Below are 114,907 nucleotides of genomic sequence, written 5' to 3' on the forward strand. Positions count from 1 at the left end.
GGCGTCAAGATTGCCGACGGCTCCCCCCAGGACGTGCGGACCAACCCTGATGTTATCGAGGCCTACCTTGGCAAGGGTGCGGCACATGCTTAAACTGTCCGGCATTGAATCCTATTACGGCAATATTCAGGCCCTCAAAGGCGTCTCCCTGCACATCAACCAGGGCGAGATCGTCACCCTGATTGGAGCCAATGGCGCCGGCAAAACCACCACGCTCATGAGCATTTCCGGGGTGGTCCAGCCCAGGCAGGGCAGGGTGGAATTTCTTGGCGATGAAACCACGCACCTTTCTACTGAGCGCATCGTGTCCCTTGGCATTACCCAGGTACCCGAAGGCCGCATGATTTTCCCCCGACTCACCGTGCGGGAAAACCTGCTCATGGGAGCGTATCTGCGAAAAGACAAGGCCGGTATTCGCGCGGATGAGGACCATTCCTACACCCTTTTCCCGGTCCTGCGCGAGCGGCGTAATCAGATGGGGGGGACCCTCTCGGGCGGCGAGCAGCAGATGCTGGCCATCGGACGGGCGCTTCTGGCCCGGCCCAAACTCCTGCTGCTGGATGAGCCGTCCCTGGGATTGGCTCCTTTGGTGGTGGAGAATATTTTCGAAATCATTGAGCAGATCAACAAAGACGGCGTAACGGTCTTACTTGTGGAGCAGAATGCCCAGATGGCGCTGCAAATCGCCCATCGCGGCTATGTCCTGGAAACCGGCCGCGTGACCCTGGAGGGACCGGCCGGCGACCTCTTAGACGATCCCAAGGTGCGTTCCGCCTACCTCGGCCTGGACTAGGCCGACCCATAACCCGGACGGAGATTGCGATATGGAGAAAGTCATTAATTTCGGCCTCACTTTTGACGATGTTTTGCTTGTGCCGGCCTATTCGGAAGTGCTGCCCGATCAGGCCGACGTGTCCTCGTGGCTGACCCCGGACATCAAGCTCAACATCCCCCTTGTCAGTGCCGCCATGGACACGGTCACCGAGTCGCGCATGGCCATCCAGCTGGCCCGAAGCGGCGGGGTGGGCGTGGTGCACAAGAACATGTCCATTGCCCAGCAGCGCCTCGAAGTGGAAAAGGTCAAGAAGTCCGAATCCGGCATGATCATTTCCCCCATCACCGTGGACCCGGCCATGACCGTGGAACAGGCCTTGCGGGTTATGAGCGAATACAGCATCTCCGGCCTGCCGGTGGTTGACGGCGACACCCTGGTCGGCATTGTCACCAACCGCGACGTGCGTTTCGTCAAGGACTCGGTCACAACCGTCGGGCAGGTCATGACGAGTGAAAACCTCGTCACCGTTCCCGTGGGCACCACCCTTGAGGAAGCCAAGTACCACCTGCACGCCAACCGCATCGAAAAACTGCTCGTCGTTGACGACAACAACAAGCTGCGCGGCCTCATTACCATCAAGGACATCGAAAAAATCCGCAAATACCCCAATTCCTGCAAGGACAGCCTGGGGCGGTTGCGGGTCGGTGCGGCCATTGGTGTCGGCGGCGACCGTAGCGAGCGGGTCCAGGCCCTGCTTGATGCGGGCGCGGACTTCCTGGTCCTTGATTCCGCCCACGGCCATTCCAAAAATATCCTGGATTCCATCCGGGCCATCAAGGTCGATTATCCCGACTGCCAGTTGATTGCCGGCAACGTCGGCACCTACGACGGGGCCAAGGCGCTCATCGCCGCTGGAGCCGACGCCGTCAAAGTCGGCATCGGGCCGGGCTCCATCTGTACGACGCGGGTGGTTGCCGGCGTGGGTGTGCCCCAGGTCACGGCCATCATGGAAGCGGCCCGGGCCTGCCGCGAGACCGGTAAGCGCATCGTAGCCGACGGCGGCGTCAAGTTCTCCGGTGACATCGTCAAGGCCATTGCCTCGGGCGGCGATACCGTCATGATGGGCGGTCTGTTTGCCGGCACCGAGGAAAGCCCCGGCGAGACCATTTTGTACCAGGGCCGCACCTACAAGATCTACCGGGGCATGGGTTCCATCGACGCCATGCGCGACGGCAGCTCGGACCGCTACTTCCAAGAAAAGACCAATAAGCTCGTCCCAGAAGGCATTGTCGGCCGGGTGCCGTTTAAAGGCCCGGTCACCGAGAGCCTGTACCAGCTCGTCGGCGGCCTGCGTTCGGGCATGGGCTACTGCGGCTGTGCCTCCGTCGAAGAGTTGCAGCAAAAGGCCCAGTTCGTGCGCATCTCGCCGGCCGGCCTGCGCGAGAGCCATGTCCACGACGTGATCATCACCAAGGAAGCCCCCAACTACCGCGTGGAGACCTACTAATATGCTCCAGCCAGACAAAGTCGTCATTCTCGACTTCGGTTCCCAATACACCCAGCTCATCGCCCGCCGGGTGCGCGAAGCCGGCGTGTATTCGGAAATTCATCCCTGTACCGTCACCGCCGCTGAAGTGGCGGCCATGGCTCCCAAGGCCGTCATTCTTTCGGGCGGACCGTCCAGCGTCACCGACGCCGATGCGCCGCCCTTTGATCCGGCCGTCTTCACCCTGGGCCTGCCCACGCTTTGCATCTGCTACGGGATGCAGCTCTTGGCCCACCACCAGCCCGGGGGTACGGTTGCCGCCTCCACGGACCGGGAATACGGCCGGGCCGATCTGGAAGTGCTGGCCAATGTGCCGCTGTTTGCCGGTTTACCGGAAAAATCCAGCCATATCGTGTGGATGTCCCACGGCGACAAAGTGACCACGCCCCCCGCCGGCTTTGTCGTGGCAGCGCGCACTAAAAACGTGGACATCGCCGCCCTGGCCGACGTTAAGCGGCGCATCTATGCCTTGCAATTCCATCCCGAGGTGGCCCACACCGAGGACGGCGAGCGCATCCTGCACAACTTCCTGTTTGACATTGCCGGCCTGACCACGGGCTGGACCATGTCGAGCTTTCTGGAAACCGAGCTGGCCGCGCTGACCGCCAAAGTCGGCGACGACGAGGTGGTTTGCGCCTTGTCCGGCGGCGTGGACTCCACCGTGGTTGCCGTCATGCTCCACAAGGCCATCGGCAAGAAGCTCCACTGCATCTTCGTCGACAACGGGTTGTTGCGCCTGGGCGAAGGTGAGGAAGTAGCGGCCTACCTACGCGAACATTTTGACTTGAATCTCCATTACATCCAGGCCTCCAAGCTTTTCCTCGACAAGTTGGCCGGGGTGACCGACCCGGAGGAGAAGCGCAAGATCATCGGCCGCACGTTTATCGAGGTTTTCGAGGTCGAAGCGGCCAAGCTGCCCAAAGTCAAGTATCTGGCCCAGGGGACGCTTTATCCCGACGTCATCGAGTCCGTGTCCTTCAAGGGACCCTCGGCCGTCATCAAGAGCCACCACAATGTGGGCGGGCTGCCTGAGATCATGAAGCTTGAGCTGATCGAGCCGCTGCGCGAACTGTTCAAGGACGAAGTGCGCAAGGTGGCGGTGGAGCTCGGGATGCCCGATTTCATCATCTGGCGGCATCCTTTCCCCGGTCCGGGCCTGGCCATCCGCATCATTGGCGAAGTCACCGAGGAACGGCTTGAGATTTTACGGCGAACGGATAAGATCGTGCAGAACGAACTTCTGGCTTCCGGCTGGTACCGCAAGGTCTGGCAGGGCTTTGCCGTTTTGCTGCCGCTTAAAACCGTCGGGGTCATGGGCGACGGCCGGACCTACGAAAACGTGGCCGCCATCCGGGTGGTGGACAGCCTCGACGCCATGACGGCGGACTGGAGCCGGGTGCCTTCGGAAATCCTGGCCGTCATGTCCAACCGCATCATCAACGAGGTCAAGGGCGTCAACCGCGTGGTGTTTGACATTTCGTCCAAACCGCCAGCGACCATCGAGTGGGAATAGTCACGGCGAAGACGTCATAATCCCGGACCGTTTCGGCCCGGCCAAAAGAGTAGTGCTATGTTCGGCATCGGTTCCACGGAGCTTCTGGTCATCCTAGTGGTGGCCCTCATTGTTATCGGCCCTTCCAAGCTGCCTGACCTTATGAAGACGCTCGGCAAGGGTATGGCCGAATTTCGGCGCATGAGCACCGACGTCAAGTCCACCCTGGAAGCCGAGGTGGACCGGGCGGAGCGGGAGCAAAAACAGGCCGAGGCCAAAAAACAGCTGTATCCCGAGACTGCCGAGACCGCTGAAGCGGCTAAACCGGCACAAGCTGAAGCGGCCAAACCGGCACAGACCGGGGCGGCGGCTCCGGCTTCCAAGGAGGCTCCGAGCGCTTAGGCGTTTGGAGAAATGCCCATGCCTGATCGTTTTGGCGCCTATTCCCGGGAGACCGGAGAAACCCGTGTGGCTGTCGAGATCACCATCGACGGAACCGGCACGGCAGTGGTGGACACCGGTTATGGTTTTGCCGACCATATGCTCACCTTGCTTACCTTCTGGGCCGGTTTCGACCTGAAACTGGCCTGTCGGGGCGATCTGGAAGTGGATGCCCACCATTCCCTGGAAGACGTGGCCATTTGCCTTGGCGAGGCCTTTCGTCAGGCCCTGGGGGACCGGGTCGGCATCGCCCGGGTCGGCGACGCCCGGGTGCCCATGGACGAAGCCCTGTGCGACGTGGTTGTCGATCTGTCCGGTCGGCCGTATCTCGTCTACCGGGAAAACGTGCTGCCTCCGATCATTGCCGGCGAGGAAAAAGACCTGTGGCGGGAATTTTTCAAGTCCCTGTCCATTTCCAGCCGGATGAATCTGCATATGCATTTCGTTTATGGACAAAACGGCCACCATCTGGTGGAAGCGGCCTTTAAGGCGTTGGGACTGGCCCTGCGCCGGGCCACGGCCGCGCAAGGATCGAGCAGGGTGCCGAGCACCAAAGGGAGCCTGGACTGATGCGAAGCAAACGATTGGCCTATCTTGGCGTGGCGCTGGTGGGCTTGAGCCTGATGGCCGGCTGCGTGCGCCAGAATGCGACGACTGCCAGGGCTCCGGTGGCAACCGATGCCGGCACGTCAGCCGTGGCTTTCCTGGGCAAGAATTTTGCCGTGATTCCCTTCACCATCCCGGCCACAGATGCCGACCTGCTGGCCGGTTATCTGCCTGCCGCCCGGGTTGTGCCGGAAGTCGCCCCGGTGCATCTCGACGCCGCTATGGATCAGGCCCTGGCCGGCTCCAAGCAGACCATCGTGCCGGGCAAGCTGGCGGCTTCCTGCGCCAAATCCGCTCCGCGCGGCAACGAATCCGGCCGTCTGGCCACGCTGCAGTACTACCAGAACGTCGGCAAGTGCGCCGGCGTGGACTTTGTCGTCGTGCCCATGGTCATTGACTGGCGCGAACGGGTCGGTTCGGAGATCGGATCCACCAATCCGGCCAGCGTCGACTTTGTTCTCTACCTCATTGATGTGCGCACCGGCGGTCTGGTCAAGCAGTTCCACTTCGACGAAACCCAGAAATCCTTGTCGGCCAACATCCTGGACGCCAGAAAGTTCGTGGCCAGAAACGGTCGTTGGCTTTCGGCCATGGAACTGGCCCAGGAAGGCCTCAAGCAGGGGTTGGGGGAGCTTGGACTGTGATTGTATTCCCGGCTGTTGATATCAAGGATGGGCAATGTGTCCGGCTGCGCCAGGGCGTGGCCGACGCAGTCACCGTTTTTTCGCCGGATCCCGAGGCCATGGCCCGGCATTGGGCCGGACTGGGCGCCCAGTGGCTGCATTTGATCGATCTGGACGGCGCCTTTAGCGGCAAGCCCCGCAATTTCGATCTCATCGCCCGCATCTGTTCCGGCCTCGATATTCCGGTGCAGCTTGGCGGCGGCGTGCGCGATGCGGCTACGGCGGCCGCCTATCTTGACGCCGGCGTGCGCCGACTCATCATCGGCACCCTGGCCCTGGCCGATCCTGCGGCCTTTGCCGCCATCTGCGCCGCCCATCCCGGCCAAGTCGGGGTATCGCTCGACGCCGTGGACGGCAACCTCAAGGTCAAGGGCTGGGTCGAGGACTCGGGCCAGACCGTCGAGGACGTGCTCCCCGGGTTGGCCGCGGCCGGCGCGGCCTTTGTGGTCTATACCGACATCAGCCGCGACGGGATGCAGTCCGGGGTCAATCTGCCGGCCTTGGCCCGCCTGCTGACCCTGACCGAACTGCCGGTCATCGCCGCTGGCGGCGTAGCCACCCTGGACGACGTCAAGGCGCTCTATCCCTATGGGAAAAAGGGCCTGGAGGGCCTCATTTCCGGCCGGGCCATCTACGAGGGCACCCTCGATTTTCCGGCGGCCCTGGCCTACATTGCCGCAAAGACCAAGGAGGACGCATGAAAACCATTGAAGTCGGCGGAATGCACTGTGGCAACTGCGCCAATTCCGTGACCAAGACGTTGTCTGCTGTGCCGGGTCTGTCCAATGTTTCCGTGGATCTTGCCAAGGGACTGGCGACCTTTGAAGGCGATGCGCCCGAGGACGTCATCAAGGCGGCCATCGACGCCATTGGCTTTGTTCCAGGAGCCATCAAGTAGCCAAGCGGTGCCCAATCGCTCTGGATACGGCCGTCGCGGCAAACGCGGCGGCCGCTTTATTTGGGGAGGTAGGAAGCATGAACTGTGAAACTGGTCGCAGGGCAGGGGGGCGCTGCATCGCCACGCTTTGTTTGGTCCTGGCCCTGTCCTGGTTCTGTGCCCCAGTGCTCCTGGCCGGAATGGACCCGGCCCTGGTGCGGGTGGATACCGTGTTTGACGGCGACACCTGCCAGCTGACCGACGGACGCCGGGTCCGTCTGGCCGGCATCGATGCCCCGGAAATGGCCCACGACGGCCGGCCGGCCCAGTATTATGCCGGCGAGGCTCAAGCGCTCCTGCTTCGCCTCACCCGGGGCGTTTCGTTGCGGTTTGTTGGAGTCGGGCCGGAGAGGGACCGTTTCGATCGGTTGCTCGGCGACCTCCTGCTCCCGGATGGCACGTCGGTCGCCGCCCGGCTCGTTGGCGAGGGCGCAGCCTTTTTCTTCTGGTTTGACGACCTGCCTCAGGATTTGGCCGAACGGCTGCTCTCGGCCCAGCAACGGGCCATGGCGGCAGGCCGGGGCGCATGGCCGCGTCTGCTGGCCCTGCCGAGGCCAACCGCACCCTATGTGGGCAACACCGCCTCCCACCGGTTTCATGCGCCTGATTGCCCGGATGCGGCCCGTATCGGCCGGCGCAATCGGGTGGTCTTGCCAACGCTGACCGAGGCCTTTGGTCGGGGGTTTGCCCCGGCCAGGGATTGTACGCCTTGGCCCGTTGCCCCCTGATCGGGCTTTCCAAGTCGCCCCAAACACAATTGAACCTTGACGTGGCGGCTTTTTTGGACCATCCATTTTGGCGCGATAGACTTGTTCCGAGCCATGCATCGTCATGCGGATGTTGCCGCGAGACGATCTTTCGGACGCTACCACCATCTCAACTGGAGGCATCATGCTTTTTCCGAGCCTGGCGCACGCCATGGGCGCCGCTCCCGGCGGCGACGCTGCCGGGGGCAACCCCATCACCGCCTTTTTGCCGCTTATCCTTATGTTCGCCATCTTCTATTTTCTGCTTATCCGTCCCCAGCAGAAAAAAGCCAAGCAGCACCGGGAATACCTGGGCGGCCTCAAGCGCGGCGACTACATCCTGACCGGCGGCGGCATCTACGGCCGCATCATGGAAGTTCATGGCGACAAACTGAGTGTTGAAATCGCCAAGGACCTCAATATCGAGATCAATCGCAGCTTTGTGTCCGGCCCCGGCGACGTTGCCGCCCCGGCGGCCAAGGCCGAGCCCAAGGGCAAAGACAAGTCAAAGGACTAAGGATATCCCACTTCGGGCCGCGTGACGCCCGAAGCGACGACGAAGGGCTGCCGCGGCAGTCCCTTCGTTTTGTCGTTGCACAGTAGCGCAAGCTTCCCAAGGAGAGCCTCGCCCATGACTGGAAATCTGCGTTGGCGACTGGCCGTGATCAGTCTCGTGGCCTTTTTGGGCCTCATTTACATGTTGCCCTCCCTGGGGTCGGTCAAGCAGACTTTTTTGGGCAAATTCCTGCCCGATGACGTCATCAATCTGGGCCTTGACCTTAAAGGCGGCATTCACCTCACTCTTGGCGTCGATGTGGACAAAGCCCTGACCACCTCCCTGGCCCAGATGGGCCGGGATATCCGCGATCAGGCCAAGGAAGAAGGCATTGCCATCCAGCGGCCAACGACCACGGCCGATGGCAAACAGCTGGAATTCGTCCTGGCCACCCCGGACAAGCGGGAGGCGCTAGGCACCTTCCTGTCCAACCATTTTTCGGTGCTCCACGTGGATAGTGTTGACAGCTCCGCCGAAGGCCACTTCCTTTACAAATTGTCGTTTACCAAACGCTACAGGGAAGATCAGGCCCGCATGACCGTGGATCAGGCCGTCAAGACCATCCGCAACCGCATCGACGAATTCGGCGTGGCCGAACCTGATATCCGCAAGCAGACCGACAACCGCATTCAGATCCAGCTGCCGGGTCTTCAGGACCCCGAACGGGCCATCAAGCTCATCGGCAAGACCGCCCACCTGGAGTTCAAGGTTGTGGACGACACGGCCGATCTGGAAAAGGCCCAGAAGGGCATCTTGCCCCCTGGCGATGAAATGTCGGTTTTGCGCCACAGAAATCCTGACGGGTCCTACCTGGAACGGCCCATCGTCCTCAAGGCCGACGCCGTCATGACCGGTGAGAATATTGCCGACGCCCGGGCCAATTTCGATGCCAACAACCAGGCCTACGTGGCCTTGACCTTCACGCCCGGCGGCGCGCGGCAGTTCGAGCGCGTCACGGGTGAAAACGTCAAGAAGCAACTGGCCATCGTGCTCGACGGCAAGGTTTACTCTGCACCCACCATCCAGGAAAAGATCGGCGGCGGCCGGGCCAGTATCACCGGGCGCTTTTCCACTGAGGAAGCCCGCGATCTGGCCATTGTGCTGCGCGCCGGAGCCTTGCCTGCCCCGGTCAATATCCTGGAGCAGCGCACGGTCGGCCCATCGCTTGGCCAGGAATCCATCGAGAAAGGCGTTTATTCGGCCGTGGTCGGCGGCGTCATCGTCATCACCTTCATGATTCTTTACTACGGCGTGGCCGGAGCCGTGGCCGACATGGCCCTGCTGTTCAATCTGGTGCTCATCGTGGCCGGTTTGGCCGGGTTCGGGGCGACCCTGACCCTGCCGGGTATTGCCGGCATCATCCTGACCATCGGCATGGCCGTTGACGCCAACGTCATCATCTTTGAACGCATTCGTGAGGAACTGCGCCGGGGGCTGACGGCCCGGTCGGCCGTGGACGTGGGCTACAGCCGCGCTACGCTGACCATCTTTGACGCCAACGTGACCACCGTCATCGCTGCCGTGGTCCTGTATCAGTTCGGCACCGGCCCCATTCGGGGGTTTGCCGTAACGCTGATCCTTGGCATCGTGGCCTCGATGTTCACGGCCATTTTCTTCACACGATTCCTCTTCGATCTGTGGCTGTCCAAACGGCCGACTGACACTGCCATCCACATCTGATTGCCCGGCCCCCGCAAGGGGGCCTTTCTTTTGGGGGGATTTGACCACAGCCTCAACCGATCATACACTGTCGCAGTGTTCCCTGCGAGGTCCTTTGTGCCCCATGTAAGCATTCGACATCTGCTGGCCTGCCTTCTCCTCCTGGCCGTCCCCTTGACGGCGGCCCAAGTGAAGGCCGCAAGTCAGGGGAAATCTTTTGGCATCGACGACATGCTGCGCGTGGCCATGATAGATGACGTGCGTGTGACCGCTGATGGCCGGCACGCCGCCTTTGTCGTCACCCGGGCCGTGATGCAAGGCGATGCCGGCGAATTGACCTCGCGCATCTATCTGGCCGATCCGGCCAAAGGAACGGCCAGACCCGTCACTGCAGACAATGAAACCAGCGACAAACCGCGCTTTTCCCCAGACGGTTCAAAATTGGCCTATCTGGTCGAAGGCGAGAACGGCACGGACATCTTCCTGCTGCAGCTTGCCGCCGGCCAGACCCGCCGTATCGCGGGCGGATACGATGACATTTTGGATTTGGCCTTTTCCCCGGACGGCAAGTCCCTGGTTGCAACCGTGGCCACACCGGTCAGGACGAACGAGGCGCGCCAATCCGGCTGCGATGCCGAAGTGGAGGTGTTCGACAGCGGCGTAGGTATGATCAGGCTCGTCCTTTTCCCTTTGAGCCCAGGAGGACAACCCCGTCCTCTGGTCAGCGATCGGGATGTTGGAGCCTTTGCCTTTTCCCCTGATGGCCGCAACATTGTTTTTGAAACCGCCGATCCGGCCACACCGCCGAGGGGTCGGCGCGCCACCGCCACGACCAGCCATCCCGCACCAGTCGATGCCACCAATGCCGATATCGCGGTGGTTGATGTGGCCCGGGGCGACGTGCGGCTCCTGACTGCGACCGAGGCCTCGGAAAATACCCCCAGCGTTTCCCCGGACGGCGCAACCGTGGCCTATGTCGCCAGTGCCGCTCCCGGGTTTTACTACAGCGCCGGCCGGGTCATGCTGGTCCCCCTGGCCGGAGGACAGCCTCGGGCTTTGGCCCAGACCCCCAATGCCCGCCCGGAATTGCTGGGCTGGGCCGCTGATGGCAAAAGCCTCCTGGTCCGTGAAGCCGAAGGGGTCAGCGCCGTCATATACGCCATCCCCGTCAACGGGGATGCCCCGCGTCCCGTGTCGGACACGCCCCATGTCGCTACCCAGGCCGTCTTGTCCCCTGGCGGGCGGTTTCTCGGGCTGGTCCTGACCGACACTGATCTCCCGCCGGAAGTCTACCTGACGCCGGCTGACCAATTTGTTCCCCGGGCGATATCTTCCATCAACCACGCCTTTACCGCTTTTCGGACGTCCCGGTCCGTCACGGTGCACTGGCAGTCTGCCGACGGGACCTCCATCGAAGGGTTATACATCCCGCCGGTGGCGGCCTCAACGGAGCCGCCGCCACTGCTTATTGAATTGCACGGCGGCCCGGCCCAGGCAGCCCAACGGATCTATCTGGGTTCGCTGGACAGCTACCCCCTGGCGGTCTTTTCCGAGCGCGGCTACGCCCTTTTCCAGCCTAACGTCCGTGGTTCCGACGGCTATGGACCGCAATTTCGCCAGGCAATCGTCAACGATTGGGGCGGGGTGGATTTCGCGGACTTGCAAACCGGCATCAATGCGCTTGTTGCCCGCGGACTGGCCGATCCCAACCGTTTGGGCATTATGGGCTGGAGCTATGGCGGCTATCTGACCGCCTGGGCCATCGGCCATACCGACCGCTTTGCCGCAGCGTCCATCGGAGCCGGCATCACCAACCTGACGAGCCTTTGCGGCAGTATGGATCTCCCTGATTTTATTCCTCTCTATTTCGGTGGCGAGGCCTATGAGCGCTTCGACCTCCTGTTTGATCGTTCGCCGCTCAAATACGCTGCCTCCATGACAACGCCGACGCTGTTTCAGCACGGCGTCAGTGACGAACGGGTCCCATTCACCCAGGCCCTGGAACTCTATACCGCCTTGTCGCGGCGCGGCATCGTGACTCGTCTGGCTGCGTATCCCAGAAGCGGCCATGACATCACCGAACCAGGCCTGCTGCGCGATCTTATGGTGCGAAATCTGGCTTGGTTCACGAAATTCGTGCCCGTTGGCGGTCCTTCGGCCACGGCTCCCGCACCCGGTGTCACGTCGCAGGCGGCTCCGCCGGACAACGGCTAGCGGGCGGCGGATCAGTGTCTTTCTTGCTCCCGCCCTTCCTGTCTGGCTGGCGCACGCTCGTAGGGGTGGCCTGTCTGTTGGCGCTTTGGAGCGGGGCAGCCGTGGCCGACGGCGGTTCTTGGGAACTGTCGGCCACGGCACGTTCTTTGGGCTACCGGGATATGCGGGAGCCTGTCTCGTTCACCCCCTCGGCGGCCTATGTGCCCCAGCATGGCGGCTGGACCCGCAGCTGGACCGAACAACGAGCATTCATTGGTGCTTTGTACCGGGTCATCGACCAACGCCATGTAGTCGTTTCGGCTGGCGGGAACATCGGCACGGCCGTAGGCGTTTTCGAGGCCAAAAACGTCGGCCAGGGTTTTGCCGAATTGTGGCAGACCAAACCGGCGCTTGTCTGGGGGCCGTGTGCCCGGGTGGTTGTTCGCCGGGAACCGGGGCAGGGGGTGTTTGCCCGTCTGGAGTACGCCTATTTTTCCGCGGCCGCAGGCGAAGCCCGGGAAGAGGTGTCGAGTCCCTCCGGAACCGGGACGCCCCCTTCGGCCCGGGACGCTTTTTTCGCCTGGACCAGCCACGAAGCAAGTGCTGCGCTTGGCTATGACTGGGGACGGTTCAGCGCCAGTGCCGGCCTGTCCCTGATCGCCTTTCGCCTGGACAAGCGCCTCACCCACCACGTTGATCCCACCGGGTCCTCGGGCAATGCCCTGGCCGCCATCCTGGCCCTCAATGCCTTCCCCAGCCACTATGTCTACGAACCCAGATCCCTCGTTGCCCCGATACTCAGCCTGACGTTTCGTCCTACAGAGCGCCTCTCCCTGGAAGGGAGTATCCGGCCTACGGATCAGCCAGACGTTTCCCTGCGCCTGGGGCTTGCCTTTTAGGCGGCAGTTCCAGATTGGGCGGCATCAGGAGAAGAAAATGAGTGTCTTATCGTGTTACCATATTGAATAACGTTTGAAATTGAGATACCTTTCTTCTGTGTCGTGCTGGATGCCGACGCCAAAATATGGAAAGGAGACTGCATTATGCGCCTATTCCGTCTTTCTCTGACCCTGGCAGTCCTGGCTCTCAGCGCCAGCCCGGCCCTGGCCCACTTCGGCATGATTATCCCGTCGACGGACGTGGTAACGGACAAAAGCAAGGCTAAAGTTGAGCTTACGGTCTCCTTTTCGCATCCCATGGAAGGCAAAGGCATGGATATGGCCAAGCCCAAAGCCTTTGGCGTCCAGGACGGCAACCAGAAAACCGACCTGCTCGCCACGCTTAAACCGACCAAGGTCATGGACCACGACGCCTGGAGTGGCGAGTTCACCTTTAAAAAGCCCGGTGTCGGCACGTTTTATCTCGTTCCCGAGCCCTATTTCGAGCCGGCAGAGGACAAGTTCATCGAGCACCTGACCAAGGTGGTCGTGCCGGCCTTTGGCGAGGAAGAGGGCTGGGATGCGCCGGTGGGGTTGTCTGCCGAGATCGTGCCGCTGACCCGTCCGTTCGGCAACTACGTTGGCAACGTATTTACAGGCAAGGTGCTCGTTGACGGCAAGCCGGCGGCCGACGTCGCGGTCGAGGTGGAGTACTACAACAAGGAGAAGGCCTTCGAGGCCCCAAACGAGTACATGACGGCCCAGGTGGTCAAGACTGATGCAAACGGCGTGTTCAACTGTGCCGTGCCTTTTGCCGGCTGGTGGGGCTTTGCCGCCCTCACCGACGCCCCGGAGACCGTGCAAAAGGACGGGGCCGCCAAGAAGATCGAGCGTGGAGCGGTTTTATGGACCAAGTTCGTTGAACCCAAGCGCAAGAAGAAGTAGAACGAACCGCCTTGCCGGGGACAGCGGCCTTTTGTTGTCCCCGGCTGCGGGCAAATCAACCGTGGGGCGGCCATGCATATATCCGAAGGTGTACTCTCCGGGCCGGTCCTGGCTGGCGGTTGGGCTCTGGCTGCTGTCGGCACGACCCTGGGGCTTAAACGCCTCGATTACGATCGCCTGATGACCGTGGCCATTCTATCGGCCGCGTTTTTCGTTGGGTCGTTGATCCATGTGCCCATCGGGCCGGTCAGCGCCCACCTCATCCTTAACGGCTTGCTCGGGGCCATCCTCGGGGTGGCTGCTTTTCCAGCCATTTGTGTGGCCTTGCTGCTGCAGGCCGTGCTTTTTCAGTACGGCGGCCTGGTTGTCCTGGGGGTTAACACCTTTGACATGGCTTTTCCGGCCGTGGCCTGTTCCCTGATTTTCGGGCCGTGGCTGCGAAGCGCCGGGAGCCTGCGCACGGTCGGCGCATTTTGCTGCGGCTTTTGTGCCGTGCTCCTGGCCGCGCTGTTGACGGCCGGCGCCTTGGCCCTGTCCGGTGAAGCCTTTATGACCACGGCCACGGCCATTTTCCTGGCCCATCTGCCCATCATGGCCGTGGAAGGGGTCATTACGGCCATGGCTGTTGGGTTTCTGGCCAAGGTGCGCCCCGAGTTGCTGACCATCCGTCTGGCGGGCTGACGTCTGCCAAGGAGCCGCTATGTTGCGCTTTCTGCCGCGCCTCCCGGGCCTTGTCTGGGCGGCGACGTTGTTTCTCGTTTCAGTGTGTCCGGCCCAGGCCCATCGGGTGAATGTGTTTGCCTACGTCGAAGGGGACTCCGTTGTGGTGGAGTGCAGCTACAGTCGCTCACAGCGCGTACGCTTTGGCGCTATCGAGGTGGTAAACGCCGCCACGGGAACGCCGTACCTGACGGGCAAAACGGATGAAACCGGCAGTTTTCGGTTTCCCGTTCCGCCCGAGGCCCGGGCGGCCAAAGCCGACCTGCGCATCGTGTTGCGGGCCGGCGAGGGGCATCAAAACGAAGAGGTGCTCAAGGCTGCGGAATACCTTGCCGCCGGGCCGGCTGCGTCCGCACCAACGCCAGGCGCGGCTGCGGCTGCATCGCCCCCGGCCGCCAACCCGGATGTCCCGTCCGTTGCCGGAAAGCCGGCCCAGACGCCGCCGGCCGAAGCCCGTGCCGCCCTCCAGCCCGAAGCCGCCGTGGCGGCTATGGACCCAGCCGTCTTGCAGGCTGTTGTGGAAGCCGCGGTGGAGAAAAAAATCGCGCCTCTTCGGGCCATTCTGGTCAGTGAGCAGGAAAAAGGACCGGGATTGAGGGAAATTATCGGCGGCATCGGCTGGCTGGTCGGGCTGGCCGGAATTGCCGCCTATATAGGCAGCCGAAGACGGTCCGGCACATGATCGACGATCAACTCGCCAATGGAACGTCGCCTATCCATACCTTGGACGCCCGCTGCCGATTGGCGGCCTGCCTGCTTCTGTCCGTGGTCGCCGCCCTGGCCCGCACGCCGCAAGCCCCGGTGTTCATTCTGACAGCCGGACTGCTCCTGACGGCCCTGTCCGGGGCCTCGCCGGGGGTTGTGCTGCGCCGGGCGGCAGCCGTCAATGTCTTCATCTTTTTTCTTTGGCTCTTTGTCCCGCTTTCTACCCCCGGGACGCCGCTGTGGCAGGAGTTTGGCCTGACCGTCAGCCGGGAGGGCGTCTCCCTGGCCTGGCTGGTGACGCTCAAGGCCAACGCCGTCTTTTTTTGCGTCCTGTCGCTGTTGGCCACCATCCCGGCCCCGGCTCTGGGAAGGGCCATGACGTCTCTTGGCGTCCCAGCCAAATTCTCCTTTCTTTTTGTTTTCACCTACCGCTACCTTCACGTCATTGCCGAGGAATATGAGAGATTGGTCACTGCGGCCCGCTTAAGGGGCTTTGTCCCGGCAACGGACGGACGGACTTATCGTACCTACGCCGCCCTGGTCGCCATGGTGTTGGTGCGCAGCTACGACCGGTCCCAGCGTGTCTACCAAGCTATGCTGCTTCGCGGCTTTACCGGGGTTTTCCCGTGTCTGAACCGGTTTCAGGCTGGTCGCCGGGATGTGCTGTTTCTGAGTGCCGTCGTGGCCGTAGCCGGGCTTGCGGTTTTTTTCGAAGTACTGGTCAGGAGTGGGAATGTCTGAGCCGTTGCTTGAATTGTCCCAGGTCTGTTTCACCTATCCCGGAGCGGGGAGCCCCGTGTTGTCGGAACTGGATTTGCGCTTCGAGGCCACCAAGCGTATCGGGCTGTTCGGACCCAACGGGTCCGGGAAAACCACGCTGCTCCATGTGATCATGGGCCTTTTGCGTCCTCAGTCCGGTGTGGTCCGGCACAAAGGGCGTACCGTTGCAACCGAGCGCGATTTTCGGGAGGTGCGACGCAGCATCGGCATGTTGCTGCAAAACGCCGATGATCAGATCATCTATCCGACCGTCCTCGACGACGTGGCCTTCGGACCGCTCAACCGGGGCCTGTCGGGGGAGGCTGCCCGTGCGTTGGCCGAGCAGACCCTGGCCATGCTCGGCCTGGAGGGGTTTGGCGAACGGCTGGCCCATCGCCTGTCTGGCGGCGAAAAAAAACTCGTTTCCCTGGCCGGGGTGTTGGCCATGGAGCCGGATGCCTTACTGCTGGACGAACCGACCGGGGGACTCGACCCAGCCACTCGGGAACGGTTGGTCGCTATTCTGGAACGCCTCGGCAAACCCATGATCATCATTTCCCACGATTGGGATTTTTTGGCCCATGTGACCGATACCTACTATTCCATTGAGAACGGCCGCCTGATCCGGAATCCGAATCTGATCCTGCACCGCCATGTCCATGGGCATCCCATGGGCGACCACGACCATCATCACCATTAGTACGCATAAGGGCGCGCTGCTGCGGGAGGCCACGGCAGCGCGCCCTTGAACAGGCGCGGTCAGGTCGAAGGACGCTGGCGTTACAGACCGAGTTGGGCCAGCAGATCATCCACCGAGCCTTGCTGGGTGTCCATTTGCGGCCCCTTAAGCTCGGTCACCTTCTGCTTGGCTTCGGCCTTGAGGTCTTCAATGTCGCGATCGGGCGCTTCGGCTTGAGCCCGGATCTGCAGCCCGGTGGAGAGATAGAGTTCCAGGACGATCTGTTCGACCTTTTTGATGGCGGAAATGATGCGTTTGATGCGTTGGCCGGTCAAATCCTGAAAACTGAGCGTGGTCATGATGCGCATCAAGTCTTCGCCCAGGGCGTCATTGGCCGCCTGCAGCTTGGCCACGTCCTTGGGTCCGGCATAGCCGCCGGGGAGCCCGGCCAGCACGGCAGCCGAGTCAGCTTGCAGGTCCATGTGCTTTTCAACGATATCCATGATCTCGGTCGTGGCGGATTCCGTGGTCTGCAAGATATTGTCGAGCTGCTGGGCGGCTTCCTGAAAGAGCTGGTCAGCCTGCTGCCTGTCGCCGGCGCTGGGTTCGTTGTCGTGCTTGGCCGCCTGCACGATTTCTTTGTAGATATCCTGCAGACCGGTGCGCATTTCATCATTTAAGCGCTTGTGAAATTCGCTTTCCAGAAGCGCCCGGGAGAGTGTCCGGGCCACTTCCCGTTCAATGGTGGCTCCGATACTTTCCCGCAGATCCGGCACCACTTCCTGGACGATTTTTTCCAGCAGACGGTCGAGCAATTCATCGTCATTGACCATATGGCATCAATCCCATTTTTTTCCGCGAAGATCGTCCCGCTGGCTTTGAAAGACGAATTGCACAATGCTTTCCAGGTCGCGTTCCCGGATGCGCGTGAAATCAAGGGCGTAAATGGCTTTACCGTCCACGTCGTCGCAACGGATGATCCGCCCCATGGCTCCGGAAAGGCGCATGGGAAAGCGTGACAGCACAATAACGACTTCAACGGGTTGATCCAGGGGAAGCGCCTCCGGGGTCGAAAACCGTACCCCGGCTCCGCTTATCTCCACGATATCCATGCTGACAGGAAAATCCGCCTCAAGCAGATCACGATTTTGTATGGACAGCAGCATGTCGAGCTTGGAATTGATGGTACTGAGCATTGCGTACAGCGGCTCGCTCATGCCGGTGTCGCGCGGGTCCACACTGCAAATCGTCGATCCCATGGGCGGCGAATCACGGTAGAGCGGAACTTCTTCGGTGTCTGGCAAAAGTCGCAGATGGCCGCGAAGACGCGTTGGGATACGCATGTAGGAGCGTTTTTCATCCACGGCAGACACCTCGCTGTTACATGACGCCGTTTTCGAGCAACATCTCCATGGCCTTCACCGGACAGACCTTGGTGCACATACCGCAAGCCGAGCAGGTCTCACTATCAAACTCCACCAGTCGGGTTTCGATGTTCAGCGACAGGGCTTTGGTCGGGCAAAGGGCTGTGCACATGCCGCAATGGATACAGCTGTCCTCGTCGCGGGAGATACGCTGGGCCACCGGAGCCACCCCGATGCCTTGTTCCTTGAGATAGTCGACGCCGTGCTGGTAGGCATCCCTGGAACCAGTGATCTCGATAGTCATCTGTCCTTCCTGGCGCGGCGTGATCTGGGCGCGCAGAATGCTGAACCCCAGACCGTGCAACCGGGCCAGATCGCAGACGAGCGGTTTGCCCGAGGCTTCTGGAGGAAAGGTCAGATAGACTACTTTACGATATTGCTTGTCTTGTGTCGTATCCATGAAATTGGTCGCTCCTGGCCGGCGCTACTTGGGCATCATGGTTTTGGCCCGGGCAGCAAAAGCGGAATCCGGGTATTTGTCGATGACTTCTTTAAACGACAACTTGGCCGCGCCGGCATTGCCGAGCTTGGAGAAGGCCACACCGCGTTTGAACAGGGCGTCGGCGTGTTTGGCGCTCTTGGGATATTTCTCGATGACTTCCTGATAAGACAGGGCGGCATTGGCGAAATCCCCAACCTGGAAATAGCACTCGCCGGTCCAGAACAAGGCATTGGGCATCAGCGGGCTGGTCTTGAAATTGCGGACGAACTCCTGAAAAATTCCCAATGCCTGCTGGTACTGATGGGCATTGAAACTGGTGAGGCCCTTGGCATAGACCGCATCGGCCGGACTTTGCGCTTCCGACACCGCCGGCGGGGCGACAGCGCCGCTTGGGGCCGGCGGCGGGACCTGGGCCGTCGCCTGAGGGGCTGCGGCATAGCCAGAAGGATTATACGGCGGAATGGGTTCGTCTGCATCGTCGCCGCCAGCCTGGGCAGCTTGGCCGCCATAGCCGGCTTGCGGCTGGCCATAGGCCGGTGCGCCGTACCCGGCCTGGGGAGCTGCGCCATAACCGGGCTGCGCAGCGACGGCGGCAGCTTGGGGCGCTTGAACCCCATAGGCGGTCCGGGGCGGCGTGGCCGCAGCGCCATAGCCGGGCTGGGCAGCCGGGGCGGCATTGGCTCCGGCAGAATCGATATCAATGGCCAATTGGGAGGCCATGCGGCTCACCTGACCCTCCAGGCGGGCAACGCGGCCGGCCAGTTCCGGGTCCTGGCGGTTGCGCTCGACCTGCTGGGTCAGTTCCTCGACTTTGGCGTTTAAACGACGGGTTTCACCCTTGGCGTTTTCCAGTTCGGCCCACATATCGGCCGGGGTATTGAGCGGCGACGGGGCCTTGGGAGCCGGTGCGCACCCGCCGGTCAGGGCAGCGATCAGGGCGGCGGCCAGCACCGTTTTTTTTGCGTGACAGGGCTTCATGACAGCTTGCGACCTCGCTTGCGTCCCCAGATAAAATAAACAACCCCTCCCAGCACGGGCACGAAAATGGCCAGGAGGAACCAGAACATCTTCTCCAGGTGGGATGGAAATTCCCTGTGGAAGCTGTGCCATATTGCAATGAAATTGGGAAGGATAGGCAGGGCCAAAAGTCCGAAGAAAAGGGCGATCTGGCCGGGCGTCATGGCTGGCAGTTCAGGCAGAATCATGTGCATCCTCAGAAGGTTAGGAGCCGGCCATAGGGCGGCGCAAATGGTAAAAGGCAACCAGTAGCCCAAGCGACCCCAGGAATATGGCAATGTCGGCCACATTAAAGGCCGGCCAGTGGTAGCTCTTCCAGTAAAAATCTAGAAAATCGACCACTTCGCCGGTCTTTATACGATCAATAAGGTTGCCTATGGCCCCGCCGAGGATAAGTCCGAGCCCGATGATAAGCAGCTTGTCGCCGTCGCGGGCCATGCGCAGCAGATGCATGATGATCAGGACGGCCAGGGCTGTTGCCGCGAAAAAGAAGTAGGTCTGCCACTGGATGTCCGAGCGGTTGAGGAAGCCGAAGGCTGCGCCGCGATTGAGCACATGGACGATGTTAAAAAAGCCCGGAATGACCGTTCTGGTGGTGTAAAGCACCAGATGGTTTTGTATCCAGAGCTTGGTGATCTGATCGAGCAAGATGACGGCGACGGCCACAGGCAGCGCCAGTTTGTAGCTCAAACGCATGGTCTACATACCCTCTGCGGCCAAAACCGCGGCGCAACGCGGACACAGGTCAGGGGACTCTGGTCCGGCCATTTCCTCATAGTACACCCAGCAGCGGGCGCACTTCTCGCCAACAGCCCGGGACACACCGACAAAGGCCTTGGCAATGGTTTCGCAGGCCACAGCGTCGGCCGGCGCGGCCGCAGCCGCCTCAAGCGTCGCCTGGGACACGATAAACACTTCGCGCAGATCCATGCCCAGGCTTGAGACGGCCTCAAGCATTTCGTCGGGCAGGTACAGAACCACGGCCGTCTCCAGGGAATGGCCCACCTCGCCGGCCTTGCGCCGGGGTTCGATGGCCCGGGTGACCTCGCCGCGCAGGGCCAGGACCAGCTCCAGGCGCTCCCGGGTGGCATCGTCCAGGAGCCAGGGAGCAACATCGACAGGAGCCAGGGTGAAGACCGAATCGCCCTCGCCGCGCTGGCACGTCGGGGTGTGACGAAACACCTCTTCGGCGGTAAACGACAAAATAGGGGCCATATCCCGCAACAGCAGCAGCAAAATACGCCACAGGGCCGACTGGGCCGAACGCCGCTCCAGCGAGTCGGTCGCCGAAACGTAGAGGCGGTCCTTTAAGATGTCGAGATAAAAGGCGGACAAATCCGTGACGCACTGGTTGTGCAGCGTATGGAAGACCTTGTGAAACTCGTAGAGCCCATAGGCTTCGGCCATGCGGACATGGCCCCGGGCCGCGCTGTCCAGGGCAAAGCGGTCGAGCGGCAGCATGGCCTCGGGCGCGACGTCATGGGTTGCCGGGTCGAAGTCGGACAGATTGCCGAGAATGAAGCGGCAGGTGTTGCGGATGCGGCGATAGGCTTCGACCAGACGGGCCAGGATTTCGTCGGAAATGCGGATATCGTCGCGGTAATCGACCGCCGACGTCCACAGGCGAAGGATCTCGGCCCCATGCTTGTCGATGATCTCCTGCGGTTCCATGCCGTTGCCAAGGGACTTGGACATCTTGCGGCCGTCGCCGTCCACCACGTAGCCGTGGGTGAGGACCTGACGGTAGGGGGCCTGTCCCCGCGTGCCCATGGCCGCAAGCAGGGAGCTGTGAAACCAGCCCCGGTGCTGATCCGAGCCTTCGAGATACATGTCGGCCGGAAAGCCCAGCTCCGGGCGCTTTTCCAACACGGCGGCAAAACTTGTGCCGGAATCGAACCAGACGTCGAGGATGTCGGTTTCCTTGCGGAAGTGGCTGCCGCCGCAGTGGGGGCAGGCCAGGCCCGCCGGCACGATGTCGGCCAGATCGGCCTCGAACCAGTAATCGCAGCCGCGCTCATGGCTGGCGAACTTTTCGGCCACCGAACGCATCCAGGCCGCGTCGTTGTAGGCCGTATCACAGGATTCGCACAGAAGGGCCAGGATCGGCACGCCCCAGGTCCGTTGGCGCGAGATGCACCAGTCCGGGCGAAAGGCAATCATATTATGGATGCGTTCCTTGCCCCAGGCCGGAATCCATTCCACATCGTTTTCGATGGCAGACAGGGCCTTCTGGCGCAACTCGCCGGCATCCATGGAAATAAACCATTGGGTGGTGGCCCGAAAAATCACTGGCTCCTTGCAGCGCCAACAATGGGGATAGGAGTGCTTGAGCTTTTTGGCCGCCAGCAGATGCCCGACTTCAGTGAGCTTCTCGATGACTTTGGGATTGGCTTCCCAAACGGTAAGACCGGCGAAATAGGGCACGACGTCAAGGAACCGGCCAGAGTCGTCCAGGGGCGAAAGCACCTCCAGGCCGTTGCGCAACCCCGTGTCATAGTCCTCGCGGCCGTGGCCAGGGGCAGTGTGGACAAGCCCGGTGCCGGCATCCAGGGTGACATAGTCGGCGGTGACGATGGGGGACGGGCGGTCGTAGAAGGGGTGCCGGGCAGCCAGGCCTTCCAGGGACGCGCCCGGGGCCTCGGCCAAAATGGCGGCGTCGGTCCAGCCGAACAGTTCGCTAACGCTCTCAACCAGCTCCCGGGCCAGGATATATTGGCTGTCCCCGGCCGCCACCAGGACGTAGTCGAAATCCGGATGCACGGCCACGGCCATGTTGTCCGGCAGCGTCCAGGGCGTGGTGGTCCAGATGACGGCATAGGTTTTGGCCGGGTCGGCCATGGGGAAGAGGTCTTTGATTTTGGGGTCAGGCAGGGGAAAGCGGACGAAAACCGACGGCGAGGTCTCGTCGGCGTATTCCACTTCGGCCTCGGCCAGGGCGGTCTGGCAGGACAGGCACCAGTGAATGGGCTTTTTGCCCCGGTAGACCGAACCGCGCTCCACGAAATCGCAAAGGGCCATGGCTGTTGCCGCTTCGTAGGAGGGGCGCATGGTCAGGTAAGGATCGTCCCAGTCGCCAAAAACGCCCAGACGCTTGAATTCCTTGCGCTGGATATCGACGAATTTCGTCGCATAGTCCCGGCACAGCCGGCGCACAGTGACGGCCGGCAGATTGGTCTTGCCCTTGGCCTTGAGCTCCTGGGACACCTTGTGTTCGATGGGCAGGCCGTGGCAGTCCCAGCCGGGCACGTAGGGGGCTTGCAAGCCGGCCATATGGCGCGACTTGACGATGATGTCCTTTAAAATCTTGTTAAGCGCATGGCCCATATGCAGATGCCCGTTGGCATAGGGAGGGCCGTCGTGCAGGATGTAGCGGGGAGCCCCTTCCCGGTCGGCGACCATGCGGCGATACAAGTCGCTTTCGGCCCAGAATTTGAGGGTTTCCGGCTCCTTCTCCTTCAAATTGGCCTTCATGGGAAAAGAGGTCTGGGGAAGCTTGAGGGTCTTTTTATAATCACTGCTCATGGAGTATCCTTGCGCTTGGACCGGCATCCGAGCGATGCCGGAGAAACAGGCTTTTTGAAACAAGGCGGCCGGGAAGTCAAGAAAGTGGGGAGGTCCCGTACGGCCAGGTTTTTCCGTGGCCGCATTGGCGTCTGGCCGCTCCCGACGCAAACCCCTTGCCCAACGGGCCGAAGTGGCTTATCCCTGTGCGGTTCCGCTTACATCGTTTCACCCTCTAAAAAAACACACCCACGCCCATGCCCAAACGGACGGACATTAAAAAAATCATGATCATCGGCTCGGGGCCCATTGTCATTGGACAGGCCTGCGAGTTCGACTATTCCGGGTCCCAGGCCGCCAAAGCCCTCAAAGAAGAGGGCTATGAAGTGGTCCTCGTCAATTCCAACCCCGCCACCATCATGACGGACCCGGGACTGGCCGACCGTACCTATATCGAGCCAATTGAGCCGGGGACCGTGGCCCGCATCATCGCCCGGGAAAGGCCTGATGCGCTCTTGCCGACGCTTGGCGGCCAGACGGGCCTCAATACGGCGGTGGCCCTGGCCGAATCCGGCGTCTTGGCCCAGTACGGCGTGGAGCTGGTCGGCGCATCCCTGGACGTCATTAAAAAGGCCGAGTCCCGTGACCTGTTCCGCAACGCCATGGAGAACATTGGCTTAAAGATTCCGCAAAGCGGTATCTGCCACACCATGGAGGACGTGCGCGAGTGGGGCAAGAAGATTCCTTTCCCCATCATCGTGCGCCCGGCCTTTACCCTGGGCGGCACCGGCGGCGGCGTGGCCTACAACCAGGAAGACCTGGAATCGATTTCCGCAGTCGGTCTGGCTGCCAGCATGAAAAGCGAAATCATGCTGGAACGCTCGGTCATCGGCTGGAAGGAATTCGAGCTTGAGGTCATGCGCGACAAGGCCGATAACTGCGTCATTATCTGCTCGATTGAAAACATCGATCCCATGGGCGTGCACACCGGCGATTCCATCACGGTGGCCCCGGCCCAGACGCTCACTGACGACGAATACCAGCAGATGCGCGATGCTGCCATCGCCATCATGCGCGAGATCGGCGTGGAAACCGGCGGTTCCAATGTCCAGTTTGCCGTCAATCCGGCCGACGGCGAGATGTTCATCATCGAGATGAATCCCCGGGTGTCGCGCTCCTCGGCCCTGGCCTCCAAGGCCACCGGTTTCCCCATCGCCAAGATCGCGGCCAAGCTGGCCGTCGGCTATACCCTTGACGAAATTCCCAACGACATCACCCGCGAGACCATGGCCTCCTTCGAGCCGACCATCGACTACTGTGTGGTCAAGATCCCGCGTTTCACCTTCGAAAAGTTCCCCGGCTCCGAAGATTATCTCACCACGGCCATGAAGAGCGTGGGCGAGGCCATGAGCATCGGCCGCAATTTCAAGGAAGCCATGCAAAAAGGCCTGCGCTCCCTGGAAATCGGGGCCACTGGCCTGTCCAATCTGACCGGCGTGTGTCAGGCCGATCGGGAGCAGGTGCTGGCCGATCTGCGCAAGCCCAATTCCCGTCGGCTTTTCCAGGTGCGCGAGGCCATGCGCTGCGGCGTCTCCCTGGAAGACATCTTCGATGCCACCTGGATTGATCCCTGGTACCTGCGCCAGCTCAAGGAAATCGTGGACATGGAAGGGCAGCTGGCTGTTTTCCCCAGGGAAAAAATCGCCGCGACCAACGCCGAATGCCGCGAATTGCTCCTGGCTGCCAAGAAAAACGGCTTTTCCGATCCGCAGATCGCCGAGCAGTTCGGCTTTGCCACGAGTCTTGAGGCCCGCAAGCTGCGCAAGGACATGGGCATCAACCCGACCTATTACTTGGTTGACACCTGTGCCGCAGAATTTGAGGCCTACACGCCGTATTACTATTCGACCTACGAAACCGGCCACGAAGTGGCCCCCAAGGCCGCCCGCAAGGTGGTCATCCTCGGCGGCGGTCCCAACCGCATCGGCCAGGGCATCGAGTTTGACTACTGCTGCTGCCACGCCTCCTACGCGCTACGCGAGATGGGCGTGGAATCCATCATGGTCAACTCCAACCCCGAAACCGTGTCCACCGATTATGACACCTCCGACCGCCTGTATTTCGAGCCGCTGACCTTTGAAGATGTGCTCAACATCATCGAGGTCGAAAAGCCCGAAGGCATTATCGTCCAGTTCGGCGGCCAGACCCCGCTCAATCTGGCGGTGCCGCTTCTCAACGCCGGCGTGCGCATCCTTGGCACCTCCCCGGACAGCATTGACCGGGCCGAAAACCGCGAACGCTTCCAGGCCATGTTGCAAAAGTTGGGCCTTCGCCAGCCGGAGAACGGCACGGCCTTTACCGTCGAGGACGCCGCCGTCATTGCCGACAAGATCGGCTATCCCGTGGTGGTGCGCCCCTCCTATGTGCTCGGCGGCCGGGCCATGGAGATCGTCTACGACCGGGCCGACCTCGAGAACTACTTCAAAGTGGCCGTGGTGGCCTCGGGCAAACACCCCATCCTCATCGACAAGTTCCTGGTCAACGCCATTGAGGTGGATGTGGATGCCGTGTGCGACGGCGCCGACACCTATGTGGCCGGCGTCATGGAGCACATCGAAGAGGCCGGCATCCACTCCGGCGATTCGGCCTGCGTGTTGCCGCCCCACAGCCTTGATCCGGCGCTTATTCAAGAGATCGAACGCCAGACCGAAGCCCTGGCCAATGAGCTTGAGGTCGTTGGCCTCATGAACATCCAGTTCGCGGTCAAGGACGGCGACATCTATATTCTGGAAGTCAATCCCCGGGCCTCGCGCACCTCGCCCTTCGTGTCCAAGGCCACGGGCGTGCCCCTGGCCAAGCTGGCGACCAGGGTCATCATGGGCGGCAAGCTCAAGGACTTAAATCCCTGGGCCGAGCGCAAATCCGGCTATTATTCGGTCAAGGAATCGGTGTTCCCGTTTAACCGCTTCCCGGGCGTGGACGTGCTGCTCGGACCGGAAATGCGTTCCACCGGCGAGGTCATGGGCATCGACAAGTCGGTCGGTCTGGCCTTCATGAAAAGCCAGCTCGGCGCGGGCCAGAACCTGCCCCAGTCCGGGACGGTGTTCATTTCCGTAGCCGACAACGCCAAGGACGACGTGCTTCCCGCCGCCCAGATATTAAGCGAAGTGGGCTTTCGCATCATGGCCACCAAGGGGACGGCCGCCTATCTGGCAGGGAAGGGCATTGCCGTCACCCCGGTCATGAAGGTCTTCGAGGGCCGGCCCCACGTGGTCGACCACATGAAGAACCGGGAGATCGACCTCGTTATCAATCTCGTTTCCGACAAGCGCACCGTGCGCGATTCCCTGACCATCCGTCAGACGGCCCTGCTGTACGGCATCCCGTACACGACCACGGCGGCTGGCGCCAAAGCCATGGCCCAGGCCATCCGCGAGATGGACGGGGCAGGGCTTACCGTCAAAAGCCTTCAGGAGTACTACGGGGACAACTAGCCCCGGGCGACGCACCATGAAAAAGGAATATTGCGGACTGTTCGGCATCTACGGCCACCCCGAGGCGGCCCGGATGACCTACTTCGGACTCTACGCCCTGCAGCATCGCGGGCAGGAGTCGGCCGGCATCGTCACCTGGGACGGCACCCGTATCCGCGAACAGCGCGGCATGGGGCTTGTGGCCGACGTTTTTAGCGAACGTCACCTGGGCAAGGAACTCAAAGGGACCGTAGCGGTGGGGCACATCCGCTATTCCACCACCGGCGCTTCGCTCCTGCGCAACTGCCAGCCGTTTCTGGTGCGCTTTGGCGACTACCATCTGGCCATTGCCCACAACGGCAACCTGGTCAACACCTTGGAGTTGCGTCAGGAACTGGAAGCCTCCGGCTCTATCTTCCAGACCACCATCGACTCCGAGGTGTTCGTACATCTTATTGCCAAGTACTTAAACGGCCATTCCCTGGAAGAAGCCGTCATTATGGCCTGCAACAAGGTCAAGGGCGCGTACTCCATCCTGCTTCTGGCCAATGACAAGATCATTGCGGTGCGCGATCCCCATGGCATCCGCCCGCTCATGCTCGGCCGCATGGGCGACGCCTATGTGCTGGCCTCCGAGACCTGCGCCTTTGACCTCATGGAGGCCGAGGCCATCCGGTCGGTGGCTCCGGGCGAGATGCTCGTCATCCAGGACCGCCGGCTCCAGTCCTATCGTATCTGTGATCCACAGCCTGTTCGCCAGTGTATCTTTGAGCTGGTCTATTTTGCCCGGCCCGATTCGGAAGTCTTTGGCGAGGTGGTCTACGAACGGCGCAAGCATATGGGTTCGATCCTGGCCAGTGAAGCGCCTGTGGACGCCGACTACGTCATGCCCTTCCCGGACTCCGGGTTCTATGCCGCCATAGGCTATTCCCAGGCCTCGGGACTGCCCTTTGAGATGAGCATGGTGCGCAATCACTATGTGGGCCGCACTTTTATCCAGCCCTCCCAGGACATGCGCGATTTCAGCGTGCGGGTGAAGCTCAATCCGGTCAAGAGCATGATCAAGGGCAAGCGCATCCTCATTGTCGAGGACTCCATCGTGCGAGGCACCACCATCCGCACCCGGGTCAAGCGTCTGCGTGAACTCGGCGCGCGCGAGATTCACATGCGCGTATCCTGTCCGCCCATCCGCTACCCCTGCTTTTACGGCATTGATTTCTCCTCCAAAGGGGAACTCATTGCCGCCCACCAGTCCGTGGACGATATCGCCCGTTTCATCGGCCTTGATTCGCTGCATTACCTGAGCATCGAGGGGCTGCTTGAAGCCGTGCATTGCAAGAGCGGCCAGGAACCGCCGTACTGTCTGGCCTGTTTCGATGGCCAGTACATCATTCCGCCGTGCGGCGAGGGCCTTAAAACCTGCATGGACGACGTATCCGTGGCCCTTTCCTGGTAAATGTCCGATGGCTTTTGATGTCAGTGCCGCCTTTGCTTCGGCCAAGGATAAGTCCCTGTCCAAGCTGCTTTTGTCCGCTGCCAAGCCTTTTTTGAAAGAATTCGGCGAGGTGGTGAACGTGACCATCAACAGCAGCGCCCGGACACTCAAAATTGAAGTGCTCCCTCTGGGGGAGCAGGAATCCATTTGGGTGGAGCTGACCGGCTATGCCCTGGCCACCGACGAGACCGGACGCGGCTGGTTGACCTTTGACCAGCTTTCCACCTCCCGCCAGTGGCTGACCCGAGTGGCGGAAAAGGCCCTGCCCGAGCGGCGGCTCAAACTGCCTTCGGCCACGCCCATGGCCTTGCTCCAGACCATGTTGTAGTCGGTTGGGGAACATTGCGGAACGAATGCAAGGCGCATCGGGATACCCGGTGCGCCTTTTTTTGCTTGGCGTCGCCCAGACTCGCCATGGCTGGTCACGAAGTGGCCCAGGGGCGTGTCTGACTGGAGCACAGAGTCAACCAACTTGGATGCATATTTTTATTTCCCCCATTTTCTTCCGTAAATTCAATCCGATTGCCCGTGCCCGGCCTGAAGGGGACTGAATTGTCAATTTTAATTTAGTTTCCCGTATGTTAAGGGGCCCTATCGGCGAATGTCTCGGCATTGGATATGCCGTGTCGACACTGCTTTCCTCACGAAACCATTGGAGACAGCAGAGGTCGCTCGGCCCGATCCTGGTGTCACTCTTTTGCCGTCCCGCGTCGCCACACCTAAGGAGACCGCCTGCCATGGAGCCTTTGGAACTCGCCGTCGCCTCGTCGGAACTCAGAGACCGGCTCCAGGCCCTCGACGTCCGGTCGTGCCTTGGCTGCGGGGCCTGCGCCAGCGGCTGTCCCATTCCCGGCACACCGGGCATGGAGGGGTTTGATCCCCGGGTGGCGGTGCGCCTTATCGCCATGGGCCGCGAGGCGGAAGTGGCGGCCTCGGCCTTTCCCTGGGTCTGTACCAGCTGCGGCCGGTGTTCCCATGTCTGTCCCATGGGTATTGATCTGACAGCTGTCTTCAGCCTGCTGCGCGGTCTGGTCCCCCGTTCCAAAGTCCCGGGAACGCTCGAAAAGGGTGTTTCATCGGTATTGGAAACCGGCAACACCCTGGCTATCCCTCTGGAAGACTTTCTCGACACCTTAAGCGACATTGGCGGTGAATTGGCCGAGGAGGAGTGTCCTGGCTTTTATGTGCCCGTGGACCAGCCCGGAGCCGATCTCCTCGTGTTTCTCAATTCCAAGGAAGTCTTCGGCGATTTCGACGATCTCAAATGGTGGTGGCGCATCTTCTATAATGCCCGGGAACACTGGACCGTGCCGTCGCGCAACTGGGAAGCCGAGGACTGGGGGCTTTTCACCGGCAATCCCGATGTCTCCCTGGTGCTGGCCCGGCGCAAGCTTGATCTCATGCGCAGTCTCGGGGCAGCCCGGCTGCTCATCCCCGACTGCGGCGGCGGATCCTACGGCTGTCGCATGGGGCTTAAAACCTGCGCCCTGGAAGATCCGTCGCATCAGGTCGATTCCCAGTATTTCTACGACTATCTGCTGGGCCTGATCGATTCGGGCCGCATCCGTCTCGATCCTACCCGCAATGCCGGACGCACCTTCGTCTGGCATGACGCCTGCAAACACGGTCGCGAACTGGAACGCCACTTCGGCAAGGGCTATTACGATGAGCCACGCGCCATCCTGGCCCATTGTGTCGGCGCACAAAATGTTGTGGCCATGACTCCCGATCGGGCCAACAACTACTGCTGCGGCGCCGGCGGCGGCAACTGGCCCATGCCTTTTGAAAAGGAATCGGCCGCCCATGGCCGGTTCAAAGTAGCCCAGCTCGAAGCCTGCCGGGCCGATGTGGTGGTGGTCGGCTGCGCCAACTGCCGTGACCAGCTGCAAAAACGCCTGCCCCGGTTTTTCCCTGGTCGCTGCAACTACGAAGTCAAATACCTCTGGCAGCTTGTGGCGGAGACCATGATTGCGACGCCCTGGACGCCAGCCGAGGTCGAAGCGGCCACAGAACGCAGCCGGCTGCAACACCAGCATTTTGAAGCTGAACTGGACGGAGGCTTTTGATGGACTCCCGACAGCCACTCCCCATTCTTGTGGTCGGCAGCGGCATGGCCGGCTTGCGGGCGGCGCTTGATCTGGCTGCGGCCGGCGCAGACGTCCTTCTTGTCGAGGCCGGCACTCGCCTTGGCGGCAGCCTGTCCCACGTGGCGATCCTGGCCCAAACCGGCCAACCCATCCGAGACCAGCTTGATGCCCTGACCAGGGAAGTCCAGGAGCATCCGGCCATCACGGTCCGGCTGGGGCAGCGCCTGGAGTCTTTTGCCGGCCAGCCCGGGGCGTTTCGCGCCGGGCTGGCCCAGCCAGGAGTGCAGGACCGGGAGGAGGTTGCGGTCTCGTGCCTTATCCTGGCCACGGGCAGCGTCCCGTTTCATCCGGGAAGCCTCGATTTCCTGGGGCACGGCGTCATACCGGACGTAGTCACAAGTCTCGATTTGGAAGCCATGCTCGCCAGAAAGGGCGGCATTGTGCGTCCTTCCGACGGCCAGCCACCGCTTTCGGTCGCCTTTATGCAGTGCGTTGGTTCACGGATGCTTCAGCCGCTGGATCGGCCGGCCTGCTGCGCCACCGGTTGCGCCGTAACCGTGCGTCAGGCCCTGGCCATGCCTCAGGCCAGACGCATTATCTGCGCCATTGATCTGCGCGCCCATGTGCCCGGAACCCAGGAGGCGCTCCATCAGGCAGAATCCGAGGGGGTCGCCCTGCGTCACATCCGCCCCCACACCCTGGAACCGGGACCGGACGGACGGGGGGTGGACTATCGCTTTGTAGACGAACAGGGCCAAGAGTGCCGGGAATCCGTGGATATGGTCGTATTGGCCGTGGGCGTCGGGCTGTCGGTCAGCACCCGGGCCATGCTCGAGGCCTCAGGGGTGGCGACCGGACGGCATGGCTTTGTGGCGACACAGCCGTTTGCACCCGTGGCCACCAGCCGGCCGGGCGTCTTTGTGGCCGGCAATCTGCGTGGTCCGGGCGAGGCGGCCCTGGCCGTGGTCCAAGGCTCGGCCGCAGCCTGTGAGGCGTGGACCGCGTTTGGCCCGAAAGAGGCACAGGCAACGACAGCGCCAGCCCTGGTGCTCGGCGGCGGGGTGGCCGGGCTGGCCTGTGGGTTGCGTCTGGCCCAGTGTGGTATTCCCGTGACCCTGGTCGAGTCTACCGACCGTCTGGGCGGCAATCCGCGCAAGCACCCGACGATCTGGAAAGGCCAGGAGACCAGGGAAGCCGTTGCCGCCATGGCCCAGGCAGTCCTTGACCACCCCGGTGTCACCGTGCTGACCGAGGCACGGCTGGTCGGCCTCTCCGGAGGGCCGGGGGCCTGGACCGGGCACCTTGACACGCCCCAAGGCCCTTGCGCCAGGGCCTTTGGCGCAGCCGTTTTGGCCCTAGGCGGCAGCGAAATCCGGCCGGACGAATATCTTCTTGGCCGCGATCCCCGGGTCATGACCCAGCTTGAATTCGAGAACTGGCGGCGCTCCCATCCCGCACCGGACGAAGTGCCGCGATCCGTGGTTTTCATCCAGTGCGTCGGGTCGCGGCAACCCTGCGGGTACACCGCCTGCGCCAGGCTGTGCTGCTCCCAGGCCCTGTGCGCTGCCGTGGACGTCAAAAAAAGCCGTCCCGATGCCCAGGTGGCTGTTTTTTATCGCGACATCACAGCCTACGGCGAAGCCGAGGACATCTATACCGAGGCCAGACGCCTCGGCGTGCTTTTTTTCCGCTACGACCCGGATGCTGCGCCCCGGGTAGAGCGGTTGGGCACCGATCTGGCCGTGACCGGCGAAGACAGCCTGCTTGGGCGGCCGGTGCGGCTTCGTCCGGACCGGGTTGTCCTGGCGACGCCACTGGCCGCCGCCGGCGTCGCTGCAATGGCAGCCCTGTTTGCCGTGCCGACCGATGCCCTGGGATTTTTGTCCCCGGTCCATCCGGTGCTCTTTCCGGTGGATCTGCCCCGGCCCGGCCTTTTTGCCGCCGGAGTGTGCCTTGGTCCCAAACCCCTCGACGAGTCCTTTGCCGAAGCCCAGGCGGCGGCCATGCGAGCCGCTGTTTTTCTGACTGGACGTGCCTGACCGGCCTGTCTGGGCAGGGCGAACCATTCGTGCTACAGCGGGGAGATGACCATTTCCCAACAGCAACGCACGGAATTTTGCCCATGAATCGCCCCAAGACCTCTGCCAAAGCCCTTGTCCTTGGCATCGACGGACTCGACCCGGTGTTGTGTCGCCGGCTCATGGCCGCCGGCCGGCTGCCCCATCTGGCCCGGCTGGCCGCAACCGGCTGTTTCGCCGCCCTGGCCACGGCCAATCCGGCCCAGAGCCCGGTGGCCTGGACCTGTCTGGCCACCGGGGCCAATCCCGGCCAACACGGCATCTTCGATTTCATTATCCGCGCGCCGGGAACCTATCTGCCCCGGCTGTCGCTCACCCGACCCGGCCCGGGCGGCCTGCCCCAGCCGGCATACAATTGTGAAACTTTTTTTGAGGTCGCGGCCAAGGCTGGCCTACCGGTGACCGCCGTACGTTGGCCGGTCACCTATCCGCCGGCCTTTGCCGGGGTGACGACCCTGGCCGGCCTGGGTGCGCCCGACGTCAAGGGCCGTCTTGGCAACTACGTCCAATACGCCGAGGACGCAGGGGCAACCGGGGGAGGGCGTGGCAAGTTCGTGCCGGTGCGCTTTACCGACGGCTTCGCCGTGGTGTCCGTGGAAGGTCCCATGACTCCGGTGACGGGCCGGAAGACGCCGGCCGTTGTGCCCCTGGAATTGACCCGGACAGAGGGACGGTTGTCTTATGTCGTATGCGGCCAGTCAGGCAGTCTCGAACCCGGCGGCTGGTCGCCGTATCTGACGCTTGATTTCAACGTCGGCCAGGGCCGGCAGGTGCGGGGACTGACCCGGCTGTGGCTGGGAAGGCTCAGCCCGCTTGAACTCTACCTCGGCCCGGTGCAGGTCGATCCCACGAGGCCCGATCTGCCTATTGCCGCGCCGGCCGGGTACGCAGCCGAACTGGCCGGTGCCCTCGGCGGACCGTTTTCCACCCTGGGAATGCCTGAAGAAACCAAAGGACTGACCGACGGAGTCATGACCGACGAGGCCTTTTTGGCCTTGTGCGACGAGGTGACGCGCGAGCGCGAGGCCATGCTGGATTTTGAGCTGGGCCGGTTCCGGGCAGGGCTGCTGTCCGTGGTGTTCGACACATCCGACCGCATCCAGCACTGTTTCTGGCGGCTGGCCGACCCCAGCCATCCGCTTTACGACGCAGCCGAGGCTGCCCGTCTGGGGCCGGTCATCGATGAGCACATGGTCCGCATGGATGCGATGGTCGGCCGGGCCATGGCCGCCGCCGGCGACGATACGGCCCTTTTTGTCTGCTCGGACCACGGCTTTTGCTCCTATACCCGGTCCTTGAATCTCAATGCCTGGCTGGTTCGGGAAGGCTACATGAAGCTTACGCCCCACGATCCGGCGGATAGCGGCGAACTCTTTCGCCACGTGGACTGGACAGCTACCCGGGCCTTTGCCCTGGGGTTTGGTTCGGTCTGTCTCAATATTGCCGGCCGGGAGCAACAGGGCGTGGTGCCGCCCGACGAGGCCGACGCCCTGGCCAGGGAGATTGCCAGCGGTCTTGAAGCCCTCACGGATGCCGGCGATTCGCCAGTGGCTGCTGTCCACCACAAGGCCGCCCTCTACCATGGGCCGCTGGCCGGGCAGGCTCCGGATCTGGTGGTTGGCTGTCGTCCGCCCTACCGTGTGGCCTGGACGTCGGCCATTGGCGGCGCCGGGGGAGAGGTTTTTAGCGACAATCGCCAGAAATGGTCGGGGGATCACTGCGTGGACGCCTCGTTTGTTCCGGGTTCGCTTTTTTCCAACCTGCCTCTGGCTGCAGCCGACGGCGTAGCCCAGACCCGACTGGCGGCCACGGTCTGTCGGACGCTTGGGCTGGTGCCGGCAGCGCATATGGAGCCTGACTTGTTTCAATAAGCGGGCCATGCCCTTGACGCAGCCCAGGGTCAGGCTTATTGTTTCATAAACTAACTAATCGCGGGAAGGGTACAGCCATGGCCGATCCCCTCGACACCTGCGCTCGTGAATTGCTCGACGTCATGCCGCTGGTCATGCAGGATTTACGGCGCACCATGCGCAGCCAAAGCGCACCCGATCTTCGCGTGCCGGAACTGCGCAGTCTGGCGTTTTTGCGCTGCAATCCCGGTTCCAATCTCACGGATTTAGCCGAGTATATCGGCGTTTCCCTACCCTCCATGTCCAAACTGGTCGACACGTTGACCGCTCGCGGCTTTATCGTGCGCACTCCGGATGCCCAGGATCGACGACGGGTGCGCCTGGACCTCACCGAAACGGGGCTGGGCATTTTGGCCAAGGCCCGGGAAGCGGTCAAAGCTTCCTTCGCCGCCAAACTGGCCAAGCTTGCGCCACAGGACGTGGAACGGGTCACGGCCAGCATGAACCTGCTGCACGCTCTGTTTGCCATTACCCCGGAGACCGGCCCGGCAAGCGGTTAACCACACGGTTGCTGGAACAAATCAACCATACAGCCGCGGCAGCCCATCGGGCTGCCGCCGGTTTACAGTAATGCCCATCTTATCGAATCCGCCCGGCAGTCTGCTTCTACGGTCTTTTCGCCATCGCAACTTCCGGCTTTTTTTCACCGGCCAGTTTATCTCCCTGACCGGCACCTGGATGCAGTCAGTGGCCGTGTCCTGGCTGGTCTACCGCTTGACCGGATCGAGCATGGCCCTGGGACTCGTAGGATTTGCCAGCCATATCCCGGTGTTTTTGTTCGGACTCTTCGGCGGCTGTCTGGCTGATCGCGGCAACAAACGGGCTATTCTCATCGCGGCCCAGGCTGCGGCCATGCTGCAAGCCCTGACCCTGGCCGCCCTGACCCTGTCTGGAACCGCCAATGTCTGGCTGGTCGTCTCCCTGGCCACATTCCTGGGTCTGGTCAATGCTGTGGATATGCCCACCCGCCAGGCTTTTGTGGTGGATATGGTGGGGCGCGAGGACCTGCACAACGCCATTGCGCTTAATTCCTCCATGTTCAACAGCGCCCGGGTGGTTGGCCCGGCCCTGGCCGGCGTGCTGGTGGCCGCCATTGGCGAGGGCTGGTGCTTTCTGGTCAATGGACTCAGTTATCTGGCCGTCATCGCCGCCTTGGCCGCCATGCGCCTGCCGCCTTCCCAACCCTCCTGCGGCTCCGGCTCGGTTTCGGGCCATGTCGGCCAGGGGTTGGCCTATGCCTGGGACGACCGGCCGATACGCTCGATCCTGGCAAGCCTTGTCGTCACGAGTCTTTTTGCCTCGTCCTACATGGTGTTGTTGCCGGTGGTCGTCAACACGGTCCTTGGCCATGGGGCCCAGGCTCTGGGATTTCTCATGGCCGCAACAGGCGTTGGCAGTGTGCTGGCCGCCCTGTTGCTTGCCCTGCGCCAGAAGAGTCGAGGCCTTTCCCGATGGCGGATCGTTTCCGGCCTGGGCGTGGGGCTGGTCATGCTGGCGTTTGCCTTCTCCCGGACATTTTGGCTCTCGGCGTTTCTGTCGATGATCCTGGGATTCTGTCTGATCTTTTTCTTCGCCGCCTCCAATACGATGCTGCAACTGCGAAGTCCGGACGCCATGCGGGGTCGCATCATGGCCCTGTATTCCGTCACCCTGGTCGGCATGGCCCCCTTCGGGTCGTTGCTGGCCGGGGCGGCGGCCAGTCTTCTGGACGCGCCGACCACCATCGCCCTGGCCGGCGGCCTGTGCGTGGCCGGGGTGGCCCTGTCCACGGTTCTGGACCGGAAGCCGGGGCAGGAGCAGTCGGCCTCAAGGCCCTGTTGACAATTACGGGAGACTGCGGCCAGACAATGGCTGGCCCGCACAGCCGCTTGAGTGCGGCAAAGGAGATGGACAATGCAGACGCGGACACTGGGCAACACCGGCCTTGCCACCTCGGCCATCGGCTTTGGCGGCATCCCCATCATTCGTCTGGGGCGCGACGAGGCAGCCGCCTTGCTGCGCCATGCCGTGGATCGGGGCATCACCTTTTTTGATACGGCCAACCGGTACATGGACAGTGAAGAGAAGATGGGGCTGGCCTTTGCCGGCATCCGCGACAAGGTGGTCATTGCCACCAAGACCGGGATGCGCGGAGCCAAAGAGGCCATGGAAGAGCTGGAACTGAGCCTGACGCGCCTTCAAACCGACTATATCGACCTGTACCAGCCGCATCAGGTCTCCAACCCCGAGGAATTTGCCGCCTTGATGGGTCCGGGCGGGGCCATGGACGCCCTGCGAAAGGCCCAGGAGCAGGGGAAAATCCGCCATATCGGCATCACCTCCCACAGTTTGGAGATGGCCCGCAAGCTCGTGGCCACGGGACTTTTTGCCACCATCCAGTTTCCCTATAACATCGTTGAGACCGAAGCGGCCGCCGAACTGTTCCCCGAGGCTCTGGCCCAGGGCATGGGCATTCTGGTCATGAAACCCTTTGCCGGCGGAATGCTCGATGACGGCGATCTGGCCCTGCGCTTTTTGCGTCGGCAGTCCGACCTGCTGGTGTTGGCCGGCTGTGACACGGCAGAGCAGGTGGATCAGGCCGTGGATGTCTTTTCCGGCGAGGCTGTCTGGACCGAGGCCGACGAGGCCAAGACCGAGGCTTATCGCCAGGAATTGGGGTCGCGGTTTTGCCGGCGTTGTGAATACTGCCAGCCCTGTCCCCAGGGCGTGCGTATCACCTACGCCATGATGTATCGGGTGGTGGCCAAGCGGATGTCGCCGGCCAAGGCCGTGAATTTTGCCGGCGCGACCATGGAGACGGTGCGCGAGTGCGTCGACTGCGGCGAATGCGCCACGCGCTGCCCCTACAATCTGCCCATTCCGGAAATGCTGCAGGAGTATCTGGCCCTGTACGACAGCCACCGGCAGGAAGCCCAGTGACGCCGGCCGGGCCGGCCCTGGCCGAACGATTCTGGCAGGCCGGGGCGGTCACCGTCTCGGCCGGACCCATCACGCTCAAATCCGGGCGGGTCAGCCATGTCTATGTCTCGCTGCGCCATTTCGTGTGCAACCCGGGCAATCTGAAGGCGCTTGGCGATGTGTTCGGAACATGGCTGGGCGAACGGCGACTGGTCCTTGGCAGCGTGTCGAGCCTGCTCTCGCCGGTCCTTTGCGGGGCCTTTGCAGCTCGATTCGGCCTGCCGCTGGCCCTTTTTCGACCGGACGCTTCGGAGAAAGGGTTGGCCGGGCAGGTGTTTGGCGGCGAGGCCGGGCGGCCGGTCGTGCTGCTCGACGATGTGCTCACTTCCGGCGGCACGGCCCTGGCTGCGGCCAAGGCCTTTGCCGGCCAGGGGCTGGGCGAGGTCTCGCTCTATGTCTTTGTGGACAAGCGGCCAACCGGAGTGCGGGCGGAGTTTACCCTGCCTGTGGCCGCGCTGCTGACGCTTACGGAACTGCTCGGACACGGCTTGGCCGCAGGCCATATCGCTGGTCCGGCCGTGGCTTGGGCCGAGGAGGAACTGGCGTTTCTGGAAGGCTCCCGCCGCACCACCTAAAAGCAGCAACTATTTGCAATAATAGGTTGTTATTTGGCTGTTAAGCCGGATGGAATTTCAACCGCAGTGGTCCCGGACGATTGTTTGCGCAGCGTCAGGCAAGAAAACGGGTGGACCGGATTGCCCCGGTCCACCCGTCCCTTAAGCAGCGGACGCGAGTTTCTGACTAATCATCGCAGCGAGCTTCGTTGTCGGCCGACCGATCAGCCTGCTCAACTGGCGGCTGTCATCGAAGAGGCCGCCTTTTGACGCGCCGACATCCGATTCGGCCAACAGGGTCGCCAAACCTTCCGGCAAGCCGGCGTCAATCAAAGCCCCCCTGAACTCGCCTCCAGGCAGATTCCGATAAACCACGGCCTTGCCCGATTGCCGGGCAATGGCCTGAGCGAGTTCGTCCAGTGAGTAGGACTCGTCGCCCGCCAGTTCATAGATGCGGCCAACCTGGTTGTCCCGTGTCAGCGCCACAGCGGCAGCCTCGGCATAATCAGCGCGCGCCGCCGACGCGATTCTTCCTTCGCCGGCGCTGCCCAGCAGGACGCCGTATTGGAGTGCAGCCGGGATGCCGGCTAAATAATTTTCGGTATACCAGCTGTTGCGTAAAATCACCGCCGGCAGACCGGAAGCGCGGATCAGGCTTTCCGTTTCCTTGTGCTCGGCGGCCAGAGGCAACGGGGACGTATCGGCGTGCAGGATACTCGTGTACGCCAGCAGACCGACACCGGCCGCCTTGGCCGCAGTAATGACCGCGCGGTGCTGTGGCGTCCGGCGGCCGACCTCGCTGGAGGAAATCAGCAGCAGTTTGTCGGCACCTTTGAAAGCGGCAGCCAGGCTCTCAGGCTGGTCGTAATCAGCCTGACGAACCTGGACACCGCGAGCCAGGAACTCGTCAACACGCCTGGGATTGCGGACGGCAGCGACGATCTCTTCGGTAGGCGCCTTTTGCAGTAAGGCTTCGATGACAAGGCGGCCAAGCTGGCCTGAGGCTCCGGTCACAACAATCATGATGAAACTCCTTTCTTTTGATTGGGAGAATCAGCAGAATAGCGACGAAGCAAACTTTTAGTAAGTACGCACAAAAAGGTAAGTGCAAATGCGTGATGATCGCCAATTTCCCGGCTTCGCCAAACTGATGCAGCGCGGCCAGATATTTTCCGAAAAATGCCCGTCCCGGGCTGTGCTCAAACACGTCACCAGTCGCTGGGGCGTCCTGCTGCTCGTGGCCCTGCTTGGCGGAACCCTTCGCTTCAGCGACTTGCGCCGCAAGGTCAACGGCATAAGCGAAAAAATGCTGGCGCAGACGCTGCAATGGCTAGAAGGCGACGGTTTCGTTGAGCGAATCTCCTATCCGGTTGTGCCTCCCCACGTCGAATACCGACTGACGCCGCTCGGCGAGGAAATCGGCCGCAAAGTGGAAGCCTTGGCCGACTGGATTGAGGTCAGGATGCCGGAGATCTTGGCAGCGCAGCAGAAAAATAGATCAGGAAAATCGGAAAAATAAAAAAAAGCGCGAGTTGCCTCGCGCTTTCAAGGGAAGCCGGACACCCGGCTCCAACCGTTACCGCTGCTTCCTTTCGGACCTGACGGGGTTGGCGGCGAAACCGCCATCCGACTTCCCCAAAATTCGTGGCGGAGAGGGAGGGATTTGAACCCTCGGTACCCGTTAAGGTACATACGATTTCCAATCGTACTCCTTCGGCCGCTCGGACACCTCTCCGCGAAGCACTGCTATCTAGCCAAGACCCTTGACCTTGGCAAGCAAAAAATGCTCGTTAGGCCAACTTTTTTCCGGTCAGCACTTCGTAGGCCGTCAGGTACTTTTCCTGGGTCCGGGCCATGACGTCCTCGGGCAGGCGCGGCGCCGGCGGCTGTTTGTTAAAACCGACGGAGGTCAGCCAGTCGCGCAGATACTGCTTGTCGTAGCTCGGCTGGGACTTGCCGGCAACGTAGCCTTCGGCCGGCCAGAAACGCGAGGAATCCGGGGTGAGCACCTCGTCGATCAGGATCAGTTCGTCGCCAAGCAGGCCGAACTCGAACTTGGTGTCGGCGATGATGATGCCGCGCTCCCGGGCAAAATCCCGGGCCTTGGCGTACATGGCCAGACTGACGGCCTCGACCTTGTCAAAAAGCGCGGTCCCAAGGAGTGTTCTGGCCGCGTCCCGGGTGATGTTCTCGTCATGGGACCCGAGTTCGGCCTTGGTCGACGGCGTGAAGATGGGTTCAGGCAGGATTTGTGATTCCACCAGCCCGGCCGGCAGGGCGTGGCCGCAGACTTTGCCCGTAGCCTGGTAGTCCTTGAGGCCCGAGCCGGTGATAAAGCCGCGCACGATGCATTCAATGGGCAGCGGCTTGGCTTTTTTGGCCACCACCGCCCTCCCGGCCAGATCCTCGGCGTAGGGGGCCAGGGGAGCCGGGAATGCGGCCGTGGTCGTGGCCAGCAGATGGTTCGGGATCAGGTCCTTGAACATATCCATCCAAAAAAGGGTGATCTGGTTGAGGATCACGCCCTTCAGCGGGATGGGATCGGGCATGATGACGTCGTAGGCCGAAATGCGGTCGGTGGTGACAATAAGCAGGCTCTCCGGGGACAGCTCGTAGATGTCCCGGACCTTGCCGCGGGAGAGCAGGGGATAGGCCTTGATGTCGGTTTCAATGACGGCGTGCATGATGACTTCCTCACTTAGGCTTTGAAGCGGCATTCCACGCTGCGGGCGTGGGCTTCGAGATTTTCCAGCCTCGCCAGTCGGGCGATCTTGGCCCCATGGGCGGCGACATAGCCCGGAGCAGCGGCAATAAGGCTTGTTTTCTTGGTAAAGGTCGCAACCGACAGGGCTGAGGAGAACCGGGCCGTGCCCATGGTCGGGAGCACATGGTTGGGACCGGCGAAATAGTCGCCCACCGGTTCCGGGCAATGATGGCCCATGAAGACCGCTCCGGCATGGCGCACCTTGCCCACAAAGGCCCAGGGATCGGCCACGCACAGCTCGAAGTGTTCCGGTGCTATGGCGTTAATAAGGTCCATGCCGACGGCCATATCCGGCACGGCAACCAACGCGCCGTAGTGGCGAAGGGATGTCGCAGCGATGTCGTTTCGCGGCAGATCGGCCAGTTGGCGGGTGAGCGCCGCGCACACGGCGTCAAGCAGGGTCGTGTCGTCACTGACGCACACGGCCGCTGCCATGGGGTCATGCTCGGCCTGGGAGAGCATGTCCGCGGCCAGCCAGTCCGGGTTGGCCGTTGTATCGGCCAGGATGGCGATCTCACTCGGGCCGGCGATCATATCAATGCCGATGCGGCCGATTAAAAGCCGCTTGGCCGTGGTGACGTAGATGTTGCCCGGTCCGACCACCACATCCACCGGGGCAATGGAGGCGGTCCCGTAGGCCAGGGCGGCAATAGCCCAGGCGCTGCCCACCCGGTAGAGTTCGGTGACGCCGCACACGGCGGCGGCAGCCAGAATATAGGGATTGAGCGTTCCGTCGGCCCGAGGCGGGGAGACGACCACGATACGCGGTACGCCGGCCACCTGGGCCGGAAGGACATTCATCAGCAGGCTGGAAATAAGGGGGGTTTCGCCGCCGCGCCCGCCCGGGACGTAGCAGCCGGCTGCATCCACCGGAGTGACGATCTGGCCAAGCATGGTGCCGTCGGCCGAGGGTACCCACCAGGACTGCTCTTTCTGGCGCTCATGGAAGGACCGGATATTGGCGGCAGCTTCCTCGATGATAGCCAGATCAGCGGCCGGTATGGCCCCGCGGCCGGCCTGGATGTCGGCTTCGGTCACGCGCAGACAGTCGGCCGCAAAGCCTTTGCAGTCAAAATCGCGGGTCAGTTCCACCAGAGCGGCATCGCCGCGGGCGGCCACGTCGGCCAGGATGCGCTCGACTTTCTGAGCGGCGTCGCCGGCGGCTTCTTCGCGTGTGGCGAGCAGGGAGCGAAGCGGCCCGAAGTCGCCAGGACCCGTAACGGTAAAACGAGGGCAGGGCATGGGAGTATCCTTGGACTTGGCATTGATTGAAGGTGACGGGTGCAGCAACCCAATTTAGGCCCAAGCGCGGCAAATGTCGAGACACGTCCCGGCCGGGGGAACGCGAGAGGAGAAGGCAGAAGAGGCCTCCGGCGGCCGGGGGCCTGAGGCCCCCGGACCCCCCAACGGGAAGAGTTTTTAAAGGGGTTTGGGGCGCGTTGGGTGCCAATCCGGTCGGCTGTTGGCAGGGACAGCCGAAGCATAGGCTTGACGAAAATTCCCGTTGCTCCGACTGCGGTGTGGTCAACTTTCGGAGGGTATCTGTTCCTCGGGCAACTGGCAGCGCTCCCCGCCCGGGGGACGGTCCAGGATGGGGGCAAGCGGTTCGCCCCGGGCCAGACGTCTGGCCAGTTCGAGCTGCTCGGCCCGGCATACGGCCTGGCCGTCGATGGCCGCTCCAAGCACCCGGCGCAGAATATCGGCGTAGCGGGGCCCGGCCTCGACGCCGAGCTTTTTGAGGTCGTTGCCCGTCACCTCCACTCGCTTGTGACGCAACGTGGTCAGGTGCATGGATACGTATTTCTGGAGCGGCTCCCGGGGGTTTCGGGCCATGAGATAGAGCGCGCCCTCAAGGGGCAACGGCTCCAGCAGGAAATAGAGGTCGGACAGCGGCCCCTTGTGATATTCCCAATTGAAAATGCCCTGGGCCGTGTCGCGGATCTGCTGACGAAGCGCGGCGATGTCGCCGGCTACACGCTTGGAGAAATTGAGCCGCCGGGCAATGATGGCAAACTGCTCCGGGTCAAGCCCGGTGCATAGGGCCAGGAAGTAGAGCAACCAGACTTGCGGCTGGGGTTCGATGTAGAGCAGGCGGTACCAGTTGACCACGTTTTCCACCTCCAAGAGCACAGCTTCCTTGGACGGTGTGAGCGCCAGCAGCGGGTGGACGGCGGCCAGCAGCTTATACTCCTGCATCCGGCGCAGGCAGGACAGCGGAGTTTTTTCTTCGAAAATAATCCGTAATTCGTGCATGACCCGGGAACCGGACAGCTTGTGGAAGAAGCTGTGGCGCACGGCGTTCTTGATCAACCGGTCGGTCTGTCCGCCGATCCGAAAGCCGAAGCGTTCGCTGAAGCGGATGGCGCGCACGATGCGGGTCGGGTCTTCGACAAAGCTCAAGGAATGGAGCACCCGCAGCACCCGGTCTTTGATGTCGCGCTGTGCGCCAAAGAAATCCACCAGATCGCCGAAACGATCCGGAGACAGATGCACGGCCAGGGCATTGACCGTAAAATCCCGGCGATAGAGGTCCATTTTGATCGAGGAAAGCTCAACCGTAGGCAGAGCAGCCGGGTATTCGTAGTATTCCAGCCGGGCTGTGGCCACGTCCACGCGCTGGCCGTCGGGCAGAATGATGACGGCTGTTTTGAATTTGGGATGGGCCTTGTAGCGGCCGCCGTAGATCCGGGCCATTGCGGCCGCAAAGGCAATGCCGTCGCCCTCGACCACCAGGTCCACGTCGAAATTGGGGTGTTTGAGCAGCAGGTCCCGGACAAAGCCGCCAACGACATAGACGGCCTGCCCGCGCTCGTGTCCCAACGTACCGGCCTTCTGAAGGAGCTCCAGGAGTTTTTTGGGCAGCCGTTCGCGCAGGATCCCCCCGATATTGCGCTCTTTCTTGCGCTCGGGCAGCAGGGCTTCCGGGATGCGGGCCGGTTCCTTGACCAGGGTGTTGACCAGATCGGTGCGGGTGACGACGCCGGTGAGCTTGCCGTCTTCCACCACCGGAGCAAGGCGCTGGCGGCGGCCAAGGATAATCTCCATGACCGCGTACAGATCGGTGTCCGGGGTAATGAGGGCCGGGTCGCGGATCATGTAGTCGCCGACCGGCACCTCGCCCAGGCCATGATTGATGGCCTTGTCCATGATGTCGTGCTCGATGACTCCGACACACCGCCGGCCGCCTTTGGCCACGACCGGCAGGGCTTTTAGGCCGTAGCGGGTCATGATCTCCTCGGCCCGGCGCATGGTGGCGGTATCCTCAATGGAAACGGCAGGCTTGCTCATGAGTTGTCTGGCGTGGACCTGCGGATTGATCTGGGAATAGAGCAGGCCGAAGAGTTCCTCGCGCACCTGGGTGAGCGTCATGTCCTTGATGGAGGCCGAGGCGGCATAGGGATGGCCGCCGCCGCCAAGCGAGGCGCAAATCTTGCCCACGTCCACGTCTGGCGTGCGCGAGCGGGCGACCAGATGCACCCGGTCGTTCATGAGTCCGATGGCGAAGAGGACGCGCAGGTTCTCCATGTCTAAAAACTTGTGCACGAGCAGGGCGAAATCGCCGATGTACTGATCCGACGTGGCCTCGGCAATGACCACCTCCACGCCGTTTATATCGTGGGTCTGGGCCGTCTCGATGAGTTGGCTCATAATGGTGATCTGCTCTGACGACAGCTCCCGGGTCATGAGGTCGGCAATGACGCCGACGTCCATGCCCCTGGCCCGCAGCCAGGCTGCGGCCGCCAGATCGTGCTCGGTGGTGGAGGCGAAGGTGAACGAGCCTGTATCCTCGTACATGCCAAGGCCGAGGATGGTGGCTTCGTCCGGGGTCAGCGTCAGATCGCGCTCCATGATCTCGGCCATGAGGATGGCCGTAGTGGAGCCCCAGTTCTTGACCACGGAGATTTCGGCCGCCACGTCCTCGTCGGTGTCGGGATGGTGGTCGTAGCAGTGGATGACGAGGCCGGGGGTAGAAAAAACGGCCTCAATGTGCGGCACGCGGGAACGCTGGCGGGTATCGACCATGACGAGCGTGCGCACACTCTCCGGATCAATCTCCTTGAAGCTCTTGAAATTGAACATGTAGGTGGCGCTTTGGATAAAAAAGTGCCGGAGATTTTTTTCCTGGCTGCCCGGAAAGATCAGGGTCGCGCCGGGGTAGAGCTTGCCGGCGGCGATGATGGCGGCCAGACAGTCGAAATCGGCATTGGCGTGGCCGGTGATAATAGTGGGGGCTGCCAGGAGTTCGGGTTTGGACGAGGAGCTCATAGATAAAGTATTGCTTTAACCTTTGTCCCGCTCACGGGACCTGGGGTGATGGGCGCGGTGGACGGCGAGCAGGCGGCCGGCCTGGACATGGGTATAAATTTCCGTGGCGCTGATGTCGGCATGGCCGAGAAGCATCTGCACGGTGCGCAGATCGGCCCCGCCGTCGAGCAGATGGGTGGCAAAGGAATGGCGCAGACTGTGGGGCGAAATGCGGGTGGAGACGTTTGCGGCCAGGGCGTAGCGCTTGATGCCTTTCCAGACCGCCTGCCGAGTGAGTCCCCGGCCGGAGCGGTTGAGAAAGACATGTTGGTCTTTGGGAGAAAACGCGCCGCGCACCGTGGTGATATACGTGGAGAGAAACTCCGTGGCCAGAGCGTGGATGGGGGTCAGGCGCTCCTTGGCCCCCTTGCCGAACACCCGCAGCAACCCGGCCTGGGCGTCGAAATCGCCGAGCGTCAGGCCCACCAGTTCCGAGACGCGAAGGCCGGCGGCGTAGAGCAGCTCGAGCATGGTCCGGTCGCGGTAGCCAAGAGGCGTGGTCGTGTCCGGAGCCTCGAGCAGGCGGGCCATGTCCTCGCGGGACAGGACGTCGGGAAGCAGACGCGGCAACTTGGGGTTTTCGATCAGCGCCGCCGGGGACCCGGGCAGCCAGGACTCGTCGGCGGCAAAGGCGAAAAATCCGCGCAGGGCCGAAAGATGCCGGGCCAGCGAACGACTGGCCAGGCCACGGGAGCGCAGATGCATGAGATAAAGCAGCACGGTCTCGTCGCTCACGCCCTCGAGCGTCCCGGCATGGTCGTTTAAAAAAGTTAAAAAACCTGTGATGTCGGTGGAATAAGCCACGATGGAATGCTCGGACAGCCCCTTGGCCACCACCAGATGTTCCAGGTAGCGGTCGACCCAGGGATGGGCCGGACGGGGAGGGGCAGGGGGCGTCTCATGGGTGGTCATGGGAACAATCAGGTACCTTGGCTCGATTGTGCCCGGCCAAAAACGGACTGCCGGGCAGGGCAGACGGCTTGACACGGGCTTTTGCTCTTCATTACTGTAACCGGCCTGCCGCCGCAAGGCGGGGACACACGCCCAAAGGAGCCGTCATGATCGAATTTCCCATGGCCGACCGCGTGGCCGCGCTGCCTCCGTATCTGTTTGCCGAGATCGACCGCGTCAAGGCCGAAGTCAGGGCCCGTGGCGTGGATATCATTTCCCTTGGCATCGGCGATCCGGATCTGCCCACCCCGGATTTCATCGTCGAGGCCCTGTGCGCCGGAGCGAAAAAGCCCGAAAATCACCAGTATCCCGACTATGTCGGTCTGCTTGCCTTCCGGACAGCCGTGGCCGACTGGTACAAGACCCGCTTTGGCGTAACCCTGGACCCGGCCCGCGAAGTGGTGAGCCTGATCGGCTCCAAGGAAGGCATTGCCCACTTTCCGCTGGCCTTCGTCAACCCCGGCGATCTGGTTATCGTCTGCTCGCCCAACTACCCGGTCTATCCGGTGGCCACGGGCTTTTGCGGCGGCGAGGTCAAGGTGTTGCCGCTCACCGACGCCAATGACTATCTGCCCGATCTCGACAGCCTGACCGAGGCCGAATGGGCCAGGGCCAAGATGATCTTCGTCAATTATCCCAACAATCCCACCTCGGCCGTGGCTCCGCGCGCCTTCTACGAGAAGCTCGTGGCCAAGGCCAAGGCCACCAAGACCATCGTGGTCTCCGATGCCGCCTACACCGAGATGTACTACAACCCGGCGGAAAAGCCCATGTCGATCCTGGAGATCGAGGGCGCACGCGAGGTGGCCATCGAGTTTCACTCCCTGTCCAAGACCTATAACATGACCGGCTGGCGCATCGGCATGGCCGTTGGCAACGAACAACTGGTCAAGGGCCTGGGCAAGATCAAGGAAAACGTGGACTCCGGCATCTTCCAGGCTGTGCAGGAAGCCGGCATCGCCGCCCTGGCCAAGGGCGAACCCTTTGCCGAACAGTTCCGGGGCATCTACAAGGAACGCCGGGATGTGGCCGTGGCCGCCCTGGCCAAGATGGGCATTGCCTGCCGCACGCCCAAGGCCTCGTTTTACCTGTGGTGCAAGACCCCGGCCGGCCACACCTCGGCCGCCTTTGTCACCAAGGTGCTCCAGGAGACCGGCGTGGTGCTGACCCCGGGCAACGGCTTTGGCGCGCCCGGCGAGGGCTTTTTCCGTATCGCCATGACGGTCCCGGTGGCCCGTCTGGAGGAGGCCCTGTCACGCATCGCCAAACTGTAACCGCGCATATCGGCCTCGGCTCCAATCTGGGAGACCGGCTGGCTATTCTGCAAACGGCCCGGGAGCGTCTTGCCGCGCTCCCGGGGGCCGTCATCACGGCCGCCAGCCCCATATATGAGACCGAACCCTGGGGGGATGCCGCCCAGCCGCGCTATCTCAACCAGGTTGTGGCCCTGGCCCTTGGCCCGTCCTGGTCGCCCAGGCAACTCCTGGAAGCGCTCTTGGCCATTGAACACAGTCTTGGCCGGGTGCGCGACCCGAAGCGTCCGTTTGGCCCTCGCACGCTTGATCTCGACATCCTGCTTTTCGGCGAGATGCGCCTTGACGAGCCGGACCTGATCATTCCCCATCCCCGGCTGCGCCAGCGCGCGTTCGTGCTGGTCCCTCTGGCCGACATCGGGAAGGATCTGCCTATTCCGGACGGGCAGGGAGGAAACGTGACTCAGGCGCTGGCGAATAGACCTTCCAAAGATGCCGGGAAAATTGTAAGACAATCCGAGTGACCTGCCCCGAATCAGGCGCAGGGAGGAGCGATATGTACCGTTGGCTCATACTGATCGTGGCCGGATTTATCCTGTATAAGCTGTTTATTGGCGACCGTGGCCGGAAAAAAGACCAGGAAGCGGAAACCAAAAAGCGTATGGCTGCCACAGGCGAGATGGTCAAAGACCCGATCTGTGGCACCTATGTTCCGGCCGACGCCAATATCCGAGCCCGCGACGGCAACAACGTCTATGCCTTTTGCAGCTATGAATGCCGCGACACCTTCGTCAAGCGCCTGGAAGCCAGCCGCACCCAGTCCATGGAGCAGGGCACGGCGACCGAACAGGTCAAGGACGGCCGCGCCGAGTAAACGCCGCAACCGGCCCCATCCCCGGACCGCGCGTCTTGCCGAAGGCCTGACAGCAAGGGCGGAGTCATTGCGACGCCATCCAGGCTCTTGCCGACCGTTGCGTCTGCGCTGGGTCCGGCACGAGACACCATGGCCAAACAGCATATTCTGCCCGCGTCAGGCGAGGCTTCTTCTGCCAGCGCCATCTGGGCGTGGCGGCTGACCCTTGGCGGCATTCTGGTCGTGGCCGCGAGCCTTCGACTGTACCATCTGGGGGCACCATCCCAGTGGTGGGACGAAATCCTCGTCCCGCTGACAGCCGCCTTCCCGGTTGCCTATATTCTCGATTTCTCGCGCCACTGCGAGATGCACCCGCCCCTGTACCACCTGTGTATCAAGCTCGTGGAAGGGGTGGGGGTGTCGGATGTTGCTTTGCGCCTGCCCTCGGTCGTTTTTGGACTGGCCACGGTCTATGCGGCCTGGCGGCTCTTTGGCCGGCTCTATGACCGGTCCGTAGGCCTTCTTGCCGCCGGTTTTCTGGCCGGCAGCGCCATGCAGGTCTGGCATGTGCGCCAGGTTCGGCCCTATGCCATCCTGGTCTTTCTCTTCACCCTCTCCCTGTTCTATTTTCTGCGCTTCCTTCGGGAACGCAGAAACGCCGACTTGGTGGCCGTTTTGGCCCTAAACGTGCCGCTTTTTCTCCTGCATTATTTCACGTTCCAGATTGTGCTGGCCGAAGGCCTCGTCCTGGCCTTGTACTGGCGTCCCCACGGTCAGGGAGTCAGTCTGCGCCAATTGGTCGTTTTCGGTCTGGGGACGGCGGCCGTGGCTCTGCCTGTGCTGTTCTTGTTCTTTCTGCCGAGCCAGACAACGCTGTCGATTTTCGGTTTCAAGGCGGGATGGGGCGAAATCGGACAGCTGATCGTTGCCTACAGCGCCCATGTGCTCTGGAGCCACGACGATTGGGCCATGCGCCTAGGGGTCGGGACGCTCTTGGTGGCCGGCGGGACCGTCATGTGGAAAAAGACCCCCCGTGAACTGTGCGCCTGCCTGCTTCTGGCCGCCATACCGGCCTTTGTTCTTTTTTGCATGCGCAAGACCGCCTATTTCTCGCCGCGCCATTTTCTGTATATGACGGTACTGGCGGCCGTACTCATCGGCCATGTCGGACGCTTGCTACCGCGTCCGGGCTGGGCCATGCCGCTGGCCCTGGCCCTGGCTCTGGGACAGGGCGGCGACTTGTATTTCGGACACAGGGCCGCCTACTACGACGAGACGAGCTACCATCATCCGGTCTTTAACACCGACTTCAAGCCGATGGCCAAGGAACTGGCCCAACGGCTGCGTCCCGGAGACAGGATCGTTGGCGCCGACCAGGGAACGATCAATGCCGTGTCCTGGTATCTCGACCAGTATGTGGCGACCAACCCCTTTCGCAGCCAATCCCTGGATGCCGCCAGCGGCGACTATCAGGTGACCTTTTTTGCCCCGGACAAGAACTGGGGCCACCTGGGCCAGACCGAAGAAGCATTTCGGGAGGCCGTTGGCCCCATCGAGTCTGTCGAACCAGTATTGAACGGCGCCCTGTACCATGTGCCCATCCGACGTGAAGCGCCGCCAAGCATTCATTCCGTGCCCTACCATGTCCGCCGGCGCGCGGCTTTTCCGGCTTTCTACCAGCAGGTGGAGACCGTTACGGACATGACGGTGAATCCCTACTGGGGCGGGGAGGCCATCGCCACCCGCAACAACCAGCCGGCCCGGCTGTCCTACCGACTGGACAATGCGGCCGGCCCCGGACCGCAGCAACTCCAATTCGTTTTCGAATACAAAAACCAGGGGCAGGGCAGCACCATGGCCTTTGCCGCTCGCTTTGACGATGAGCCGCCCGTGCCGCTTTTGACCTCAAGGGGGCCTGACCCAGCTGAGGCGAAAACAGTCTCCCTTGTGCGCGAAGCCCCGTATAAGACCCTGACCCTGACCCTGGAAACCATCTGCGCCGACCTGACAGCCCGCTATCCCGGCGGCAATCTGGAAACGGCCGCATTTCGGGGGTTCGACCTGGAGATTGTGCCGGCAGGGCGCTTTGACGCCTCGCCGGTGGTTGCCAACCAGCAGGAAATAAATCTCGGCAAGATTGAACATAATGAGGCCAATATTTGGCGCTGGGGCCTTGGCCCGAGCAGTACCCTGACCTTTACTCTGGCCCAGGCCATGCCCCTGTGGTTGGAATTCGATTTTGACAATACGCTCCCCGGACAAAATGTTGTGGTTGCGGCCAATGGGGAAATCATCTCTTCGCTCAACGACCTCGATGCCGGCAGCCAACACAGCCTTCGGCTGCCCGTCGCCGGACGGGCAGGCCCAAACGACGTTATTATTGCCTACACCCACTGGAACCACGGCACAGTCACCTTTGCCCCGACGGACATTCGGCCCATGAGTCTGTTTATCCGCAAATTGCGTCTGGTCCCTAAACAATAGCCGTGATCGCCAACCCCACGAGGTCGGCCCGGAAGAAGGTCGCATGACGCCGTTGCCGCAACAAACGCCATCCGACGCAACTCTGCCCCGCGGTGGATGGGCGTTGGCCCTTCTGACCCTGATTGCCGCAGTGGTGCGCCTGTATCAGCTGGAAACGCCGTCCATGTGGTGGGACGAGATCCTGGTGCCGCTCAATGCGGTCACTCCGATTGGCGACATCCTGGCCCGGGCCGCAACGGACGACTTTCATCCCCCGGCGTTTTACCTGCTGCTCAAGCTCGTGTTGGGGATAGGGGATTCGGATTTTGCCTTGCGTCTGCCGGCAACGCTGGCCGGCATCGCGTCTGTCCCCCTCCTGTATGCCCTGGCCGCTCCCCGGGTCGGGCGGACGACAGCCCTTTTTGCCGCCGCCGTCCTGGCCATCGACGGTTCGATGATCCAGTATGCGCGCCAGGTCAGGCCCTATGCCCTGGTCATTTTTTTCTCCCTCCTGTCCGCCTATTTCCTGCTGCGCTGGTGTGAACGGCCCAAGGCAGGCACAGTGGCCGGGCTGACCGCCGCCACCTGGGGATACGTTCCCCTGCATTATTTGGGCATTTTGATTCTGGCCGTGCAGGGGCTTTTTGCCGTCATCTGTTTTTTGTTGCGGCGGCGAGGGCGTCCCTGGGGCCAGTTGGCGGTCTACACCCTGGGCAGCGCCGTGGCCGTGGCCACAACTTGGGCCTTTTTTCATGCAAGTCCCAACACCCTGACCAAAGGAAGCGTGGCCTCGACGGCGTTGTTGGGCCTGGACAGGTTGGCTTGGGCCTTTTTCGGCGATGGGTCGAGTCTTGTGGCCCGGGCAGGCATCCTGATTCTGACCGGGCTCGGGACCGTGCTTTTAGCCAGACGGGATCGCCGGTTGGCCATTCTGGCCCTGGCCACGGTGGCCGGGCCGGTGATCCTGCTCGCCCTGGCCCGTTACAACTCCTATTTCAATGCTTGGCATCTCAGCTTTGCCGTACCGTATCTGTGTCTCATGGCCGGGGCCTGTCTGGACGCCTTGGTCCGGCCGCGTCGTCTCGCCCCGGTTGCGGCGGTGGTGCTGGGCATCGCGGCAACCGGGGCTATTTTGGGTTTTGGCCGGGCACGGTACTATGAGCAGCAAAGCCACAGCGCCAACTACAAACAGCAGGCCCGGGAGCTGCCGGCCATTTTGCGGCCCGGCGCGCTTGTTGCCTACACCGAACTCTCGGATCTTGACGCCATCGACTGGTACGCCTCGCGCTACAACGTCCCCGACCCTCTGCGCCATCGGACCGTGACCATCGGCCAGCAGGTCGCTGTGGATTTCGTATCATACGGCAGTTTTGGCCACTTGGCCCAGAATGCCCCGGAATTCCTGGCGCATTTTGATATGCTCCAGGAAATCACGCCCCTGGCCGGGGGGACCGTCTACCATGCCGCCATGAACCATGCCCGGCCGCGTCTTGGCCCGCAGTTGCCCTGGCGCGACACCCTGGCGATGACGCCTTGGGATATTGCCCGGCAATGCGATGCTATCGCCGGGGCCAATCTCGTGAGTATGTTCGGGGGGAGTCTTGTCCCCGAAACAGGCGATGGGCCGGGAAGCCTGCGCTACGTGATCGAGAGTCCCACATCCGTCCCCAGCCCGTTGTTTGTCCGCCTGACCGTTCCCTATTCCAATCCTGTGGCCGGCAATGTGCTGCGCATGACCTATGCCTTTGACGGCGAGCCGCCCCTGGTCGCTTTCGAGAGCCAGGGCAACGAGCCCGAAGCCGTGCGAACCGTCATTTTGCGCCCGGACAAGCCGTTTTCCCGTCTGGAATGCCAGTTCACCCTCGAACCCCACGTGTTCTGGCCGAGCATGACCGGCAACTCGGGCGCTTTTGTTCGACTCAAGGCGATATCGATGTATGCCAACGCCATTGCGGCCGAAATCCTGGGTTCCTCCAGCCTGGACGTGCATGAAGAAGGGGTTGGTCCAGTGGAACAGGGGGAAGCGGGGCAGTGGCGTTGGGCCTTGGGAGAGGCAACCACCCTTCGGTTCACACTGCCTCAAGCCGGCGTCGTGACCGCAGATCTCGCCATCAACAATCCCATCCCAGGCCAGACGGTGGAGCTTCTGTTTAACGGCCGTCCGTTGGAGGAAATCCGGGAACTGCCGGCTGACAAGTGGTTGTCGCCGAGTGTCGCCCGGCATCTGCGCCTGGAGGGCCAGCCTGGGGACAATACGTTGACTGTCCGGTTTGCGGCTTGGAACGGCAAGGAGGCTGCGCCTGGGGCAACCTTTGCTCCGGGCGACGGCCGTCTCCTGGCCGGGGCGTTTACCAAGCTCAGGCTTGACCTGGAAAGCAACGCGACGCGGTTGGTCTATTGACCATGGGGTTTCGTGGGCGCATTGCCATATGGTCTGATCCATCGTGACGGCTCTAATCGGCTGGAGCTGAAGGCCGTTAGCCTTTTGTCCGCGCCAAAGCGACTGGGCCAATCACACACACGACAAGGCCAACTTCGGGGAACAGGGGCAGTGCGCGGTAGGCGGCAGACTGTTTCCTGGCCGTTTTGAATGTCCCGCGGGTATGTGGCGGCATCGCCCGGACCGTCGGGAGAAGGATGCACCCAGGGCGATGTTTTTGGTCGGTTATCACAAGGCAATTTCAACTTCAGGATAAGTCGTCGGCGGCTGAGAGGCTGGCGCTGCCGAACGACGGCCCCTGGGGGAAGGCCGGTTGTGCATGGCTACCATCTCATCTCCCAAGAGTGGCAAGGAACGGGGAAGACCGGAGAAGGGGCAAAAAAATGGGATTCAAGGCAAGATTTGCCGCCCAGTTCCCTCTCTCTCGTACAAAAGTTTACATAATTTACATTATGGGACAAAACTGAGGAGTATGAAAGAGGGGCCATTCACTCGGCCTCGCCACAAAAGTACAAGCGCCGACGTCCCCTTGTATGGCTCGTCGGCGCTCGTGTACGAAAAAAGGCACAAATTGTATTACGAATTGTACCTTGTACTGTTCTGAAACCGCACCTCTATAAAAACAACGGTACCGGCGCAAAGGCTGTCACGTCCACCAGCCCCTTGTCTGTCAGCTTGAGGCTTGGGATGACCTCCAGAGACAAAAACGACATGGACATGAACGGATGGGCTTCAGCGCCCGCTGCAAGGCCGGCCAGTTCGCGGTAGGCTGCGCCAAGGGCTTCAAGACCCGACAGTACGACTTCCAGGGGCGCATCGCTCATCAGGCCGGCCACGGCCAGACGCACCTGCGCCAACACCTGGCCATCACGCACCACGGCAAAGCCGCCGCCGGACACCATGAGCGTCCGGGCGGCCAGAGCCATGTCCGCGTCGTTGACGCCGGCCACGATGATATTGTGGGCATCGTGGGCCACGGTGCCGGCAATGGCCCCGGCCTTAAGGCCCAGGCCGCGCACGAAACCCAGTCCCAGGTTGCCGGTGCCCTTGTGGCGTTCGATAACGGCCAATTTGGCCAAATCCCGGGCCGGATCGGCTACGGCCAGCCCGTCGCGCACGCTCGGCTCCAGAATAAGGGGTTCGGTCACGATCTGGCCCGGCACAATGCCGATGACCCGCATTTTGTCGGAAACGGCCGGCACGGCCAGACGCACTTCGGACAGCTCGCCGCCCACCCGCATGGCCCGGGGCGGAGTCAGACAGGAGCGGTCGGCAAATTCCCAGTCCCCGAGCCTGCGTCCGGCCAGAACGACCTCGCTGACGGCAAAAGACGTCAGATCCTCCACCAGCACGGCGTCGGCCCGATAGCCCGGGGCCACGGCTCCCCGGCGGCGAAGGCCAAAATAGCGGGCTGGATTGATGGAGGCCATGGCCACGGCCCGAACCGGCGGCAGGCCGCAGGCCACAGCTTGGCGCACCAGGGCGTTTAAGTGCCCTTCCCGACTCAGATCCGTTGGGTCCCGGTCGTCGCTGACCAGGGAAAACTGGCCGGCATTGTCCGGCGTCACCAGACCGATCAGGGATTCCAGATTTTTTTCGGTGCTGCCCTGACGGATCATGATGTGCAGACCCCGGCGCAATTTTGCCCGGGCCTCGTCAAATTCCGTGCATTCATGATCCGACTCCGGGCCGGCTGTAACGTAGGCGTCGAGCGCCCGGCCGGTCAGGCCCGGCGCATGGCCGTCAATGACCCGTCCACGCGCTGCAATAAGCTTCCGCAGCATCCCCTCGTCCCCTGCCACGACTCCGGGAAAATTCATAACCTCAGCCAACCCCAGTATACGGTCGGGATGCCGGGCCAGCATGGCCGCCACGTCCATGGCCCCCAGGCGCGCCCCGGAGGTGGCCATGTCGGTGGCCGGCACACACGACGGCATCATGAAATAGCAGGTGACCGGCAGATCCTGGCTGCAGGCCAGCATGTATTCGATGCCGGGCAGTCCGAGGACGTTGGCGATTTCGTGGGGATCGCTCACCACGGCGCAGGTGCCGTGCGGGGCCACAGCCCGGGCAAAGACCGGAGGCGAAAGCAAGGTCGATTCGATATGGATGTGGCCGTCAATGAATCCCGGGCACAGGTAGCGGCCGGCGGCGTCAATGGTTTGCCTGGCCTCTGTGCCGGAAAATCCGACAAAGACGCCGTCGGCCACGGCCACGTCGGCTTCGTGTATCTCGCCGGAAAGCACATTGACCACCCGGGCATTCTTGATGACCAGATCGGCCGGGACATCGCCCCGGGCCGCAGCCAGACGATGTTTGAGACTGTCGAGAGGCTCGGAAGCGGACATGGGCGACCCTTTCCTTGAAGTATTACTTTAGAAAACAGGATTGAATCATGGGCCGTTTTTCTCTATAGCACGGCCCATGAATGCACCAGGAACATTTACCCTCGGTCCCGCTGACGGCCGCGCCCGCACCGGACGCCTGACCACTGCCCACGGCGACGTCGAAACCCCGATATTCATGCCCGTTGGCACCCAGGGTACGGTCAAAAGCCTGTGCCCGACCGATCTGGCCGATTTAAAGGCCCAGATCATTTTGGGCAATACCTACCACCTCTACCTGCGCCCCGGCGACGAGCTGGTGGCCAAGCTTGGCGGCCTGCACAAATTCATGGCCTGGGACGGCCCCATCCTCACCGATTCCGGCGGGTTCCAGGTGTTCAGCCTGTCGGGGCTACGTCAGATCGCCGAGGAAGGCGTCACCTTCGCCTCCCACATCGACGGCTCGCGCCACCTGTTTTCACCGGAAAAAGTCATCTCCATCCAGCGAAACCTCGGCTCTGACATCATGATGGTCCTGGACGAATGCGTGCCCTACGGCGCGGACCGGGCCTATACCGAAAAATCCCTGGGCCTCACCACACGCTGGGCCAGGCGCTGCCGGGAGGCCCACCCGGCCGGGGACCGGGGCCAACTGCTCTTTGGCATTGTCCAAGGCGGTTTTTTCAAGGATTTGCGCGCCAAAAGTGCTGAAGAAATCATCGGCGTCGGTTTTGACGGTTACGCCCTGGGCGGCCTGTCTGTGGGCGAAAGCCGCACTGAGATGTATGATATTTTGGACGACGCAGCCCCCCTGCTCCCGGCCGATCGGCCCCGCTACCTCATGGGCGTTGGCGCGCCGCGCGACCTGCTTGCCGGCATGGCCGCCGGCATCGACATGTTCGACTGCGTGTTGCCTACCCGAAACGCGCGAAACGGCACGCTTTTTACGAGCTTAGGCCGGATCAACATCAAGCGGGCCGAGTACCGTGAGGACGACTCGCCCCTGGACCCCGCCTGCCCCTGCTACGCCTGCCGGACCTTTTCCAAGGCCTATCTGCGCCACCTCTACATCGCCAAGGAACTCTTGTCCTATCGGCTCAATACGCTACACAACCTGACCTTTTTCTCGGTCATGATGGAGCGCGCCAGACAGGCCATCCGCGAGGGCCGATTCGCTGCCTTCCGGGCCGAGATGGAAACTCTCTACCCTGAGATGGACGAGGAGAAGGTCTAAACGTCCTTTCTTGAAAAGTGCCGCCCAGGCCGCTGTCTTCGCCGGCCTGACCTATCCTGACCTCCTGCCGCCTCTGCCAACAGCCGGGGCAGGAGGCCAGGGTTAATCGGCCAGAATACAACAATTTTTCCCCGATGCCTTGGCTACATACAAAACCGCATCCGCTTTTTCGAGCATGTGCTCTGCCGTCTCCCCTGCCTCGGGTATCTGCCCGGCCACGCCGGCGCTGATGGTCACGATCGAGGGTGCGCCGGTTTTGGCATGGCACACACCCTTTCCCGCAACGACTCGGCAGATCTCCTGAGCCAGTGTCCGAGCGGCCTGTCCTGTTAAGCCCGGCAGGATGACGACAAACTCCTCGCCGCCGTACCGGGCGGCCAAAGCATCCGGGCCTCGCACGGTGGTTTCGAGCACTTCAGCCACTTGACGCAGGCAGTCGTCGCCTGCCTGATGCCCATATTGGTCATTGTAATTCTTAAAATCATCCACATCCAAAAGGATGATGGACAGGGGCTGACGCTGCTTCAGAGCGTTGTCCCAGGCTGTGGCGTAGGCCAGATCGAATTTGCGGCGATTGTACAGCCCGGTCAGGCCGTCGCGTTCACTGAGCCGTTGCAATTTCCCGTTGGCCTCGGCCAGTTCACGGGTACGTTCGGCGACCCGGGCGTCAAGCAAGGCCCGTTCCTTGGCCAGAGTGTCGGCCATGGAGTTGAATGCCTGGGCGAATTCCGCCAATTCGCGTCCCTTGGGCGACGGCACCCGTTCGCCCATATTCTGGGTCGGGTCGTCGGCGATGCGCTTGGCGACAATCTTGGCCCGTTTGAGGGGCTGGAGGATAAGGACATTGAGCAGCATCCCGGTCAGGCTCAGGAGTAGGCAGAGAAAAACAAGAAAAAAGTATGAAGAGGCCTTGGCCACATGATCGGCCACGGCATAGGCTTCGGTCAGGGGCACGCGGACCGAGGCTGCGGAAATGATCTGCCCTTCCGGCCAATTAAACCCAAGCTGACGGCCATATTGCGCAACGAGATCGGCTGGAGCCGATTCCGGAGTGGAATGGCAAGCGAGACAACTTGTTCCTACTGGCCTGAAAGGACGCAAAATCGTGTAATAGGCCTTGCCGTCTATAATTCTGACGCCGTTACGCTCATTTTCTGTTCGATTCGCGTTAAAGAATGTGATGATTTCGGCCTCATATGCATCAGCCTCATCGTCTAATACTCTTGAGTTGATAGTGCATATTCGATAATGATACTGTTCTGAATTGAGGGCGTTGTATAGTTTGTTGATTTCACGAACAGTAAAAAACGAAGACATTATGGCCGGATCGAAGGCTTCAGCGGATATGTCATGCATAATTTGCATGTTTTTTGGCCTGATCTTGTCCCTAAAATGGGTAAATATAGCCGTATTGAGATCGAAAAGGCTTTCGGCCTTGACCCGGGCTTCATCGACGGCGCGCGCTTGCTCTTTGTCATATACGACAGAAATATAGAGAGAGAACGCAATAGCAAATAGAGCAACAAGAAAACCTAGAACCATCGTCCTGATTGAGAATTTTGGAATTGTATTCATGAAGGACCAAGTTCACGCATTGTCTGTCTAAGCGACGAGCCAGAGAAATGAGTAGAGCAATGATTTTTTTTGAATTGTATATCTAAAAACGCAAACCGGCAAGCCCACAGATTTGGCTCCATCCTATGGTCACAACGATTGATCTCTTGCCCTTTAAACAACAGGAAATAAGTACGTCTCGGTTATGAAAACGGGTGTGCGCATCACGGGTCAGTCTGAGCCGACCTTGTGCGCACACCCGTCTTTAACGGCCTTCGCTCGCACCGTCCCAACCAGGCAATGGCAACAGGATTGAGCGTTCTTCCTGACCGGTGTTAAGCGCCGAGCAGTTCCAACATCTTCGCCGCATCTGACGTCGGCGGCTGGCAGGAGCCGCCCCGACAGACATGGGCCGCGGCCCGTCCGTCCAGGGGCAGCTGGTAGCGGGTGAACGGGGCAATGCCAACGATGTCCGGCTCGACGTCGTCCGGGCGCAGCACCACTGCCGCTTCCGGCAGATAGCGTGAGAAGACGGCCCGGGCCAGGGCGTGGGTATCCGGGTTGTCCGGATCGCCGGCAATGGTCACTTCCGAGGCCTTGGCCAGCAGCTGGGACAGGCCGCACAAGAAGAAGGCGTGGCCCGAGGCATGGTCGGCCAGACGCGGGGTCATGGCCCGGGCCAGGGCGGCGGCGCTTTCCTTGAAGGCCGTATTGCCGGTCAGGCGGAAAAGCGTGGTCAGGACAAAGAAGGCCGCACTATTGCCCGAGGGAATGGCCGCGTCGTAAAAGATCTTTTGGCGAAGGAGCAACGCCTCGACGTCGTCTGGCGTCAGGTAAAAGCCTCCCTCCCCGGCGTCGGCAAAATGATCAAGCAGGGTCTGGGACAAGACGATTGCCTGACGCAGGTAACCGGTATCGAACACGGTCTGATAGAGTTCCGTCAGTCCCCAGGCCAGGAAGGCATAGTCGTCGAGCATCCCGGCAATGGCGGCCTCGCCGTCGCGCAGGCGGTGGAGCAAGCGGCCGCCCGGCAACCCGAGCTTGGCCACAATGCCGTCGGCGGCCTGCCTGGCCCGGGCGGCCAGCTCCTCGTCGTCAAAAGCCCGGGCCGCCTTGGCCAGGGCGGCGATCATGAGGCCGTTGACGTCTGTGAGCACTTTGTCGTCGCAAAGGGGCCGCACGCGCTTTTCCCGGGCCGCCAGTAAGACCTGCCGGCAGCGTTCCAGACGTTCCAAGGCCTCGGCCCCAAGACCGGCCGTGGCGGCCACATTCCCGAGGGGATTGGGCTGAAAGAGAATATTGCCGCCGGTTTGTTCGCCCGTGGCCTCGTCGTGGCTGTTGCCGTCTTCGCTGGCCCCGTACGCAGCCATAAAAAAGGCCGCATCCTCGCCCAGAAGGGCGCGCAGTTCGGCCGCATTCCAAAGATAGAATTTCCCCTCGACCCCCTCGCTGTCGGCATCCTCGGCGCTCCAAAAGAGCCCGTCCGGACTGGTCAGGTCGCGGCGCACATATTCGAAAATTTCCAGAGCGGTCTGTTTGTAGGACGGCTCGCCCGTGGCCAGAAACGCCTCGGTATAGGCCATGGCGGCCAAGGCCTGATCGTAGAGCATTTTTTCGAAATGCGGCAAAAACCAGTGTGCGTCGGTGGCATAGCGGTGCAGCCCAAAGCCCACCTGGTCGTAGACCCCGCCCCGGCGCATGGCGTCAAGGCTGGCCCGGACCATGGACAGGCAATCGGCTGCGCCGGTACGCCGGTATTCCCGCAGCAAAAAGAGCAAGTTGTGGGGAGCGGGAAATTTCGGCGCGCCGCCAAAGCCGCCGTTTTCGGCATCGAAAATCGCCGTCAACTGGGCCTTGCCCGACTCCAGTTCGCTCTCAGTTGGTTCGGCTGCCGCACTGCCGGCCGCCGCCATCTGGTCGCGCACGGCCTCAAGGATCTGGTCGGCGTTGCCAATGACCGCCTGCCGGTTGGTCTTCCAGGCCATATGTACCCGCTGGAGCAGTTCACGCATGCCCGTGCGGCCGTAGCCCGACTCCTTGGGGAAATAGGTGCCGGCGAAAAAGGGCTGGCCGTCCGGGGTCAGAAAAACGGACAGCGGCCAGCCGCCCCGACCGGTCAGGGCCTGGCAAAAGGCCATGTAGAGCGAATCGAGGTCCGGGCGCTCCTCGCGGTCCACCTTGACGGCCACCACCGTGGCCCGCAGCAGGGCGGCGATGTCCTCGTCCTCAAAGGACTCGCGCTCCATGACATGGCACCAGTGGCAGGTGGAATAGCCGATAGAGAGAAAGACCGGCTTGTCTTCGCTTCGAGCCAGGGCAAAGGCCTCTTCCCCCCAAGGATGCCAGTCCACCGGGTTGTAGGCATGCTGCTGCAGGTACGGGCTTTTCTCGTGTATAAGGCGGTTTGGCGTACGGTCCATGGCGTCCTCCCGGGAACCTGTGTACCAGCCGCCGGGCGTTTTGCAAGCCATTGACGCAAACTCCCTGTGCAGCATGCAGTTGCCATCGGCTGCCATCTGGGGCATAGCTTGGAGCAGACTCTGACAATTGTGTCAAAGTAGTCACCCGACACAAGGAGAAGCCTATGCAAGCCAAAAAAGCCCTGATCATATCCGCCGACGCCTTTGAGGACAGCGAACTGCTCTACCCGCTCTACCGGCTGCGCGAAGCGGGATTTGTCGTGGACGTGGCCGCTCCGGCCGCCGGTCCCATCACCGGCAAGCACGGTTATGTTGTGACCGCCAACTTGGCCGTGGACGCCGTGGAATCGGCTGGTTCCTGCGGCTACACCCTGCTCGTCCTGCCCGGCGGCAAGGCCCCGGCCACCCTGCGCACCTTGCCCAAGGTCATCGACATCGTGACGGATTTTGCCTCATCCGGTATCCCCACCGCCGCCATCTGCCACGGTCCCCAGATCCTGGTCACGGCCCGGCTGCTCCGCGGCAAGCATGCCACCTGCTACACAACCGTGGCCGACGAACTCAAGGAAGCCGGGGCGCTCTATGAGGATGCCCCGGTGGTGGTGGACGGCCCGCTTGTCACCTCGCGCATCCCGGACGATCTGCCGGATTTTATGCGCGAAGTCATGAAAATGGTCGGTTAGGCGGCTCTCATCGGTTGCTTCCGGTCTCCGGGCACGGTACTGGCTGCCGTGTCCCGGAAGCCGGAGGTCTGCCCACGCCATGTCCCACAGTGTTTTCCTATCCCGCCTTGACCGCTATGATGATCCCGGCCTTTCTGCCGCCGTGGCCGCCCTGCTCGACCGGGCCGGCTGCCCGGCTGGCCCGGGCAGCCGGGTGCTGGTCAAACCCAATCTGGTCGCCCCGCGCAATACCGCCCTGTCGTGCACCAGCCCGGCCGTGGTGCGGGCCATTTGCCTGTTCCTGCTTGACCGGGGCGCGCAGGTGACCGTGGCCGACTCGCCGGCCTTTGGCACCGGGCGCATCGTTGCCCGGCTGGCCGGCCTCACCGAGGCCCTGGCCGACCTGCCCGTGGCCGTGGCCAGCCTGGACACCCCCCGCGCCGTCTCCTTGTCCGGCGGCGGCAGCATCGGCGTGTCCCGACTGGCCCTTGAGGCCGACCACATCATCAACGCCCCCCGGCTCAAATGCCATGACCAGATGGGCCTGACCTTGGCGGTCAAAAACTTCTTCGGTTGCGTCTGCGGCTTTCGCAAATCCCTGGCCCACCAGACGCTTGGCAAGGATTACAGCCACTTTGCCGGCATGATCCTGGACGTGCTGGCCGCCCTGCCGCCGTCCACCTCGCTGTTGGACGGGGTGGTGGCCATGCACAAGGCCGGCCCGGTCGGCGGCGAACCCTTTGCCCTGGGGCTTCTCGGCGCAGCGGCCAATCCCGTGGCCCTGGACACGGCCCTCTACACCCGCCTGGGCCTTGCCCCGGACCGGATACCCCTGTGGCGGGAGGCCAGGAAACGCGGCTTGCCCGGGAGCGATGCCGGTACAATCGACTACCCGCTGCACACGCCCGACGATTTTGCCATGGAAGGCTTTGTGGTCAATCCGGCCCTTGCCCCTCTGGCCTTTGAAACCGGCCGGTTTCTCCGGGGCCGGTGGCGAAGCCTGCTGGTCACCCTGGGCCGGGGGCGTTGACACGGCGGCAAAGCCCGATACCTTGCCGGACATGCCAAATGTCATACGACGGCGTCATGTGGTGGCCGGTCAGGTCCAGGGGGTGGGCTTTCGCCCCTTTGTCTATCGTCTTGCCCGGGAACTCGGCCTGTCCGGCTGGGTGCAGAACACGCCTGAGGGCGTGGTCATTGAGGTCGAGGGGCCGGCCGGGGCGGTAACGGCCTTCGGTCAGCGCCTGCCGGTTGAAATACCCCCGCTGGCCAGACTCCTGTCCCATACGATGACCGAGACGGCGGCCTGCCAGGACGACGGCTTTCACATCCTGGCCAGCGCCCCGGGCGCCGGCCACGAGGTGCTGATCAGCCCGGACACGGCCACCTGCCCGGACTGTCTGGCCGATATGGCCGCTCCGGCCGGCCGCCGCTTCCGCTATCCCTTCACCAACTGCACCAACTGCGGCCCGCGTTATACCATCACCCGCCGCGTCCCCTACGACCGGGCGACCACGTCCATGGCCTGTTTTCCCCTATGTCCGGCCTGCGCCGCCGAGTACGGCGACCCGGCCGATCGGCGCTTCCATGCCCAACCCAATGCCTGTGTGGCTTGCGGACCGGCTTTGTGGCTGGTCGACCGGCATGGCGCGGTCCTGGCCCGGGAGGACGCGGCCATACCGGCCCTGGCCGGGGCCTTGGCCCAGGGGAAGATCGCCGCAGTCAAGGGCCTGGGCGGCTTTCATCTGGTCTGTAGCGCCGCCGACAGGGCCGCTGTGGCCGAACTGCGCCGCCGCAAGCACCGTCCGACCAAGGCCCTGGCCGTCATGGTGGCAGACCTGGCCACGGCCGCGCGTCTTGGGCGGGTAAAGAGCACGGCCAGGGAGTTGCTCACCGGGACGGTGCGGCCCATCTGCCTGCTGCCGGCCCATCCGGACAATGGCCTGGCTCCGGAGATTGCCCCGGATGTCGGGGAAATCGGCGTCATGCTGCCCTATACGCCATTGCACCATATCCTCCTGGCCGATTATGCCGCCGCCCTTGGCCCGGACAGCCTGCCGGCTCTGGTCATGACCTCGGGCAATCTCGGCGGCGATCCCATTTGCCTCGGCAACCGCGAAGCGCTGTCCCGGCTGGCTGGTCTGGCCGACCTCTGGCTGCTTCATACCCGGGATATTCTGGTGCGCACCGATGACTCGGTGGTGCGGCCTTTGGAGGCGGCCGAGGCGCAAAGCGTCGGCGCTCCGGCCATGTTCCTGCGCCGGGCGCGGGGGTATGTCCCCTCCCCGGTGGCCCTTGCCCGATCCGGCCCGCCGGTGGTGGGCCTGGGGCCGATGCTCAAGGCCACTGTGTGCCTGACCAAGGGGGATCAGGCCTTTGTCAGCCAGCATATCGGCGATCTGGAAAACCTTAAAACCATGGAATTTTATCAGGAAACGCTGGAGCATCTGCTCGACGTGCTCGGTGTTGCGCCTGAGTGTTGCGTGGCCGATCTCCATCCGGATTATCCGAGCACCCAATTCGCTCTGGAACAGGACCGCTGGCCGGTCGTGCGCCTGCAGCACCATGTGGCCCACATTCACGCCGTCCTGGCCGAGCACCGGATGCGTGAACCGGTCCTTGGCTTGGCTTTGGACGGCACCGGTCTTGGCGACGACGGAACGCTGTGGGGCGGCGAGTGCCTGCTGGTCGATCCGACCCGGCTCACCCACCAGCGTCTGGCTCATTTTGCGCCCATGGCCCTGCCCGGCGGCGATGCAGCCGTGCGCGAACCCTGGCGCATCGCCCAGGCTTGTCTCTTCGCCCTGGGCCAGGATATGCAGACCGGGGCGCACTGGCCATGGCTTGCAGGGTACGGCGGGGCCTCACGGCTGGTCGGGCAGATGCTGCGCCAGGGGCTGAACTGTCCGACGACCACCAGCTGCGGCCGGCTGTTTGATGCCGTGGCCGCCGTCATCGGCCTGTGTCCGGCTATCGACTATGAGGGACAAGCGGCTATCCGGCTCGAATGTATCCAGGATATGGCGGAGACCCGCCCCTATGCCTGCCCGATTGACTTGACGGTCGATCCGGCCAGGCTGGACACCCTGGCCCTGTTTGCCCAGGTGGCCGAAGATGCCGAACGCGGCGTTGCCGTCGGACGCATAGCCCGTCGCTTCCATCTGGGACTCATTTCCGGCCTTGCAGCCCTGGCCCGGGCCATGGCCAAGGCCACCGGCGTATACACGGTGGCGGTAAGCGGCGGGGTGCTGCAAAATCGAACCGTGGCCGTTTCGTTGCCTGCAGCCCTTCGGGAAAACGGACTTTTTCCGCTCTCCCACCTGCGAATGCCGTCCAACGACGGCTGCATCAGCCTTGGACAGGCGGCCTACGGTTCCATGAAAGTTCGATAGATAAACGCAATAGAATTGGCAAAATGGAGGGTATATTAAATTAGATTAAAATAGTATAATATCGTTGACAGGCCTGATGGCGGCGGGTAGGCATCTTCGCGCGTGGCATTTTCCTTCTCTCTAGCGCCTGCTGTCCGACAGCACACGTTGGTCTCAAATAGGGCAACGGTGCGACAATCTGTACATATCCTGGTCAGCCAGTCCCGTTACCGGACAGACTAGGTAGCTTCTTGAAGGGAGACAACACTACTAACAAAAATGTTAATTTTAGCACAAGTCGTTTCTTCTCGCTGTCTTGAAGGTGCTTGCGTTGCATCAGATAGTACAACTTGGGATGTTCCAGCTTTTAACTATAGTATAGAGATTTATGTGAACCATTTCCAATGGAATGACATTGGGTATCACATTGTGTTGTCCTAAAATTCTTGACATCCTTCTAAAATATGCGTATTTTTGATAAATAGAATACGTTGTCTTGCCAGTTGTTTCTCGTTAACTGCATGGATAAATGCTTAAAAACATTTCCATCCGACCTTTCCCGTGAAGCAAGTGTTTGTTGTATTGCTTATGTAATAATAATTATATGCAATTGCAATTCACTGGATGGCGACTTGGCGGCATTTAGGGCCATCTCAAAGGACGACGATCACCCCTTCTTGCTCGGGTTACTATTCCCGAATCAATTGATCGCGTTGGAGGCGACATGAAAAACGAAGAAACGACTCAGGAGATGATCAATCGCTTTGAAGAAGCGTTTGATCGCATCAAGAAATCGACCGGAATGCGGACCCAGGTTGAGATCGCAAAATTGCTCGATATCCGCCAATCTAGTATTTCCGATGCCAAGCGTCGCCAGTCCATTCCCGATAGCTGGCTCATCAAACTGTATCAGATCTACAACCTCAATCCCAACTGGGTCCTCGACGGCGAAGCTCCCCAGTTCCTCGGTGAACAGCGCAGCGGCGCCTTTCTGGTCAAGGAACCAGGCGAGGCCTATGGCCGCAAGCCCCGACATTACCAGATGCCGGTGTGCTCCATGGCCCGGTCCGAAGGGACTGACGGTCCCTGGCAGGAGCAGGCAGTCGACTCCCTGAGCGTCCCGGAGCAGTTCCATCGCCCTTCTCTTGTCGTTGTTCGCATGGAGGAAAGCGATATGGAGCCTGTTATCCAACGAGGCGCCTATGTCGGCATCGACAAAGACCGCAAGACCATCCGATCCGGTGCGCTGTACGCCCTGGACATGCCCATGGAAGGCCTTGTCATCAAGAAGATCCTGCACGATGCCGAAAATGCCCGCCTTATTTTGCGTTCAGAAAATCCGAACTTCACCGACCAGATTCTACCGGCCGAAGGTTCTGCCGAACGCATTGTCGGTCGGATCGTTTGGGTCATACAGGCCATTTAAGCGTTCCAGAGCAATGTCTTTCATCTTGCTGTAAAAGGCGCGCGCCAGACTCCAGGTGCGCGCCTTTCTGTCTTGTCTCAAAAGGATACCCCGCCACACGCAGTCTCTTTTCCCCTGCACCTTCGCAGGGGATGGATTGACGAAGCCGCTTATTGATGATACGTAATTATTCAAGCACTATAGATAAATACAAACAAATAGACAAACCGGTTGACTGCCTATACTGCCCGCCCAGGAGGCTGCGTGAAGCCAGATACCTTCGAAGACGCATACGCCCGAATTCAGACAGCCACTCGAGCCAGGACCCAGACTGAAATCGCCACCATTCTTGGCATCAAGCAATCCAGCATCTCCGACGCCAAAAAGAAGAATACCATCCCCGACGGCTGGTTAGTCACCCTGTACCGCACCTTTGCCTTGGAGCCGGACTGGATTCTCTACGGCCAGATGCCCCCTTCCCGTCGCGAAGGAGCCACCCTGCCTTCTGGAGTTCGCGAAAGCGCCGGCGGCTACGCCTCCCCTCCGAGCCGGGTCACGGTCTATACCATGGCCTGCACTGACCCGGAACACGGCAACTGGACACGCGAAGCGCAGGAAACCATTCCCCTGCTCGAATCGCTCAACCGGCCCAACCTGGTCGTCGTCAAGATGGACAACTGCAGCATGGAGCCCGTCATCCGTCGCAGTGCGTATGTTGGCCTGGACTGCGATGACATCCGCCTTCGAAGCGGCGAAATATATGCCCTGGATGTTCCCGGCGAAGGCCTGGTCATCAAGCGCGTCATCCGGGATCTTGAAAAACAGCGTCTGGCCATGCTGGCCGAAAATCCCGCTCACCAGAGCCTGTATCTGCCGCTGGACAACCCCGGTGTTGCCACTGTCGGCAAGGCCGTCTGGGTTATCCAGGAATTGTAAACGCCGCCCCCGCAGCTGCCTGCGCAACCATCCGGTCAGCCTCACCCCGGGGTTTTCCGATAGGCTGGTTTTGGCAGGTTTTGCGACAGGCAGGGTGATTGTTTTATAAATAAATTTATTTACAATTATATATAGACGTCGTACTCCCTGCACTGCATCCGCACCCGTTGACGATTCCGCGTCAGGGGAGATTCATACGCACCAGGCCCAGGGACACGACTCATGTCTACATCGCTTTCGCCCAACCCTTGCCCAGATTCCACTACCGACGGACACCGCGTCCTCGTCCATGCCACCAACCGGACTGACCCGGTCTCCGGAGCTTGGTTGCCAAGCCCCTTGGAAGTCGTCACAATCCCTGATCGACTGTTTTTTCCCGGACTCTTGGTGGTCAGGATGGAAGACGCCAGCATGGAACCCGTCATCCGTCGCCACGCCTTGGTCGGCATCGACCGGGCGCGTGCCACGCTCGATGGCGGCCAACTCTATGCCCTGGATATTGTGCCGGAAGGACTTGTCCTTATCCGGGTCATGGTCGACACGGGAGCGCAACGCTATGTGTTGCAGCCTGAAAACGGCCAGCCGCCCCGGCACTATCCCTTTGCCTCGTCCGGTCTGACCAGCCTTGGTCGCGTCGTCTGGGTGATCCAGGAACTGTAACGACAGGGCTGGCGGCGGTCACACCCCCTGGAGCAAGGCCCTAGGACGCGAGAGAGCCCATGGGACAGGCAGGCGCATCACGAATCATCAAGCGGCTGGGGCAGGCTCTGTCAGCTCAGGGCGCCAATGCCGCTGCCCGCAGGCTGGCCGGGGCCCAGCCCCTTTTGCAATTTCACGATGGCGATGCCATCCGGTCCCTGGTCCTTCGCCATTGTCGGGAATACAGCCTGGATCCGGCCTGGGTGCTGCTTGGCCGTGGCAGTCCACCGACCTCTCCTCCCGAACTGACGCCAGTGTTTGCCATGTCGCGCATTCATCCGGTCACCGGACGCTGGCAGATCACCGAGATCGAACGCATTGCCCTGGCCCCCGGCATCCTCGCCTCCGGCCGGTTCGTAACCCGCATGGAGGGAACGGCCCTGGAACCGCGCATCCACCACGGGGCCTATCTGGTGGTGGACACCCGGGAAGTGCGGGTGCCTGAGACGCATGAGACGCAGGCCTTTTTTGCCGTGGCGTTGCGCGGCGAAGGTCTGGTGGTGCGGCTGGCCCATTGGGACAGTGAAGCCGGGCGCGTGGTGCTCTCCGAACTCAGGCCCCGGAGTTTGCCGCTCTTTGCGCCCAGAGATGGGGTGGTCGGTCAGGTGGTCTGGGTGGCCCAAACCATGTGAACCGGTCTATTCCCGGTCGTAACGCCGAACCGACGGGTCGAAACAAAACTTGCATCCCGGGGGCAAAAACACCCGGACAAGGGCCAGCCCGGTGGCAAAGCCGCCCACATGGGCCCAAAAGGCCACACTGGCCGCCTGCCCCTCGGAGACTGTTCCGGCCAATCCGGAAAGAAGCTGCATCAAAAACCACACGCCCAGAAAAACCACGGCCGGCAGTTCCACGATCCAGGGAATGATGATGATGGGAATAAGCGTCACCACCCGGGCTTTGGGAAACAGTCGGAAATAGCCGCCCATGACCCCGGCGATGGCCCCGGACGCCCCAATGACCGGCATCAGGGCATCCGGGTTGAACAGCACATGGGCCAGGGCTGCGCCAAGCCCGCACAGCAGATAGAAAGCCACGAACCGCAAGGCCCCCAGGGCTTCCTCCACATTGTCGGCAAATATCCACAGCACCCACATGTTGAGCAGATAGTGCAGCCAGCCGCCGTGCAGAAACATGTACGTCAGAAACGCTGTCCAGCCGCCTTTCGGGTAACCGATATGGGCGGCCAAGACCGGATTGGTGAACCGGACCGGCACCACGCCGTAGAGGTGCATGAACTCAAAGAGCACGCGGTCCGGCAGCAGTTGCTGGTAAAGAAAGGTTACCGTGCACAGCCCGATCAGGGTCCAGGTCACCAGCGGCGGCCGGGTGCTTGGCACATTGTCTCGAAGCGGAATCATGGCCTCGGTATCCCCTCCCCCCCCTCCGGAGCATAGCCGGCGGCAGCCAGCGCAGCCAGTCGCCGCCGCATGTCCTGGCGTCGCAGGTCGGCCAGGGTGGCGAGCACCCGGTCTCCGGCCGAAGCTAAGTCCCCGGCGGTGCCGGCGTTGTCCACCACGAACCGGCACTTGGCCAGTTTCTTGTCTTGCGGCCATTGCCAGCCGTCCATACGGCTGGTCAGTTCCGCAGACCAGCCGCGTCCGGCTGCCAGCCGCGCGGCCCGGACCGCATCGTCGCAACGAACGCCGACAACCATGTCCACCATCTCGCCCGGCAGCCAGCCAGCTTCAAAAAGCAGCGGCACTTCGGCAAAAATTGCCCGCTTTCCGGCCTGGGCAGAGGTAAAACCAGTCAGCTCGCCCTTGACCAGCGGATGGATCAGTTCGCACACCTCGCGGCGAAACCGGTCGCTTTCGGCCATGTTGCGGCCGAGCCAGATTTTGTCCACCGACCCATCAGCCGCAAGGGCCTGTTCGCCATAGCGCCGCGACAGCATATGCGCGCCGTCGCCCCCCGGGGCATAGAGCTGCGCCACGGCCGCATCGGCTGAAAAAATCGGGAAGCCGGCCGCAGCGAAATGATCAAGCAAGGTGGATTTGCCGCAGCCCGGCATGCCCACCAGGCCCACGCGTTGGCAGCGTCGGCCAAGGATGAGCGGCAGCCGCCAGAAATCCCGGGGCGGCGGCAGGCGAAAAGCCATAGCCTCGCCGGTGGCCGGATGGGTAAAGGACAACTTCCAGGCATGGAGCATCTGCCGGGTGGCCAGTCTGGCCACGGCCCCGCCGCGTCGGGTCCATTCGGCCTGCTGGCGCGCGCCGTAGACCACGTCGCCAACAATGGGGTGGCCCATGGAGGCCATATGGACGCGGATCTGGTGGGTGCGGCCGGTGGCGATGGCCACTTCCAGCAGGCTGGCCGAGGCGTCCGGCGCGCTCCAGACCAGTTTCCAGGAACTGCTGGCCGGACGTCCGCCCTTTTCCACCACGGCCATGCGGGTCGGATGCTTGGGATCACGGCCGATGGGCAGCTCGATGGTCCCTTCGGGCCGGGCCGGGCGGCCGTGGACCAGAGCCAGATAGGTCTTGGACACGCGCCTGGCGGCAAAGTCGGCGGCCAGGGCCAACCGGGCGGATTCGGTGAGAGCCACCAGCAGCAGGCCGCTGGTATCCTTGTCCAGGCGGTGGACAATGCCGGGACGGTGTCCGGCCATGCGGCGCATGTCCGGAAAATGGTGCAGCAGCCGGTTGACCAGGGTGCCGTCGGGCAGTCCCGGGGCCGGGTGGATGGTCAGGCCGGGCGGTTTGTCCAAAATGAGCAGGTGTTCGTCGTGGTAGAGTACGCCAAGGGCTCCGTCCTCGGCCACCGCTTCGCTTGGGGTTGGCGACAAGGTCAGAGTCAGGGTTTCGCCGCCGCGCAGCTTCTGGCCCGGCTTGCGGCAGACCGTGCCGTCAATGGCGGCCAGCCCGGCCTCGATGGCCGTGCGAATCTTGCCCCGGGAAATGTCTTCAGCCGCCAGCCGGGCGCTCCAGAACACGTCCAGGCGGGCTCCAGGGCCATCGGCAGCGGCATCATATACAGCCTCAAAGGGCGTCGTGGCTTCCGTATCGTTCATGGTACCTCAGTAGTGTATTGCATGGGCCAATTGGCCCGTCGGGTCAAGGTGCAAGGACGGAAGCGTTTGATGAAGTCCCGTCCGTGGGCTATGCTCGGGCCACACTAACCGCCCCAAAGGAGCGCCCATGCAGGCCGTCATCTTCGAAAATGGTTCCGCCCGCCTGTCGGACAGGCCCGAACCGACGCTTGGCCCGGACGATGTGCTGATCGAGGTGCATCTGGCCGGCATCTGCAACACCGATCTGGAACTGTTGCGCGGATACATGGGTTTTGCCGGCATCCCGGGCCACGAGTTCGTCGGCCGGGTCGTTGCCGCCCCGGGAAGCCCCCAGCTGCTTGGCCGGCGGGTGGCGGCCGACATCAATATCGGCTGCGGCGTGTGCCCGGTGTGCCGCAAAGCCGATGCCCGGCACTGCCCCAACCGTACGACGCTTGGCATTGCCGGCAAGGACGGGGCCTTTGCCCAGTTCCTGGCCATGCCGGCCCACACCATCCAGCTTGTGCCGGACAACGTGTCCGATGCCCAGGCCGTGTTTCTGGAGCCGCTGGCTGCCGCCCTGGAGCCGGGACAGCAACTCCACCTGACCGCCCGACAATCCGTGCTGGTCCTTGGCGACGGCAAGCTCGGCATCCTGACGGCCTGCGCCCTGCGCCGGCTTGTGCCGGACATTGTCCTGGCCGGCAAGCACGAAAGCAAGCTGGCCATTGCTGCTGTCCAGGGCGTGGCCGTGCGCCAGGGGAGCGACCCCGAGGCCATCGTGGCCGGCCTTCGCCGGGAGTTTGGCCTCTTTGACGTGGTCATCGAGGCCACCGGTCGGCCCCAGGGGCTGGAAACGGCCCTGGCCCTGGTGCGGCCGGAAGGGACCGTTGTCCTTAAAACCACCACCGTTGCCCCGACTACCCTGAACATGGCCAAGGTGGTGGTGGACGAAATCAGTCTGGTCGGCTCCCGTTGCGGTGATCTGCGCCTGGCCGCCGCCTATCTCAAAGACGGGCTGGTCGATGTCCTGCCGCTGGTCGAGGCGGCCTACCCGTTCACAGCAGTTGCCGAGGCCCTGGACCATGCCGCCCGGGCCGGAGCCATGAAGGTACTGCTGGATTTCCGTTCGTTGTAGGGCCGGCCAACGGTCTTGGCCAGGGTCACGGGTCGAGCAGGGATTTGCGCGTTTGGGTCTCCCCCGGGAGCTCAGCCAGCATGGCGGCGAACTGCTCCGGCGACAGCACGGCGACGCCAAGAACTTGGGCCTTGGCCAGTTTGGAGCCGGGGTCAGCCCCGGCCACCAGATAGTCGAGCTTTTTGGACACCGACCCGACCACCTTGCCGCCGGCCCCTTCCACCAGGGCTTGGGCCTTGTCCCGGGCCATGTCCGGCAGCGCGCCGGTAAAGAGGAATCGCTTGCCGGTGAAGGGCGTTACTGCCGCCGGGACGGCCGAATCGGTCGATTTGATGACGCTGACCGGCCACAGGCCGATTTCCCGGAAGCGCTCCAGCAGATGGCGGTTCTCGGCATTGTCGAAAAATTCCCGAATAGAGCCAGCCACTTCCGGACCGACGTCCGGCAATGAGGTCAGGTCCTCAACCGTGGCCGCGCCCAGGGCGTCGAGGTCGGTGAAATGCTCGGCCAGGGTGCGGGCCGTGCGCGTGCCCACCTGCCGGATGCCGAGGGCAGCGATCAAGCGGGGCAAGGTGGCGGAATGCTTGGCCGCTTCCACGGCCGCCACGAAATTGGCTGCCGATTTCTCGGCCATCCGCTCCAGGGGAAGCAGATCGGCCTCGGTGAGGCGAAACAGGTCAGCCGGGGTTTTGACCAGCCCCTGGTCGATGAGCGCCTGGACCCATTTGGCCCCCAGGCCCTCGATGTCCAGGCCCGACTTGGACACGAAATAGCTGATGCCGCGCCGCAGCATGGCCGGGCAGGCCAGATTGACGCAGCGCCAGGCCGCCTCGCCCTCGCCGCGCACGGCCGGCGACTGGCAGGACGGACAGATGTGCGGGAAATCGAAGGGTTCGGCATTGGGCAGGCGTTTGTCTTCAACCACCCGCACCACTTCCGGGATGACGTCCCCGGCCCGGCGCACTACCACCGTATCGCCGACCCGCAAATCCTTGGCCTTGATCTCGTCCTCATTGTGCAGCGTGGCCCGGGCAACGGTCACCCCGGCCAGACTGACCGGCTCCAGGATGGCCACCGGGGTGAGCACCCCGGTGCGGCCTACCTGGACGTCGATCTGGCGCAACACGGTTTCGCCTTCGTGGGCCGGAAATTTCAGGGCAAAGGCAAATCGCGGGTGGCGATCAGTGAAACCAAGTGCGCTCTGGAGGGCAAGGTCGTTAATCTTCGCAACGACACCATCAATTTCAAATTCGAGCTTATGGCGCTTGTGTAATATCTCTTGATAATATTCATATACATCTTTACACGGAAGAATCTTTGACAATCTATTAACTTTAAATCCGTATTTTTTTAAAAATTCCATTATTGATTCATACTTATTCCAAGCATTGTCTACAATTCCCCATTGAACAAGTCCAATTCCATATGGGAAAAAACTTAACTTTCTACTAGCCGTTATTTTGGGATCTAGCTGTCTCACAGAGCCTGCTGCAGCATTTCTTGGATTAGCAAATACCTTATGACCGCCCTTACGCTGACTCTCGTTTAAAATAAAAAAATCTTGCAGAGTAAAAACAACTTCTCCACGAACTTCTAATATGTCTGGGATTGGAATTTTATGACGTTTAGCATGTCCCCGCAAATCAAGTGGCACATGGCGAATCGTTCGCACATTTTCTGTTACATCCTCACCAACAAATCCATCTCCGCGTGTCAATGCCTTGGAGTAGACTCCGTTCTCATAAATTATCTCTAGTGCTAGTCCGTCGAATTTCGGGTCTACCCAAAATGCAGATTTGGAAAATTGTATTTCACCTATTTCAAGTTTATTTTCCGCTCTAGCCAGAAAATTAGTCCAGCCTTCATAAGTTATATCCTTGTCTAAACTGTACATGCGCAGTCTATGTGGACGTGAGATAAAACCGTCTTGTACAGCTCCACCTACTCGTTTGGTAGGTGAATTGGCATCGTCCAGCTCTGGATGGGCTTCTTCAAGAAGTTGGAGCTTCCGGTAAAGAGCGTCATAGGCCGTATCAGTAATTTCCGGATCGTCTAGGACGTAATAGCGGTGGTCGTGATAATGGATTTCTTCGCGTAACTCGCGCAACTGCTCGGCAATACTCAGATTAGACACGGACATATCCTCGGAGCTATTGATCTTGTTCTCGGTTAAGCCGGGTATCGCCATTAAAAACAACCTGCCACAGCCGTTCAAAGGCGTGACCGGTGTTGCCGGCGTCATCGGGATCGGCGGTGACGATCTCCAGGGCGCGCCGGTAAAAAGCTAGGGGCCGGGCCAGGATGCGCTCCCGGGCCACAAAAAACATGCCGGCCGGGGCGGTGACCAGAAATCGCTCCGGGACCGGGCCAAAGAAGAGTTGTTCGTACACCGCGCCAACCGGAATGTCCTGGCCGAAGCCGGGCCGATGGCCGTGCAGGGTTGCGTCGGCCATGGCGTGGGGACGCCCCAGGCGGTCGCATTTGAGCTTGAAAAAGGCAAATCCGGTAAAGCCCAGCCCCAGACGGACGTTTTGACGGATGCGCTCGGCCAAGCGCTCGGGCGTGGTCCCCGGCGGCATGTGCTCAAAGGGCGCGGCCTGGACAAAGACCGTATACCCGGCCAGGGCGTCATAACGCCGAACGATGTGAGTCAAATAGGTGTGGCTCTCCCGGCCGAGATTGGGCAGGGCCAGTTCGCCGGGTTGGCCGGACTTGTCATAGATCGCAACCGGCAGGCCCAGGCGCGTGGTCCAGGACACATCCTCGCGGTAGCGGGCCACCACCACCTCGACCTCGGGCGCTTTCACAAAATGGCCCGCAACCCGTCCAGGCCTTCGTTCTTTCCAACCAGGATCATGGTGTCCCCGGCCTCCAGGACTTCCTGGGGCTGGGGATTAAAAATCATTTCGCCGGCCGCCTTCTTGATGGCGATGATGATGAGATTGAAGCGGGGGCGGATTTTCGATTCGATAAGATTGCATCCGGCGATTTCCGACGAGGCCGTCACCTGCAACTCTTCCATCTGCAGATCAATGGCCCCGCTACGGCCGGCCAGCTCCAGAAAACTCGTGACCGTCGGGCGCAGCACGGACTGGGCCATGCGGACGCCGCCGTACATATGCGGCACCAGCACCTGATCGGCCCCGGCCCGTTGCAGGCGCTGGGTATGGCTCTGGGCGTCGGCCCGGGCCACGATGCGGATGGCGGGGTTGAGCTGGCGGGCGGTCAGGGTCACGTAGACATTGGCCGCTTCCTGGGTCAGCGCCGCAACCAGCGTCCTGGCCCGCTCCAATCCCGCAGCCAACAGCACCTCGTCAGCCGTGGCGTCGCCGGACACGTAGGGGATGCCCTGCTCATCAAGCAATCGAATGACTTCGGGGTTGCTCTCCACAATGACGGCGGCCACGTTTTCGGCCAGGATCTCGCGGGCCACGATGGAACCGATGCGGCCGTAGCCGCAGATGATGACGTGGTCGCTGAGACCGTCGATGATCTTTTGCATACGCCGTCTCCCGAAATATTTTTGCAACCGGCCCTCCACCAGCACCTGGGTGAAGGAACCGACCAGATAGGCAAACGATCCCACGCCGGACACAATGAGCACCATGGTCAGGATGCGGCCGTTGCGGGACAGGGGGTAGACTTCCTGGAAGCCGACCGTGGAGAGGGTGATGACGACCTGATAGAGGCTGTCGAAAAAGCTCCAGCCCTCCACCTTCATGTAGCCGATCAGGCCGCAGACAAAGACCAGGGACAGGGCCATGAAGCCGCCGATGAGCGGTCCCCAGGTCCCGAGGCGATGGGTGAGGCGCGCGGCTTTGCTGCGAAAACGCAGGGAACGGTGGGGCATACTAGTGTCGTGTCCTCGAAACTCGTTCACTCGAACATACAGGACAACATTCTAACATTGCTTTTTTCTCAGAAAATACGCCGATATCGAGTAAGGCGCGCCACACTAGCCCAGCTCCAGCAGGCGCTGGCGCAACAGCGCCACCTGATCGCGGCATTGGGCCGCTTTCTCAAATTCCAGGGCCTTGGCTGCCTCGCGCATTTCCCGCTCCAGCATCTTGATTTTCCGTTCCATGCCCTTTTTCGACAGGTCGCCGTAGGCCTCGGCCTCTTCCCGCACCGAAGTCCCGGCCGCCAGTCCCTTGCCGCCGGTGGCATAGCCGCCCCCGCCGCTGCCCGCGGAGGCATACGTCGTTCCGGATTGTCCGCCCTGGTACAGGCTGTCGAGCACGCTGTCCATGGTCTTGACGATGGACCGGGGCACCACGCCGGTTTCGAGGTTTGACGCCTCCTGCATTTCCCGACGCCTAGCCGTCTCGTCCATGGCCGCGCGCATGGATCGGGTGATCGTGTCAGCGTAGAGGATGACCCGGCCGTCAACATTGCGCGAGGCCCGGCCAAAGGTCTGGATGAGCGAGCGGACCGAGCGCAAAAAGCCCTCTTTGTCTGCGTCCAGTATGGCCACCAAGGAGACTTCCGGTATGTCCAGGCCTTCGCGCAGGAGGTTGATGCCGACCAGGACGGCAAATTCCCCCTGGCGCAGGGCTTTGATGATGGCCACTCGCTCCAGGGTCTCGATGTCGGAGTGGAGATAGCGGGAGGTGACGCCCATGGAATTGAAATATTCGTTTAATTCCTCGGCCATGCGCTTGGTCAGGGTGGTGACCAGCACCCGTTCGCCGGCCTCCATGCGCTGCCGGCACTCGCCCATGAGGTCGTCCACCTGCCCCTTGGTCGGCCGCACTTCCACGATGGGGTCGAGCAGGCCGGTTGGCCGGATGATCTGCTCCACCACCACGCCTTCACTGCGATTGACCTCCCAGTCGCCCGGGGTGGCCGAAACGTAGACGGCCTGGCCGATGCGGCCGAGGAATTCCTCGAAGTGCAGCGGCCGGTTGTCCAGCGCCGAGGGCAGCCGGAAACCGTAGTTGACCAGCGTCTGCTTGCGCGACCGGTCGCCAGCGTACATGCCGCCGACCTGGGGCACGGTGATGTGGGATTCGTCCACAAACAGGATGAAATCCTTGGGGAAGTAATCGAGCAGCGTGTACGGCGGATCGCCGGCCCGCCGGCCGTCGAGGTGGCGGGAATAGTTCTCGATGCCGTTGCAGTAGCCAAGCTCCTCAATCATCTCCAGGTCCTGCATGGTGCGCATTTCCAGGCGCTGGGCCGAGAGCAGATCATTGGCTTCGCGCAGCTCAGTCAGGCGCAGGCGCAGTTCCTCGCGTATGTCGGACACGGCCCGGTTTAGGTTGCTGCGGTCCGATACATAGTGGCTGGCCGGGAAGATGATGGCCTTTTCCATGGACCCGACCACCTCGCCGGTCAGCGGGTCGGTCTCCAGAATGGCTTCGAGTTCATCGTCGAAAAATTCCAGCCGCAACGCCCGGTCACGGCTATAGGCCGGGATCAGCTCAATGACGTCGCCGCGCACCCGGAAGACGCCCCGGTGGAAATCGTAGTCATTGCGCTCGTACTGAATTTCCACCAACCGGCCGAGCACCTTTTCCATGCCGACTTTTTCGCCAACCGTCAGCGTCAGCACCATCCGCTCGTAGTAATCCCGGGACCCCAGGCCGTAGATGCAGGACACCGAGGCCACGATCAGCACGTCGTTTCGGGTCAGGAGTGAATGGGTGGCGGCATGGCGCAGCTTGTCGATGTCGTCATTGATTGAGGCGTCCTTCTCGATATAGGTGTCCGTGCGCGGCAGGTAGGCCTCGGGCTGATAATAGTCGTAATAACTGACAAAATACTCAACGGCATTGTGGGGAAACAGCCCCTTGAACTCGCTGTAGAGCTGGGCGGCCAGGGTCTTGTTGGGGGCCATGACCAGGGCCGGGCGGTTAAGCCGCGACACGACCTGGGCCATGGTAAAGGTTTTGCCCGTGCCGGTCGCGCCGAGCAACACCTGGCTTGGCACGCCCTGGTCGAGATTGGCCACCAATTCGTCAATAGCCCGGGGCTGATCGCCGCGCGGGACGTATTCGGATTCAAGCTGGAAATGCATGGTGTTTTCTTTTACAATCCTTGTCGACCCAATAAAAGCAAAAAACCCCGTGGCGTCCGGGCCGGTGGCCGCGCACCGGACCGGGGACAGCCTATCCGTGCAAGGAGACGCCTCATGGAAATCGATGTCGTTCCGGCTGATTTCAACCTGCCTGTGGACCGGGCCTGGACTGTGTCCATTGTCATCAAAAGCTTCAAGGGCCGCAAGGACGTCGACGTCCACCTGTTCCGTCCCGAGTGGGCCCCGGAAGAGGTTGAAATTTACGATTGGAACGTGCTGCTTGGCGACCCTGTGGACCCGGACCTGCCGGTCAGCTTTGAAAGCAGCCGCCGGGTACTGCTGGAGTCCTTCACCGAGGAAGAGCGCGACGCCCTTGTCGAGTATATCAGGACCCGCTACCAGGACAAGGTGTCGGAAGTGCATGCCTGCGCGCTCAATATCCCGGTCCCGCTCGGGCTGGTCGCGCTTTCCGAGCTGGCCGAGGGCAAGGACATCGGGTTTATCCATTTCGACAAGATTCCCAATTATACCCTGCCCTTCCCGGTGCGCGGCTATTACGATCTGAGCCAGCACAAGCCCATCATCGCGGGCCTGGAGTAGCTCGTTTCGACTGTTTCACCTTTCCCTGAGTCTTTTTTTAGCAAGGAGGCTGCCCAAGGCGGCCTCCTGTTGCGGAGTCCTTTGATGCAAAGCGTATGCGTGTTCTGCGGTTCAGCGTCCGGGGCCGATCCGGCCTATGTGGAAACGGCCAATGCCCTGGGCCGGTTACTGGCAGCCGAGGGCCTGACCCTTGTTTACGGCGGGGCCTGCGTCGGGCTTATGGGCGCTGTGGCCGACGCCACGCTGGCGGCCGGCGGCAAGGCTGTTGGCGTTTTGCCGGATTTTCTGCGCCGCAAGGAGTTGGCCCACCCCCGGCTGACTGAGCTCCATGTGGTGTCGTCGATGCACGAACGCAAGGCCCGCATGGCCGAGCTGGCCGATGGCTTCATCGCCCTGCCCGGCGGCATGGGCACCCTTGAAGAATTCTGCGAGATCATCACCTGGGCGCAGCTTGGCCTGCACGAAAAGCCTTGCGGCCTGCTCAATGTCCAGGAATACTATTCCCCCCTGCTCCAGTTCGTGGACCGCATGGCCGGCGAAGGCTTTTTAAAGGAAACGCAAAAGGGCTTGGTGCTGTCGTCGGACACGCCTGAAGGGTTGCTTGCGACGATGCGGGCCTTTGAGCCGATCCGCGTGGCCAAGTGGGTGGATAGTCGGGCAAAGGCTTAGGCCGTACCATTGCCCCGGGCGCTGACAAACTCTGGAAACGCTCCCAAGGACGCAAGCTATGACAGACGATTCGCAACACCAGAAGCCAAAGCAAGTTCGCTCAACGCAGAAAGATTTCAACGGGCTGGATTCGTACGCCAGCCCGGAGGACGAGTTGCGTTATTACAAGGAAGAGTACGTCCGGCTGAAGGCGATTATTGCGCTCCAGAAGCAGAAGATCAGGAAGTTGGTGGGGGAGAAACGGCTAGTAAACAGATAACGCTGGCGTTGACTCCGGATTGCAAAGTGCGATAAACTTACATATGTAGATAAGTATTTTGTAACACATAAAAGATTAGGAATCATTATGATTGACACAATATTTCACCACATGCCGTCTGACCCATTTGATTCGCTTGTATATCTGCTTGATTATTATGATAATAATACTTTGGTAAAGTATGACGAGGAACTCGACTTCTTCAATCTTCTTGCAACCGTTTTAAAGCACTCAGACCTTGATATCGATATTTCAATAAATGATTACAGTGCCGTTTCCTATGAACTTAGTGAGGCTGTTCTATTTGTAAAAAGGAAGGTCAGTGAAATAAGAGTAAAAGAAGCTTTTGATTTACATCAGACCGGGAAAATTATTCCAAAAGAAACAATTAATTTAATTCAAGAAACAATTAATTCTTTACGGAAGGAAATCAAAGAAACAACAGATTATGACGATGAGCATAAACGCAGATTGCTTGAAAAGCTTGAATTACTTCAAAAAGAGCTTCACAAGAAAATTCCAAATAGAGAAGTGTTATTCTCTGGCATTGCTAAGTTTGGAATTTTGCTTCATGAATTCGGGGTGAACACAAAGCCACTGACAGACAACGCTGTGCGACTTATGGAGAGCTTAGGAAAACTGTTCGAATCTATTTGGAAAATGGATTCTGATTTACCGTCATTATCTAGTGCTCAAAGGAAATTCCTTTCCCTGGAAAGTGAGAAGACGAATACCGAACAATAAGCAGTGAATGATCAGGGAAATCCCCACTAAATATTTACTACCGCCAAGTTGGAATTTGCTTCGTCGGCCATATCGCCAATATCCCGCACATCATCGGCTTCCACGGCGATACTCTTCAAGAAGCCCAGGCCGCTTTCATTGAAGCCGTCGACGACTATCTCGACCTCTGCGCCAAAACCGGCATAACACCCGCCCTCCCCTAATTCGCACCAGCCTCCTGCCCCGCCAACTCCCACTTCCCCACCATCCCTGCTTCTTCCCGCGCCACTTCGAGCCGCTTTAAAAACTCATTGCGCGTCACTTCCTGCGCTCCAAAGCGGCACAGATGGCCGGTGGTCTGCTGGCAGTCGATAAAGTGGAAATGCTGCCGCTCCAGAAACCGCGCCAGCGTCACAAACGCCACTTTCGACGCATCAGTTGCGCGGTGAAACATGGATTCGCCGAAAAAGGCCTTGCCGATGGCCACGCCGTAGGCCCCGCCGACCAGTTCGTCGTCCTGCCAGGCTTCAACGCTGTGGGCGTAGCCGGCGCAGTGCAAACGCTCATAGGCCTCGATCATTTCCGGCACGATCCAGGTGCCGTTGTCGGCGGCGCGCATCATCTCGGCACAGCCGCGAATGACGCCGCCAAAGTCCGTGTCGAGCGTCACCCGGAACTTCCCTGAGCGCAGGGTGCGTTCCAAACGCCGCGACACATGCACCTGCCCGGGGATGAGGATGGGCCTGGGGTTCGGCGACCACCAGAGGATGGGACTCTCGGCGTCATACCATGGGAAAATGCCCCGGCGATAGGCGGCCAGGAGCCGCTCAAGGCTGAGGTCGCCGCCAACGGCGAGCAGTCCGCCCGGCTCGGCCAGGGTCGGCTTGGGGAAGATCGGTTCGTCAATGAGAGCGAAAACAGGCATGGGTCTCCATAGGCCGTCAAAGGCCCCGGGGCAAGGTCGGACGACGGACCAAGTTCGGTCCAGACACCGGCTTGCCGCCATAAAAAAGCCAGGACCGCCGACTGGCAGCGATCCTGGCTTCAGGCTGGTTTGACATTTGAGGAAGCTTCCTCCGTCCCCCCTTTCGGGAGGGTCCGGGAGGGGCTGAGCCCCTCCCGGCCGCCGGAGGCTTCTTCCCTCCTAATCCCTTCTCGCGTTCCCGCGCCCTAGCTGGCGTCGGCGGCGTCAGCCGCTTCGGCCACGGTCTTTCGCGGGGCGCGGCTGGAGAAGGTGAAGCTGAACAGCTCGGGCGCTCCCTCGGGCGCGGCGTCCACAACCGCCTCGCCGCCCTTTTGCAGCTTGCCGAAGAGCATCTCCTGGGCCAGCGTGTCCTTGATCTCCACCTGGATGACCCGGGACAGGGGGCGCGCGCCGTAGTCGGCGTCAAAACCCTTTTCGGCCAGTCTGGCCGCAGCCGCCGGGGTCAGGCGCACGAACACGCGCTTTTCCGCCATCTGGGTGTTGAGCTCCCGGATGAACTTATGGACGATGCGGTCCATGACCTCAGGCACCAGGGGCTTGAAGCTGATGATGTCGTCCAGGCGGTTGCGGAACTCGGGACTAAACAGCCGCTCGATGGCCTTCTTGCCCTTGTCCGCTGCCTCGCCCGGCTTGTTGGCTCCAAAGCCGATGCTCTTGGCCGCCATCTCGCGCGCTCCGGCGTTGGTGGTCATAAGCAGGATCACGTGGCCAAAGTCGGCCTTGCGCCCGCTGTTGTCGGTCAGGGTCGCATAGTCCATCACCTGGAGCAAGATGCTGAACATATCCGGGTGCGCCTTCTCGATCTCGTCGAGCAAAAGCACCGAATAGGGATGCTTGCGGATGGCGTCGGTCAAAAGGCCACCCTGCTCAAAGCCGACATAGCCCGGAGGCGAACCGATGAGCCGGGCCACCGCATGCTTCTCCATGTATTCGCTCATGTCAAAGCGCACGAAGTTGATGCCGAGCACCGCAGCCAGCTGCTTGGCCAGTTCGGTCTTGCCAACGCCGGTCGGACCGGCCAGCAGGAACGAACCCGTAGGCTTGCCGGCATTGGCCAGCCCGGCCCGGGCGCGAAGGATGGCCTTGGCAATGCCGTCCACGGCCTCGTTTTGGCCAAAGACGAGGTTTTTAAGCTCCCCTTCCAGGTTCTCCAGGCGCACCTTGTCCGAGGACGTGACCCGGGCGGCCGGAATTTTGGCCATGGCCGCCACGACCTTCTCCATCTCGGCCACGCCAATGGCGCCCTTGGCCTCGGTGCCGGCCAGTTTGCGCACGGCCCCGGCCTCGTCAATGACGTCGATGGCCTTGTCCGGCAGGAAGCGGTCGTTGATGTGCCGGGCAGACAGCTCCACCGCCGCACGCAGGGAAGCCGGAGTATAGCGCACGCCATGGTGGGCTTCGTAGTAGCTGCGAAGGCCCTTGACGATCTCGACGGCCTCTTCCACGGTTGGTTCGGCCACGTCGATATGCTGGAACCGGCGGGAAAGCGCCCGGTCCTTTTCGAAATGGTTCTTGTATTCTTCGTAGGTCGTGGACCCGATGCAGCGCAACTTGCCCGAGCCGAGCACGGGCTTTAAAATGTTGGAAGCATCCAGGGTGCCGCCGCTGGTGGCCCCGGCCCCGACGATGGTGTGAATCTCGTCGACAAAGAGAATAGCCCCGGGCTTCTGCTCCAGTTCCGAGAGCACGCCCTTGAGCCGCTGTTCAAAGTCGCCCCGATACTTGGTGCCGGCCAGGAGCGCCCCCATATCCAGGGCGTAGATGAGCGTATCCCGGAAGCTCTCCGGCACGTCGCCATTGACGATGCGAAGGGCCAGCCCCTCGGCCAGGGCGGTCTTGCCGACGCCGGGATCGCCGACGAAGATGGGATTGTTCTTGCGACGCCGCAGCAGCACGTGGATGGTGCGAGTCAATTCCTGGTCGCGGCCGATGAGCGGATCGATCTCGCCCTTCCTGGCCTTGGCCACCAGATCAACCGTGTACTGCTCCAGGGCCGATCCGCCGGCCTTGCCCTCGCGTTGTTCCTCGCTGCCGCTGTCTCCGCCTTCGGAAGCCGTTTCCTTGCCGCCGCCGTGGGAGATGTATTCCAGCACGTCCAGGCGGGAGATGTTGTGCGACTTCAGGTAGTAAACGGCGTAGGAGTCTTCTTCGTCAAAGGTGGCGGCCAGCACGTCGCCGACTTCCACCTGCTGCTTGCCTGAAGACTGCATCTGCATGATGGCCCGTTGCAGCACACGCTGCACGCCAAGGGTCTGCACCACTTCGGAGTTGGTGTCCTGGGGCAGGGTTTCCATATGATCGGTGAAAAACCGCTCAAGCTGATGCTTGAGGCGAACCACATTGGCGCCGCAATGGACCAGGATATCCCGTCCAGTGTCTTCCAGGAGCATGGCATAGAGCAGATGCTCGAGGGTGAGATACTCGTGATGGCGGCGCTTGACCTCTTTAACGGCGCTGGTCAATACCCGTTCGAGTTTTTTACTGAGCATTTAAACCTCTTCCATGCTGCAACGCAGGGGGTAGCCGCTTTCCTTGGCTAGGCGGTGGACAAGCGAGACCTTGAGCTCTGCCACCTCGGCCGTATACACGCCGCATATCCCTACGCCATTGTTATGGACATTGAGCATGATCTGCGTGGCTTCATTCTCGTTTTTGCGAAACACGTTGACGAGCACCAAGATCACGAACTCCATAGTGGTGTAGTCGTCATTGTGCAGCATGACCTTGAATTGCTTTGGTTCACGGACTTCGTCTTCAACACTGACGCCCATATCGGGCTGGTCTTCATACATGGGATGGGTCATGAACTGCCGTCACCTCTTCCAGATGGTGGAATGCCGGGAAAAGTCCCGATTTCCCGACCTCGGAGATATATAAGTCGCTGTGGCGGACTGTCGAGGGGGAGCACATGCCTGCGCCCTTGACCCCGACTCCATGCTCTGGCCTACGGAAAAACGCAGCGACTGACAACAGGGTTGCCAGGGAACTGAAATTGCTGGTGCTTTCAGAGCGATTCGGCGAGGTCGACCAGAATCTTTCGACGGGTATCGGGCGGGAAGACAAAACTCATATCCGGCGGCAGGCCGCGTTCCCTACGATAGGCTTGGTGCAATTCGTGGTAGGTCTCGGGCAGGGCCTGGGTCATGGACAGGCCCAGGCGGCCGGCCAGAATCGGGATGGACTCGGCCGGTCCCTCAATTTCCAGGTAACGGCCAAAAGGCAATTCATCCAGACAGACCAGGGCATCGCCGGCCTGCCAAGTCTCCCGGACTTTTTCGTAGCGCAGAAACGGGACATAGCCCAGGGCTGCGAAAATGGCTTCCAGGGCAGCCGGATCGGCCACCTCGGTTTCGATCTCACGGCGGATTTTGAGTCCGCTGTGTCCGGGAGCCTCGGCCGGCATTTTGATAGTCACTTTGCAGACGGCGTCGCGCCGGATGCGCAGCAGGACATCCCGGCCGCGCAGGGTCGCCGCCGTGTCGTCAAGGACCACGTTTTCTTCGAAGCGCCGCGACAGCCGCACACCGCCGGCCGTCACCAATGACCGGCGCACCGGAGTAAAGGATTTGACGGCAAATTTCGTTTCGATCTCATCCGCTATGGACACAACTTTTCCTCGTCACGGCCAGGACTTCTCGCAAAGCCGTCTGCAGGGCGCATTGGCAGGCAAAAACAAAAGCAGGTCTAGCCGGCACAGGCCCGGACCACTTCGTAGGCAATGCCGCCAAGGCCCATGATCTTATCCACGCCGCCAAGCTTGATGGCTTCCTGGGGCATTCCAAACACCACGCACGAAGCTTCGTCCTGGGCGATGGTGTAGGCTCCGACATCGTGCATCTCAAGCATTCCGGCGGCTCCGTCATCCCCCATACCAGTCATGATGACGCCAACGGCGTTTTTGCCGGCGTAGCGGGCAGCGGAGCGAAAGAGCACATCGACGCTGGGCCGGTGCCGACGCACCAGCGGCCCGTCCTTGACCTCCACGAAATAACGCGCACCGCTGCGCTTAAGCAGCATATGGCGGTTGCCCGGGGCAATGAGCGCCTGGCCGCGCAGGATGGTGTCGCCGTCGGAGGCTTCCTTGACCGTGATGCGGCAGATGCCGTCCAGGCGTTTGGCAAAAGCGGCTGTGAACTGCTCCGGCATATGCTGGACAATGGCAATGCCGGGGCAATCCTGGGGCATGGCTTCGAGGAATTCGCGCAGGGCCTCGGTGCCGCCGGTGGACGCGCCCACCGCCACCACCTTTTCAGTGGTCTGGAACATGGCTTTGCCCGTTGGACCGGGCAGCATGGCGTCGGCCGAGAGCTTGGGGGTGACCTTCATGGGGCCGGTCGCGGCCATCTTTTTCAGACGCGCCCCGGCCGCAGCCTTGACCGCATCCACTACCCGGATGCGTGATTCTTCCAGGAACTGTCGCGTGCCGAGTTTGGGCTTGAGGATGATGTCAACGGCCCCGTATTCCATGGCCCGCAGCGTGGTTTCCGAGCCGCATTCGGTCAGCGTGGAGCAGATAACCACAGGGATGGGATGCTGGGTCATGATTTTGCGCAGGAAGGTCAGCCCATCCATACGCGGCATTTCAATATCCAGGGTGATGACGTCCGGGGTCTGCATCTCCATGCGCTTGACTGCGGCATAGGGGTCGCCTGCAGCGCCGATGACTTCGATTTCCGGATCCGAAGACAAAATATCGGTCAGGGTCTGGCGCACCAAGGCGGAATCGTCCACCACCAGGACCTTGATGGTCTGTTTCACGCAGGACCTCTTTGGAGCAATTGTTCGGAGATTTATATTTTTCTATATACCGTCGGGGCATGTTGGCGCAAGGGCAAGTCCATACCGGTCAGGCTTTCAGAATGCCCGATAAACAGGAAGCCCCCTGTCAGAAGTTGGGTGCAGAACTTCTGCAGGAGACGTTCCTGGGTGGCCCGGTCAAAATAGATCATGACGTTGCGACAAAAAATGGTGTCAAGTGGTTCTGGGAAGGCGAATGATTCCATAAAATTAAGACGACGAAAATCAATGATGCGACGAATATCCGGAGCCACGCGCACAAGTCTCTTGGCCCGGTCCTTGCTGCGCAAAAAATAGCGCCGCTTGAGTTCCATGGACATTTTGGCCAGACGCTCCTCGGGATAAACGCCATTTTTAGCCATGGACAGCACCCGGGTGGAGATGTCCGTCGCCATGACGCTGAAACGAAATCCCGGTGAACGGGCCGCAAACTCGGAGAGCACGATGCAAAGCGTATAGGGTTCCTCACCCGTGGAACACCCGGCACTCCACAATCGAAAAGGACGACCGGAGCCGTTCTCGCTGCGCCAAAGCGGCAGCGTCTGCTCGTTCATGATTTCGAAGTGGCGCGGTTCCCGGAAAAACTCGGTCGTATTGGTGGTGATGACGTCTATGAGGTGGACAAGTTCCTCCTCAAGTCCTTCTGGGCTAAACAGGTATTCATAATAGTCGCGATAATGGGCCTTACCGAGCAGTCGCAGACGTTTCTGCAGCCGCGCTTCGACCATAACCTTTTTCGACGACGGCAGTTTGATGCCGACCTCGGTATGAATAAACTCGCTTAACCGTTTGAATTCCTTGTCGCTCATGGCGACCAGCCCGGACGTCCGGCCGGCAGCGGCAGTCGGCGTCATGAAACGCAAGCCTCCCCGGCCTCCGGGCCGGCATCGCCCAGGGCCTGGGCCAGCCCGGCCAATTCCATGGAGGTGAAGACCTTGCTGATGTCGAGGATAATAATGAACTGTTCGCCGGACTGGCCCATGCCCCGGATGAACTCGGCCCGGATAGGTGTTCCCATACGTGGCGGCGGCTCGATCTGCCCTGTATCCATTTCATAGACTTCCTGTACGGAATCGGCCAAAGCCCCAAGCACCGTGCCCTCGCCGTCCAGGGACACTTCGACAATGATGATACAGGTGTTAACCGTGCGCTGGGTGGCGCCCAGACCGAACTTCATCTTAAGATCCACCACCGGTACGGCTCGCCCGCGCAGATTGATCACGCCACGGATATACTCGGGGGTTCGAGGAACCCTGGTAATGTTGACGAGTTCGAGGACTTCACGCACTGAAGCGATGTCCAACGCGAACAGTTCGCGTTCCAGGGTAAACGTCAGGTACTGGTTGTCATTGGTGGTTGGGGCCTCGGCCATATCTTCCTCCCGCCCTCGCGGTGTTGCCAAAATGAGCGAATGTGCCGCCTGTCAGGTGTGCGCAGCAGCCCTGCCTTGCCCATGTGTTGCTGCTTGGCAACCCATGACAGGAATCACCGAATGCCACGCAAATCGGTTCCGGCGGCCCGGCGCACCAGGGAGGGCACATCCACGATCAGGGCCATGGAGCCGTCCCCCCGAATGGTGGCTCCGGAAAATTCTTTGACGTCGCGGTACAGTCTCCCCAGACTTTTGATAACGGTCTGGTGTTCGCCAACCACCCGGTCCACTGCAATGCCGATACGTTCTCCATCGACTTTGGCCACCACAATGGGTTCAATAGCCGGGGCGTCGCCGTCGAAGTTGAAAAGATCGCGCAACCGCATCACCGGCACCACTTCACCCCGCATATTGACGATGTGCCGTTCGGTCCCATTGTCTTGTCGGGCAATTTCCACACACTCTTCAACCAAAGCCAGCGGCACGACATAGTATTCCCCGGCCACCTGCACTTGCAAACCATCAATAATGGCCAGAGTCAGGGGCAGGCGGACAATGATGGACGTGCCCTGGCCGGGTTCGGAGTCGATTTCCACGCTGCCCCGCAGGGAATCGATGGCCCGTTTGACCACATCCATGCCAACGCCGCGGCCGGAGATGCTGGTGACGGCCGAAGCTGTGGAAAATCCAGGCTGAAAGATGAGATGATACAGTTCCTTAGGTGATAGATCCGCTCCTGGAGCGATAAGGCCGCGCTGTTCGGCTTTGGCGCGAATACGGACAGCGTCAAGCCCGCCGCCGTCGTCGGCCACCGTGATGACCACCTCCCCGCCGGCGTGGGCGGCGGTGAGATGGATACGGCCGGCCAGGGCTTTGCCGGCAGCCCGACGGTCCGCTGGTTGCTCAATGCCGTGATCGATGCTGTTGCGCAGCAGATGAACAAGAGGATCGCCCAACCGCTCAATGACGTTTTTATCGAGCTCGGTTTCCTCGCCACTGGTGACAAGTTCGATATCCTTGCCGAGTTCGGCGGAGAGATCGCGTACCAGACGGCGGAATTTGGCGAAGGTGGCCCCGATGGGCACCATGCGGATGGACAGAGTGGAATCGCGCAGACTGTCGCTCAGGCGTTCGAGGTGCTCGGCCAGACTTCGCAGGTAGAGGTCGCCCCGTTCGTCCACGGCTTGACGGATCTGGGCCTGGACAATGACCAGTTCGCCCACGAGATCGACGAGGAAGTCAAGTTTGTCAGCAGCCACCCGGATGCTGGAAGTCTTTTCCTGGCGCTCGGACTGGGGCTTTTGCTGCAAATCGCGCACAGCAGACTGCTCGGCCAGAGCCGAGGCTACCTGGGTTGAACGCACCAGCCCCTTGTCCGTTAAAATATCGCCCAGCCGTTTCTGGACAGACAGAGCCGCTTTCAGATCCTCCGGCGTGATGTCGCCACGTTCGACCAGGATCTGCCCCAAAAGCTTGTGCGCCTGCTCTCCGTCCTCGGCGCAGCCGTTATCCAGGACATCAATGGTCAGGTCGCACTCGTCTTCGGCAAAAACAAAAATATCGGCGATCTCCTGGCGCCCGGCCGTGGTTCGCAGCACACAGTCCCACCACACGACGCAGACTTCCGGTTCCAGGACGTCGAGCGACGGAAGGGCTTCGGCGTGGAGGAACAGTCGGCAATCACCCAGGGCACTGACGTCCTCGATCAGATGCAGCGGATTGTTCCCTGTGGTCAACATGTCCGAATGGGGCTTGAGCCGCAGTCGGTAAATAAGCGGTCGGCAGCCGGAGAGCTCCTCGGCTGACGGGGGTGTCTGGGCGGCGGCGACTACGGGTTCGGCCGCGTCTTCTCCGGCAAACTGATGAAAACCGTCAAGGAGGGTGCGCCCCTGGGCAGCCAAGGCCGCGTCCTGGTCCAACCCGGGTTCGAGCAAGGCCCGGATGTGGTCGCAGGCATGAAAGGAAAGATCAAGCAACTGGCGGTTGACGCCGAGCTGGCCGTTTCGCACCCGGTCGAAAATGGTTTCAACATCATGCGTGAACGCCGCGATGTCGTCGAAGCCGAACATGGCCCCGGACCCTTTGATCGTGTGCATGGCCCGGAAAATTTTATGGAGCAGATCGGTGTCGTCAGGGATCTTTTCCAACTCCAAAAGCGAGGCTTCAAGGTCGGACAAGAGCTCCCGGGCCTCTTCCAGATAGGCTCGGCGATGGGGGTCGTCCTGGGACATCATCGTGTGTCTGGCTCCTGTGCACCCTGCGGCGGCATGGCCTAAAACAACTCGACATTATCGCCGAATTCGGTCGGTTCCTGGGAAAAAGCCTTGGCTTGGGGCTTTGCCGCCAGTTTCGATTGCGACTGGCCAAAGGCCGCCTCATGCACATCCCGCTCCGCTTCCATGGTATAGCGGTCATAGAGTTGGCGCAGCCTGTTGCTTCGTCCCTTGCCGCCGCTTGGCACAAGCTTGCGGGCAGCTGCGATCTGTTCATCCAGGGAGCGGCGGATACCCGAAAAGCTCCGGCCGATCTCCCGGTCAAAATCGATGTTGCGGGACAATTCATCCGCCCGGTCACCCCAGGTACGGCTTGCTCCGCTCAGGGAAGCGAACAATTCCTGGCATTGTTGGGTGGTTGCGCTGGTATCGGTCAGGACGGCATCCAACTCCCCAATGATCCGCCACGCTTCAGATTGATCGTTATACCGGCCGGCATTATCCTGCAACCTCGTTGAAGCGCTGGCAATATCTCCCAGAATGCGGGCAACGGCATCGGTCTGGCGGCGGGCGTCGCCCGACAGCCGCTGGATGGCCAGGGCCAAGACGCCCAAGGCGGCCCCGGCTTCGCCGGTATGGGCGGCCTTGATGCTGGCATTAATCGCAATCAGCTCGATTTCTGTCCCCACTTCCTCAATCGCTTCAATGGCTCCGCCCATTCCGGCGATGGTATCGGCTACGGAGTCCATGATCGTGCCCAGGGCCTCGCCAGCGGCCGCGAAATCGCCAAGCTCGGATTTCACCGTGACCACGCCGGCCTCAAGCCTGGTCAAAGGCGTATCGGCGGTTCCCGCTCCGGTTCTGCCGGCAATGGTTTCGCCTATGCCCCGGATGCGACCGGCCAGAGAGGTCAGGGAGTTGCGCAGGGTGTCGGCAGCATTGGTAAAATGTTCGTCAGCGCTGGCAATCTGGGAAGTTTCCAAAGTGAATACATCGGCCACGAAGGCCAGCAGTTCAAGCACGGTCTTGGCATCGGCCTCGTCGGTGACCTCGAGGTCGAGCATCTCGGCCGTCTCGGCAAGGGCGTGTTCGGCGTGTTCAACCTGTTGGCGGACGATGTCATGGGACTGCATGGAACGCACGGCCTGTCCAATGTCGCGGGCGATCTCCTCGGCAGTGCGGGACAGCCCCAGGGAGATCTCGCTGGAACTGGAAGCCATCTCGCCAAGAGCGACAATATTGGCTGCGAGTTGGCGAACGATGACCTCGTGACACTGTTCCTGGGTCCCAAGGATGGCCAGATTGCGTTGTCTGGCCGATTGGACATGGCCGCGCAGGGTTTCAATGCGACCGGCAATGCCGGCGCAATGTTCGACGATCTGATGAGCCAGTTTTTCCACGTCGTCGGCCAGGGTGGTAAAGCCTCGGCCGTCATTGCCGAGACGGGCGCTCTCGATACGGGTGGCAATTCCGAGTATGCTTAAATATTTTACTATCTTTGAAAAAGCCGAAAGGATGTCGGAGAGTTCGTCAACGATCCGGACCACCCCGTCGATTTCCTCAAGGCTCTGGCGGCCGGAGGCCCTGGCCGTGTCGTCCGTAAGCGCCTCAAGCTCTTGGGAGAGGGCGCTTAGGGTGGTGTGCATGGCTTGGCCAGACGTATATGAGACCAGGGACTGGGCGGTGCGGGAGATGTCCTCGCAACTCTGTTGCAAGGCGTAGAGTTCCTCACCCAGAGATAAAAAGTCCTGCTCGTGCGCTTCAATGATCCCGGTCAGGCCATTATTGCTGCCGCCGAGGGTCTTGCGGCATTGCCGCAACAGGTCATGAGCGAAGGCAGATTGGGTCGTCTCGGCCATTGTCCTTACCCCCGCCGTAATTTCTTTGGCAACTTCCGGCCAAGCGTCCGGACAAAGGCGCGCTTAACGGGCACTCCCCGGCCGGGTATCCGAGCCATGGCCAAGGTACATATTTTCCTGGAAAGATCAAAGCGTTCCTGCCTGTGCAAACGCTGCCCATAGGACATCGCGTCGGCAGGCGCTCGTGTTGTGTCTCATGAAAACGTATGCGCGTTATTTTCAATAAACAACGATTTTAGAGTATTGTCCTGTATAATCGCCGTAATGAACTGTGCGGAACGACGCTAGCGAGAGCGGCGCAGGGCCTTGCGCAACCACAATGCCAGGGCCACCAGGCCGGCTAGACCGAGAACGGCCAGTTCGACATGGTGGACGTTTTCGATGAGCTTGGTCAGGACATTTTCCAGCAGGCTGCCGAAACCATAGCCGATAAGGGCAAAAGATACGGCCCAGATGCCGGCGCCGACGGCGTTTAGCAGGAAAAACTTCAAGATGGAGATATCGGCCGTGCCCAACACAAAGGGCGTCAGATTGCGCAGACCGTAGAAAAAACGGAAACTCAAAATAAGCACTTCATGGTACTTCTTGAGCATGACGTGGACCCGATCGGCTCGGCTGCGCCACTTCTCGCTACGGGCCACAAGCCGTCGACCGTAATGGCGTCCGATGAAAAACGCTGTCTGATCCCCGGCCAGACTGCCGCAAAAGGCCACCAGGATGACCAGCCGGACATCGAGATTGAAGGCCGGGGATTGGGCCGCGAATCCGGCCAAAAGCAAAATGGTCTCGCCTTCCAGGAACGTGCCGATAAAAAGCGCCAAATACCCATACTGGGCAATGAGTTCCTTCATGAATTCAATGGACATATACCCTGCCCTCATCCAGGCTCCACAGCGACGGGAGCGTCATTTCGATCCGGCGAGAAGTATGCGGTTCCCTGGCGTCTGTCCACAGGCTTCTTAAAAATCGGTCAGCCTTGCCGCAGTTGCTCCAGCGCGTCTTGAAAAGCACTTGCAACTCTGTCATAAATGAGCATCACCATGCACCGAAGTAGATCATGACCCATTTAAGCGACCTGATCGCTCAAAACGTCGTCGAAAGTCTGCCGGTCGGCCTGCTCATCGTGGACCACACCGGTGCTTTTGCCACAGTCAATTCGGCGGCCGCCGCCATTCTGGGCTACCCTCGGGAACAGTTGCTCGGCCGAGGCTGGGGCGAACTGTTTTTCGAAAACGACGCCAACGCCCGTTTCAACCAGATCGTCATGGACGTGATACAAAACGAGCTTGTCGGTCTATGCCGGGTGGTGCCGTATGCCGCCCCGAACGGCGGGGTCTTGGAATTGTCCATCACCAGTTCCTACCTGTCCGGCGACAGCAATTCCGCCGGGGTGGTGGTCATCTTGCACGATATCACCGAACTGTCTCGGATGCAGCGCCGAGAGACAGAGATTTTAAAGGAAGTCAATAGGATACAGGGTGAGAAGATCCGGGGATTAAACAAGCTCGCCGCCTCGGTGGCCCATCAGATCCGCAATCCTATCTTTGCCATCGGCGGCTTCGCCACTCGTCTGTCGCGCGAGATCAAAGACCTGGGCATTGCCTCGCAGTATCCCGGCATCATTCTCGACGAAGCCAGGCGTCTGGAAACCATCGTGCGTACCGTGGCCCGCTTTGCCTCCCTTGGCCCCCTGCACTTGAAACCGACCACCCTGCCGGCTGTGGCTGCCAATGCCCGCAATCGGACGGAAGCCATGACCGCGTCCCTGGGACGCGGCGTCGCCTGGGATCTGGCCGCCATCCCCGAGGTGTCCCTGGTGGCCGACGGCGATCTGCTGGCCGCCGCCCTGACCGAACTGTTCCGCAACAGCATCCAGTTTGCCGTCAAGGACGCCGTGGGTATACGCCTCACGGCCGCCGTGATCGGAGAACGCATGGAAATCGCCGTCACCGACGACGGTCCCGGCATCCCCCCGGCGGACGCCCCGCACATTTTCGATCCATTTTTCTCCTCGCGCGCCGATGGTTGTGGCGTGGGATTGACGTTGGCCCAGGAAATCCTGCTGGAACACAATGGCCAGATCGCCCTGGACCGCGACTATGCTCCCGGATCCCGGTTCACATTGTCCCTCCCCCGGTTTCCCAGCCACCTCATGTCCCGTCTTGAGGACTCGGTCGCCGGACATTCCGCGCCGACGAAGCTTGGAGTCGGATAATGCACCGCTTCAGGTTGCGCGGGTGAGCTTATGGCGCACCTGACGCGCCCTTGTCCTTCGGCGCGTTTCCGGCTACCGTAACACCTCGCTTCTTCCCACAGCAAACCTCTTTTCCCCAAGGACCAACCGCAAGACACAGCTTATGGAGATCGTTGTCAGTATCTCCGACATGAAGGTTACCAACCGCGCCAAGGATGTGCTCGTCACGCATGCCCTCGGTTCGTGCCTGGGCCTTGCCGTCTATGACCCTGTTGCCGGGGTGGCGGGTCTCATCCATTGCTTGTTGCCCCTGGCCAGAGATGCCCAGTTTCCCCTGAAAAATCCCTTCATGTACGTCAACACCGGCGTTCCTCAGATGATGCGCGCCATGTTCGGGCGTGGAGCCACCCGGGAAAACCTCGTGCTCAAAGCTGCGGGGTGCGGTCGGATGATGCATATTTCCAATCAGTTCGACACCGGGGCCAACAATTTTTCGGCGCTTAAAAAATTGTTGCAGGTCAACGAGATGCGCCTTTTGGCCGAGGATGTGGGCGGCACCATTCCGCGGACCATGCGTCTTTACGCGGAGACGGGCCGAGTCGTGATCTCATCGTGCGGGAGGTCGTGGGAATTATGAGCCGACGCGAAGACATCATCCAAAAAGCCGTTGCCATACCGCATATGCCCATGCCGGTGCAAAAGGTGCTGGCCTACATCGGCAATCCCGAAGCCGACCTGCGCCAGCTGGCTAAAATCATTGAATTTGATCCGGGGCTGACCGTCAATGTCCTGCGCATGGCCAACTCTTCGTTTTTCGGAGGTGTCGGCAAGGTGTCCACGGTCAAGGAAGCCCTCATGCGCCTGGGTCTTAACCGGGTGTACCAGCTCGTCATTGCCTCGGGCGTGGCCCCGTTTACCCGTTATGAAATCAAGGGCTACGGTCTTCGCCCGGGCGAACTGCTCGAACATTCCGTGGCCGTGGCCACGGCCTCGGAGACCCTGGCCCGGGAGCTTGCCGTCACCGCCCCGCCCCACACCTTCACGGCCGGACTATTGGTCAACATCGGCAAAACGGTCATGGGGTCGTTTCTCGAAGTGGACGCTGCTCCCATCCTGAGCCTGGCTCATGAACGCCATATCCCGTTTGAACAGGCCGAGGAAATGGTTCTCGGCATCAATCATGCCGAACTGGGGGCCGTGCTCCTGGAACGCTGGGGCATACCAACCCCCATCGTCAATGTGGTCCGCTACCGGCTGCGTCCCGACGATTGCCCTGAACCCGACATGGCTCTGGACCTCGTCCACGTCGGCGACGTCATCGCCAAAATGACCGGCATCGGCATGGGCATCGACGGCATGCAGTACGTCCCGTCAGAGGTCGTGTTCGCCCGTCTGGACATCACCCCGCTCCAGATGGAAAATGTGATGGCTGCCATAATGGAGCAGATCGCCGAGGTCCGCGACATCCTGATGGACAGCACGTTCTAAAGGTGAATTGATGCCTCGATCCTCCCACCCCCTGCGTGCCCGGGACCTTGGCTATGCCCAGCGGGTCTGTGTGGCCAAGGCCGGCAAGCTCATGATGCGCACCGGCCAGCTTTCCCCCCGGGCCAGAGTCGGGCTGGCCGTTTCCGGCGGCGTGGACAGCTTGGTCATGCTGGCCGTCATGGCCATCCGGCGCCGCATTGTGCCCTTTCCCGTGGAGCTTATGCTGCTCCACTTAAATCCCGGATTCGACCCGCACAACCACGCGCCCCTCGTCTCCCTGTGCGCCGGCCTTGGCATCGCTGCCCATATCGAGGTCACGGATTTCGGACCCAGGGCCTTCTCCGAGGAAAATAAGAAGAACTCCGCCTGTTTCTACTGTGCCTGGTTGCGACGCAAACGCCTGTTCGACCTGTGCGCCCAATACGGCCTGACCCACTTGGCCTTTGGCCACAACGCCGACGACCTGTCGGCCACCTTTTTCCTCAACCTCTTCCAGAACGGACGGGTGGACGGTCTGTCCAGCCGGGAATCCTTTTTCAAAGGCCGCCTGACCGTCATCCGCCCCCTGCTCCTCATCGACAAGCCCACCATTATCCGGGCGGCCAAGGCCTGGGAGCTGCCGGTCTTTTCCAACCCCTGCCCCATGGCCGGCAAATCCATGCGGCACGAGGCGGAAACCTGGGTCCGGACCATTTGTGACGGCGGCAAGAAGCGCAACGTCAACCTGCAGCACGCTCTGGGCCGCTGGCAGTTGGACCGGGACGCCCTGCCTGACGTGTCGTTATCCGAAGATCTTCACGATGTTTAAAAACTACCAGATCGTCATCTTTCGGGACCACCACGGGGCCTACCGCAAGCTGCGCTTTCGCGGCTGGTTGTTTGCCCTGATGCTCGTCGCTCTGGCCGCACTCGTGGCCGGCAACGTCTCCCTTGTCAGATATTATTATAATTATAAACGGATGGAGCATGAATTGGCCCAGTGGGAGAACAAGGCCCAGGACCAAAACGCCCAGCTCTTAAGCCTATCCGACAAGATCAAGGGCCTGGAAATCGATCTCGTCCGCATCCGGGGGTTTGACGCCAAGCTGCGCCAGATGGTCAACATCGACCAGGAACCCCGCGAGGTCGCTCCGGGCGGCGAGGACAAGGACTTCGACAAAAAGTACCTGCCGTTATACCGCCAGGAGATGCTCACCCGCAAGCTGCACCAATTTTTGACTGAACTGCGCGACCAGGCCGCCCTGGAGCGGGTGCGCCAGCAGGAGCTTCTCTCCATGCTCGACGCCACCAAGACGCATCTGGCCGCCTTTCCCAGTACCTGGCCCGTGGCCGGTTGGATCGCTTCCCCTTTCGGGGAACGCACCTCGCCATTTACCGGCAAAAAGGAATTCCACAAGGGTATGGATATCGCGGCTCCAATCGGGGCCCTGGTTGTAGCCCCGGGAGAAGGCGTCGTAACCTTTGCCGGCGAAACCGAGGGCGGCGGCTTTGGTCTGGTCATCGACCACCAAGGCGGTTTGACCACCTCTTACGGCCATCTGCGCGACGTCCTTGTATCCAAGGGCCAGACCGTGACCCGGGGGCAGACGATCGGTCATGTGGGCGACTCCGGCCAGACCAGCGGTCCCCATCTCCACTACGAAACGCGCCTTGGCGGAGTGCCCGTCAACCCAATGCGCTATATCCTGGAGTAGCAGGCCGGCCCCTGGTCCGGCTTTTGCTTGCCCCCAACCATGGACCTGTTCCACATCAATCCGGCAACGGTATTTAGCTTTTTGCTGACGTTTATGCGCATAAGCGTCGTGCTTTTCATGCTGCCCTTTTACGGGGCCAACCTGATTCCCAACGTCGTCAAGGGCGCCCTGTGCTTTATGATCGCCCTGGCCCTTTGGCCCAAGCTCTCCTTTGCCGGCACGGCTCTGCCGGCCAACACCTGGACCATCGCACTGATGTTTCTGGGCGAGGCCATCATCGGTTTGCTGCTCGATATTCTGGTGCGCCTGTTGTTTTCCGCCGCCCAAAGCGCCGGGGCCATTATGGGATTTTCCATGGGCTTTTCGCTCATGAACAGCATCGATCCCATGACCGGTGCGTCGGAATCGGGCTTGGGTCATTTGATGAGTCAGGTCACTACAATGCTTTTTTTATGCTTAAACGGGCATTTGCTCCTCCTTTCCAGCATGGCCCAAAGCTTCGAACTGGTGCCGCCAGGGGGGCTTTTGATCAACGCCGCCCTGGGAGAGCATCTCATCGTCTTTACCAGCCAGATGTTTGTCATGGCGCTTAAAATCGCCGCACCCATCATGGCCTCGATTTTTTTGGTCGATTTGGCCCTGGCTCTCGTTGCCCGGGCAGCGCCCCAAATGAACGTGCTTTTCATCGGGTTTCCTGTGAAAATCACGGTGGGGTTTCTTTTTATGACCATGGTATTTGCGGCCTTGGCCATCACCATCGAACAATTTTTGATGGAGCTTGAACCGATGTTCCGTCTCATTCTCAAGGCATCGAGTTAGCGTTGTCTTCCCAACGCTTCTTTTGCATGTAAAAGAAGAGACGGAACATATGCACGGAGTGGTTTTGCAGCCACGCTGACGGAAAGAGTTGAACGCCGCATGAGGCCGGCTAAAACGGTCCCGCCCGGCGCCTGGACGTCACGACATGGCCAGAGATCCAAGTAAAACAGAAACTGCCACCCAAAAACGGCGCGATAAAACCCGTGAAAAGGGATCGGTGCCGCGAAGTCAGGAATTGCCCAAGCTCACCGTGCTCATGGCCGGCCTTTTCACCATCCGCTATACCCTTGGGGACATTTCCCTCCAGATGCGGGACATTTTCCGGACATTTCTGGGCCAACGGCTGAATTTCCAGGGCACCACCGACGACGTGACGGCCCTTTTGTGGTCGCTGTCGGCCAAATTGGCCATCATGCTCCTGCCGCTCCTCCTCGTCATGGCAGTCGTCGCCTATATCACCCAGCGCCTCCAAGTGGGATCGCTTTGGCGTCCAAAGATCTTCGAGCCGGATTTCAGCAATATTATAAATCCGATGCAGGGATTGCAAAAGCTCCTCATCAGTCCCCGCACCTTCATCCAGCTTGGCAAACAGGTGGTCATGGCCGCAGCCATTTCTCTGGCTCCGTATCTCATCTTAAAAGACAAATTCAACGAATTCATGCCGTTATTTTACCAGACCACAGAGAACTTTGCGGTTTTTTTGTTGACCAACGGCTACGACATGGTTCTCTATACTCTGGGACCGCTGTTCGTCATTTCCATCCTGGACGTTTGGTATACACGCTGGGATTACGAAGAGAATATGAAAATGAGTAAGGAGGAAGTCAAAGACGAACACAAGCAGTCTTTTGGCGACCCAGAGATCAAGCAGAAACAGAAACAGAAGATGATGGAAGTCATGAATCGTCGGATGCTCCAGGACGTTCCCAAGGCCGATGTCATCATTACCAACCCGACGCACATTGCCTGCGCGCTGAGCTACAATCCAACGGTATCGCCGGCGCCTATGCTGCTGGCCAAGGGCGGCGACATCATGGCCGAAAGAATCAAGGAAATCGCCCGGGAACACAATGTCCCCATCCGGGAAAACAAGCCTCTGGCACAGGCCTTGTATAAGAACGTGGAGATTGGCCAGGTGATTCCCGAGGACCTCTACCAGGCAGTCGCCTCAATCCTGGCCCAACTCGACAAGTTCCGACGTTTTTCCCGTCCGCGATAAGCCGGCGGGGTTGCCAAAAAGGGTGTCAAAATCATGGCGAAGACAGCCAACGAAGCGATCCAGTTCAACTACGAACGGTTCACCCGCCAGGGCGACATCATGCTGGCCGCCGGCGTGGTGGTCATTCTATTCGTCATGCTGGTCCCGGTGCCTTCGGCCTTTATCGACCTCATGCTCACCTTCTCCATCTCGATTAGCTTGGTAATTCTGGTGACGAGCATGTTCATGGGCTCGCCCCTGGAATTTTCCATCTATCCGACCTTGCTGCTGGTCACCACCCTGCTTCGCCTGTCCATGAACGTGGCCTCCACCCGTTTGATTCTGCTCCACGGCGACGAAGGCCCTTCGGCGGCAGGGCACGTCATCCAGGCCTTTGGCCAGTTCGTGGTCGGCGGCAACTACGTCGTCGGCTGCGTCATCTTTTTGGTGCTTTTTGCCATCAACAAAAAAGTCATCGTCGCCGGCACCACCCGTATCGCCGAAGTGGCCGCCCGCTTCACCCTGGACGCCATGCCGGGCAAGCAGATGGCCATTGAAGCCGACCTCAACGCCGGCCTCATCAACGAACAGCAGGCCACCTCCCGCCGCAACATCATCCGCAAGGAAGCCGACTTTTACGGCGCCATGGACGGCGCCGGCAAGTTTGTCTCCGGAGACGTCACCGCCACCATCATCATTACGGCCATCAACATCTTCGGCGGCTTTTTCATCGGCGTGCTGCAAAAGGGCATGAACTGGAAGGACGCCGCCCAGACCTACACGCTGTTGACCATCGGTGACGGCCTTGTCTCCATCATTCCTTCCATCATCATTTCCACGTCGGCCGGCCTGATCGTGTCCCGGGCCGCAGCCGAAGCCAAGATGGGCGAGGAATTCCTGGCCCAGCTGACCTTCCATCCCAAGGCCCTTCGCCTCGTCTCCGCCATGTTGCTTCTCTTTGCCATCGTTCCCGGCCTGCCCACCATCCCCTTCCTGGTCATGTCGGCCCTGCTCTTCTTCGTGGCCAGACTCTCGGGACAGCAACAGGATATGCTCAAGACCAGCGCCGCCGAGCAGGAGAAAAAGCCTGCCCCGGAACTGGAAACCCCGGAGGAAGTCCAGGCATTGTTGCCCCTGGACGCCCTGGAACTGGAAGTCGGCTACGGACTGATCCCGCTGGTGGACGAGGAGCAAAACGGCAACCTCCTCGCCCGCATCCGCTCCATTCGCCGCCAGTTTGCCCTGGACATGGGCGTGGTCATCCCCTCGCTGCATCTGCGCGACAATCTCCAGCTGCGTCCCGGACAGTACGTGGTCCTTATCAAGGGCAACGAAGTGGCCTCGGCCGAGATCCTCATCGACCACTATCTGGCCATGGACCCGGGCGACGCCAAGCACCGGATCCAGGGCGTGGAAACCCGGGAACCGGCGTTCAATCTGCCCGCCCTGTGGGTGCCGGAGCTGCAAAAAGACGAGGCCATGCTGGCCGGCTACACTGTGGTCGACCCGGCCACGGTCATCGCCACCCATCTGACCGAAGTCTTCAAGCGCCACCTGCACGAGTTCCTCGGCCGCCAGGAAGTGCAGACTCTCCTGGAGCACCTCTCCAAGCGCGCCCCCAAGGCCGTGGAAGAGCTCGTGCCCGGAGCCATGAACCTCGGCGGCGTCCAGAAGGTCCTCCAAAATCTTGTGCGCGAAGGCGTGTCCATCCGCGATCTCTTGACCGTGGCCGAGACCATGGCCGACTACTCAGCCTCGGTCAAAGACCCGGACCAGCTCACAGAATACGTTCGCTCCCGCATGGGCCGCACCATTGTAAAGCCGTATCTGACCGGCGAAGGCGCCCTGCCCATCCTGACGCTCGCCCCCAAGGTCGAAGGAGCCATCCAGGAGAGCGTGCGCCAGACCGACCACGGGGCCTATCTGGCCATGGAACCCGGGCTGGCCCAGCGCATCATCCAGTCCATCCAGAAGGCTATGGACAAAGCCATGCTTGGCGAAGGCCAGCCGGTGCTGCTGACCTCGCCGCTGGTGCGCCCCCATCTGGCCCAGCTGCTGTCCCGGTTCATCCCCAATCTGCCGGTCATTTCCCAGGCCGAGATTCCGGCCGAAATCAAGCTGCAATCTCTTGCCAACATAGGATTGACCAATGCGGGTTAAGACCTTTCGCGGCGAGAACATGGCCGCCGCACTTTCGCAAATTCGCCAGGAACTCGGCAAGGAAGCCGTGATCCTCGGCAGCCAGACCGTACGCGAGGACGGGCGCAGCCTGTGCGAGGTCATGGCCGCCCTGGAGCATCCCGGCCAGCCGCTTCCGCTCCGGCCGGGCGCCGCTACGGCCGGGAGCGCGACCTGCCCGGCCAAACCGGGCAACGGCAATGGGAACGGCCAGTCCGCTCACCAAGCCCCGCGCCCCCCCAGCCGGGCAAAGCCGGGCAGGCTGACTGGAACCGGGAATGGTGTGAGATCAAAGGCCATCTGTTGGCGCTTATGCGCCCGCGCATGGACCTCTCAGCCTTAAGCCCGCGCCAACGCCTGGCCCTGGAATACCTGGAACGCGAGGGCGTCAATGAAGCCTCGGTCCTGGCCATCTACCGCTCCATCGTCGAGCGTTGCGAGGAAGCCGTCATCCCGGCCCTGTCCCGGATCGTCGCCGTCAAACCCCTGACGCCCCAAGCCTGGCCGAACACGGCCCACATGTTTCTTGGCCCAAGCGGCGTGGGCAAGACCACCATCCTGCTGCGCCTGGCCCTGGACGCCAGACGCCGTCTCCCGCAAAACCGGGTGGTGGTGGTCAATGCCGATACCGGACGGGGCAAGGGACGACTCATGCTGCGTCACTATGCCGAACTGTCCGGTCTGACGTATGCAGAAGTCGACAGCCCGGAGGATTTTGGCCGCATCCTGGACAGCGCGGCTGCCGGGGATGCGGTTTTCGTGGACACGCCGAGCCTGGCGCGCGAAGGCGCCCTGGCAGCCTGGTATGGCGAGATGGGGCTGTCCGGCCGGACGGGGCTGGCTGCCCATCTGGTGTTGTCGCCGCTTTTCTCCGATGCCCAGGCCGACCACTATCTGCGCACCGGGCGTTGCGAACATTTGGCGAGCCTCATCTGGACGAAGCTCGACGAAGCCTGTAATTACGGAAGTCTTGTCAACATGGCGCACGCCTCCTCCCTGCCTGTTTCGGCCCTGACCTTCGGCCCGGAACTCACAGGCAGCATGGCGGCGGCCACAGGCAAGGCGGTGTGGAAACTCCTTTTCAAACACCAGCTGCCCGGCGAATACCCGGATGCCGACGCCGCAGCCTAAGGACGACGCATGTCAAGCCGCATATCCGAAACGTCGCGCCCCCCTGCCGGACACGGTCCGGAGCTGCCCATGGTCCTGTCCGTGACCTCGGGCAAAGGGGGCGTCGGCAAGACCAACCTCTCGGTCAACCTCGCCTATTGCCTGTCGCGTATGGGGCGCAAGGTGGTGCTGCTCGACGCCGACCTCGGCTTGGCCAATGTGGACATCATGCTGGGCCTGGCTCCCACCATGAATCTGTTCCATCTCTTTCACGAAGGGGTGGAGCTGCGCCATATTCTGCTGGAAACACCCTTCGGCTTTTCCATCCTGCCGGCCTCGTCGGGCATAAGCGACATGCTGGCCCTGTCCACTGGACAAAAGCTCGATTTGCTGGAGGCCATGGATTACCTTGAGGGTAAGATCAACTATTTGATAGTGGACACGGGCGCGGGAATTAATGATAATGTAATATATTTCAACTTGGCCGCCCGCGAGCGTCTGCTCGTCCTGACGACCGAGCCGACCTCATTGACCGACGCCTACGCCCTGGTCAAGGTCATGCACTTAAACCACGACGTCCACCGGTTTCGGGTCGTGGTGAACATGGCCCAAAGCGCCAAGGCCGCCAAGGCCGTGTTTGAAAAACTCTATGCGGCCTGCGATCACTTTTTGTCGGGGATATCCCTGGATTTCACGGGATACGTGCCAACCGACCCGGCCGTACGAAACGCGGTGATCCGGCAAAAACCGTTTTGCCATCTCACGCCTGATTCTCCGGCAGCCAAGAAAATCGTGGATCTGGCGCATGTGATCGATTCCTGGGAAGTGGATGCCAAGCTCGATGGAAACATCAAATTCTTCTGGAAAAAGCTCCTCTTCCAAGAACAACCCCTGGCTTAAACTCGAGTCCGGGGCAATGTTGTGGAAAGATTTCGATGCGCGCGATCGCCAGGAGATCGTGCGCCATTACTCGCCCAAAATCAAAATTGTGGCCAGCCGGCTCAAGGCCAAACTGCCGCCGTCGGTTGAGTTGGGCGAGCTTTTAAGCGCCGGGGCCATGGGGCTGCTCGAAGCCCTGGGCCGGTTCAAGGCCGAACTCGGCATCAAGTTCGAGACCTATGCCGAGTCGCGGATCAAGGGAGCCATGCTCGACGATCTGCGGCGCATGGACTGGTTTTCCCGGGGACAACGCCAGCGGGTGCGCACCCTGGAGGAGGCCACCCGGCGCATTGAAAACGATTCCGGCGGTCCGCCGAGTCTGGAACAGCTGGCCGAGGCCACGGGCCTGACCGAACGCGAGGTCTCCATGGGGCTTGAGGCCTTGCAAAACCAGCTGTGCCTGAGCCTGGACGCGATCACGGAGAACATCTCCTCCTACCAGCAAAATCCGCTGGACAATGAGCCGTATAAATCAGCGGAATTCAAGGAACTCGTCGACAAGCTAGCCTCCTTGATCGACGATTTGACTCCCAGGGAAAAGCTGGTATTATCGCTCTATTACGGTGAGGAACTCAACATGCGAGAGACCTCTGAAGTTATGGGCATCACCGAAGGTCGCGTCTCGCAGCTGCATTCCCAGGCTCTGGCTCGGTTGCGGCAGAAGTTCAAGAGTCAGTACAATATCGAACAGCACTAAATTCGGACGCATCGCACGCCAAGGCGGCCGCATCCACCGGCAGACGCCGGCCCTGCGGATGCTCTGAGGCGATTTTGAAGCGTAAGACGCAAGGAGACGAGCCATGGCCTACAACAAGGAAATGCGCATTCTGGTCGTTGACGACTTCTCCACCATGCGCAGAATCATCAAGAATATCCTTCGCCAGTTGGGTTTTAACAACATCATTGAGGCTGACGACGGCAGCACTGCTTGGGAAACCCTCAATAAAGACAAGATTGACTTCATCATCTCCGACTGGAACATGCCCAAGATGCCGGGTATTGAACTGCTGCGCAAAGTCCGCTCCAGTGAGGAATTCGCCAATCTGCCCTTCCTCATGGTCACGGCTGAAGCCCAGCAGGAGAACATCATCGAAGCCGTTCAGGCCAAGGTCTCCAACTACATCGTCAAGCCCTTCACCGCTGAAACGCTTGGCCAGAAGATCGACAAAATTTTCGACAAGTAATTCGCCCGCAACGGGCCGGCACTTGGGCGCTAGCGCCCAAGTGCCGGCCCGTTGCGCCAGGTTGTTCCGCTCCACGACGCACCGCAGCCCCCCTGGCGGACGGTCACTTCCCCGGATGTCGCGGCCGATCCGCCACCCTGCCAACGAGGCCCGAGCATGGTTGACGACAGCAGTCTCGATGCCCCGGTCAAGGCCAAGCTTGACGACTCGGAACTCTCCGACGATCTGCCCAAAGCATTACAAAAGGTCGATCTCGATCTCGACGACGCCCCCTTTCTCGAAGACGAACCTGAAGAAGCGCCCCCAGCGCCGGAAACGCATGCCGCAGGTGAAGATCTGGCTGCGATCGATGCGACTGCCAAGCCTTCCGACAAAAAGAAGTTCCTGATCCTGGGGCTGGCCGTGTTGCTGCTCCTTGGCGGGGGCGTTGCGGCCTATTTTCTCTTTTTCAAAAAGCCCGCAGCGCCACCGCCGGTTGTGGAAGCACCGCATGAAGAGCCGGCCCCGCCGCCGGTGATGCCGCCGCCGCCCCCGCCGGAGCCACCTGCGCCCAAGCCGGAAATCGTCTTGACCATGGACCCTTTTCTTATCGAACTGACCGACCCAAAGGGTCGTAGCCGTTTTCTGACCATCCGCTTCGCGGCAGCCACCACCGAGCACAGCGCCGAATTGGAATTTATGCGCAATCGTATTGTCGTGCGCGACGCCGTGTATTACTATCTCAAAAACAAAAGCCTGGAATTTCTGACGGACAAAGGCAATGCGGATATTCTGAAAAAGGACGTCCTCTCGGTTATAAACCAGTTCATCGGGAGCCAACCCTTGGATAACCTGATTATCGAGGATTACCTGGTGAAATAAGATGCCCATCGACCTGACTACCGTGTTCCAGGCCGTGCCCTACGTCCAGAACGTGGCCCACGCCGAGCTGGTCAACCCGCAGGCCCAGTTGATGGCTGCCCAAACCCTGGCCCAACAGGTTTTGGTTGAGCAGAACAAGCAGACCCAGCGCATCGAGCAGCAGGAAGCCCTGGATTCCGTGCACGATGAGGAAAAGAAGAACGCTTCCGGCCGACGCCGCTCCCGGCGCGGCAAGCAAGTCCAGGCCGACACGGAAGAAACGCAAGCCAGCAACTCCACGCCGTATGCCGGGCACATCATCAATATGAAGGTCTGATCCTGTACGCGGCCAATGCCCTTCGCCTCCTGGCCGGCCGATTGGCCGGACGCCTTGATGGGCCTTTTTGCACCGTGCAAACGCCAACCACCAACACCCCGCATCGGACTGCACTGCATGAACGGTTATTCCACGCTTATCATCTTTCTGACCGTCAGCGAACTGGCTTTGTTGCTGCTTGTGGTCCTCTTTTTCTCGCGTCTGCGCCGCTCTGAAGAACTGCTCGGCAAGCTGCAAAAAAACCAGGATTCACTGCTGAAAAAAATCGACTTCAACGCCAAGCTCGAACAGGAGCTGGTAGGCAGCTTCCAACGCCGCCAAACCGAACTGGCCATCCTGGATCAAAAGCTTGAGGAGCGCAGCACCCAATTGGAAAAACTCGTGCGCAAGGCCGAGGAAATCAGCCGCTCGCCCGATTTTCTGCGTCAGATCATCGTAAACGGCACACGCCGGGGCCAATCACCCCAGGCCCTGGCCAAGGCCACCGGGCTGTCGCTGGATGAGGTGCAGTTGATTTTGGCGCAAAAAGGGTAGGAATGCGGACCGTAGGGCTGCATCCGGGCACATAATCTTGAGCCCCGGTGTGGGTTCGATGACAGTGGGCAAGTCCCGTTGGACATCTGAGGCGCAATCCTCTAGTGAAAGGACATCTGCCTTGGCCGCAGGCTGCCGCAGGTTGCAGCCTGTCGTGGTCGCCAAGAGATTCCGCCGGGTCAGGTAACATTCACCTGACTTTTTTTTGTCTAAAAACCGGGTTGGACACCAGTTTTTCCTGCTTACTGTAGGAACGAGAGTATGGTGGGGCATCCCGGAAAAATGGGGCGGGACAACAACAGGCAACCGAACATGGGTGTCCTGCAACGTATTGTTCAGGCAAAGATCCAGAAAGAAATGGTACGCTGCCTATTACAAAAATAATCCTCTCTTTTAGGCCTCGTGGAGAAGCATTCAATGAAAAGCGGATTTTTGAGCGCTGTTGCCGTGTTGCTCTGTTTGTCTTTCTCCACGGCATCGGCCCAGCAAGCAATTTCCACGCCTCTCCTGACAACAGCTGAAAACTTCAGAGACGTTGCCGGCATCTCCGCGAGTTACGGAGGAACCGGTTTCGCCAACCCGACGAGCAACTTCGGCGTGATGCGGACCGGCGTCTTTTATCGGTCCAACGTGCTCAGTCTGAGCAACGCGGATTGGACCACACTTTCGTCCCTTCGCATCGGCCGGGACATCGATTTGCGCACGCCCGACGAGATCAGCGCTGCGCCCGACATCGTGCCGGCCGGAGCCCTGTATACCAATATCAATGTCATTGGCACCTCCAATCTCCCTACCCCCACCCTCACTGCCGGGACCATGGATGCGCTGCTCAGCTATGGGCAAAATAGCTACCGGACGTTTGTGACCGATCCGGTCGAGCGGGAAGGCTTTCGCACGGTCCTACTGACCCTGGCCCATGACTCCGGTCCTGATCTGTTCCACTGTTCCATGGGCAAGGACCGCACCGGCTGGACGGCGGCCCTCCTGGAAAGCATCGCCGGCGTCTCGTCGACAACCATCATGAACGACTATCTGGCCTCGAACGCCTACCTCGCCCCAACCATTGACGCCCAGACAGCGGCCGTGGTCGCGGCGGCCCCGGGCCTGAGCATAACAAGCCTGAATGCGCTGTTTGGCGTGGACTCCAGTTATCTCCAGGCCGCTCTCGATCAGGCCACCACTTCCTACGGCTCCATGTATGGCTATCTGATGCAGGGACTTGGGCTCAGTCTGGAAGACATCTATGTGCTGCGGGGAAAGATGGTCAGCTATACCGTGCTCCCCGGCCAGGCTGCCTTTGGCGGCAATGACGCTTCCGGAGCCGCCTTTCTCAATGCCTTGCAGAATTCTTCCTTGTCCGGACACTACACCGCTTATAATTACTATCTGCAGTCGTCCGTGGACGAAGGCACCCTTGGCGGTGTCCAGCGACAGATCGGCGGCCAGGTGCATGCTGATGCGGCTGCTTCTCTGTTGCGGCAGCCCCGCTGGATTGATGCCGCGAGTGCGCCCTATGCCGACAGCCGGGATCTCGAGGCCGGGCAAACCCGGGTCTGGCTGGCCGGCCTTGGAGGCGGCTTCTGGTCCCAGGGACGCTCAGGCATTTCCCACAGCACCGAGCACAGCGCCGGCTCGCTCATCGGCGTCACCAAGAGACTCAGTGATCGGGCCGGCGCCCACCTTGGCCTCGGCTACACCGGGAGCACCGTGGAAAGCGCCGGGGCCACGGCCACGGTCAACACGGTCATGGCCACTCTTGGCGGACGATACGGATTTTCCACCCTTGATGCCGGTCCGTATGTGCTGGCGCGGGCCGACGGCGGCTGGGTCGACTACCAGAGCAGCCGCCCCCTGGGCGGCAACCTGGGGACCGCCACCGGCCGGGCCAATGGGTCGGTCTTCAGCGGCTTGGCCGGTTTCGGCGACGTCCTCCGCTTTGATCCAGTCACACTCACGCCGCAAATTGGGTTTCGCGTCACGAATGCAAACCTCGGCGGATTTACGGAAAGCGGCAGCGAAGTGGCTCTTGATGTGCATGGCCAGAGCAACACCGCGACCAGCCTCCTGGCCGACCTAAATCTGAGCCTGGACCAGCGCCAGATGGGAACCTGGACCGTGGCGCCGGCCCTCACGCTTGGGTATGAGCGGGTGCTCGGCAATCCCCAGGTCGAAAGCACGGCCACGCGCTACGGGACCGCCGTGAGCCAGAAGTCGGCCTACGACAGCCAGGACCTCATAAAAGCCGGCCTGGGCGTGACGGCCCGCCATGACGCGTTTATCGTTGAGGCCCGGGCCAATGCCATAGCCGGCAATGGCCCGGGATGCACGGGCGTAAGCGGCCAACTTTCCGTGGGCTACCGTTTCTAGAAAGGGAATTCCCCAACGAACGGCCAAGCCGCGTTCCAGGCTACTGCTTGAGCTCACGCCCCTTGATCGGGGCGTTGTCGTGGACTTTGGCGTCCTTGGGCGGGGTGAAGACGAAGAGGTTGTCGGCCAGTTTGGGGTTGGCAACCAAGCCTTTGAGGGTCAGGTCATTGGTGTTGGCGTAGAAATCCTGGATGTAGATGCGGGCGATCATGTCCGTGGACAAATCGATCCAGACCTTGGCCATGACCAGCCCCGGCTCGGGTTCGCGCGGGGCAAGTTGGAGCACGGCCTGTCCCGGTCCGGCCTCGTCGGCCTTGCCGGCCACGACCACAAAATCTTCCGTCAGGTTGGCCTTGCCGGTCAAAAACCGCAGCATTGTCTTGGAATTGATGATCTCATCCACCGAATAGCGATAAGCTTCCTTGTCTTCCTCGAAATAGTCCCACACGGCGTCTTTGCCGACGATGAGCAGTTCCTTTTCCGGCTTGACCGTTTCCCAACGCACCAGCATCGGTTTTTTGAAAACAAACGAGCCGGAGCGCTGCTCGACATCGCCGCTGGCGGCATTTTTTATGGCCTGGGAAAATTCGGCGGAAAAGGCGGCAATCGACGCATACTTTTTCTGGATGCGTCCGGCCAACTCGGCCGGATCAGCGGCCAAGGCCGGAACGGCCAGGGCCAGGGTGAAGAGGGCAATCAAGGCTACAAGACGGTATTTCATGGAATTTCTCGCTTTGCGGCAGGCATTCCCGCCGCGAAAGGGCAATTCGGAGGCAGCGTCCGGCTGCTTGGCCGGACCAAGCCCCCGGCTCATTCTTTGTTTCGGATGACTGAACGCGGCTTGCTGCCTTCCTGGGGACCAAGCAGGCCGTCGCGTTCCATCTGTTCGATGAACCGGGCCGCCCGGTTAAAGCCGATGCGGAAACGGCGCTGGATCAGGGAAATTGAGGCTTTACCCTGCTCCATGACAAAATCCACGGCCTGCGGATAGATGGCGTCAGAGGCGGTGTCGTCCCCGCCCTCGCCGCCCAGGTCGCCGGAACCGCCCTCGCCGCCCTTTTGCCATTCGCTGAAGTCGAGCTTGTAGCTTGGCGCGGCCCGGCTCTTCCAGAATTCCACCACCGCAGCGGTTTCCTCGTCCGAGACAAAGGCCCCGTGCATGCGCACGGTCTTGCCGCCGCTTGGCTTGTAGAGCATATCGCCCCGCCCGAGCAGATATTCCGCGCCGACTGCGTCGAGAATGGTGCGCGAATCGTGCTTGCTCGTCACCTGGAAGGAGATGCGGGTGGGGAAGTTGGCCTTAATAAGGCCCGTGACCACGTCGACGCTTGGCCGCTGGGTGGCCAGGATCAGATGGATGCCGCCGGCCCGGGCCAGCTGGGCCAGCCGCACGATGCTCACTTCCACTTCCTTGGCCGCCGTCATCATGAGATCGGCCAATTCGTCAATGACAATGACCAGATAGGGCAAAGGCTCCAGTTCGGCCAGCTCGGGGTCGCGGTTGTCGCCGAGCTTTTCCAGCTTCTCGTTGTAGCCGGCGATGTTGCGCACGCCTAAAAGAGCCATGGCTTCGTAGCGGCGATCCATCTCGGCCACAGCCCAATCCAGGGCGGATTTGGCCATGGCGGTCTCGGTTACCACCGGATGCACCAGATGGGGCAGGTCGTTGTAGACCGAAAGCTCGATGCGCTTGGGATCGACGAGCAGAAGCTTCACCTGATCCGGCGTGGCCTTGTAGAGAATCGAGAGCAGGATGCCGTTGATGCACACGCTCTTGCCGCTGCCGGTGGCGCCGGCCACGAGCAGGTGGGGCATACGGGCCAGATCGGCCACGTGGGGCCGGCCCTGGATGTCCTTGCCGATGGCCAGGGTCAGGTGGGAGGAGGAAGAGCGAAAGACCTCGGCGTCGAGGATCTCGCGGAAATAGACGGTCTGACGCTTGGCGTTGGGGATTTCGACGCCGACCGTATCCTTGCCCGGGATGGGGTCGATACGAACAGCCAGCGCCTTCATGGACAGGGCCAGATCCACGGACAGGCCGACGATGCGGCTGATCTTCACGCCCGGCGCGGGCTTAACCTCGAACATGGTGACCACCGGCCCAGGCACCACCCGCATGACCTCGCCCTGGATGCCGAAGTCATTTAAGCAGGTGATAAGGCTCTCGGCCTGGCCGCGGCATATTTCCGGATCGGCCGGAAGAAGCTCCGCCGGCGGCGGCACGGAGAGCAGATCAAGCGGCGGCAGGGTCATGTCGCCGGCAGCAGCAGCGGCCCGGCCGGCTTTGATGGCCTGTTTGGCGGTCATGACAGGCTTGGGCGTCGGTCCGGGGACGAGGACCGGCTCGTCGCTCTCCTTGCCCGGGGCAGCCGGCACGGACGTCGTCTTTTGGGGACCGTTCACCTGCTCCACCACGGCGTCAAGGAAGCGATCCACCGCTTCCGACGGCCCGGCGTCGGCCTCGACTGCGGCCGGAGGGGCCTTGGTCGCTGCCGGGTCTTTGGGGACGCGCGGAGCGCGGGCCGGCTTGGGAGTGGCCTCAACGCTGTTCTCTCCCTTCTCCCGGGCCGCAGCCCGGTTCTCGCGCCACGTGCCGACGGCGTCGCCCGCGCGCCAGAATTGTTCGTTTATAATCCCGGCCAGCGGCCGCCAGAAATTGTCCAGCGTCAGACCGAAGGTGAGCTGGAGAGCGGCGATAAAGCCGAAAAGAAGCAGGGAGGCCGCCCCGAAAATGCTCAGGTAACGGTTGAGAAAGGCAAACAGAAAATGTCCGGTCTGGCCGCCGCCGACCACCTGGCCGATGTTGATCAGTTCACCCCACGGAGACCCGAGGAAGACGAGCAGCACCACTGCAAACAGGGCCAGCCCGGCCGTGCGTCGCCCCGGCAAGGCCAGCCGCGGAGCCAGAAAGTGCAAGCCGCGCCAAGCGATGATTCCTGGTACGAGATAGCCCCAGACACCCAGAAATTCCGCTAAAAAACCGCCCCAATAGGCCCCGACAGGTCCGCCCTTATTAGCCACTGCCTGCTTGATCGGGACAACATGATTGAAGCCTGGATCGGCCGCGCTGTAGGTGTACAGGGCAACGCAGGTATAGGCCGCCAGGAACAGCGCCCCCAGCCCGACCAGTTCCCTGGTCAGGCGGAAGCTGCCGTCCCCGACGTTTGGACCATTCCCGGCCGGTTTGGAACTATTCCCGGCCAATGTAGTCGCCCGAGCGGGTATCGACTTTGATCTTGTCGCCGATATTGACAAACAGCGGCACGTTAACGGTGATGCCGGATTCGAGCACGGCCTGCTTGCTGGCGCCGCTGACCGTGTCGCCCTTGACCCCGGGTTCGGTCTCGGTGACTTCGAGCACCACCGAGGCCGGCAGGTCGATATCCAGGGGCTGCCCCTTGTAGAGCAGCATTTTAAGCTCCATGCCGTCCTTGAGATAGCCGCCCTTCTCGCCGATCTGGGCCACGCCGGCGTGCATCTGCTCGTAGCTCTCCATGTCCATGAAGACGAAATCCTCGCTCTCGCGATAGAGATACTGCATCTCTTTGGATTCGAGGTCGGGCTTGACCATCTTTTCGCCCGAGCGGAAGGTGTTCTCCACCACCCGGCCATTGATCATGTTTTTGAGCTTGGTCCGAATGAACGCGCCGCCCTTGCCGGGCTTGACGTGGAGAAAGTCCACGATCTCATAAGGCACACCATCCATTTCGATCTTGAGGCCGCGACGGAAATCAGTCGTGGAAAGCATTGTATCTCCTTAGATGTAATTGGGATTTTCAGTAATTTGCTGCCACAGGGCCAGGACGGCCAGGGCGTAGCTGGTCACGCCAAAACCGGCAATGCAGCCGATACAGTTCTTGCCGATCAGACTTTTGTGGCGCAACGGTTCGTCGGTGCGGGCAAAAATATTGGAGATATGCACCTCGACGCAGGGAATGCCGATCCAGGCCAGACAATCGGCCAGGGCCAGACTGGTGTGGGTGTAGGCCCCGGCATTGAGTACAATGCCGTCCAGACCGTCTTTCCAGGCCTGTTCCAGCCGGTCGATGCACTGTCCCTCGCTGTTGGCCTGATGAAACTCGAGTTCCAGACGCTCGGCCCTGGGACCGAGCAAGTCCTGCACCATTTCGGGCAGGTCTTCAATAGTGCGGCTGCCATATATTTCAGGCTGGCGCACCCCGATGAAACCGAGGTTTGGACCGTTTAAAACGAGCATCCTGACCTTGCGCATGGGGTCTTCCTTTTCCTTTGCCGTCACGACACGGCCTTGACGGATAGCTTCCCGCCGGTCACAACCCCGGCATGGACGACCAAGCACAAAAACAGACGGACCTCGGACTGACCTTGCTGAATACGGCCTATCTGGCCAACCAGCTGCCAACCCTCGACGCGCCCCAGATTGCCTTGGCCGGGCGTTCAAACGTCGGCAAATCGACCCTGGTCAATTGTCTGGCCGGCCGCAAGGCCTTGGCCAAGACCAGCGCCACCCCGGGCAAAACCAGAAGTCTCAATTTCTATATGGCCGAAAGGCACGGCTTTTGCCTGGTGGATCTGCCCGGCTACGGCTATGCCCGCTGCTCCAAGGAGGAGCGCGACAAATGGGCCAAACTCATCGAATCCTACATTAAAACAACGCAGAGCCTGCTGGCCGTGACAGCCCTTATCGATTGCCGGCTGACTCCCCAGCGCCTGGATATGGAACTGGTGGACTGGCTGCGTTCCCGGCGCATCCCGGTGCTCGTCGTCCTGACCAAGGCCGAGAAAGTGGCCCAGCGCGACCGGGAAGCCCGGAAAAAAGAGTGGCGGGAGCTTGCGCAACCCGCCTTCCCGCCCATTGTGTTTTCCGGCAAGACCGGACTTGGCCGGGAGGCGCTGTGCCGGGTCCTGATCGAAACCGCGCTTAGCTCCGAGGCTCCTCGCGCTCTTTGAAAAAACCGGCGAGAAACTCGGTATCCCGGGGGCTTAAATTGAACTGCATGGCAGCCTTGTCGATAAGTTCAGGGAACGGCTTGCCCGTCAGGCCCCGCTGCTCGTCGATCCATTTGACGGCCCGTCTGGTCAGTTCGCCTTGCGGCATGATCGTGGCCATGAAGCCTCCTTGCTCGGCTTCAAGGCATACACGAGGCCGGGCCGGGTTGCAACTTGCCCGGCCATTGGGTAGACCCGCCTCGAAATTCCGCCGCAGGAGACCGCTTCCCCATGACTGAATCCCTTGCCGCCGTTGTCCTTGGCCTCGTGGAAGGCGTGACCGAATTCCTTCCCGTTTCTTCCACAGGTCACCTAATTCTTGTTGGGCATCTTATCGGTTTTACAGGTGAAAAAGCCGACAGTTTCGACATCATCATCCAACTCGGGGCCATCCTGGCCGTGGTGTGCCTGTATTGGCGACGTTTCTGGTGGCTGGTCTCGCCCAAGCCCCTGCATGCCTTTTCCGGGCTGCGCGGCCTCTGGATGTTGTTTCTGACCTCGCTTCCGGCCGGCATCGTCGGCCTGCTCGCCCGAAAGACCATCAAGACCCATTTGTTTGGCCCGACCACCGTGGCCCTGGCCCTGGCCGTCGGAGCGCTCATGATTTTCTGGGTCGAACGGCGCAAAAAGCGCGACCGCTTCTATTCCCTCGATGAAATGACGCCCCGGTTGGCCCTTGGCATCGGCTGTTTCCAGTGTCTGTCGCTGTGGCCCGGTTTTTCGCGTTCGGCCGCCACCATCATGGGCGGCATGCTCCTTGGGGCCAAGCGGGGGCTGGCTGCGGAATATTCGTTTATTGCCGCTGTCCCGCTCATGTTTGCGGCCACGCTCTACGATTTCTACAAGAGTGCCGATCTGTTTTCGGCCGATGACCTGGGCATTTTGGCCATCGGTTTTGTCGTGTCCTTTGTGGCGGCCCTGGCGGCGGTGAAAGGCTTTATCGTGCTGGTCAAACGGGTGTCGTTGCGGCCCTTTGCCTGGTACCGGCTGGCCCTGGCCGCAGCGGTGTTTTTTTTATGGCCGAAATAGCAGGTCAAAAAAAAGCTTGCCAAGCCCGATAGGATTATATAAGTACCCGCTTCTGCACAGCATGACGGTTTGGCGAGGTAGCTCAGTTGGTTAGAGCATGCGGCTCATATCCGCAGTGTCGGGGGTTCAATTCCCTCCCTCGCTACCAATAAGATCAAGGGTTTAGACGAAAGTCTAAGCCCTTTTTTTATTTCCCTGCATTATTTTATGATTAGTGGGCCACAAGTGGGCCAAATCAGTTGGCGTGGTGGCCCGGTCCGCTCCCTGCGCGTGAAGAAAACGGCCCCATTACGGGGCCGTTTCAGACTGCAGACAAAGTCCCGGCTGATTGCCGCCGGGCCTTTGTCTTTCCTTGGTCCCCTGGGGCTGGGACTGGCCCAAGAAAGGCCTGTCCCCGGGCCGTGGCTCCCGGATCAGGAAAACCTCGCCAACGTCTCGCGCCCACGCCATGCACTCGGCGTGACAGCCCGAATGTCCGGGAACGGCGCGGGCGATCTTCATTTCCGGTTTTGCGCCCGTGCCAGCCCTCTCCCCGGATTCATCCCAAGCGTCCTTGTCAATCGAGCAAGGCTGACAGTTGCGGGGCCACTTTACCCGGTATGAATTCGATGATTTCGTAGTTGGCTGCGCCTTCGCGGGCAAAGGGATCATCAGCCAAAATGGTTTCCAAAATGGACCGGCTCTCGGCCCGGGCCAGGATCACACCGCCGGTACGCGGTTCCTGACGCCCGGACGCCAGAAAAACACCGCGGGCAAACGTATCTTCCAAATAGCGAAAATGGGCCTCAAGCAGTGCATCAATGACCTCCAAAGGTTTTTGGTAGGTCAAAATCACGAGGAACATGGACTGTCTCCTTTTCCTTCATAGGACATTCGTATAACAAATCCAGGGGATGAACGGCAACATGCCCCCTGACCACAATGAGCCCCGGAGGATCGGCCCATGGAAGCAAGCGACCTTGACGACATCGCCACCCTGCTCGACAGCCTGAAACTCGGCGCAACCCTTGGTTGGGAGGATGTTCGTAACATTGCCGGGTATATGCAGGTCAAGAGCTTCCCGGCCGGCACCACGATCATTCAGGAAGGCCGCAAGGCTTCTTCTCTGGCCTTTATCGAGTCGGGCGTGGTCACCATCCAGAAAGAAGAAGCCGGGGGATCGGAACGCCATATCATCGACCTGAGTCGAGACGCCGTCATAGGGGAGGTTGCCTTTTTCGACAGTGAACCGCGCTCGGCCACAGTGGTGGCCAAAACTGACGTTCGCCTGCTCATCCTTACCCGGGAGCGTTTTAATGACCTGGCCGCAAGCAACCCGGCCCTGGCCATCAATATCCTCTTTTATATCGGCCGGGTGCTCAGCCGCCGCTTGCGTCAGGTGACGGGCCGCTTCGTTGGCCTGCTGGCCTGAATGTAGTTCTTGCTTCTTTTGATCTCACCCTGTCGGATGCCATGCCTTTTCCACTGCCTTTAGGCCTCTGCTTTGGCGACGGACAGGTTCTCCATAAA

At 61.1% G+C, this 114,907-nt stretch carries 105 protein-coding genes, 2 tRNA genes and 1 other RNA gene (1 of these 108 cut by a window edge); 69 read left to right on the top strand and 39 right to left on the bottom strand.

Features of this window, described 5'->3' with window-relative positions; genetic code table 11:
• The 19 genes from NY78_RS00325 to NY78_RS00415 form a co-directional block, all read left to right on the top strand.
• Positions 1-93, top strand: partial view of an ABC transporter ATP-binding protein gene (locus tag NY78_RS00325; protein WP_043630384.1) — the end only. The gene continues 693 nt to the left of window position 1, outside the view; the window shows 93 of its 786 coding nt (coding positions 694-786); its start codon lies beyond the left edge, outside the window; it ends in the stop codon at positions 91-93.
• Positions 86-793 carry an ABC transporter ATP-binding protein gene (locus tag NY78_RS00330; protein ID WP_043630386.1) on the top strand — a complete coding sequence of 236 codons (708 nt, stop codon included), beginning with the start codon at positions 86-88 and terminating at the stop codon, positions 791-793. Before NY78_RS00325 ends, NY78_RS00330 begins: the two co-directional genes overlap by 8 nt.
• A gap of 31 nt (positions 794-824) precedes the next feature.
• The gene (guaB, locus tag NY78_RS00335; protein WP_043630389.1) at positions 825-2,282 is read left to right on the top strand and encodes an IMP dehydrogenase; all 1,458 of its coding nucleotides are present in this window, start codon (positions 825-827) and stop codon (positions 2,280-2,282) included.
• Between the two features lies 1 nt (position 2,283).
• Positions 2,284-3,834, top strand: coding sequence for a glutamine-hydrolyzing GMP synthase (gene guaA / locus NY78_RS00340; RefSeq protein WP_043630391.1), 1,551 nt, complete (start codon positions 2,284-2,286; stop codon positions 3,832-3,834).
• A gap of 57 nt (positions 3,835-3,891) precedes the next feature.
• The gene (tatB, locus tag NY78_RS00345) at positions 3,892-4,215 is read left to right on the top strand and encodes a Sec-independent protein translocase protein TatB (protein ID WP_043630394.1); all 324 of its coding nucleotides are present in this window, start codon (positions 3,892-3,894) and stop codon (positions 4,213-4,215) included.
• An 18-nt stretch (positions 4,216-4,233) separates the two neighbouring features.
• A complete protein-coding gene (gene hisB, locus NY78_RS00350) occupies positions 4,234-4,824 on the top strand; it encodes an imidazoleglycerol-phosphate dehydratase HisB (RefSeq protein ID WP_043630819.1) in 591 nt (196 codons plus the stop codon).
• On the top strand, positions 4,824-5,504 hold the full coding sequence (locus NY78_RS00355; protein ID WP_043630397.1) for a hypothetical protein: 681 nt from the start codon (positions 4,824-4,826) through the stop codon (positions 5,502-5,504). The genes hisB and NY78_RS00355 overlap by 1 nt, the downstream gene beginning before the upstream one ends.
• The gene (hisA, locus tag NY78_RS00360; RefSeq protein ID WP_043630400.1) at positions 5,501-6,244 is read left to right on the top strand and encodes a 1-(5-phosphoribosyl)-5-[(5-phosphoribosylamino)methylideneamino]imidazole-4-carboxamide isomerase; all 744 of its coding nucleotides are present in this window, start codon (positions 5,501-5,503) and stop codon (positions 6,242-6,244) included. The genes NY78_RS00355 and hisA overlap by 4 nt, the downstream gene beginning before the upstream one ends.
• On the top strand, positions 6,241-6,441 hold the full coding sequence (locus NY78_RS00365; RefSeq protein WP_043630402.1) for a heavy-metal-associated domain-containing protein: 201 nt from the start codon (positions 6,241-6,243) through the stop codon (positions 6,439-6,441). Before hisA ends, NY78_RS00365 begins: the two co-directional genes overlap by 4 nt.
• A gap of 77 nt (positions 6,442-6,518) precedes the next feature.
• Positions 6,519-7,208, top strand: a complete 690-nt coding sequence (locus tag NY78_RS00370; protein ID WP_047959955.1) for a thermonuclease family protein — start codon at positions 6,519-6,521, stop codon at positions 7,206-7,208.
• 163 nt (positions 7,209-7,371) lie between these two features.
• A complete protein-coding gene (yajC, locus tag NY78_RS00375; RefSeq protein WP_043630404.1) occupies positions 7,372-7,743 on the top strand; it encodes a preprotein translocase subunit YajC in 372 nt (123 codons plus the stop codon).
• A gap of 114 nt (positions 7,744-7,857) precedes the next feature.
• On the top strand, positions 7,858-9,462 hold the full coding sequence (gene secD / locus NY78_RS00380; RefSeq protein WP_043630406.1) for a protein translocase subunit SecD: 1,605 nt from the start codon (positions 7,858-7,860) through the stop codon (positions 9,460-9,462).
• 168 nt (positions 9,463-9,630) lie between these two features.
• Positions 9,631-11,655, top strand: coding sequence for a S9 family peptidase (locus tag NY78_RS00385; RefSeq protein ID WP_231583661.1), 2,025 nt, complete (start codon positions 9,631-9,633; stop codon positions 11,653-11,655).
• A gap of 14 nt (positions 11,656-11,669) precedes the next feature.
• Entirely contained in the window at positions 11,670-12,533 is an 864-nt protein-coding gene (locus tag NY78_RS00390) for a hypothetical protein (RefSeq protein WP_047959956.1), read from the top strand.
• Positions 12,534-12,677: 144 nt separating this feature from the next.
• Entirely contained in the window at positions 12,678-13,457 is a 780-nt protein-coding gene (locus tag NY78_RS00395) for a DUF4198 domain-containing protein (protein WP_043630407.1), read from the top strand.
• 72 nt (positions 13,458-13,529) lie between these two features.
• Complete coding sequence (cbiM, locus tag NY78_RS00400; RefSeq protein WP_043630410.1) at positions 13,530-14,138, top strand: cobalt transporter CbiM; 609 nt, start codon at positions 13,530-13,532, stop codon at positions 14,136-14,138.
• A gap of 19 nt (positions 14,139-14,157) precedes the next feature.
• On the top strand, positions 14,158-14,859 hold the full coding sequence (locus NY78_RS00405; protein WP_043630412.1) for a hypothetical protein: 702 nt from the start codon (positions 14,158-14,160) through the stop codon (positions 14,857-14,859).
• On the top strand, positions 14,856-15,623 hold the full coding sequence (cbiQ, locus tag NY78_RS00410) for a cobalt ECF transporter T component CbiQ (protein WP_043630414.1): 768 nt from the start codon (positions 14,856-14,858) through the stop codon (positions 15,621-15,623). The genes NY78_RS00405 and cbiQ overlap by 4 nt, the downstream gene beginning before the upstream one ends.
• Positions 15,616-16,341, top strand: a complete 726-nt coding sequence (locus NY78_RS00415; protein ID WP_043630417.1) for an energy-coupling factor ABC transporter ATP-binding protein — start codon at positions 15,616-15,618, stop codon at positions 16,339-16,341. The genes cbiQ and NY78_RS00415 overlap by 8 nt, the downstream gene beginning before the upstream one ends.
• A gap of 80 nt (positions 16,342-16,421) precedes the next feature.
• On the opposite strand, the gene NY78_RS00420 is transcribed toward NY78_RS00415, so the two are convergent.
• Genes NY78_RS00420 through ileS form a run of 7 tightly spaced genes read right to left on the bottom strand, consistent with a single transcriptional unit; the run spans position 16,422 to position 22,725 of the window.
• The gene (locus NY78_RS00420; protein ID WP_043630419.1) at positions 16,422-17,153 is read right to left on the bottom strand and encodes a protein phosphatase CheZ; all 732 of its coding nucleotides are present in this window, start codon (positions 17,151-17,153) and stop codon (positions 16,422-16,424) included.
• A 6-nt stretch (positions 17,154-17,159) separates the two neighbouring features.
• A complete protein-coding gene (locus NY78_RS00425) occupies positions 17,160-17,684 on the bottom strand; it encodes a PilZ domain-containing protein (protein ID WP_043630827.1) in 525 nt (174 codons plus the stop codon).
• Positions 17,685-17,700: 16 nt separating this feature from the next.
• Positions 17,701-18,144: an NIL domain-containing protein gene (locus NY78_RS00430; RefSeq protein ID WP_043630421.1), complete on the bottom strand. Its 444-nt coding sequence runs from the start codon at positions 18,142-18,144 to the stop codon at positions 17,701-17,703.
• A 24-nt stretch (positions 18,145-18,168) separates the two neighbouring features.
• Positions 18,169-19,164, bottom strand: a complete 996-nt coding sequence (gene ybgF, locus NY78_RS00435) for a tol-pal system protein YbgF (protein WP_043630422.1) — start codon at positions 19,162-19,164, stop codon at positions 18,169-18,171.
• Positions 19,161-19,391 (bottom strand): PLDc N-terminal domain-containing protein, encoded by a 231-nt coding sequence (locus NY78_RS00440; protein WP_043630423.1) that lies wholly within the window; start codon positions 19,389-19,391, stop codon positions 19,161-19,163. The genes ybgF and NY78_RS00440 overlap by 4 nt, the downstream gene beginning before the upstream one ends.
• 16 nt (positions 19,392-19,407) lie before the next feature.
• Entirely contained in the window at positions 19,408-19,899 is a 492-nt protein-coding gene (lspA, locus tag NY78_RS00445; protein ID WP_043630425.1) for a signal peptidase II, read from the bottom strand.
• A gap of 3 nt (positions 19,900-19,902) precedes the next feature.
• Complete coding sequence (gene ileS, locus NY78_RS00450; RefSeq protein WP_043630427.1) at positions 19,903-22,725, bottom strand: isoleucine--tRNA ligase; 2,823 nt, start codon at positions 22,723-22,725, stop codon at positions 19,903-19,905.
• Between the two features lie 236 nt (positions 22,726-22,961).
• Between ileS and carB the strand changes: the two genes are divergently transcribed.
• The 10 genes from carB to NY78_RS00500 all read left to right on the top strand — a co-directional run bounded on the left by carB (position 22,962) and on the right by NY78_RS00500 (position 37,280).
• Positions 22,962-26,198 (top strand): carbamoyl-phosphate synthase large subunit, encoded by a 3,237-nt coding sequence (gene carB, locus NY78_RS00455; RefSeq protein WP_043630428.1) that lies wholly within the window; start codon positions 22,962-22,964, stop codon positions 26,196-26,198.
• Positions 26,199-26,214: 16 nt separating this feature from the next.
• Positions 26,215-27,633, top strand: coding sequence for an amidophosphoribosyltransferase (gene purF, locus NY78_RS00460; RefSeq protein WP_043630430.1), 1,419 nt, complete (start codon positions 26,215-26,217; stop codon positions 27,631-27,633).
• A gap of 7 nt (positions 27,634-27,640) precedes the next feature.
• Positions 27,641-28,000 (top strand): hypothetical protein, encoded by a 360-nt coding sequence (locus NY78_RS00465; protein ID WP_043630432.1) that lies wholly within the window; start codon positions 27,641-27,643, stop codon positions 27,998-28,000.
• 409 nt (positions 28,001-28,409) lie between these two features.
• Entirely contained in the window at positions 28,410-29,738 is a 1,329-nt protein-coding gene (locus NY78_RS00470; RefSeq protein ID WP_047959957.1) for a (Fe-S)-binding protein, read from the top strand.
• Positions 29,738-31,798 (top strand): FAD-dependent oxidoreductase, encoded by a 2,061-nt coding sequence (locus tag NY78_RS00475; protein WP_043630434.1) that lies wholly within the window; start codon positions 29,738-29,740, stop codon positions 31,796-31,798. Before NY78_RS00470 ends, NY78_RS00475 begins: the two co-directional genes overlap by 1 nt.
• 83 nt (positions 31,799-31,881) lie before the next feature.
• Positions 31,882-33,708, top strand: a complete 1,827-nt coding sequence (locus NY78_RS00480) for an alkaline phosphatase family protein (RefSeq protein WP_043630436.1) — start codon at positions 31,882-31,884, stop codon at positions 33,706-33,708.
• 77 nt (positions 33,709-33,785) lie between these two features.
• Positions 33,786-34,247 (top strand): MarR family winged helix-turn-helix transcriptional regulator, encoded by a 462-nt coding sequence (locus NY78_RS00485; protein WP_043630437.1) that lies wholly within the window; start codon positions 33,786-33,788, stop codon positions 34,245-34,247.
• Positions 34,248-34,317: 70 nt separating this feature from the next.
• Positions 34,318-35,568, top strand: a complete 1,251-nt coding sequence (locus NY78_RS00490) for an MFS transporter (RefSeq protein ID WP_043630439.1) — start codon at positions 34,318-34,320, stop codon at positions 35,566-35,568.
• A 72-nt stretch (positions 35,569-35,640) separates the two neighbouring features.
• Complete coding sequence (locus NY78_RS00495) at positions 35,641-36,666, top strand: aldo/keto reductase (protein ID WP_043630440.1); 1,026 nt, start codon at positions 35,641-35,643, stop codon at positions 36,664-36,666.
• Entirely contained in the window at positions 36,663-37,280 is a 618-nt protein-coding gene (locus NY78_RS00500) for a phosphoribosyltransferase family protein (protein ID WP_043630442.1), read from the top strand. The genes NY78_RS00495 and NY78_RS00500 overlap by 4 nt, the downstream gene beginning before the upstream one ends.
• A 141-nt stretch (positions 37,281-37,421) precedes the next feature.
• Here the strand turns inward: NY78_RS00500 and NY78_RS00505 are convergent, their stop codons facing one another.
• On the bottom strand, positions 37,422-38,282 hold the full coding sequence (locus tag NY78_RS00505) for an SDR family oxidoreductase (RefSeq protein ID WP_043630444.1): 861 nt from the start codon (positions 38,280-38,282) through the stop codon (positions 37,422-37,424).
• Positions 38,283-38,370: 88 nt separating this feature from the next.
• Here NY78_RS00505 and NY78_RS00510 point away from each other — a divergent pair, with 88 nt between their 5' ends.
• Complete coding sequence (locus NY78_RS00510; protein ID WP_043630446.1) at positions 38,371-38,778, top strand: winged helix-turn-helix transcriptional regulator; 408 nt, start codon at positions 38,371-38,373, stop codon at positions 38,776-38,778.
• A gap of 24 nt (positions 38,779-38,802) precedes the next feature.
• Here the strand turns inward: NY78_RS00510 and ffs are convergent.
• The 6 genes from ffs to xerD form a co-directional block, all read right to left on the bottom strand.
• Positions 38,803-38,898: signal recognition particle sRNA small type (ffs, locus tag NY78_RS23400), an RNA gene on the bottom strand.
• Between the two features lie 6 nt (positions 38,899-38,904).
• Positions 38,905-38,994: transfer RNA gene (locus NY78_RS00515), tRNA-Ser, on the bottom strand.
• A 55-nt stretch (positions 38,995-39,049) separates the two neighbouring features.
• Positions 39,050-39,943, bottom strand: a complete 894-nt coding sequence (locus NY78_RS00520) for a phosphoribosylaminoimidazolesuccinocarboxamide synthase (protein ID WP_043630448.1) — start codon at positions 39,941-39,943, stop codon at positions 39,050-39,052.
• A 14-nt stretch (positions 39,944-39,957) separates the two neighbouring features.
• Positions 39,958-41,265: a histidinol dehydrogenase gene (hisD, locus tag NY78_RS00525; protein ID WP_043630450.1), complete on the bottom strand. Its 1,308-nt coding sequence runs from the start codon at positions 41,263-41,265 to the stop codon at positions 39,958-39,960.
• Positions 41,266-41,547: 282 nt separating this feature from the next.
• Positions 41,548-44,289: a CBS domain-containing protein gene (locus NY78_RS00530; protein ID WP_047959958.1), complete on the bottom strand. Its 2,742-nt coding sequence runs from the start codon at positions 44,287-44,289 to the stop codon at positions 41,548-41,550.
• Between the two features lie 15 nt (positions 44,290-44,304).
• Positions 44,305-45,240 (bottom strand): site-specific tyrosine recombinase XerD, encoded by a 936-nt coding sequence (xerD, locus tag NY78_RS00535; RefSeq protein ID WP_043630451.1) that lies wholly within the window; start codon positions 45,238-45,240, stop codon positions 44,305-44,307.
• A gap of 146 nt (positions 45,241-45,386) precedes the next feature.
• On the opposite strand from xerD, the gene NY78_RS00540 reads away from it, so the two are divergent.
• From NY78_RS00540 to NY78_RS00560, 5 genes are all read left to right on the top strand, one after another.
• On the top strand, positions 45,387-46,553 hold the full coding sequence (locus NY78_RS00540) for a pyridoxal phosphate-dependent aminotransferase (protein WP_043630453.1): 1,167 nt from the start codon (positions 45,387-45,389) through the stop codon (positions 46,551-46,553).
• A gap of 8 nt (positions 46,554-46,561) precedes the next feature.
• Positions 46,562-47,056 carry a 2-amino-4-hydroxy-6-hydroxymethyldihydropteridine diphosphokinase gene (gene folK / locus NY78_RS00545; protein WP_082139842.1) on the top strand — a complete coding sequence of 165 codons (495 nt, stop codon included), beginning with the start codon at positions 46,562-46,564 and terminating at the stop codon, positions 47,054-47,056.
• Between the two features lie 32 nt (positions 47,057-47,088).
• Positions 47,089-47,406, top strand: coding sequence for a transcriptional regulator (locus NY78_RS00550; RefSeq protein WP_043630455.1), 318 nt, complete (start codon positions 47,089-47,091; stop codon positions 47,404-47,406).
• Positions 47,407-47,535: 129 nt separating this feature from the next.
• Complete coding sequence (locus NY78_RS00555; RefSeq protein ID WP_047959959.1) at positions 47,536-49,869, top strand: glycosyltransferase family 39 protein; 2,334 nt, start codon at positions 47,536-47,538, stop codon at positions 49,867-49,869.
• Between the two features lie 103 nt (positions 49,870-49,972).
• Entirely contained in the window at positions 49,973-52,249 is a 2,277-nt protein-coding gene (locus tag NY78_RS00560; protein ID WP_043630457.1) for a glycosyltransferase family 39 protein, read from the top strand.
• Between the two features lie 653 nt (positions 52,250-52,902).
• Here NY78_RS00560 and ade read toward each other — a convergent pair.
• Complete coding sequence (gene ade / locus NY78_RS00565; RefSeq protein ID WP_043630460.1) at positions 52,903-54,636, bottom strand: adenine deaminase; 1,734 nt, start codon at positions 54,634-54,636, stop codon at positions 52,903-52,905.
• 76 nt (positions 54,637-54,712) lie between these two features.
• Here ade and tgt point away from each other — a divergent pair, with 76 nt between their 5' ends.
• A complete protein-coding gene (gene tgt / locus NY78_RS00570; RefSeq protein ID WP_043630462.1) occupies positions 54,713-55,846 on the top strand; it encodes a tRNA guanosine(34) transglycosylase Tgt in 1,134 nt (377 codons plus the stop codon).
• Positions 55,847-55,948: 102 nt separating this feature from the next.
• On the opposite strand, the gene NY78_RS23405 is transcribed toward tgt, so the two are convergent.
• Entirely contained in the window at positions 55,949-57,421 is a 1,473-nt protein-coding gene (locus NY78_RS23405) for a diguanylate cyclase domain-containing protein (protein WP_082139834.1), read from the bottom strand.
• Positions 57,422-57,735: 314 nt separating this feature from the next.
• Positions 57,736-59,820, bottom strand: a complete 2,085-nt coding sequence (locus NY78_RS00580) for a thioredoxin domain-containing protein (protein ID WP_043630838.1) — start codon at positions 59,818-59,820, stop codon at positions 57,736-57,738.
• A 164-nt stretch (positions 59,821-59,984) separates the two neighbouring features.
• Between NY78_RS00580 and NY78_RS00585 the strand changes: the two genes are divergently transcribed.
• The 7 genes from NY78_RS00585 (at position 59,985) to NY78_RS00615 (ending at position 67,525) form a co-directional block, all read left to right on the top strand.
• Positions 59,985-60,503: a type 1 glutamine amidotransferase domain-containing protein gene (locus NY78_RS00585; protein ID WP_043630465.1), complete on the top strand. Its 519-nt coding sequence runs from the start codon at positions 59,985-59,987 to the stop codon at positions 60,501-60,503.
• Between the two features lie 79 nt (positions 60,504-60,582).
• Positions 60,583-61,512 carry a DUF362 domain-containing protein gene (locus NY78_RS00590; RefSeq protein WP_043630467.1) on the top strand — a complete coding sequence of 310 codons (930 nt, stop codon included), beginning with the start codon at positions 60,583-60,585 and terminating at the stop codon, positions 61,510-61,512.
• A gap of 31 nt (positions 61,513-61,543) precedes the next feature.
• The gene (gene hypF, locus NY78_RS00595) at positions 61,544-63,874 is read left to right on the top strand and encodes a carbamoyltransferase HypF (protein ID WP_043630840.1); all 2,331 of its coding nucleotides are present in this window, start codon (positions 61,544-61,546) and stop codon (positions 63,872-63,874) included.
• A gap of 703 nt (positions 63,875-64,577) precedes the next feature.
• Positions 64,578-65,279: a LexA family transcriptional regulator gene (locus NY78_RS00600; protein WP_053062101.1), complete on the top strand. Its 702-nt coding sequence runs from the start codon at positions 64,578-64,580 to the stop codon at positions 65,277-65,279.
• A 243-nt stretch (positions 65,280-65,522) separates the two neighbouring features.
• On the top strand, positions 65,523-66,194 hold the full coding sequence (locus tag NY78_RS00605) for a S24 family peptidase (RefSeq protein ID WP_043630469.1): 672 nt from the start codon (positions 65,523-65,525) through the stop codon (positions 66,192-66,194).
• Positions 66,195-66,416: 222 nt separating this feature from the next.
• Entirely contained in the window at positions 66,417-66,854 is a 438-nt protein-coding gene (locus NY78_RS25705) for a S24 family peptidase (protein ID WP_047959960.1), read from the top strand.
• 59 nt (positions 66,855-66,913) lie between these two features.
• Positions 66,914-67,525: a hypothetical protein gene (locus NY78_RS00615; RefSeq protein ID WP_043630471.1), complete on the top strand. Its 612-nt coding sequence runs from the start codon at positions 66,914-66,916 to the stop codon at positions 67,523-67,525.
• A gap of 6 nt (positions 67,526-67,531) precedes the next feature.
• Here the strand turns inward: NY78_RS00615 and NY78_RS00620 are convergent, their stop codons facing one another.
• Together NY78_RS00620 and coaE are read right to left on the bottom strand one after the other, a co-directional pair.
• Positions 67,532-68,254, bottom strand: a complete 723-nt coding sequence (locus NY78_RS00620; protein WP_043630473.1) for a rhomboid family intramembrane serine protease — start codon at positions 68,252-68,254, stop codon at positions 67,532-67,534.
• Positions 68,251-69,906 carry a dephospho-CoA kinase gene (gene coaE, locus NY78_RS00625; RefSeq protein WP_043630475.1) on the bottom strand — a complete coding sequence of 552 codons (1,656 nt, stop codon included), beginning with the start codon at positions 69,904-69,906 and terminating at the stop codon, positions 68,251-68,253. The genes NY78_RS00620 and coaE overlap by 4 nt, the downstream gene beginning before the upstream one ends.
• Before the next feature lie 127 nt (positions 69,907-70,033).
• Between coaE and NY78_RS00630 the strand changes: the two genes are divergently transcribed.
• Positions 70,034-71,023, top strand: coding sequence for an MDR/zinc-dependent alcohol dehydrogenase-like family protein (locus NY78_RS00630; protein WP_043630477.1), 990 nt, complete (start codon positions 70,034-70,036; stop codon positions 71,021-71,023).
• A gap of 25 nt (positions 71,024-71,048) precedes the next feature.
• Here NY78_RS00630 and ligA read toward each other — a convergent pair whose 3' ends face one another.
• From ligA to uvrB, 4 genes are all read right to left on the bottom strand, one after another.
• Positions 71,049-73,163: an NAD-dependent DNA ligase LigA gene (ligA, locus tag NY78_RS00635; RefSeq protein ID WP_043630479.1), complete on the bottom strand. Its 2,115-nt coding sequence runs from the start codon at positions 73,161-73,163 to the stop codon at positions 71,049-71,051.
• 10 nt (positions 73,164-73,173) lie between these two features.
• Positions 73,174-73,830 carry a DUF3431 domain-containing protein gene (locus NY78_RS00640; RefSeq protein ID WP_043630480.1) on the bottom strand — a complete coding sequence of 219 codons (657 nt, stop codon included), beginning with the start codon at positions 73,828-73,830 and terminating at the stop codon, positions 73,174-73,176.
• Positions 73,827-74,873 (bottom strand): potassium channel family protein, encoded by a 1,047-nt coding sequence (locus NY78_RS00645; protein WP_043630482.1) that lies wholly within the window; start codon positions 74,871-74,873, stop codon positions 73,827-73,829. The genes NY78_RS00640 and NY78_RS00645 overlap by 4 nt, the downstream gene beginning before the upstream one ends.
• A 105-nt stretch (positions 74,874-74,978) precedes the next feature.
• Positions 74,979-77,042, bottom strand: a complete 2,064-nt coding sequence (gene uvrB / locus NY78_RS00650; RefSeq protein ID WP_043630484.1) for an excinuclease ABC subunit UvrB — start codon at positions 77,040-77,042, stop codon at positions 74,979-74,981.
• Positions 77,043-77,156: 114 nt separating this feature from the next.
• Here uvrB and NY78_RS00655 point away from each other — a divergent pair, with 114 nt between their 5' ends.
• From NY78_RS00655 to NY78_RS00670, 4 genes are all read left to right on the top strand, one after another.
• A complete protein-coding gene (locus NY78_RS00655) occupies positions 77,157-77,642 on the top strand; it encodes a hypothetical protein (protein ID WP_043630486.1) in 486 nt (161 codons plus the stop codon).
• A gap of 84 nt (positions 77,643-77,726) precedes the next feature.
• Positions 77,727-78,311, top strand: a complete 585-nt coding sequence (locus NY78_RS00660; RefSeq protein WP_043630487.1) for a TIGR00730 family Rossman fold protein — start codon at positions 77,727-77,729, stop codon at positions 78,309-78,311.
• Between the two features lie 58 nt (positions 78,312-78,369).
• Entirely contained in the window at positions 78,370-78,570 is a 201-nt protein-coding gene (locus NY78_RS00665) for a hypothetical protein (RefSeq protein ID WP_043630489.1), read from the top strand.
• A gap of 87 nt (positions 78,571-78,657) precedes the next feature.
• Complete coding sequence (locus tag NY78_RS00670) at positions 78,658-79,314, top strand: hypothetical protein (RefSeq protein ID WP_043630491.1); 657 nt, start codon at positions 78,658-78,660, stop codon at positions 79,312-79,314.
• 199 nt (positions 79,315-79,513) lie between these two features.
• Here the strand turns inward: NY78_RS00670 and aat are convergent, their stop codons facing one another.
• From aat to NY78_RS00725, 10 genes are all read right to left on the bottom strand, one after another.
• Positions 79,514-80,218 (bottom strand): leucyl/phenylalanyl-tRNA--protein transferase, encoded by a 705-nt coding sequence (aat, locus tag NY78_RS00680; protein ID WP_043630495.1) that lies wholly within the window; start codon positions 80,216-80,218, stop codon positions 79,514-79,516.
• 245 nt (positions 80,219-80,463) lie between these two features.
• A complete protein-coding gene (gene clpA / locus NY78_RS00685) occupies positions 80,464-82,767 on the bottom strand; it encodes an ATP-dependent Clp protease ATP-binding subunit ClpA (RefSeq protein WP_043630496.1) in 2,304 nt (767 codons plus the stop codon).
• A complete protein-coding gene (gene clpS, locus NY78_RS00690) occupies positions 82,768-83,070 on the bottom strand; it encodes an ATP-dependent Clp protease adapter ClpS (RefSeq protein WP_043630846.1) in 303 nt (100 codons plus the stop codon).
• A gap of 212 nt (positions 83,071-83,282) precedes the next feature.
• A complete protein-coding gene (locus NY78_RS00695; RefSeq protein ID WP_043630498.1) occupies positions 83,283-83,885 on the bottom strand; it encodes a class IV adenylate cyclase in 603 nt (200 codons plus the stop codon).
• A gap of 77 nt (positions 83,886-83,962) precedes the next feature.
• On the bottom strand, positions 83,963-85,036 hold the full coding sequence (locus tag NY78_RS00700; RefSeq protein WP_043630500.1) for a protein-glutamate methylesterase/protein-glutamine glutaminase: 1,074 nt from the start codon (positions 85,034-85,036) through the stop codon (positions 83,963-83,965).
• 32 nt (positions 85,037-85,068) lie between these two features.
• The gene (locus NY78_RS00705; RefSeq protein ID WP_231583662.1) at positions 85,069-85,884 is read right to left on the bottom strand and encodes a CheR family methyltransferase; all 816 of its coding nucleotides are present in this window, start codon (positions 85,882-85,884) and stop codon (positions 85,069-85,071) included.
• Positions 85,885-85,925: 41 nt separating this feature from the next.
• Positions 85,926-86,447 (bottom strand): chemotaxis protein CheW, encoded by a 522-nt coding sequence (locus NY78_RS00710; protein WP_043630504.1) that lies wholly within the window; start codon positions 86,445-86,447, stop codon positions 85,926-85,928.
• A 113-nt stretch (positions 86,448-86,560) separates the two neighbouring features.
• On the bottom strand, positions 86,561-88,681 hold the full coding sequence (locus NY78_RS00715; RefSeq protein ID WP_043630506.1) for a chemotaxis protein CheA: 2,121 nt from the start codon (positions 88,679-88,681) through the stop codon (positions 86,561-86,563).
• Positions 88,682-88,719: 38 nt separating this feature from the next.
• The gene (locus NY78_RS00720) at positions 88,720-90,519 is read right to left on the bottom strand and encodes a methyl-accepting chemotaxis protein (protein ID WP_043630508.1); all 1,800 of its coding nucleotides are present in this window, start codon (positions 90,517-90,519) and stop codon (positions 88,720-88,722) included.
• Positions 90,520-90,803: 284 nt separating this feature from the next.
• Positions 90,804-91,385 carry a DedA family protein gene (locus NY78_RS00725; RefSeq protein WP_043630510.1) on the bottom strand — a complete coding sequence of 194 codons (582 nt, stop codon included), beginning with the start codon at positions 91,383-91,385 and terminating at the stop codon, positions 90,804-90,806.
• A gap of 191 nt (positions 91,386-91,576) precedes the next feature.
• On the opposite strand from NY78_RS00725, the gene NY78_RS00730 reads away from it, so the two are divergent.
• From NY78_RS00730 to NY78_RS00805, 17 genes are all read left to right on the top strand, one after another.
• Positions 91,577-92,734: a two-component system sensor histidine kinase NtrB gene (locus tag NY78_RS00730; protein ID WP_043630512.1), complete on the top strand. Its 1,158-nt coding sequence runs from the start codon at positions 91,577-91,579 to the stop codon at positions 92,732-92,734.
• 142 nt (positions 92,735-92,876) lie between these two features.
• Positions 92,877-93,350 carry a chemotaxis protein CheD gene (locus NY78_RS00735; RefSeq protein WP_043630514.1) on the top strand — a complete coding sequence of 158 codons (474 nt, stop codon included), beginning with the start codon at positions 92,877-92,879 and terminating at the stop codon, positions 93,348-93,350.
• The gene (locus tag NY78_RS00740) at positions 93,347-94,201 is read left to right on the top strand and encodes an HDOD domain-containing protein (protein ID WP_043630515.1); all 855 of its coding nucleotides are present in this window, start codon (positions 93,347-93,349) and stop codon (positions 94,199-94,201) included. The genes NY78_RS00735 and NY78_RS00740 overlap by 4 nt, the downstream gene beginning before the upstream one ends.
• Before the next feature lie 10 nt (positions 94,202-94,211).
• The gene (locus NY78_RS00745) at positions 94,212-95,009 is read left to right on the top strand and encodes a tRNA lysidine(34) synthetase (RefSeq protein WP_047959961.1); all 798 of its coding nucleotides are present in this window, start codon (positions 94,212-94,214) and stop codon (positions 95,007-95,009) included.
• Entirely contained in the window at positions 95,002-95,895 is an 894-nt protein-coding gene (locus NY78_RS00750) for a M23 family metallopeptidase (protein WP_043630516.1), read from the top strand. Before NY78_RS00745 ends, NY78_RS00750 begins: the two co-directional genes overlap by 8 nt.
• Before the next feature lie 27 nt (positions 95,896-95,922).
• Positions 95,923-96,714, top strand: coding sequence for a flagellar biosynthetic protein FliR (gene fliR, locus NY78_RS00755; protein WP_231583664.1), 792 nt, complete (start codon positions 95,923-95,925; stop codon positions 96,712-96,714).
• 145 nt (positions 96,715-96,859) lie between these two features.
• Complete coding sequence (flhB, locus tag NY78_RS00760) at positions 96,860-97,933, top strand: flagellar type III secretion system protein FlhB (protein ID WP_043630518.1); 1,074 nt, start codon at positions 96,860-96,862, stop codon at positions 97,931-97,933.
• A 33-nt stretch (positions 97,934-97,966) separates the two neighbouring features.
• Positions 97,967-100,072 carry a flagellar biosynthesis protein FlhA gene (gene flhA / locus NY78_RS00765; RefSeq protein WP_043630519.1) on the top strand — a complete coding sequence of 702 codons (2,106 nt, stop codon included), beginning with the start codon at positions 97,967-97,969 and terminating at the stop codon, positions 100,070-100,072.
• Positions 100,062-100,433 (top strand): hypothetical protein, encoded by a 372-nt coding sequence (locus tag NY78_RS25365; protein WP_231583665.1) that lies wholly within the window; start codon positions 100,062-100,064, stop codon positions 100,431-100,433. Before flhA ends, NY78_RS25365 begins: the two co-directional genes overlap by 11 nt.
• Positions 100,415-101,221 (top strand): flagellar biosynthesis protein FlhF, encoded by an 807-nt coding sequence (locus NY78_RS00770; protein ID WP_231583667.1) that lies wholly within the window; start codon positions 100,415-100,417, stop codon positions 101,219-101,221. Before NY78_RS25365 ends, NY78_RS00770 begins: the two co-directional genes overlap by 19 nt.
• 9 nt (positions 101,222-101,230) lie before the next feature.
• Positions 101,231-102,100: a MinD/ParA family protein gene (locus tag NY78_RS00775; protein WP_043630520.1), complete on the top strand. Its 870-nt coding sequence runs from the start codon at positions 101,231-101,233 to the stop codon at positions 102,098-102,100.
• Positions 102,042-102,836, top strand: a complete 795-nt coding sequence (locus NY78_RS00780) for a FliA/WhiG family RNA polymerase sigma factor (RefSeq protein WP_043630521.1) — start codon at positions 102,042-102,044, stop codon at positions 102,834-102,836. Before NY78_RS00775 ends, NY78_RS00780 begins: the two co-directional genes overlap by 59 nt.
• 103 nt (positions 102,837-102,939) lie before the next feature.
• On the top strand, positions 102,940-103,323 hold the full coding sequence (locus tag NY78_RS00785; protein ID WP_043630522.1) for a chemotaxis response regulator CheY: 384 nt from the start codon (positions 102,940-102,942) through the stop codon (positions 103,321-103,323).
• 156 nt (positions 103,324-103,479) lie between these two features.
• Positions 103,480-104,184: a flagellar basal body-associated FliL family protein gene (locus NY78_RS00790; RefSeq protein ID WP_043630524.1), complete on the top strand. Its 705-nt coding sequence runs from the start codon at positions 103,480-103,482 to the stop codon at positions 104,182-104,184.
• A 1-nt stretch (position 104,185) separates the two neighbouring features.
• Positions 104,186-104,500 (top strand): hypothetical protein, encoded by a 315-nt coding sequence (locus NY78_RS00795; protein WP_043630526.1) that lies wholly within the window; start codon positions 104,186-104,188, stop codon positions 104,498-104,500.
• 117 nt (positions 104,501-104,617) lie between these two features.
• Entirely contained in the window at positions 104,618-105,034 is a 417-nt protein-coding gene (locus NY78_RS00800; protein WP_043630527.1) for a hypothetical protein, read from the top strand.
• Positions 105,035-105,451: 417 nt separating this feature from the next.
• On the top strand, positions 105,452-107,401 hold the full coding sequence (locus NY78_RS00805) for a tyrosine-protein phosphatase (RefSeq protein WP_043630529.1): 1,950 nt from the start codon (positions 105,452-105,454) through the stop codon (positions 107,399-107,401).
• 40 nt (positions 107,402-107,441) lie between these two features.
• Here the strand turns inward: NY78_RS00805 and NY78_RS00810 are convergent, their stop codons facing one another.
• The 4 genes from NY78_RS00810 to NY78_RS00825 all read right to left on the bottom strand — a co-directional run bounded on the left by NY78_RS00810 (position 107,442) and on the right by NY78_RS00825 (position 111,632).
• Positions 107,442-108,122, bottom strand: a complete 681-nt coding sequence (locus tag NY78_RS00810) for a LolA family protein (RefSeq protein WP_043630850.1) — start codon at positions 108,120-108,122, stop codon at positions 107,442-107,444.
• An 89-nt stretch (positions 108,123-108,211) separates the two neighbouring features.
• Complete coding sequence (locus tag NY78_RS00815; RefSeq protein ID WP_043630532.1) at positions 108,212-110,605, bottom strand: DNA translocase FtsK; 2,394 nt, start codon at positions 110,603-110,605, stop codon at positions 108,212-108,214.
• Entirely contained in the window at positions 110,592-111,149 is a 558-nt protein-coding gene (efp, locus tag NY78_RS00820) for an elongation factor P (RefSeq protein ID WP_043630534.1), read from the bottom strand. Before efp ends, NY78_RS00815 begins: the two co-directional genes overlap by 14 nt.
• Before the next feature lie 9 nt (positions 111,150-111,158).
• A complete protein-coding gene (locus tag NY78_RS00825) occupies positions 111,159-111,632 on the bottom strand; it encodes a type II 3-dehydroquinate dehydratase (RefSeq protein ID WP_043630536.1) in 474 nt (157 codons plus the stop codon).
• Positions 111,633-111,703: 71 nt separating this feature from the next.
• Here NY78_RS00825 and yihA point away from each other — a divergent pair, with 71 nt between their 5' ends.
• Positions 111,704-112,330, top strand: a complete 627-nt coding sequence (gene yihA, locus NY78_RS00830; RefSeq protein ID WP_043630538.1) for a ribosome biogenesis GTP-binding protein YihA/YsxC — start codon at positions 111,704-111,706, stop codon at positions 112,328-112,330.
• Here the strand turns inward: yihA and NY78_RS00835 are convergent.
• Complete coding sequence (locus NY78_RS00835) at positions 112,302-112,490, bottom strand: hypothetical protein (protein WP_043630540.1); 189 nt, start codon at positions 112,488-112,490, stop codon at positions 112,302-112,304. The two genes, yihA and NY78_RS00835, sit on opposite strands and share 29 nt — an antisense overlap.
• A 110-nt stretch (positions 112,491-112,600) precedes the next feature.
• On the opposite strand from NY78_RS00835, the gene NY78_RS00840 reads away from it, so the two are divergent.
• Entirely contained in the window at positions 112,601-113,398 is a 798-nt protein-coding gene (locus NY78_RS00840) for an undecaprenyl-diphosphate phosphatase (protein ID WP_043630543.1), read from the top strand.
• 71 nt (positions 113,399-113,469) lie between these two features.
• Positions 113,470-113,546: transfer RNA gene (locus NY78_RS00845), tRNA-Met, on the top strand.
• 408 nt (positions 113,547-113,954) lie between these two features.
• Here the strand turns inward: NY78_RS00845 and NY78_RS00850 are convergent.
• On the bottom strand, positions 113,955-114,242 hold the full coding sequence (locus tag NY78_RS00850) for a YciI family protein (RefSeq protein ID WP_043630545.1): 288 nt from the start codon (positions 114,240-114,242) through the stop codon (positions 113,955-113,957).
• Positions 114,243-114,341: 99 nt separating this feature from the next.
• On the opposite strand from NY78_RS00850, the gene NY78_RS00855 reads away from it, so the two are divergent.
• On the top strand, positions 114,342-114,809 hold the full coding sequence (locus tag NY78_RS00855) for a Crp/Fnr family transcriptional regulator (RefSeq protein WP_043630547.1): 468 nt from the start codon (positions 114,342-114,344) through the stop codon (positions 114,807-114,809).
• Positions 114,810-114,907: the final 98 nt, after the last annotated feature.

Source organism: Desulfovibrio sp. TomC, from assembly GCF_000801335.2.
Lineage (GTDB): Bacteria > Desulfobacterota > Desulfovibrionia > Desulfovibrionales > Desulfovibrionaceae > Solidesulfovibrio.

What these genes read in the sequence shown, in the direction of transcription:
- NY78_RS00330 (WP_043630386.1), top strand. Translation starts at nt 86, where the DNA reads ATGCTTAAACTGTCCGGCATTGAATCCTATTACGGCAATATTCAGGCC.
- guaB (WP_043630389.1), top strand. Translation starts at nt 825, where the DNA reads ATGGAGAAAGTCATTAATTTCGGCCTCACTTTTGACGATGTTTTGCTT.
- guaA (WP_043630391.1), top strand. Translation starts at nt 2,284, where the DNA reads ATGCTCCAGCCAGACAAAGTCGTCATTCTCGACTTCGGTTCCCAATAC.
- tatB (WP_043630394.1), top strand. Translation starts at nt 3,892, where the DNA reads ATGTTCGGCATCGGTTCCACGGAGCTTCTGGTCATCCTAGTGGTGGCC.
- hisB (WP_043630819.1), top strand. Translation starts at nt 4,234, where the DNA reads ATGCCTGATCGTTTTGGCGCCTATTCCCGGGAGACCGGAGAAACCCGT.
- NY78_RS00355 (WP_043630397.1), top strand. Translation starts at nt 4,824, where the DNA reads ATGCGAAGCAAACGATTGGCCTATCTTGGCGTGGCGCTGGTGGGCTTG.
- NY78_RS00365 (WP_043630402.1), top strand. Translation starts at nt 6,241, where the DNA reads ATGAAAACCATTGAAGTCGGCGGAATGCACTGTGGCAACTGCGCCAAT.
- NY78_RS00370 (WP_047959955.1), top strand. Translation starts at nt 6,519, where the DNA reads ATGAACTGTGAAACTGGTCGCAGGGCAGGGGGGCGCTGCATCGCCACG.
- yajC (WP_043630404.1), top strand. Translation starts at nt 7,372, where the DNA reads ATGCTTTTTCCGAGCCTGGCGCACGCCATGGGCGCCGCTCCCGGCGGC.
- secD (WP_043630406.1), top strand. Translation starts at nt 7,858, where the DNA reads ATGACTGGAAATCTGCGTTGGCGACTGGCCGTGATCAGTCTCGTGGCC.
- NY78_RS00395 (WP_043630407.1), top strand. Translation starts at nt 12,678, where the DNA reads ATGCGCCTATTCCGTCTTTCTCTGACCCTGGCAGTCCTGGCTCTCAGC.
- cbiM (WP_043630410.1), top strand. Translation starts at nt 13,530, where the DNA reads ATGCATATATCCGAAGGTGTACTCTCCGGGCCGGTCCTGGCTGGCGGT.
- NY78_RS00405 (WP_043630412.1), top strand. Translation starts at nt 14,158, where the DNA reads ATGTTGCGCTTTCTGCCGCGCCTCCCGGGCCTTGTCTGGGCGGCGACG.
- cbiQ (WP_043630414.1), top strand. Translation starts at nt 14,856, where the DNA reads ATGATCGACGATCAACTCGCCAATGGAACGTCGCCTATCCATACCTTG.
- NY78_RS00415 (WP_043630417.1), top strand. Translation starts at nt 15,616, where the DNA reads ATGTCTGAGCCGTTGCTTGAATTGTCCCAGGTCTGTTTCACCTATCCC.
- NY78_RS00420 (WP_043630419.1), bottom strand. Translation starts at nt 17,153, where the DNA reads ATGGTCAATGACGATGAATTGCTCGACCGTCTGCTGGAAAAAATCGTC.
- NY78_RS00430 (WP_043630421.1), bottom strand. Translation starts at nt 18,144, where the DNA reads ATGGATACGACACAAGACAAGCAATATCGTAAAGTAGTCTATCTGACC.
- ybgF (WP_043630422.1), bottom strand. Translation starts at nt 19,164, where the DNA reads ATGAAGCCCTGTCACGCAAAAAAAACGGTGCTGGCCGCCGCCCTGATC.
- NY78_RS00440 (WP_043630423.1), bottom strand. Translation starts at nt 19,391, where the DNA reads ATGATTCTGCCTGAACTGCCAGCCATGACGCCCGGCCAGATCGCCCTT.
- lspA (WP_043630425.1), bottom strand. Translation starts at nt 19,899, where the DNA reads ATGCGTTTGAGCTACAAACTGGCGCTGCCTGTGGCCGTCGCCGTCATC.
- ileS (WP_043630427.1), bottom strand. Translation starts at nt 22,725, where the DNA reads ATGAGCAGTGATTATAAAAAGACCCTCAAGCTTCCCCAGACCTCTTTT.
- carB (WP_043630428.1), top strand. Translation starts at nt 22,962, where the DNA reads ATGCCCAAACGGACGGACATTAAAAAAATCATGATCATCGGCTCGGGG.
- purF (WP_043630430.1), top strand. Translation starts at nt 26,215, where the DNA reads ATGAAAAAGGAATATTGCGGACTGTTCGGCATCTACGGCCACCCCGAG.
- NY78_RS00465 (WP_043630432.1), top strand. Translation starts at nt 27,641, where the DNA reads ATGGCTTTTGATGTCAGTGCCGCCTTTGCTTCGGCCAAGGATAAGTCC.
- NY78_RS00470 (WP_047959957.1), top strand. Translation starts at nt 28,410, where the DNA reads ATGGAGCCTTTGGAACTCGCCGTCGCCTCGTCGGAACTCAGAGACCGG.
- NY78_RS00475 (WP_043630434.1), top strand. Translation starts at nt 29,738, where the DNA reads ATGGACTCCCGACAGCCACTCCCCATTCTTGTGGTCGGCAGCGGCATG.
- NY78_RS00480 (WP_043630436.1), top strand. Translation starts at nt 31,882, where the DNA reads ATGAATCGCCCCAAGACCTCTGCCAAAGCCCTTGTCCTTGGCATCGAC.
- NY78_RS00485 (WP_043630437.1), top strand. Translation starts at nt 33,786, where the DNA reads ATGGCCGATCCCCTCGACACCTGCGCTCGTGAATTGCTCGACGTCATG.
- NY78_RS00490 (WP_043630439.1), top strand. Translation starts at nt 34,318, where the DNA reads ATGCCCATCTTATCGAATCCGCCCGGCAGTCTGCTTCTACGGTCTTTT.
- NY78_RS00495 (WP_043630440.1), top strand. Translation starts at nt 35,641, where the DNA reads ATGCAGACGCGGACACTGGGCAACACCGGCCTTGCCACCTCGGCCATC.
- NY78_RS00505 (WP_043630444.1), bottom strand. Translation starts at nt 38,282, where the DNA reads ATGATTGTTGTGACCGGAGCCTCAGGCCAGCTTGGCCGCCTTGTCATC.
- NY78_RS00510 (WP_043630446.1), top strand. Translation starts at nt 38,371, where the DNA reads ATGCGTGATGATCGCCAATTTCCCGGCTTCGCCAAACTGATGCAGCGC.
- NY78_RS00520 (WP_043630448.1), bottom strand. Translation starts at nt 39,943, where the DNA reads ATGCACGCCGTCATTGAAACCGACATCAAGGCCTATCCCCTGCTCTCC.
- hisD (WP_043630450.1), bottom strand. Translation starts at nt 41,265, where the DNA reads ATGCCCTGCCCTCGTTTTACCGTTACGGGTCCTGGCGACTTCGGGCCG.
- NY78_RS00530 (WP_047959958.1), bottom strand. Translation starts at nt 44,289, where the DNA reads ATGAGCTCCTCGTCCAAACCCGAACTCCTGGCAGCCCCCACTATTATC.
- xerD (WP_043630451.1), bottom strand. Translation starts at nt 45,240, where the DNA reads ATGACCACCCATGAGACGCCCCCTGCCCCTCCCCGTCCGGCCCATCCC.
- NY78_RS00540 (WP_043630453.1), top strand. Translation starts at nt 45,387, where the DNA reads ATGATCGAATTTCCCATGGCCGACCGCGTGGCCGCGCTGCCTCCGTAT.
- NY78_RS00550 (WP_043630455.1), top strand. Translation starts at nt 47,089, where the DNA reads ATGTACCGTTGGCTCATACTGATCGTGGCCGGATTTATCCTGTATAAG.
- NY78_RS00555 (WP_047959959.1), top strand. Translation starts at nt 47,536, where the DNA reads ATGGCCAAACAGCATATTCTGCCCGCGTCAGGCGAGGCTTCTTCTGCC.
- ade (WP_043630460.1), bottom strand. Translation starts at nt 54,636, where the DNA reads ATGTCCGCTTCCGAGCCTCTCGACAGTCTCAAACATCGTCTGGCTGCG.
- tgt (WP_043630462.1), top strand. Translation starts at nt 54,713, where the DNA reads ATGAATGCACCAGGAACATTTACCCTCGGTCCCGCTGACGGCCGCGCC.
- NY78_RS23405 (WP_082139834.1), bottom strand. Translation starts at nt 57,421, where the DNA reads ATGAATACAATTCCAAAATTCTCAATCAGGACGATGGTTCTAGGTTTT.
- NY78_RS00580 (WP_043630838.1), bottom strand. Translation starts at nt 59,820, where the DNA reads ATGGACCGTACGCCAAACCGCCTTATACACGAGAAAAGCCCGTACCTG.
- NY78_RS00585 (WP_043630465.1), top strand. Translation starts at nt 59,985, where the DNA reads ATGCAAGCCAAAAAAGCCCTGATCATATCCGCCGACGCCTTTGAGGAC.
- NY78_RS00590 (WP_043630467.1), top strand. Translation starts at nt 60,583, where the DNA reads ATGTCCCACAGTGTTTTCCTATCCCGCCTTGACCGCTATGATGATCCC.
- hypF (WP_043630840.1), top strand. Translation starts at nt 61,544, where the DNA reads ATGCCAAATGTCATACGACGGCGTCATGTGGTGGCCGGTCAGGTCCAG.
- NY78_RS00600 (WP_053062101.1), top strand. Translation starts at nt 64,578, where the DNA reads ATGAAAAACGAAGAAACGACTCAGGAGATGATCAATCGCTTTGAAGAA.
- NY78_RS25705 (WP_047959960.1), top strand. Translation starts at nt 66,417, where the DNA reads ATGTCTACATCGCTTTCGCCCAACCCTTGCCCAGATTCCACTACCGAC.
- NY78_RS00615 (WP_043630471.1), top strand. Translation starts at nt 66,914, where the DNA reads ATGGGACAGGCAGGCGCATCACGAATCATCAAGCGGCTGGGGCAGGCT.
- NY78_RS00620 (WP_043630473.1), bottom strand. Translation starts at nt 68,254, where the DNA reads ATGATTCCGCTTCGAGACAATGTGCCAAGCACCCGGCCGCCGCTGGTG.
- coaE (WP_043630475.1), bottom strand. Translation starts at nt 69,906, where the DNA reads ATGAACGATACGGAAGCCACGACGCCCTTTGAGGCTGTATATGATGCC.
- NY78_RS00630 (WP_043630477.1), top strand. Translation starts at nt 70,034, where the DNA reads ATGCAGGCCGTCATCTTCGAAAATGGTTCCGCCCGCCTGTCGGACAGG.
- ligA (WP_043630479.1), bottom strand. Translation starts at nt 73,163, where the DNA reads ATGTCCGTGTCTAATCTGAGTATTGCCGAGCAGTTGCGCGAGTTACGC.
- NY78_RS00645 (WP_043630482.1), bottom strand. Translation starts at nt 74,873, where the DNA reads ATGCCCCACCGTTCCCTGCGTTTTCGCAGCAAAGCCGCGCGCCTCACC.
- uvrB (WP_043630484.1), bottom strand. Translation starts at nt 77,042, where the DNA reads ATGCATTTCCAGCTTGAATCCGAATACGTCCCGCGCGGCGATCAGCCC.
- NY78_RS00655 (WP_043630486.1), top strand. Translation starts at nt 77,157, where the DNA reads ATGGAAATCGATGTCGTTCCGGCTGATTTCAACCTGCCTGTGGACCGG.
- NY78_RS00660 (WP_043630487.1), top strand. Translation starts at nt 77,727, where the DNA reads ATGCAAAGCGTATGCGTGTTCTGCGGTTCAGCGTCCGGGGCCGATCCG.
- NY78_RS00665 (WP_043630489.1), top strand. Translation starts at nt 78,370, where the DNA reads ATGACAGACGATTCGCAACACCAGAAGCCAAAGCAAGTTCGCTCAACG.
- NY78_RS00670 (WP_043630491.1), top strand. Translation starts at nt 78,658, where the DNA reads ATGATTGACACAATATTTCACCACATGCCGTCTGACCCATTTGATTCG.
- aat (WP_043630495.1), bottom strand. Translation starts at nt 80,218, where the DNA reads ATGCCTGTTTTCGCTCTCATTGACGAACCGATCTTCCCCAAGCCGACC.
- clpA (WP_043630496.1), bottom strand. Translation starts at nt 82,767, where the DNA reads ATGCTCAGTAAAAAACTCGAACGGGTATTGACCAGCGCCGTTAAAGAG.
- clpS (WP_043630846.1), bottom strand. Translation starts at nt 83,070, where the DNA reads ATGTATGAAGACCAGCCCGATATGGGCGTCAGTGTTGAAGACGAAGTC.
- NY78_RS00705 (WP_231583662.1), bottom strand. Translation starts at nt 85,884, where the DNA reads ATGAGCGACAAGGAATTCAAACGGTTAAGCGAGTTTATTCATACCGAG.
- NY78_RS00710 (WP_043630504.1), bottom strand. Translation starts at nt 86,447, where the DNA reads ATGGCCGAGGCCCCAACCACCAATGACAACCAGTACCTGACGTTTACC.
- NY78_RS00715 (WP_043630506.1), bottom strand. Translation starts at nt 88,681, where the DNA reads ATGATGTCCCAGGACGACCCCCATCGCCGAGCCTATCTGGAAGAGGCC.
- NY78_RS00720 (WP_043630508.1), bottom strand. Translation starts at nt 90,519, where the DNA reads ATGGCCGAGACGACCCAATCTGCCTTCGCTCATGACCTGTTGCGGCAA.
- NY78_RS00725 (WP_043630510.1), bottom strand. Translation starts at nt 91,385, where the DNA reads ATGTCCATTGAATTCATGAAGGAACTCATTGCCCAGTATGGGTATTTG.
- NY78_RS00730 (WP_043630512.1), top strand. Translation starts at nt 91,577, where the DNA reads ATGACCCATTTAAGCGACCTGATCGCTCAAAACGTCGTCGAAAGTCTG.
- NY78_RS00735 (WP_043630514.1), top strand. Translation starts at nt 92,877, where the DNA reads ATGGAGATCGTTGTCAGTATCTCCGACATGAAGGTTACCAACCGCGCC.
- NY78_RS00740 (WP_043630515.1), top strand. Translation starts at nt 93,347, where the DNA reads ATGAGCCGACGCGAAGACATCATCCAAAAAGCCGTTGCCATACCGCAT.
- NY78_RS00745 (WP_047959961.1), top strand. Translation starts at nt 94,212, where the DNA reads ATGCCTCGATCCTCCCACCCCCTGCGTGCCCGGGACCTTGGCTATGCC.
- NY78_RS00750 (WP_043630516.1), top strand. Translation starts at nt 95,002, where the DNA reads ATGTTTAAAAACTACCAGATCGTCATCTTTCGGGACCACCACGGGGCC.
- flhB (WP_043630518.1), top strand. Translation starts at nt 96,860, where the DNA reads ATGGCCAGAGATCCAAGTAAAACAGAAACTGCCACCCAAAAACGGCGC.
- flhA (WP_043630519.1), top strand. Translation starts at nt 97,967, where the DNA reads ATGGCGAAGACAGCCAACGAAGCGATCCAGTTCAACTACGAACGGTTC.
- NY78_RS25365 (WP_231583665.1), top strand. Translation starts at nt 100,062, where the DNA reads ATGCGGGTTAAGACCTTTCGCGGCGAGAACATGGCCGCCGCACTTTCG.
- NY78_RS00770 (WP_231583667.1), top strand. Translation starts at nt 100,415, where the DNA reads ATGGACCTCTCAGCCTTAAGCCCGCGCCAACGCCTGGCCCTGGAATAC.
- NY78_RS00775 (WP_043630520.1), top strand. Translation starts at nt 101,231, where the DNA reads ATGTCAAGCCGCATATCCGAAACGTCGCGCCCCCCTGCCGGACACGGT.
- NY78_RS00780 (WP_043630521.1), top strand. Translation starts at nt 102,042, where the DNA reads ATGGAAACATCAAATTCTTCTGGAAAAAGCTCCTCTTCCAAGAACAAC.
- NY78_RS00785 (WP_043630522.1), top strand. Translation starts at nt 102,940, where the DNA reads ATGGCCTACAACAAGGAAATGCGCATTCTGGTCGTTGACGACTTCTCC.
- NY78_RS00790 (WP_043630524.1), top strand. Translation starts at nt 103,480, where the DNA reads ATGGTTGACGACAGCAGTCTCGATGCCCCGGTCAAGGCCAAGCTTGAC.
- NY78_RS00795 (WP_043630526.1), top strand. Translation starts at nt 104,186, where the DNA reads ATGCCCATCGACCTGACTACCGTGTTCCAGGCCGTGCCCTACGTCCAG.
- NY78_RS00800 (WP_043630527.1), top strand. Translation starts at nt 104,618, where the DNA reads ATGAACGGTTATTCCACGCTTATCATCTTTCTGACCGTCAGCGAACTG.
- NY78_RS00805 (WP_043630529.1), top strand. Translation starts at nt 105,452, where the DNA reads ATGAAAAGCGGATTTTTGAGCGCTGTTGCCGTGTTGCTCTGTTTGTCT.
- NY78_RS00810 (WP_043630850.1), bottom strand. Translation starts at nt 108,122, where the DNA reads ATGAAATACCGTCTTGTAGCCTTGATTGCCCTCTTCACCCTGGCCCTG.
- efp (WP_043630534.1), bottom strand. Translation starts at nt 111,149, where the DNA reads ATGCTTTCCACGACTGATTTCCGTCGCGGCCTCAAGATCGAAATGGAT.
- NY78_RS00825 (WP_043630536.1), bottom strand. Translation starts at nt 111,632, where the DNA reads ATGCGCAAGGTCAGGATGCTCGTTTTAAACGGTCCAAACCTCGGTTTC.
- yihA (WP_043630538.1), top strand. Translation starts at nt 111,704, where the DNA reads ATGGACGACCAAGCACAAAAACAGACGGACCTCGGACTGACCTTGCTG.
- NY78_RS00835 (WP_043630540.1), bottom strand. Translation starts at nt 112,490, where the DNA reads ATGGCCACGATCATGCCGCAAGGCGAACTGACCAGACGGGCCGTCAAA.
- NY78_RS00840 (WP_043630543.1), top strand. Translation starts at nt 112,601, where the DNA reads ATGACTGAATCCCTTGCCGCCGTTGTCCTTGGCCTCGTGGAAGGCGTG.
- NY78_RS00850 (WP_043630545.1), bottom strand. Translation starts at nt 114,242, where the DNA reads ATGTTCCTCGTGATTTTGACCTACCAAAAACCTTTGGAGGTCATTGAT.
- NY78_RS00855 (WP_043630547.1), top strand. Translation starts at nt 114,342, where the DNA reads ATGGAAGCAAGCGACCTTGACGACATCGCCACCCTGCTCGACAGCCTG.